Here is a 115,343-nt window from a genome sequence, read left to right as displayed (position 1 = left end):
ATCTGGACTTTGCGCCCCTCGATGCCGATCTGATGGATGACGATGACTGGCACGATTTCGGTGGCAGCTCTTCTTTCTGACCTCAAGGACAAGACATCATGAAAAATCTCGCAGGACTGATGAAGCAGGCCTCACAGATGCAGTCGCGCATGGAAGAGGTGCAGAACACGCTCAATGCGCTCACGGTCGAGGGCTCCTCGGGCGCCGGGCTCGTCAGCGTAACCCTCAGCGGCAAGGGCGACATGCGTGGCCTGCGTATCGATCCGAAGCTGGCGGACCCGAATGAAGTCGAGATGCTTCAGGATCTGATCATCGCGGCTTTTGCCGATGCCCGCGGCAAGGTCGAGGCAGCCAATGCCGAGGAAATGCGCAAGGTCACTGGCGGGATCGATCTTCCGGCTGGCATGAAGTTTCCTTTCTGAACCTCAAAGGCCTGAAACCGTCTTACCGGTTGTACTGAGCAGGAGCGCACAGCTATGATGGGTGGTGGCGATGTCGAGAGGCTGATCCAGCTTCTATCCCGTCTGCCCGGACTGGGGCCGCGATCGGCGCGCAGGGCCGCCCTTGTGCTCCTGCGTTCCCCGCAGACGAGGCTTTTGCCTCTGGCCCAGGCCATGGAAGCCGCAGCCCATTCCGTGCGCAGCTGTTCCATTTGTGGCACGCTCGACAGCAGCGATCCCTGCAGCATCTGTGCCGATCCGGCGCGGGACAAGGGATTGATCTGCGTGGTCGAAACAGTGGGCGATCTTTGGGCGCTTGAGCGCTCAAGGCTGCATCCCGGCACCTATCAGGTGCTTGGTGGCGTGCTCTCGGCGTTATCCGGCACCGGACCTGAGGATCTCAACACGGCGTCGCTGCTGGCGCGTGTGGAATCCGGTCAGGTGCGTGAGGTCATCCTTGCGCTGGGGGCTACGGTCGAGGGAGCGAGCACCGCACACTGGCTGCAGGACAAGCTCGCTGCCTTTGATGTGACCGTCACGCGCGTCGGTCATGGCGTCCCAATCGGTGGTGCGCTTGATGTGCTGGATGACGGCACGCTGGCTGCGGCACTCTCTGCCCGGCGACCCGCGCAATGAAAATGACCTCTGCCCCATCTTTCCCATCGGGTATGCCCCGGGTGGCCCTGATCACGGGTGGCGTAAGGCGCATCGGTCGGGCGCTGGTCGAGGCGCTGGCGATGGAGGGAGTCTCGGTTGCCATTCACTGCCGCTCTCATGCGGATGAGGCGCGAGCCCTGCTGGCCACGCTTGACGTAACAGGATGTGTTCTGGAGGCCGATCTCACGGATGAGGCGCAAACGGCCCGGTTGATCGGCGATGCCACGAAAGCGCTCGGGCCTCTGGGTGTCCTGATCAATAACGCCTCTGCTTTCGAGCGGGATGAGTGGTCCGACGTCACGCGCAGTTCGTGGGACCGGCATATGGAAACCAATCTGCGCGCGCCTTTCGTGCTGATGCAGGAATTCGCGCGTCTTTTGCCTGAGACGGCGCAGGGGATGGTACTCAACCTGCTCGATCAACGTGTCTGGAACCTGACACCACATTTCATCAGCTACACCCTCTCCAAGGCAGGGCTCTGGACCCTCACCCAGACCATGGCGCTTGCTCTGGCGCCACGCATACGGGTCAATGCCATTGGGCCGGGGCCAGTCCTTCCGGCGGCAGGGCAGTCTCAGGATCATTTCGACAGGATGTGTCAGAATGCGCCTCTCGGTATCGGCGCTGATCCGCAGGAAATTGTCACAGCCGCGATAGCTTTATTGCGAATGCCTTCAGTCACGGGCCAGATGATTGCGCTCGATGGTGGGCAGCATTTACAGTGGCGCCCATAACATCAGAATATAAGAGGCGCATAACTCCCCATGACTTCACCGACTTGCCGTATGGCTGATGGAGAGCGCTTCGGTTGCACAGTATCCCGGGTCCGGACACATCATCAAACCTATCTGGACCTGAATCGTCGTGATCACGGGCTGTCGCACAAGGCCCCATCCGCCCTGGCAGGCGAGACGCTGCTGATCACCTGGTCCTTCATGCCGGAATTCGCTCTACTGGTTGCGAGTGATGGGGCTTGGCCCGAGTTGCTTTCCAGCGATGATGCAAAGGCTTGGTGCCCCGCCTTTATGGCGCTGTCCGTGATCGACATGCAGGCAGGTCGTCATGCGCTCAAGAAGTTCGGGAGACCCGAATTTCTCACGGCTGAAATCAATACGGGTCTGATCCACGACAATCGGCCCACCATATCGGACTGGGAGCTTTTCGAGTTCGAGTCCGTCAGAAAGCCGACGCCGTTATTATTGGGCGACTTCGCAGAGCAATTCGGCGTCATGCTTCATGCGCGTCACGATGCTGTGGCGGCTCTGCATGCGCTGCTTTCGGCTCCCGTGTGCTTCCTGCCTGCCCTTTTCGATATCCTGCTGACCATTTTGCGGCCAGATGTCCTGAAGGCTTTTGTGGCGTTATTCACCACCGATCTTGCCCGGGCCGTTGACCCTGCCACACGTGATGCCTTGCGCCTTCTGGCTGCCTTGCCAGGCGGACAATGGATCGCCAGCGCCCTGCAGGATTTGCACGAATGGAAAAACGGTCGCATCCGCGCCTGTCTGAAGGCCGATGAGAGCTATGATTTTCTGGGCCTGCATGACCAGCGCGGTCCGGGCAGTGCCTATCACCTCGGCTCTAGGCTGCTGGGTGAAGCACGTCGCGCGGTCGTCCCGAACCACAAGCTGGCTGTTCTGGCGACGGCGCGTGATGAAGGGCTTTATCTGCTGGAATGGATTGCCCATCATCGTCGCATCGGTGTCGAGCAGTTCTTCATCTACACGAATGATCTAACCGACGGTTCAGAGGCGATGTTGCAGCGCCTGGCCGATGCGGGTGAGATCGTCTGGATTGACAATACCGGGGCCGCTCCTGCGCGGATCAACATGCAGGATAAAGCCTATTATCACGCCCTGACCATCGTGCCGGAATTGCTCGATTATCGCTGGTGCCTTGTGCTTGACCTCGATGAAATGGTGCTGCCCGGTGCCCATGTGGATTACAGCCTGCCGCCGCTTCTCGAGGCCCGTGAGCATGAGGGCGCCGAGGCGGTTGCCATCTCATGGCGCGTTTTCAATTCCAACGGTCACCTGACCTGGGCACCCGGCCTCTCTTCTGAGCGTTTTGTTGAGACCGAACGCCATCCGCTTATCAAATCGGTATTCCGCACCGGTCTATTCTGCGGCGCCTCGGCTCACCACCCGGATGGACAGAACAGGCGCGTCATCCCGTTCCTGACCATTGACGGGGAGCGTCATCGTGATGGTGATCTAGGCGAACACGATATCAATTTTGCCGTTCGCCCCACCGTCAATGCGATGATCTGCCATTATCATGTTCGCTCGCTCGAGGAATATGTGTGGAAATTCGCCCGCGGTGAGAACGACGGTAATGGTGTGCTCAAGATCAAGCACTTCCGCTACAATAATCCTGGTATCTTCAACCTCTTCACCACACGTTTCGACGCTGGCGGCCCAAAGCCGGCTCTGCCTCTCGCCGAGGATGTGCGCAGGGGTATCCGGCGTCTCTCCCGTCTGCCTGGCGTCGCCAAAGCCCACGAGGAGATTGAAAGACGCTTTGCAGAGCAATCACGGGACTATGTGGAGCAGAGTGCGGCCATCATGAAGGAAGATGATCGTATCGATGCCGAAACACGGGAGCGATGGTGCGCTCTGGTTGCCCAGTGGCGCGATATGCGCGGCGTTTCGTAAGGGAAGCGACGGGCCAGACCGCGACGGGCCAGACCGCGACCGGGCACGGCTCAGGGGTGGGACTGGCGAGCAGGCGACGCAAGCCCTGCAAAACCCGAGGCTAGATAGTTCTCCACCACCAGTGAGAAGGGGAGGCCGTCAGCCCCCCGTGTGAGCATGGCGGTGTTGCGCAGCAGGATATCCGGCGGGAGGTTGTCGCGCTCGCTCTGCAACGCCTCCCGTTTGAAACGCAACGCTGCCACCACATGGCCAAAAGGCAGGGTGGTGGTGTCGAGCAGCGTGTTCATGGCGGGTTCAATGCGCTCAGGCACATACCAGTTCCAGGCATCAGAGAGCACATGGGTCCCGCAGCGCAGGCTGACATGACGCAGCCGGATATGCTCATCCGCACCCAGCGAAAAATGGGCCGTGAAGGGCTCGGGCGGCGGCAGATTGTCAGTAGGTAGCGGAATGGCCGTGATTGCCACGCCAGGCGCGAGACGCCTGCAATAGTCTTGCAGCACTTTTGTGGCGCTGGGCTCGGCACGAAGGGCGCGGCCCAGTTGATCGGCCGTCTCGGCGTGGGAGAAGGAAGGGGCCATGCACAAAAGAAAAAAGCCGGTCAGACCGGCTTTTCCCAGGGAGATCAATTTTCGTTATCGTCGTTGTCGGTGGTGACTTCGATCTCGGAACCGAGATCGTCATCGTCATCATCGAGATCCGATGCGTCTTCCATCACATCGTCATCGCCATCTTCATCGGCGTCGAGATCGACATCAATGTCATCCTCGTCGCTCTTGGGATCATTCTTGGTCTGATCCGCGGGGATGTCGCCACCGCGCTTGGGCTGGGGCAGATCGCTGGGCTGTTCTGCGCCGCATTTGGGGCAAATCGCGGGAGCGCGATTCAGGTCGTAGAAACGTGTGCCGCAGGAGACGCAGACGCGTTTCAGACCGAGTTCTGGTTTTGCCATGATGACTACCTGTCGATCCTGAACCGGTTGAAAAGGGAAACGGCTTGTGCCGCGAAGCACGGGGCCATGCCAGCTTGTGCCCGCAATGTCAAATGCCAGCGGGGATTTTGATGTCAAAACCTGACGTGAATCCGGTCTCGGCAATTGACAGGCAGGGGGCTCGCATCGGAATGAACGCTATCATGGAACATCATCCCTCCGCCCCCGTCATTCCTCTTTCCGTAGCGCGCAATCCTGGCCCGCTTCGGGGTTCGATTCGTGTGCCCGGCGACAAGTCGATCAGCCATCGCGCCCTGATGCTGGCGTCTCTTGCCAGTGGGCGTACTGTCGTAACCGGCCTGCTGGAAGGTGAGGATGTGCTGCGCACGGCCGATGCCATGCGCGCCCTCGGTGCCACGATCACCCGAGAGACGGATCGCTGGGTTATCGAGGGCAAGGGTGTCGGTGCGCTGAACGAACCCGACGATGTGTTGGATATGGGCAATTCCGGCACGGCCGCCCGGCTTTTGTCGGGTATCCTGTCTAGCCACGCCATCACCAGCTTCATGACGGGCGATGCCAGCCTGCGCAGTCGTCCCATGCGCCGCGTCACGCAGCCGCTCTCGGCTAACGGGGCCTGTTTTGCCACCAGACATGGCGAAAAGCTTCCGATGGCCATCATCGGCACGGGTGAGGCTGCACCGATTGCCTATCGCCTGCCGGTTGCCTCGGCGCAGGTGAAATCCGCCATTCTGCTGGCCGGGCTCAATGCGACGGGCAGGACCAAGGTGGAGGAGCCTGTAGCGACGCGCGATCACACCGAAAACATGCTGCGCCATTTCGGCGTCGAGGTTGAGGTCGGGCTGACCCCGACAGGTGGTCGTATCATCACCCTGCAGGGACCTGCACGTCTTGCGGCCCGCGATGTTGTCGTGCCGGCTGATCCGTCATCTGCGGCGTTCCCCATCGTGGCGGCCTGCCTCGTTCCCGGCTCGGAAGTCCGACTGCCCGGTATCGGGCTGAACCCCTTGCGTACGGGCCTGTTCACCACATTGCGTGAGATGGGCGCATCGCTCGAGATCGAAAATGAGCGCATCGAGGGTGGAGAGCCCGTCGGTGATCTCGTGGTGCGTGCCTCTGCCCTGCAGGGTGTCGACGTGCCGGCCAATCGCGCGCCCTCCATGATCGATGAATATCCCGTGCTGGCTGTGGCCTGTGCGTTTGCCAACGGCACATCGCGCCTGCGCGGTCTTGAAGAACTGCGCGTGAAGGAGAGCGACCGCCTTTCTGCCACTGTGGCGCTGCTCAAGGCCAATGGCGCAACGGTACGTGTCGAGGGTGATGACATGATCATCGAGGGACGCGGTGGCGCTGAAGGGCTTGGGGGCGGTCTGGTGGAGACACGTATGGACCATCGTCTGGCCATGAGTGCCATCGTGTTCGGCCTGGCTGCGGAGAAGCCCGTGATGGTGGATGACACCGGCTTCATCAACACGAGTTTCCCCGGCTTTGTGTCGCTGATGACGGCCCTGGGGGCTGCGCTCTGATGCGCCTTATCATTGCTGTTGATGGCCCGGCTGCGGCGGGCAAGGGGACGTTGGCCAAATCGCTCGCTGCGGCGCTGGGGCTGCCTCATCTGGATACGGGGCTGCTCTATCGCGCTGTCGCCCGTCAGATGATCCTCAAGGGTCTGGACCCGGCTGCTGATAGCGGCGAGCAGACGGCGCAGGCGCTCCAGCCCGAGGATCTGCTGCGTGATGACCTGCGTGTGCCGGAAATCGATCGCGGCGCGAGCTCGGTAGCCACGCAGCCCCCTGTACGCTCCGCCCTGCTTCGGCGTCAGCGCGAGTTTGCGACAGCCAGCGGTGCGGTGATTGATGGGCGCGATATTGGCACGGTGGTTTTCCCCGATGCCGACCTCAAGTTTTTTGTCACTGCCAGCGCCGGGGTCCGCGCCCTGCGTCGCTACCAGCAGCTTCATGGGACAGGTGCCCGTGATGAAAGCGCGCTGTCTGCCCTGACGGCAGAAATCAGCGCACGCGACCAGAAGGATGCGGAGCGCCCGGTTTCGCCGCTCCGTCAGGCTGATGATGCCGTTCTGATTGAAACAGATGACATGGATGCCGGGGCTGTTCTGGCCCACGCCCTGTCGATCGTCAGGTCTCGTTTTCCGGCCTGAGTCGGAAGCCTGCAATCTGGCCGGGGCGGGTAGGGGGCTTTATCCTTCGACCCAGCTCCCGGCAGATGAGTGATGGCTGGTGGCGCATCAGGCGCCTACTGCACACGGGTTGCTTTCCGACACCGTCATCGCACTCATACCATCGCCGGGGCGTCCTGCAGCGCGGAAGCCCCCCCTGCGCCTACAGGTGTTCGACTTCATACGCGCCGCATCACTGAACTGCATGATCGGCGGCACTTGCGACTTGCCCCGGAGTCGAGGCCAGGCAGCCGATTTAGGCCCGAAAATACAGGTTTTTGTTGACAAGCACCCCGCTGCGGGTGTCTGACCACGGGCAGCGTAACGCCACCTGCGCTATCCGTTCTCCCGCGCCTTGCGGGCGATCTTTCCCTGAAGGCTCATGGGTGGCCCAGGATCATCGAGCAAGCCGTCCGGCCAAGATGTCGGGCGCAGACATTGGCCCGGTCTTCACGATCGGCCCAGGATTACGAAAACACATGGCTTCAGCCACCAACACCGTCGAAGACTTTGCTGCTCTTCTCGACGAGACCCTCGGCCAGGACACGGGCTTTGACGGCTCGGTTGTCACCGGTCGCGTTATCCGTCTGACGGACGAGTATGCGATTGTCGATGTCGGCCTCAAGAGCGAAGGTCGCGTCTCGCTCAAGGAATTCGGACCGCCGGGCACCGCGCCTGACGTGCGTCCGGGCGACGTGATCGAGCTTTATGTCGAGCGCTACGAAGACCGTGACGGCTCCATCGTGCTGTCGCGCGAGAAGGCTCGTCGTGAAGAGGCATGGACCTCGCTCGAGCGTGCATTCGCGAACAACCAGCGCGTCAACGGCACGATCTATGGTCGCGTCAAGGGCGGCTTCACGGTTGATCTCGGCGGCGCCATGGCGTTCCTTCCGGGCAGCCAGGTCGATATCCGCCCCGTGCGCGATGTTGCTCCGCTCATGGGCCAGCCCCAGCCTTTCCAGATCCTCAAGATGGATCGCGCTCGTGGCAACATCGTTGTCTCGCGTCGTGCCGTTCTTGAAGAGACCCGTGCAGAGCAGCGCTCCGAGCTGATCCAGGGCCTGAAGGAAGGCATGATCCTTGATGGCGTCGTCAAGAACATCACCGATTACGGTGCGTTCGTTGACCTCGGCGGCGTCGATGGCCTCCTGCATGTCACCGACATCGCCTGGAAGCGTATCAACCACCCGTCCGAAGCCCTGCAGATCGGCATGCCGGTTCGCGTTCAGGTCATCCGCTTCAACTCCGACACGCAGCGTATCTCGCTGGGTATGAAGCAGCTTGAGGCTGATCCGTGGGAGAACGTGGCGATCAAGTATCCGCCGGGTGCCCGCTACTCCGGTCGCGTCACGAACATCACCGACTACGGTGCATTCGTTGAACTCGAGCCCGGCGTTGAAGGTCTGGTACACGTTTCCGAGATGTCCTGGACGAAGAAGAACGTCCATCCGGGCAAGCTTGTCGCGACCTCGCAGGAAGTCGACGTCATGGTTCTCGACGTGGACAGCGCCAAGCGTCGTATCTCGCTCGGCCTGAAGCAGGTTCAGCGCAACCCGTGGGAGCAGTTCGCCGAAGAGCACAAGGTTGGTTCGACCATCGAAGGCGAAATCCGCAACATCACCGAATTCGGTCTGTTCGTGGGTCTCTCTGCCGATATCGACGGCATGGTGCACATGTCCGATCTTTCCTGGGACGAAGCCGGCGAAGCAGCCATGGCGAAGTTCGAGAAGGGTCAGGTCGTTCAGGCCAAGGTGCTCGATGTGGATCCTGAGAAGGAGCGCATCTCGCTCGGTATCAAGCAGCTTCAGGAAGACCCTGCAGCCGATACCCTGTCGCGCGTCCACAAGGGCGACATCGTGACCTGCCTCGTGACGTCGGTTCAGACCAACGGCATCGAAGTGAAGGTGGACGACGTCCTGACCGGCTTCATCCGTCGCGCCGAACTGGCTCGTGACAAGGCCGAGCAGCGCCCCGAGCGCTTCGCGGTTGGCGAGAAGGTCGATGCGAAGGTTGTGTCCGTCGATCGCGCTTCGCGCAAGCTGGCCCTGACCATCCGCGGCCGTGAGGTCGAGGAAGACAAGGCTGCGATCAACGAATACGGTTCGTCCGATAGCGGTGCATCGCTCGGTGACATCCTCGGCGCTGCTATTCGTCGTCGTAATACCGAAGTGTAATCTGTCGTCAAAACGCAGAAACACTATGAAAGGGCTGCTTCGGCAGCCCTTTTATTTTTTCTTGTTAAACTGACACTCAACTTAATTATAAATTCACCCGCGAACACTTTTTCCCGACCGGCGATTAGGTTAAAGGCAGATCAATGGATGGACGGGGATTGCCCCGTTTATTGACGAGATGTGCAGGTGGGGATTTCATGGCTGTTATCTACAATACGAACTACACCCATAACCCGAATTCGTACCTGACCCTCGCGGTCGAGCGTGCTGCACGGGCATTGTTCGGCCATGACCAGATCTTGCTTGCTGATAACATGACCCTGGCCGCTGCGGCTGCGTCAGGCGAGCATGACACGCTCATCTGTATTGACGGCCAGCGTATCAATACGCAGCTCATGCGGCGCATCCGTCCTGCTTTCAAAACGATGATCCTCTGGACATTTGAAGACCCCTTCATGCGGGATTTCAATGTCGAGAACTCCCATCTTTTCGATTACGTCTTCACCAACGATCCGTCCTGTGCCGAGCATTATCGTGGCAAGGGGTTCTATCTGCCGCTCGGTGCCAGCCGCACGATCCATCATCGCGACGTCAAGGATGCCGAGGCGCTCGATTACGATATCTTCTTTGCAGGTACGATGTGGCCCAACCGCGTCGAGACGCTGCGCCGGATCATCGCAGCCTTTCCGCAGGCCCGCCTCAAGCTGATCTGCCCCGGCAATGAGTATCTGCCGCCGCTCCCTGCCGATCTGGCGGAACTGGCCATTCAGCGCCCGGTGAGCCACGAGGCTTTCATCGACTTCGCCAATGCCAGCGCCGTGACGCTGACCATGTTCCGTGACTATGCCAGCCACGGTGACGTAAGCCAGGCAACGGCTCCGGGACCGCGTTTTTATGAGCTTGGTCTTGCCGGTGCTGCGCAGGTTGTCGAAGCGCCCGAGAGCATGGACACCAAGTACTTTGCTGAGGTCGAGGGTACGTTCCTTGCACGCGATGTCGATGGCGTGGTGAGCGCGGTCGCAGCGTTGCTGAATGATCGCGAACTGCGCCGCAAGGCTGCGGTGGCAGCCCAGACCTCCGTGCAGGAGGGGCATCTCTACGAACATCGCCTCCGCTTCATGGCTGAGGTCACGAAGGCGAATTTCGGGCGGACAAAGCCGGGCAGCGAGATTGCCCCGCGCCGTCGCCGTCTGCGCGTTCTGATGTGCACGCACTCCACTATCCATGAAGCAGCCTGGGGCGGCGTCGAGGTCTATCAGCAGACCCTGTGCTCGATGCTGGGTCGTGAAATCGAGTTCTTCTACTGGCTCCGTCGCGGCACGCATTGCCGCCTGACCACCGCAAACGGGCAGGAAGTCGAGCGTTACGACGTGCCGGAAGTAGGCTGGATGGACGCCATGTGCGACGGTCCGGAAGAAATGGCGTTTTCCAATGCCATCAGTCAGTATAATTTCGATATCGTGCATTTCCAGCATTTGGGCCATCACGCCCTGTCGCTGCCGATCATCGCCAAGGCCTGCGGCGCGGGCGTGGTATTCTCGGCTCATGATTTCTGGCTGATCTCGTCGCGTTATAACCTGCTGAACCAGGATCTTCGCTACGTCGAGGATGAGGTGAAGTCGGTTGTAGCCAGCGACATCATTCTGAAGGTGGCCGAGAACATTGAATATGGCGGTGAGCAGACCCGTCGGGCCTTTATCGCCAAGATGCTTCACTCGGTCGATCTCATCCTGTTCGGAACCGAACACTCGCGTAACCTGACGCATGAGATCTATCCGATCCTGAACCAGAAGAGCAGCCTGATCCTCGGTATCCCTTCCCCCGAGAACACGATCCCCATCGTGCCCAAGGCGTATGAACCGCTGGGTGAGCGCCCGCTCAGGGTTGCGATTGTCGGCAACTTCCTGCGCACCAAGGGCGCGGATACCATTCTCAATCTGATCGAGATTGCCCATCCCGATCATTTCGAGTTCCATATCTTCGGTTATATCCATCCGGAATATGACGCGGTAATCAACGGCAAGCCGCGGCCGAATGTGAAGGTGTATGGTCGCTATACGGCGGGCGATATTGCCGCATTGCAGGTGGCCGATGTTGCGCTCAACCTGTCGATCTGGCCCGAAACCTATTGCATCTCGCTCTCGGAGGCCTGGCAGAACGGTCTCATTCCTATCGTCACCGATGTCGGTGCTCTGGGCGACCGCGTGAAGGATGGCGTCAACGGATTCAAGGTGCCGATCGGTCGCGCCAACATGGTGCTCGAGCGCCTCGAACTGCTCCGCTCCTGCGAGGGTATCCGCCGCAAGATCATGGGCAATATCTCGCCCGCGCTCTGGACCCAGGCCGAAACCTATGCTGACGACATGCGTGACGTCTATCGTGAAGCGGCCCCGGTTCGCGAGCTTGGCACGGCTGAGATGCAGATCGATGCCGGGCAGGTTCATCTGCTGCCCCATGCGTCGTGGCGTCATCAGGCCCCGCCGCGTCACATCTTCGATCCGCCAACCATTCGCGATCTGTCAGTGGAACTGCCCGAGACCGTTACGGACTGGTACTCGATCCAGGGCGCTGAATATTACATCGACGATGTCTGCCATTTCGTTCTGGCCGATAACGAGCCGGAGGATTTTGCCGGTTCGTATGAATTCCATATTCGCGGCTGGCATGTTCTGCCGGGCGTCAGCTCCGCAGGGTCGATGTATGCCGTCCTGATTGGTGATGATGACACCCCGATGATCTTCCTGCCCTGCTCTCGCGAGGCGCGTGGGGATGTTGTGTCGATCTACCCCAACGCACCGCGTCGCTCGGGTTTCGCCGGTCAGGCTGCCCTGCGCGGCAAATGGTGTGAAGGACGCTTCCGTGTGGCGCTGGTCAATATCGTCAACGGGTCCGGCGCTTTCATGGTCACCTCGGTCGAGATTGCGGTCAAGGATGGCAAGATCAACGAGATCCAGGTCGAGCGCCCGTCCAACGACCAGATCATGGCTGATTTCACACGCGTTTCTCATGCGGATGGGCATCTGCGCGGCATCAAGCTGAGCCGCCTCAATCGTGAGATGACCACGCATCGTGCGCCGAACGATTTCCAGCACTATATCGATTCACTGAGCGGCCTCATTGGTGACCCGGCGCCTCTGCTGACCGAAGATGGCAATCTGTTCATCCGTGGCTGGGGCTTCTTGCGCCAGGTGGAGCGCGCCGGGACCATGTCGGTCGCTCTTGTTGGTGAAGCAGAGAATGACGTGTTCTTCTTCGCGCTCAACCGCTTCCTGCGTCACGACGTGAAGACGATCTTTGCCGATGCACCGCTCTGCGTCGGCTTCGAGGGCTGGCTCTCGGTCGCCTCGGGCTATGCTGCGGAACTGGCTGGCAGCTATCGTCTGTGTCTGGTGAATACGATCGGTGAAATGGTGGGGGTGAAGCCGCTGGATGTGGTGGTCAATGTGGCCGATGGTATTGTCACCTCCGTCGAGCACAGGGATGTCACCGAGGCTGTTGTAGCCCAGGTCAATGACAGCATCGAGGCACGCCACGCGTCCGAGCCTGCTCTCTGACACGCGGGGAAGATCTTCTCATGCAGCATGAGCGCATCCCCAAATGGCGTCAGGTTGATGAAGACTGGTATCTCGGTCTTCATCCCGAGGCGGCTGAGGAAATCGCCACCAACGGCTTGCGTGACGCGACCGAGCATTACGAAACGATCGGGAAATCCTTCGGGTTTTCTCCCAATCGCTATTTCGATGAGGGCTGGTATCGTCAGGCCTATCCCGAGATCTATGCCGAAATCTGTCGCGGTGAGCTGGCCTCTGGCTTTGACCATTATTGCGCGGAGGGTTTTGCAACCCATGCGCCGCATTGGCTGTTTTCCGAGACCTATTACCGGGCACGCAATGGCAGCCTGCTCGACGCATCCCTGTCGAGTGGTTTCTATATCAACGGATATGATCATTTCCTTGAGATCGGCGACGTGGACGGGCTTGCCGGCCACTGGTTTGTCGATCCGGAGGCTGTAGCGCGGCTTGCTGTCGAGGCCCCGGTTGAGACGGGCGCAACGCGTGGCCTGTTCGCGGCTCTCGCTTTCGACACACCCGCTATTGCAGACCATCATCGCGTGTCCTGGTATTTCGACCCGGTCTGGTATCGTGAGCGTTATCCTGAGGTTGATCGGGAGATCAGCGCCGGACGTTATGTATCGGCCCTGCATCACTATCTGACCAATCAGACGCCGCGACAGTTCAACCCCCAGGCTTTCTTCGACGACCTGTATTATCTGCGGGTCCATGCCGATGTGGCGCCGAGCATCGATAACGGCTCGTTTCGTAATGGCTATGAGCATTTTGTCAGGTTCGGGGCGAGGGAAGGCCGCCGCCCGGCCGAGGGTATCAACCTGCGTGTCTTTGGCGAAAAGCCTGAGATACGGGCATTACTCGATGCCGGGCTTTATGACAGCGTCTACTCATGCTGGGTGGCCCAGCGCCTGAGATATGGTGAGCAGAGTGACGTTGCGCCGCCGACCGAGGAGCAGACACGCAGGCTCTTCGAAGCCGAAGCCGCATTGCAGCAGCGTATCATCACCCGTCACGCCCCGGATTTCCATTTTGAGGGCGAGCCCGAGCTCTCTGTCATCATGGTGCTGCACGATAAATATGCGCTGACCATGCAGGCGCTGGCATCGCTGCGGGCGAATTATCCCGGCGCAATCCAGCTTATTCTGGTTGATTCGGCATCGAGCGACGAGACGACCCGGATCGAGCACGTCGTGCGTGGTGCCAAAATCATGCGCTATCGCTACAACATCGGGTATCTCGACGGGTGCAACGCAGCACTGGCTGAGGTGCGTGCGCCGGTTCTGCTCTATCTCAACAACGATCTGCGCCTGTATCCCCACGCGATCAGCAATGCGCTTTCGCGGCTGCATGCGTCAGAGGACATTGCGGCTGTCGGTGCCAAGTTGATCCGCAGCAATATGTGGCTCCAGGAGGCCGGGTCGATCATCTGGCGCGACGGTGCGACCTATGGCTACCGCCGCCAGGACAATCCCACGATCCCTGAGGCGAATTTCGTTCGCGACGTCGATTACTGCTCGGCGGCCTTTCTTATGGTCCGCAGCGCAATCGCCCGTGCCCTCAACGGCTATGACACGATCTATCGTCCCGCCTATTTCGAGGACACCGACTTCTGCCTGCGCATCGTGCGCTCTGGCAAGCGCATCGTCTACGATCCCGGTGTCGTGGTCGAGCATCTCGAATTCGGCAGCGCTGGCAATGCGGGCTCGCATGCGCAGATCCAGATCAATCATCGCATCTTCGGCAAGCAGCATCAGGAATATCTGAGGCAGCAGCTTCCTGCCCATGTGCGTAATGCCGTTCTGGCCCGTTCCCATCGTGGTGCCCGGTGTCGCGTCCTGTTCATTGAGGATCGTATCCCCCTGCGTTCGCTGGGCTCGGGATATGTCCGCTCCAATGATCTGGTCTGGGCCATGAGCCGTCTTGGCTTGCAGGTCACGGTATTCCCGGTGTTGCCGAGACCTGCGAGTCATCTCGATCTGGCGACCAATTTCCCGGATGATGTGGAACTCATGGCGCATAGTGATCTTGGCGATCTCAATGCATTCATCGAGGAACGAGCAGGCTATTATGATGTTGTCTGGATTGGGCGCACCCATAACCTGACACGTCTTCTTCCCGTGCTTACCGAACAGAGCCGCCATCTGCCCGTTGACAGCGTCGTGCTCGATACCGAGGTGATTGCGGCAGCGAGAACGATTGCCAAAGCGCGCTTCCATCCGCCAAAGGAAAAGCTTCTGCCTCTGGGCGAGATGGTGTCGCGCGAGCTTGAGGCAGCGCATTACTGCCAACGCATTGTGGTCGTTTCGGAGCATGATGCGGCCCTGGTGCGGGACGCTGGATATGAGAACGTGTCGATTTTAGGCCATGCCTTGCCGACGCGCCCGGATCCACGCGGTTTTGAGGACCGGCGTGACATTCTGTTCGTCGGGGCTCTGCATGATGAGGATGCGCCCAATTTCGACAGCCTTTTCTGGCTGATCAATGATGTGCTGCCCGAAATGGACGAACATCTCCCCGATGATGTGCGGCTCACGGTCGCCGGTTTCGTCAATCCGGCGCTTGATGTGTCGGCACTGCGTTGTGCGAAGCGGGTGAACTGGCTTGGCCCCGTGGATGACCTGAGGGCCCTCTACGCATCGCACAGGGTTTTCGTGGCGCCAACCCGATATGCTGGCGGCCTTCCGTACAAGGTGCATGAAGCAGCCTCGTATGGCCTGCCTGTCATGGCTACGCGTCTGCTTGCCAGCCAGATGGGCTGGGCCGACGGCGCCGAGCTGATCAGTGCCTCGAGTGAGGATCCGATCGCCTTCGCCTTTGCCCTCGCAGAGCTCTACGAGAATGGCGAAAAATGGAAAATGATCCGCTCCGGGGCTCTGCGGGCCGTGGAACGTGATTGCAGCCCGGCGCGATTCAGTCACGCGTTGGAGACGATTATCGAAGCAAGTGTGGCGCCCTGAGGCTGCCGCGTCTGATAATGGGTGCGGGGGACGCCCCCCGGCCCGAAACGAGGAATGGACGGTAAGACCATGTCAGCAGAGAAGAAAAACGCGGGATCCAAGGCTGCTGGCAAGACGCAGCGCGTGCTCGTTTGCAGTGGCGGACGCTATGAGTCACAGGCCAATGCGCAGATCCGTGAATCCATCATGGATGGTTGGGCCGAGTGCTTTGGCGAGGAAAATGTTGTCGCCGTGCATATCAGCGGTGCTGCAGCAGCAGTGGAGCGTATTCAGCCGACTATCGTCTTTGCTATCGGCTCCTATCTCCCCGAGAGCACCTATTTCGGTGAGGTCTGTCGCGAGGCCAAGAAGATCGGGGCGACGACCGTTTTCTGGGCAACAGAAGACCCCTACGAGCAGGACGCCAATTATCGCATCACGGATGACTTCGATGTCATCTTCTCCTGCGACCGCTGGGGTCATAATTTCTATCAGCGCGAGCGTGTCTATCATCTGCCGCTCGCAGCCAGCCGCAAGCTGCACTACGCGCCGATCGAGGCCGATGTGGAAAAATCGATCGATGTCCTTTTCTGCGGTGTGGCCTTCACGAGCCGCAAGGATATCGTGCGCAACCTGATGCCCACGCTCCGCAACCTGAACATCAAGATCATCGGTCCCGGCTGGGGTGAGTTCGGTATCGGTTTCTCGGATGCGCGCATCGAGAAGGCACAGCTTATCGAGCTGTATCGTCGCTCCAAGCTTGTTCTCAATCTGGGCCGCTCGCTCCATTTCGAAAACAAGCGCTTCATGATCTCACCCTCGACGCCCGGTCCGCGTACCTTCGAGGCCGCTGCTGCGGGTGCTTTCCAGGTATTCCATGAGGATACCTACGAACTGCGCCGCTACTTCACGGCCGATGAGATTCCGACCTTCTCGAACAAGATTGACTTTGATCGTCTGGTGGCCCGCTATATCAACGACACGCCGCTCTGCATCGAGATGGCGCGCCGTGCTCAGGCGCGTACGATGGAGGAACATACTTATGGCCATCGTATCCGCGCGGCCATTGCGGTCCTGAAGCGTGAGGGCTTCGTGCAGGGCTGAAGTCCTGCGCAATGGCGGGTGATCGATCCGGCCTGTTCGTATTGAAGCAGGTCGGATGGCACGATGAGAGACGCCCGCTCGCTCTGTCAAACTAATCGATATGTGATCGCATTGCAGTATGCCGGCGTCTTTTCTTCCTCGAAACGGATGATACAGTTTGTCACGTTCGTTCTTCGGGAGAAGTCATGCGTACTGCTATCCTGTTACGTCGCTTTGCTATCCTGGCTGCCGTAGGGTTGACAGGGCTGTCGGCCGGAAATCCTGCTTTTTGTCAGGAGCATCTGACCGTGCATGGCATGACCCATGACGCTCTTGAGGATCATCTGATTTTCGAGCTGGGGGAACGTCAGTTCGACACGCTGCCACGATGGCATCAGCAGGTATGCGTCGATATTCATGGCGTGCAGGAGCAGTACGATAAAATGCTGTTCTCTCACCTCAAGAATACAGGGAGTAGTCTGGGGCTGTCTGTGTCGCGTGATTGCAGGGCGAAGCAGCTTTTTGTCTTCTTTACCGATCAGTCCGATGCGCTGGCTGCCGGAATACACAAACTGAACCCCGATCTGTTCGTCGGTCTGGATAATGCGCAGGAATATCAGGAGAGCAAGGTCGAAGCGACCCGCGATGAGGTCAGACAGTTTCTCAAGCCACGCGCCGTCAGGTGGCTTGCATCGTCGTCAATGCGCAACAAGAGCGATATGCCGCCGATCATCATGCCATCGGGCTTTCCCGTTCGATATGCTGCGCCGGTAGGGGATAGCGCTCTGGGGAATGTGACAACCCGGCGGGACCTGACGATTGTTCTGATCATCATCGATATCAACCGCCTCAGAAATGAATCCTGGGGCATGCTGGGTGATCTGCTCTCGCTCGTTGCATTTGCGGCGCCGCATCTCCGCGACGGTTACGACGACCGGAGTCTACTCAGATACACGCAGACCGAGATCCTCGAGGGACCGACAGGGGAGATGCTTCCCTATGACAGGGCCGTTCTGGCAACGCTTTATGCCCTCCCGGACGACTACGACCAGTCAGATGGCCTGAACTGGATGGCCAGTCATTTCTCGCCTGAGGCCCGCTCGCACTGATCGCGCAGCAGCGTCAGCCGCGCGTCAGATGATAATGGCTGCGCAGATCGGCCTCGATCTGGTCAGCGTGAGCCCCATCGCGCGCTTCGATCATGATCTCCAGCTCCGCCGTCTGCACAGAAGGAGCGGCGAAGAGGCGCTGATGGGAGACCTCGATGATATTGCCGCCAGCATTGCCGATGCGCGTGGAGATATCAGCCAGCACACCGGGACGATCAGGGATCTGAAGGGTAAGCGACAGCAGGCGGCCATCACGGCGCAGGGCGCGAAGTAGCGTGTTGGCAAAAATGCGTGTGCCGATATTGCCACCCGTAATCGGCAAGGCCACCCGCTTGTCCTTGAAGAGCTCGGGATAGGCCATCACTGCCGCCAGAGCTGCCGCGCCAGCGCCCTCGGAGACCTGCTTGGCTTGTTCGGCCAAATGGGCAATGGCTGATTCCACCTGAAGCTCGGTAACGACCAGAACACGGTCGAGAAGCGGGCTGACCGTCTCGAGGCAGGTATTGCCGATCTGCATGACCGCAATGCCTTCGGCAATGGTAGAGCCACCACGTGCCTGCACGGCCGCCTCGGGGAAGGCGGAAAGCGAGGCGTGACTTTCGACCTGTACGCCAATGATCTTCGTGTTAGGGCTTAGCGCTGCCGAAGCGATGGCTGAACCGCTGATCAACCCGCCACCGCCAATCGGCAGAACCAGAAAATCGAGCTCAGGGCTATCCTCGATCAACTCGATGGCGAAGGTGCCCTGACCCGCCATGACGGCTACATCATTGAACGGGTGAACCAGAACGAGGCCGTTCTCCTTGCGAATTCTCTCAGCCACCATCGAGGCTTCGGCAAAATCCTCGCCCTCGGTCACGACATGAGCGCCCCAGCCACGTGTGCGCTCGACCTTGGCCGAAGGCGTATGGCGCGGCATGACGATGGTGGCGTCAATGCCAAGCAGGCTGGCATGACGGGCCACGCCCTGAGAATGATTGCCCGCCGAGACCGCAATCACGCCGCGTTTCTTTTCCTCGTCGCTCAGCAGTGCCAGCTTGTTGGCGGCACCGCGTTCCTTGAACGAGGCGACAGCCTGCAGATTCTCGAGCTTCAGCCAGATATCGGCTCCCGTCATCTTGCACAGGGCCGCGCAGCGAACGCTGGGCGTGCGCACAATATGGGGGGCAATCCGCTCATGAGCGGCAAGGATATCGGCGAAGGTGAGGGTGAGGCTTTCGGACACGGTCTTCTTTTCTTGCTTTGGGGCTGGCCGTCCGAAACCGCCAGACGCCAGCCCGTGCTGATACTGATCCGTTTATTTGAAAGTGACGGCCAGAATCTCGTAGCTCTTGTCGCCACCCGGGGTCGGTACGGTCACGCTGTCACCGACTGACTTGCCGATAAGCGCCTTGGCGAGCGGCGAGGAGACAGAAAGGCGGCCCAGCTTGATATCAGCCTCGTGGACGCCCACGATCTGATAGCTGCTCTCCTTGTCCGTTTCCTCATCGACCAGTTCGATATGAGCACCGAATTTCACGGTGTCACCCGAGAGCTGCGAGGGGTCGATGACTTCAGCCGTTGAAATCAGTTCCTCGAGTTCGAGAACGCGCCCCTCGATGAAGGACTGACGATCGCGTGCTGCATGATATTCGGCGTTTTCCGAAAGATCGCCATGAGCGCGTGCTTCGGCAATGGCGCGGATGACGGCCGGACGATCTTCGCTTTTCAGCCGACGCAGTTCATCTTCTAGACGGGTCAAACCTTCACCGGTCATCGGAATCTTCTGCACAGCGCATTCCCCAAAACGAGTTCAGCCCTCGCGTAGCGCCTAGGAACAACAGTGTTCCAGGGCCCTGCACGGGGCATGGATGGGCATGAGACAATCCCCGCCCGCAATTTGATCAGATAAATTAGGTCTTCCGGGGGGTAAATTCAAGGCGAGCCTCGAAATGAGGGCCTGTTTTGCACAGAGTTGATCATCTCGGGGAGGAAGCAGGGCTCTGCCCTGAAATGTGCCAAAAGGCGGCCGACCTCTGAAAATCCGCGACTTGAGGATGTCGCATTCCGCCTTGAAGGCCTCAAAGTGGGGGGGAAAGGGGCAAGCCCCTTTCCGGAGCGCGAGGCAAAGCCTCGTCACCCTACCCGGCTTGAAACAGCCGGGTAGGGGAAAAGGACAAAGCCCCGTGGTCTCAGAAAGCGCGTTTGAAGTAGGATTGAAGGGGCGCCACATCCAGCCCGCCATCCTTGATGGCCGAAATGGCATAGATCGCCGCACGTGCCCCGGCGAGGGTGGTGAAATGCGGCACACCGCCAAGCAGCGAGGAGCGACGGATATCGAAGCTGTCGCGCACGGCCTGGGCGCCCTGCGCCGTGTTGATGACCAGCTGCACGTCACCCGAGCGGATGGCGTCCACGCAGTTCGGGCGGCCTTCCAGCACCTTGTTCACGCGCTTGACGGGAATACCGGCCTCTTCAAGGCGGGCAGCCGTGCCGCGTGTGGCGAGAATGCTGAAACCCATTTCGATCAGCTTGCGGCCAAGGGCCTGAACCTGTGTCTTGTGACCGTCGCGCACCGAAAGAAGCACCGCACCCGACTGGGGCAGCACCACACCGGCGCCAAGCTGCGACTTCGCAAAGGCGCGCTCGAAGCTGCTGTCGAGACCGATAACCTCACCCGTGGAGCGCATTTCCGGACCGAGAATGGTGTCGGTATCGGCAAAGCGATGGAACGGGAAGACAGCTTCCTTTACAGCCACGTGCGGGGAAATGGCGTCGCCATCGAGCTTGAAGCTCGAGAGTTTGGCCCCTGCCATCACGCAGGCCCCGATCTTGGCCACCGGCACGCCGGTCGCCTTGGCAACGAAGGGCACCGTACGCGAGGCGCGCGGGTTCACCTCGAGCACGAAGACTTCCTGATCCTTGATGGCGTATTGCACGTTCATCAGGCCGACAATGCCAAGCTCACGGGCCATGGCTTCGGTCTGGGCTTTCAGCTCGGTCACGATAGCCGGTGAGAGGGTGTAAGGCGGCAGCGAGCAGGCAGAGTCACCGGAATGGATCCCGGCTTCCTCGATATGCTCCATCACGCCTGCAACATAGACATCCTGACCGTCGCAGATGCAGTCCACATCGGCTTCGATGGCGTCGTTCAGATAGCGATCGAGCAGGATCGGGCCATTGGCGACTTCGGCACCCGCCAGAAGAAGGGTGGAGCGCAGGTAACGCTGCAGCCCTGCCGGGTCGTAAACGATCTCCATCGCGCGGCCGCCCAGCACATAGGACGGACGAACCACCACGGGGTAGCCGACCTTTTCAGCCACGGCCTCGGCCTCACCCGGGGTGCGTGCAATGCCGTTCTCGGGCTGGCGCAGGCCAAGCTTGCGCAGGAGGGCCTGGAAGCGCTCGCGGTCTTCCGCACGGTCAATGGCGTCAGCCGGGGTGCCGAGCAGCGGGATGCCGGCGGCTTCCAGCGCACGGGACAGCTTCAGCGGGGTCTGGCCACCATATTGCACGATGCAGCCCAGAATCTCGCCACCAGCCTGCTCGGTGCGGATGAGAGAGATCACATCCTCATCGGTCAGCGGCTCGAAATAGAGACGATCGGAAGTGTCGTAATCGGTCGAGACGGTCTCGGGGTTGCAGTTGACCATGATGGTCTCGAACCCGGCCTCACGCAGCGCATAGGCAGCATGAACGCAGCAATAATCGAATTCGATACCCTGACCGATACGGTTGGGACCACCACCAAGGATGACAATCTTCTTGCGGTCCGTCGGACGGCTTTCGCATTCCGGCACACCGAACCCGCCTTCATAGGTCGAGTAGAGGTAAGGCGTGTCAGAAGCGAACTCGCCCGCGCAGGTATCAATGCGCTTATAGGCGGGCGTCACAGCGAGTTTGAGGCGGAATGCCGTCACCTCCTCGACGCTCTGTCCCGTCAGGCGGGCAAGCTGGCGGTCGGAGAAGCCCTGCGCCTTGATGCGGCGCAGATTGCGGGCATCCTGCGGCAGGCCATTGGCGGCAATCTCGTTTTCCGACACCACGATGTCGTGGAGCTGGCGCAGGAACCACGGCTCGAAACGGCAGGCGGCGTTGATGTCCTCAAGCGATAGCCCGGCGCGCATGGCCTGTGCGGCCATGAGAATACGCTCGGGGCGCGGCTCGGAAAGCGCGGCGCGATAGGCATCGAGCGAGCCATCGCCCGGCGCTTCGACAGGATCGAGTCCCGTCAGCCCGGTTTCCATCGAGCGCAGACCCTTCTGCAGGGCCTCGGCGAAGGAACGGCCAACCGACATGGCTTCACCCACCGACTTCATCGAGGTCGAGAGCAGGGCGGGGGCACCAGGGAATTTCTCGAAGGTGAAGCGGGGAATCTTCACAACAACGTAGTCGATGGTCGGCTCGAAGCTGGCAGGCGTCGTGCCGGTAATATCGTTGGCGAGTTCGTCCAGCGTGTAGCCTACGGCCAGCTTGGCCGCGATCTTGGCAATGGGGAAACCCGTCGCCTTGGAGGCCAGCGCGGAAGAGCGTGACACGCGCGGATTCATCTCGATGACGACAATACGGCCATCATCGGGGTTGATGCCGAACTGCACGTTCGACCCGCCGGTTTCGACACCGATCTTGCGCAGACAGGCGATCGAGATGTCGCGGAGCTTCTGATACTCCTTGTCGGTCAGGGTCAGGGCCGGGGCAACGGTGATGGAGTCACCCGTATGCACGCCCATCGGGTCGATGTTCTCGATGGAGCAGACGATGATGCAGTTATCCGCCTTGTCGCGGACGACCTCCATCTCGAATTCCTTCCAGCCCAGCACGGATTCCTCAATCAGAACCTCGGTGGTGGGGGAGGCATCGAGACCGCCAGCGACGATCTGGTCGAATTCCTCACGGTTATAGGCAATGCCGCCACCGGCGCCACCCATCGTGAAGGAAGGGCGAATGATGGCGGGTAGGCCGACCGATTCCAGTGCCGCACGGGCTTCTTCCAGCGTGTGGGCGATGGTGCTGCGCGGGGATTCCACGCCGATTTCGTCCATGGCCTCTCGGAATTTCTGACGGTCCTCGGCGCGGTCGATGACTTCGGCATTGGCGCCGATCAGCTCGACATTATGCTTCTTGAGGAAGCCCGACTTGTCGAGCGCCATGGCGGCGTTGAGCGCCGTCTGACCGCCCATTGTCGGCAGAACCGCGTCGGGCTTTTCCTTAAGAATGATGCGCTCGACGAATTCCGGGGTGATCGGCTCGACATAGGTGGCATCGGCCAGACCCGGATCGGTCATGATGGTGGCCGGGTTGGAGTTGATGAGGATGACGCGATAGCCTTCCTCCTTCAGCGCCTTGCAGGCCTGCGTGCCGGAGTAATCGAATTCACAGGCCTGACCGATCACGATAGGGCCAGCGCCGATGATGAGGATCGACGAGATATCTGTACGTTTCGGCATGGATCAGGCTGCCTTCTTGTCCATGAGCGCGACGAAACGCTCGAAGAGATAGAATGAATCCGACGGGCCGGGGCTGGCCTCGGGGTGATACTGAACCGAGAAGGCATCGAGCTTCGTGCTGCGGATACCCTCATTCGAGCCATCGAACAGGCTGGTATGGGTAATGATCACGTCCTCGGGCAGGGATTTGTCATCCACAGCAAAGCCGTGATTCTGGCTCGTGATCTCCACGCGGCCCGACGCAAGGTCCTTGACCGGCTGGTTCGCGCCGCGATGGCCGCGCTCCAGCTTGAAGGTCTTCGCTCCAAGTGCCTGTGCCAGAAGCTGGTGACCAAGGCAGATTCCAAAGACCGGGATATTGGCATCCAGCACGCCCTTGATGGCGGGCACCGCATAAACGCCAGTTGCAGCCGGGTCGCCGGGGCCGTTGGAGAGAAACACGCCTTCAGGATTGTGGCGCAGGATTTCCTCGGCCGTTGCGGTGGCAGGCACCACCGTCACATCACAGCCTGCGGTCACGAGGCAGCGCAGGATGTTGCGCTTGGCGCCGTAATCGACAGCGACCACACGGCGGCGCGCGCTGCGCTCTGCGGCAGGCTTCTGCCACACGCCCAAATCCCAGCGATAGCTCTGGGCGCAGGTGACGTCCTTTGCCAGATCCATCCCTTCCAGCCCCGGCCATGAAACGGCCTGGGCGCGCAGGGCGGCGAGGTCGAACTGGCCATTCTTCGGGAAGGCGAGCACGGCAGTCTGCGGGCCGCCATCGCGCAGGCGGCGGGTGATCAGGCGCGTGTCGATGCCGGCAATGCCAGGCAGGTTCTGGCCGATCATCCACTGCGCGAGCTTCTGGGTCGAGCGCCAGTTGGCGGGCAGGGTAACGTCCTCTTTCACCACCACGCCACGCGCGGCCACGCGCTGGGCCTCGTCATCCTCGGCGTTCGTGCCGACATTGCCGATATGGGGAAAGGTGAAGGTCACGATCTGCCCGGCGAAGGACGGGTCGGTGAGCGTTTCCTGATAGCCGGTCATGCCGGTATTGAAGCAGAGCTCGCCAATGGCTGCGCCATCCGTATGGGCGCCAAAGCCGACGCCCCACAAAACGGTGCCATCAGCGAGAACGAGGGCGGCATTCGCGCCGTCAGGGCAGGTCTCTGTCATTGTCGGGGTTTCCTCCTGAGGCGTCTGCGGATCGAGGTCCGAAAGGGAAATGCCGGGCAGGCGCAGCAATGCGGCCCAGTGCTTGCCGGGGATGGCGCGCGACTGGCGCCACTTGCGAATGGCTTCGGTGCCAACGCCGGTCAGGCTCGCCAGCGCCTCGGCGCCACCGGCCTTCTCGATGATCTCGTCGATATCCATACCCGTCTCCCTTGCGTCCTTTTCCACTCGGACGCTCGCGTGGTTGGTGCTAGATAAGCCCTTGAGACGAGATTGGGAAGTTTTTTCCCACTCACATGCGTTGCCTGATATGTGGGAAAAATATTCCCGAAATCATGTGGCGTGATCCGAAAAAGGAATGAGACAATGTCCCTGAGAGAACAGATCTCCGCCGATCTCAAGACCGCCATGAAGGCCAAGGAGATGGATCGCGTAGCCCAGATTCGTGGCATCACTGCCCGTATCAAGGATCTGGATGTTGCGGCGCGCGCCAATGGCAAGGAAGTCGGTGATGAGGATATCCTTCCGATGCTGCGCAGCATGATCAAGTCACGCACCGAGTCCGCCACGATGTATCGCGAAGGCGGTCGTCCCGAACTGGCGGAAAAGGAAGAAGCCGAGATCGAGACGATCAAGACCTATCTCCCGCCCGAGATGGACGAGGCAACCCTCAATGCCGAAATCGATGCGGCGATTGCCGAGGCGGGTGCGACCAGCATGAAGGAGATGGGCAAGGTCATGGGCGTGCTCAAGGCCAAGTTTGGCAGCGCCCTCGATATGGGTCGCGTCAATCCTGTCGTCAAAGCCCGTCTGTCCTGAAGGCAGGCTGAACGATGGCGTTCGATCCCGGTTTTCTGGACGAGCTGCGTGCCCGCACCCCGATTGCAGCCGTCATCGGGCGCCGCACCAAGCTCAGCCGTTCAGGCCGCAACTGGAAGGCATGCTGCCCCTTCCATGGGGAAAAGACGCCATCCTTCTATGTTTATGACGATCACTTCCATTGCTTTGGCTGCGGCGTGCATGGCGATGTGATCTCCTTCGTCATGCAAAGCGAGGGACGCAGCTTTCCGGAGGCTGTTGAGCAACTGGCGAATGAAGCCGGGCTCGACATGCCCCGGCAGGACCCGCGGCAGGAGGCCCGATCGCGCGAGGCGCGATCTCTCGGCGATGTGCTCGAGGCTGTGCAGAACGTCTATCGCCAGGCGCTCTATGCGCCTGAAGGGCGTCAGGCACTGTCCTATCTCAGGCGACGCGGCCTGACCGAGGCAACGATCGAGCGCTTCGGCCTTGGCTGGGCGGGCGAGGGACGGGGGGCGCTGCTTCAGGCATTGCGCGGGCAGGATATTACGGCCGAGCAGCTTTTGCAGGCCGGGTTGATGCGTGTGGACGAGCATGGCGCACCGCGAGGCGAGTTGTTCTTTTCGCGTGTCATGTTCCCTATCCGCGACCGGCGGGGCAGGCTGATCTCATTCGGTGGACGCACTCTTGGCGATGCTCAGCCTAAATATGTGAATGGCCCCGAGACCGCGTTGTTCTCGAAGCGGCGCGCGCTCTACAATCTCGATCAGGCCCGCAACGCCTTGCGCGATCCGGCACAGAAGCTGGTTGTGGCAGAAGGCTATATGGATGTGATCGCCCTCGCACAGGCCGGGTTCGAGGCGGCGGTTGCGCCGCTCGGCACGGCGATGGGTGTTGAACAACTCGAGCTCCTGTGGCGCGAGGCCTCGCATCCCATTCTGTGCCTTGATGGCGATGCTGCCGGGGCGCGGGCGGCGCTTCGTGTGGCTGAGTTGGCCCTGCCTCTTCTGACACCGGAGCGCAGTCTGCAATTCTGCCGCCTCGACCCCAAGGATGACCCGGACAGTCTGATCAGACGCGATGGCCCTCAGGCCATGCGTCAGGTGCTCGATGGAGCAACTTCTCTGGCGGACGAGCTGTTCCAGCTTATGCAGGCCGGTGTGAGGCAGGATGTGCCCGAGCAGCGTGCAGCGCTGAAAAAGCGGCTGGAGGCCTCTGCCGCACTGGTGGCGGACAAGGACCTTGCCGCTGAGTACCGGCGTGCATTGATGGAGCGGTTTTTCGCATCGTCACGTCGGGGCAAGGGGCGGGGTGGGCCTTCACGGCCGGATTCCGGCAAGAGTCGGGTGCGCAATATTGCTGTAGGGGACGGGGCTGGAGAGCGTCTGCGGGTGCTGACGGTTCTGGTGCTGCGCCACCCGTCTATCCTACCGCAGATCGAGGATCCTTATGGCCGCCTCGATCTGCCCCATCCGCTCGATGAGATCCGCGACACGATTCTCGACTGGTTTGCCGAAATCGGTTCGCCGGACCTCCTGACAGAACAGAATGCTCTCGTGGCGCTCGATCATGAGGGGTTGGGCGATGAGGCCCGGCAACTGATTGCGCGGGGCGTTGTGCCCTCTGCGCAAGCCGAAACGGGCGGACTTTTCAATCAGGCCCCGCTTCAGCAATGGTGGCATTTTTTCGGACTGGTCAATTTCCCGGCCTTCATGCGTGAGGTCGAGCAGGACATGCAGGCGGCGCTGGCCAATCCCGCGCTGGAAGGACTGCCCGAGGCGCTGATGGTGCGGCTGCGCACACTCGAGCGCCTGCGCCGCGGCGAAGAGGGCGATGACGCAGATTGACGATGCAGGTTTCGTAACGCGAAAAGAGCGCCCCCGGCCCTTGACTTCGTGGCCCGTATCGCCCACCTGCACGATGCCGAAATTGCTGGCGCTCGCGCTGGTGGATCGCAAATGAAAGACAGGTCGGCCTCAGGCTGACGGGTGGGGCGGCGTTCTGTGATTGCAGAGCGCTGGCCAAGCGCGTTTCTTTCATGGCTGGTTTTAAGTGCGGCGTTCGATAGGGCGTGCGGGAGCAGGGAGTAGGGTATGGCGACGAAAGCGGCCACGGGAACGGAGCGGAACGCGCAGGACCAGGACGGCGATACCAATGTCCTCGACACGCAGTCCGGTGCCGTCAAGCGGCTCATCGCCAAGGGACGCGAGCGCGGTCACATCACGTTTGACGAGCTGAACGCTGTCCTGCCGCAGGATCAGATGTCCTCCGAGCAGATCGAGGACATCATGGCGATCTTCTCCGAGATGGGGATCCAGGTCGTCGAGAATGAGGAAAACGAGGACTCTGACGAAGCCGAGGAGAAAACCGAGGAAAAGGAAGAGGCCGAGGAGTCCGAAGAATCTCCTACTGGTAATGTGAGCGAAAGCGCCGGTCGTACAGATGATCCGGTGCGCATGTATCTACGCGAGATGGGCTCGGTCGAGCTGCTGTCACGCGAGGGCGAAATCGCCATTGCCAAGCGGATCGAGGCGGGCCGCGATGAGATGATTGGCGGGCTGTGCGAAAGCCCGTTGACCTTCCGCGCCATTATCTCCTGGCACGACAAGCTCAAGGAAGGCGAGATGTTGCTGCGCGACATCGTCGATCTTGAAGCCATGCAGGGTGGTCCCTCTGAAGAGGAAACCGCCGAGAGCGAGAACGCCGAGGAGAACGAGGACAATCTCGACGAGGAGCCCGCAAACGAGGAAGGTGGCGACCCGGAGAGCTCCGGCCTGTCGCTTTCTGCCCTCGAAGAGAAGCTGAAACCCGAGATACTCGCGCATTTCGAGGCCATCGAGCCGCTTTACGACACGCTGCGCGCGCTTCAGGTGCGTCGCATCGAAACGCTGACCAGCGGCTCCGAGACCAGCGGCTCTTCCGAGCATGAATACGAAACGCTTCGTATGGAACTCGTGAAGATGGTCGAGCAGGTCCATCTGCATAACAACCGTATCGAGGAGCTGGTGACCCAGCTCAAGGTTCAGTTCCAGCGCCTCAATAACCTCGAAGGCCGCATGCTGCGTATGGCCGAGGGTTGCCGCGTCTCGCGCGATGACTTCCTGCAGAAATATCGCGGCTACGAACTCGATCCCAACTGGCTGGCCTCCGTTTCGGCGCTGCCCGGCAAGTCGTGGAAGAACTTCACCACGCGCTATGCCGAGCAGATTATCGATCTGCGTAACCAGGTGGCCGATCTGGCTCATAGCACCGGTCTGCCGGTCGGTGAGTTCCGTCGCGTCTATGCCGTGGTGTCGCGTGGCGAGCGTGATACCACGCGTGCCAAGAAGGAAATGATCGAGGCCAATCTGCGTCTCGTGATTTCCATTGCCAAGAAATACACCAATCGTGGCCTGCAATTCCTGGATCTGATTCAGGAAGGTAATATCGGCCTCATGAAGGCGGTGGACAAGTTCGAGTACCGTCGTGGGTACAAGTTCTCGACCTATGCGACATGGTGGATCCGTCAGGCTATCACGCGCTCGATTGCCGATCAGGCACGCACCATTCGTATTCCGGTGCATATGATCGAGACGATCAACAAGCTCGTGCGCACCTCGCGCCAGATGTTGCACGAGATTGGACGTGAACCCGCACCTGAAGAACTGGCCGAAAAGCTGGGTATGCCGCTTGAGAAAGTGCGCAAGGTGCTCAAGATCGCCAAGGAGCCGATCTCTCTCGAAACCCCGATCGGTGACGAGGAAGACAGCCATCTTGGTGACTTCATCGAGGACAAGACGGCGGTTATTCCGCTGGATGCCGCGATCCAGACCAATCTGCGCGAAGCAACCACGCGCGTTCTGGCCTCGCTCACCCCGCGTGAAGAGCGTGTGCTGCGTATGCGCTTTGGTATCGGCATGAACACCGATCACACGCTTGAAGAGGTGGGGCAGCAGTTCAACGTGACCCGCGAGCGTATCCGCCAGATCGAGGCGAAGGCGCTGCGCAAGCTCAAGCATCCGAGCCGCAGCCGCAAGCTGCGCTCCTTCCTCGACGATAACTGATCGGCGGGAACGGCTCATGGAGCCCTGGCTTGAGACGACTCCGGAGCGTCCCACGACCGAAGTCACGGTCGAGGTGACGTTCCTAGAACGTCTCAGGCCGCCACCTTCGGCCCATATCGGCTGGCCCGAAGGCTATCACATCGAGCGCTGGCATCCGAATGTGGATGATTATCTGGCGCTCTACCGTCTGATTGGCGCCCCTCACTGCTGGTGGATGCGGTACATGATGCCTGCTGATACCCTTCATCGCATCATCGCTTCACGCCATACGGAAATCTGGCGTCTGATGGGGCCGCAGGGCGTGGCCGGTTTTTTCGAGCTTGATATGCACAAGCCGGAAACCCCTTATCTGTCCTATCTCGGGCTCGTGCCGGGTGCTCAGGGCAAGGGGCTTGGCCGCAAATTGCTGGCGGCTGCTATCTCTCATGGTTGGCGCAAGGTTACGCGGGTCATGCGGGTCAATACCTGCACGGCCGATCACCCCAATGCGCTCCCCACCTACAAGGCTGCGGGCTTCGTGCCGATCATGGTCGAAGAAGAGCATTGGGCGGTGCCCGACGATCTTGGCCTCACCCTGCCGGCCCATTTGCTCCGCCCCTGAGCACACGCATCACTTAGACAAATAGGCGGCAAAGCAGGCTATCGCTCGCATGGAAGCGTTCCGAGGCAGGAAAACTCTTGCCCCCGTAGGGACGTATGTGCTTTATGCCGCCTTTCCCTGCCGGACGAAGGCATCGTCCCGGCTATACCCGAGCCTTGTGGAAGAGGCGCTGATCCGACCGGTCCCGGTCGGGTGGTTGGGTTGAAGCAATCCGAAGGGAGCTCATATGCCGTTGTACGAAAGCGTGCTCATCGCACGTAATGATATCTCGCAGGCGCAGGTCGAAACCCTCGTCGAGCAGATCGAGACCCTCCTCACCCAGGATGGCGGTTCCATCGAGAAGCGCGAATTCTGGGGTCTGCGTTCGCTCGCATACCGCATCAAGAAGAACCGCAAGGGCCACTACGTCCTTCTCGGCCTGAATGCCCGTCCGGACCAGATCCGCGAGCTGGAGCGTCAGCTGAGCCTGAACGAAGACGTTCTGCGCGTTCTCACGCTGCGCGTTGAGGAAATCACCCAGGACCCGTCTCCGATCCTGTCCCGCAAGGGCGATGATCGCGGCGATCGTGGCAATTTCCGTGGTGGCAACTCCAAGCCTGCTGGTCGTTTCGACAGCGGCCGTGGCGGCCGTCGTGGCGACGATCGTGAAGAATACCGCGCCCGTGAGGGTGCCGAGATGGATGCGGAGTAATCGCGATGTCTGACGAGAACACCAACGAAATCAACCCGGCCGCCCGTCGCATTGCCGTCGGCGCCCGTCGTCCGTTCTATCGCCGCCGCAAGTCCTGTCCGTTCTCCGGCCCCAACGCGCCGAAGATCGACTATAAGGACGTGCGTCTGCTGAGCCGCTTCCTCTCCGAGCGCGGCAAGATCGTTCCGAGCCGCATCACAGCGGTTTCGGCCAAGAAGCAGCGTGAGCTGGCGCAGGCGATCAAGCGCGCCCGCTTCCTTGCCCTGCTCCCCTACGTGATGAACTGAGGAGACAGGCATGTCACAGACTGAAGTCATCCTGCTGCAGCGCGTTGAGCATCTGGGCCAGATGGGCGATATCGTCCGCGTGAAGCCCGGCTATGCCCGTAACTTCCTGCTGCCCCAGGGCAAGGCGCTCCGCGCCAACGCCCAGAACCGCCAGCGTTTCGAAACCGAGCGCGCACAGCTTGAGGCCCAGAACCTCAAGCGTCGTGAAGAGGCCGAGCGTCTTGCCGAGCGTATGCACGGCCTGAGCGTTGTCATCATCCGCCAGGCTGGTGACAGTGGCAGCCTCTACGGCTCCGTGACGACGCGCGACATCGCGATTGCCGTGACGGCTGCTGGCCTGAGCGTCAGCCGCAACCAGGTTGTCCTTGCCGAGCCGATCAAGCTGCTGGGTCTGGTCGAGGCACGCGTTGCCCTCCACCCGGAAGTGTCGATCCCGGTTACGGTCAACGTGGCCCGTTCGGAAGAAGAAGCCGAGCGTCAGGCACGTGGCGAAGCCATCGTCGCTGAAGAGGACGAATACGTTCTCGAAACCGAAGTCGAGGGTGAAGACGCCGCGGCTGAAGGTGAAGTCGAAGGCGCTGCTGTCTGAAAAGACGCATCGCTTAGCGATTGAATGCAAAACCCGGCTGCCTCAGGCAGTCGGGTTTTGTGTTATTGGGGCCAGTTGACGATCTCAGGTTTTCCTCGTTCAATTACTTGAATTGATGAGAGAAGAGCGGGATTGACCATGATATTTCTGCTGGACCGTGTTCTGAAGCGCTTTATCAGTGCCGGAGCACTCGACGTCATCCTGCCCAGTGGTGAAAAACGCCGCTACAAGGGGACGCGTCCCGGTCCGAGCGCAGCCATTCATGTCAAGACAGACAAGGCGCTGAGAGCACTCCTTCTGAATTCCGGTCTCGCCTTCGGTGAGGGCTGGATGGATGGCGATATCGTCTCGGTGGACTGCTCGCTTGAGGACGTGCTGAGCGTTCTGATGCTCAACATCCACGGCAGTCACCATCTGCTTAATCGCGTCGAGGAAAAGGCCCGTTTCGTCACGCGGTTTCTCCGGCAATGGAACGGGCAGAAGCGCTCACGTCGCAATGTCGCTCATCACTATGATCTGAACGGAAAACTCTACGACCTCTTCCTCGATGAAGACCGTCAGTATTCATGCGCCTATTTCACTTCTGACGACATGACACTGGAAGAGGCGCAGCTCGCCAAGAAGCATCATATTGCTGCCAAGCTGCAACTCGACCGGCCCGGCCTTGATGTGCTCGACATCGGTTGCGGCTGGGGAGGCATGGCCCTGACGCTGGCGCGTGACTACGGCGCCAAGGTGACAGGCATCACGCTCTCGCAGGAACAGCTTCAGGTTGCCCGCGAGCGTGCCCGTGCGGCAGGGCTTGAGGGGCTGGTAACCTTCAAGCTCATGGATTACCGCAAGCTCGACAGGCAGTATGATCGTATCGTTTCAGTCGGCATGTTCGAACATGTCGGCATAGGTCATTACGACACCTATTTCCGCACCCTGCGCAAGGCGCTTCGGCCTGACGGTGTGGCGCTCGTCCACTCGATCGGACGTATGGATGAGCCGGGTTCCACCAACCCCTGGATCGACAAATATATCTTCCCCGGTGGGTATTCCCCGGCTTTGAGCGAAGTGTTTCCTGCAATCGAGCGGGCCGGCCTTTGGGTGACGGATTGCGAGATCCTGCGCTTGCATTACGCGAAAACGATCCGGCTTTGGCGTGAGCGCTTCGCGGCCAATCGCGAGAAGATCAGGGCGCTCTATGACGAGCGCTTCTGCCGTATGTTCGAGTTCTACCTCGTTGGGGCCGAACTGTCTTTCCGACTGCAGGGCCACATGAACTTCCAGCTTCAGCTAACTGCCGATATCGATGCTGTTCCATTGACCCGCGACTATATGGCTGGTCGCTGAAGCCTATTTTGTGCAGCACGGCTGGCCCCTAGCCAGCCGACAGACGTACGAGCTCATACTTTGTTAAGAAAATAGGCTCTCGAAACCGTGACTCACGGTTTCGTTACGTAACGCTTTATGCCAACGATTAGCGAATGAGAAACATTCGCAACCCATGTAGTGGGGTGAGCCTGTCTGGCCCCGGAATCGTCCTCATTGCGGCACTTGGCATAGCCCTGCCGCCTGATGCTTTGGCGGAGGGTAAACCCGGCGACAACGCTGTCATCCCCGGGCGGACAGGGTATGATATCGTCACGCGTGACGATCCGAAGCGCCATATCACCCGCCCGCACCGGGAAGGACAGGGAGGCGAGACGAGCGCGCGGCACCATCGGAACCATGAGGTGCTGACCGTAATGGGGGCACGTGGTGGTTATGCCGCTGCCGAAAGCACTATGGGGGACAAGCGCGCCACCCCGTTTCTGCAACAGACACAGACCACCAATGTCGTCACCCATCAGACGCTCGCGGATTTCTCGCCGCAGACCATGGAAGACATGGCGAAATACGTGCCCGGCATGGCAATCGGGAACAATTTCGGCGGTACACAGGATGCCCTCATCAAGCGTGGCTTTGGGGCTATTGATGATGGGTCCATCCTGCGCGACGGGGTGAGGATGCCCATTGGACGCAACTATCAGGGTGATACTGCCGAGCGCGTCGAGATCCTCAAAGGACCAGCCTCATTGTTCTACGGCATGCAGGAGCCAGGCGGTGTGATCAATGTCATTACCAAGGCGCCCGATTTCCGGCGCTGGGGGGCAGCTTTGGGGACCCAGTGGAGCTCTCTGGGAGGTGGAAATGGTCATGTCGATGTGACCGGGCCGCTCGGAAAGACGCTGGCTTTCCGTCTCATTGGCAGTTACCGCAACGAGAATTACTGGCGTAATTTTGGCGCCAATAAGCAGATCCTGGTGGCACCGACACTCAGCTGGCATCACGAACGCTGGGAAGGCACATTGTCTTACGAATATGTCGATTACGACAATGTGCTGGATCGCGGCGCCGTTTTTGTCGGGAATAATCCGGTTTCCGGTCCTCAGAAGCGTCTCGATGAACCCTGGACCGCGTCTTTTGGTGCCCGTCATCTGATTGCCAGTCATCTGGGCTACCGGATCGGGATACATGACAGGCTCAGGCTGTCCGGTGGCTATAACCGCGACGATTATCATGACAGACAGGCCGACCCTTCGAGCTACTCGGCGCGTACCGGCATTCTGCTACGTCGCTATCGTGCCAATGGTGGGACAATCCGTGCCAATGGCAGTGTCGCCCTCGACTATCTGGGCGACCACGATCTGTGGGGGATGCGTCATGAAATCACGGCGGGTATCGACTACGAAAACCGGAATCAGAATCAGGGGGTGTTCTATCAGTCAACCAATCAGGGCGGCTTTACCCCGGCCAATCCGGTCTATGGGGGGCTGGCACCCGTCGGGCGCCCCAATCCGGCAAACAGCAATCTGCAGCAGAACATCAATACGGCATCTGGCTATCTCAAGGACAATATCCACCTGACACGCAGCCTGATTGCAAGCGGCGGCGTGCGCTACCAGTGGTTCGGTTTGCGCTATGGCAGCGGGATTCCCTTCATCCAGACGACCGATGCATCCTACACAAAGCCTTTGCCATTTGCTGCGCTCGTCTGGCAGCCATTCAGGAGCGTTTCGTTCTATGGCGATTATTCGCAATCCTTCGGCGCAAATCAGCTCTCCGCCGGCAGCGTGCTGCAGGGAGGCTACAAGCCCACGACGGGTCGGGAATTTGAAGTCGGGGCACGTTATGCGCATGGCGGCCTGACAGCCGATCTCGCCCTCTATCATATCCGCAAGAAAAACGTTCTCCAGACTGCGGGGCAGGATCGTGATGGCAATATCGTACAGCGTCTTACTGGTCTGGCCGGGTCCAAAGGTCTGGAGGCGAGTGTAACAGGGGCACTGTCTGGCCATTGGAGCACCGTGCTCGCCTATGCGTGGACCGATGCCCGGACGCTGCGTGATACGCCTGCCACTGAGGGGCGCCAGTTGATTGGCGTGCCGAAAAACAGCGGGAGCCTGTTCCTGACGTGGAATGGCGTCTTGCCGTGGCACGCTGTGTCGATGCGTGCAGGTGGTGGTGTCCATCTTGTGGGGACGCGCTCGGCAGCGCTTGATAACAGCTTCCAGGTGCCCGGTTACGGCACGGTTGATGCCTTTGCCTCATGGACGGTGACGCAACTCTTTGCGCGTCAGATCAGCCTGCAACTCAATGCGGTCAACCTGCTCAACCAGGGTTATGTCATCGCTCCGACAGGGTCGGTTTACCGCAATAGCTGGGGGCAGGGGCGCAGCTTCGCTGTCGCGACATCGATTGCATTCTGAGGGGAACGCGGGGGCTCCGAGCCACCCGAGGGGGAGGAAATGGTCCTCCCCGTGCAGAGACAGGGCAGATCCGGCGAGACGTGAACGGTCACCAAAGGAGGCTCTTGCGCGCCCGACTGGTTTTGTTCGCTTTCCTCTACCGGAATCCGGCACCTGTAACGGCTGGATTCAGCTGAGCTTGAGAGCTACTGCCGAGGTCTTGCCATTGCGTCCGACTTCGGTCTCGTAGGAGAGCGCCTGGCCGTCGTTGAGGGAGGAGAGGTTGGCCTTCTCAACGGCAGAAATGTGCACGAACACATCGTCGCCACCGGCATCCGGCTTGATGAAGCCATAGCCCTTTGTTGAGTTGAACCACTTGACGGTGCCTGTTGCCATAGCAAGGCTCCTTGATAGTATAGCGGCCACGCAGAAGAATTATGCGTGCAAACATGCTCTCGTGGATCTGTTTCGGGCGCCACATGCACCCGCATTTCCGGCCAAAAGCACCCGCGTCTACCCTGTATGGGCGTTCGCTCAGCCCAGTGCAAGCACTGAGCGCGGCTCAGCCCTCTTTGCAGACCAGTTTTGCAAGCGTGGCAAACTCGTCGATCGACAGTGTCTCGGCCCGCCTCGTCGCGATGATTCCTGCCCTTTCAAGCAGGGCCTCGCCGCCAATGGGACGCAACGAGGCACGAAGCATCTTTCTTCTCTGCCCGAAGGCGAGATGCGTCACATGCTCCATCGCCTTGAACATCGAGGCTGAAGGCTGGATGGGCTTCGGGACGATATCGACCACAGCCGACTCTACCTTGGGCGGGGGCGAGAAAGCACCCGCAGGGACTTTCATGACGACATTGCAGGTTGCGCACCACTGCGCCAGCACACCCAGTCGGCCATACGCACCGGTATCGGGCGCGGCACAGATACGCTCGGCCACCTCAAGCTGGAACATGAGCGTCATGCGCTCCCAGGACGCTGCCTGACGTAACCATGCGACCAGAAGAGGCGTGCCGACATTATAGGGCAAGTTGGCCACGATCTTGCGTGGCGCGGGGCATAGCGTGGCGCAGTCCAGAGACGTGGCATCCGCCTTGATCAGATGCAGCCTGCCTTGGGCGTGGGCGACAAGTTCATCCAGCAGGGGCCAGGCACGCTGATCGATCTCGACCGCATGCACCGCATCGGCTTTCGTATCCAGCAGGGCGCGTGTCAGGCCACCGGGACCGGGGCCGATCTCGACCACTTGCCGTCCAGCCATGTCGCCAGCCAGTGCGGCGATCCGGGCAACGATTCCCGGATCGAGAAGAAAATGCTGACCGAAGGATTTCTTCGCATCCAGACCATGAATCCGGATTGCGTCACGCAGGGATGGAAGGGTCATCCCTGGTCCGAAACTGGCTTGCCGTGGGGCTTGCCACCCTGTGCCGCACCGCCTTGTTCCGACCCGTGATGGGCAGGCTTGGCGGGGGCCTCATCATCGGCAGCAGCGTCATCGCTTGCCTTGGCCGAAGCGGTCTTGTCGTCCTTGCGCATCTCGATGACGGAGCGACGCTCCAGATCACGCTCGAGCTGACGCGAGGCCTGTTCGACGCGCTCATTCATCAGGCTGTCGGCAATCTCACTCGGGCTCTGCTGGGCAATATTCTTCTGTCCCTTGGTGCAGACTGTCAGCAGCGCGATACCATCAGAGGAGACAAGCGGGCGGCTCGACTGCCCGACGGGCAGATCGGCCAGTACCTGACGCATCTGCGGATTCAGACGCTCAAGGACGAGCTGACCGCCCGGATCGGAAGGATGCTTCTCACCCAGAGAGCGATTGAGCGCCTCCATCGACTCACAGCCATGCACGGATTGTGCGGCTGCCGTGGCTTTCTGAAGGGTCAGCTTCTGCTGATCCGTCGGCGCCTGTGGGTTGAGTGGTGAGGAGAAGGGGAAGAAGGCCTGACGTACCGTGATCATCGTGACGTTCTGATGGCCGATGGTGCGCTTGCCGTTGACCGTGACGATCACGTAGCCGCCCGCCACCTTCACCGGGTTCGAAATGGCCCCGATGGGCATCTGGCGCACGATCTCGACAACCGGCGGGTCGAGACTGTCTTCCTGCACCCAGCCCATTGTTCCGCCGTCAAGCGCGGTCTGGGCCTGCGAGAACTGCGCTGCGACGATAGGGAAAGGCGCCCCGTTGCGCAGCTGTGTGATGATTGTCTTGGTGAACTCCAGCTCGGTTTCCGAATGGCGCGGATCGGCGACCGGAATGAAGATCTCGCTCACATTGTACTGGGCGCGGCCTTCCTCGGCACGAAGGGCCTCCTCACGCTGAGATATCTCACGCGCCGTGATGCGGCCGCGTCCCGAAATCTCTTCGCGAAGCACCTGCATCCAGCCGATCTGCACGCGAATCTGGTCGATCAGGGTGGTGAGCGATACACCATCCTGCGCCAGTCGGTCACGCAGGGCATTCTTGGGCATGCCATTGCGGGATTCGATGTTGTTGATGGCCTGGGCGATCTGCTGCGGTTCGACATTGATGTGACGCTTGAGAATTTCCTGCGTCTTGATGCGCTCATCGACCAGCTGACGAATGATCTGCGGGCGCAGGCGCTGCATCAGGTCGGCGCTGATATTCAGCCCCGTGGAAAGTGCAAAAAGCTTGCCGCGGTTATCGACGTCGCGCTCGGTCAGAACCTGACCGTTGATCGTTCCCAGAATGGCATCTTCCGGCGGATTGGCCGCCGGTGCGACGCTGCCATGGCCCGGGCGGGCATGGGTGGCGTGATGCGGGGTCGCCGCCTCTGCTGTCAGAGCAGGCAGGACGAGGCAGGTGGCAAAGCCCATAAGTATCGCACGCAGGGGCCGGGCAGCGCCGGATTGCGGGGCAGCCCGGAGGAAGGGGGCGGTAAGGGTCATTGCGCGTCCGTCAGCCATTGATTCCGAAGGTACCGATTGTCTTGAAGGTGAGATTGAACAGCACCGTCGTATTACGCTGCTGGCCACCGATCGAGGTATATTGCTTGATCGCAAGGATGTCCAAGCCGAAGCAGTCATTGGAGTAGCCGATATCGCCACCCAGGCTGACAAACTCCTTGCGTGACAGCGAACGGCGACCATAGATCGAAGCGTGGTATTGTTTATAGGCCGTCGAGACGCCCGCTGTTACTTCGTTTGTCTTTGTATAATAGACCTGCGTCGGACCATTCAGTCGATAGTTCGTCGCATAGAAGTAATAGGGCGTGACAGGCTCATAGATATACCCGGCATTCACATGGAATATGGGCACACCGACACTGACCAGTCCCTCGCCATAATCGAAGCTCTTGCGATAGGGGTCATAGCGGCCACGGGCCGTCAGATCGAGATAGCGGTTGGGGCTGACGCGCACACGTGCCACGGGTGACGAGAGGTGATGCGACAGGCCCGAATAGGGGATGCGGTTCTGGGTAACGTGCTGCTGGATGCTCTCACCCACCAGAAAATCCACGACATGGCCACGCCACGTCCAGTTGCCATGCACACCGATATTGCCGCGCAGGCCGCCATCCAGACGGTCGGTGCCGGTATAGCGGTTCAGCGCGAACAAGGTGCTGTCCGTGAACTCGTATTGCAGCGAATCTTCGTTGGGGATCATGCGCGTGGCACTATTGCCCATATTGGGTGCGGCAATCGCCTGCACGATGGGCTCAAGCACCTGAGAGCCGTGACCATGTGCAAAGCTGCGCATGAAGGGCCAGTTCATCTTCAAGGCGACGGTGGGAAGCACGAAACCTGTCGTATGCGTGCCAGTGTCGGTATAATAGGTTGGCTGCTCAGTCATGTGGCTGGCATTATATACTGTGGCGTCAAGACGCGCTGTCAGCAGCCAGATCTGGCCCAGCACATTGTGGAATGGCCGGTTCCAGTTCATCTGGATCTGCCCGCGCTGATCGCGTGTTCCCTCGGGGCGATAGACGTTGAAGTCGTTTGTGCTGAGCGAGAATGTGCCACCCAGCGGATCCGTCTCACCTTGAAACGCATAGGTAAAGCGCGGCAGAACGAAAGGCAGATTCGAGTTGCGGATAACGCCCTGGTTCAGGCCCTGATAGAACTGCCCGTCGAGACGCGTGTAGGAGCCCACGCCGAAGCCATCGATATAGGCTGTCGATTGCAGTGTTTCGTTGCCGTAGCCTGTGATGCGATAGTCACGCATGTAGTTGGCCGAAGAGGCAAGATTGACGTTTGCGCCAGCGCGCCAGTGATCGTCGATATCGAAAATAGCATTGCCACGGACATAGCCCTGGATGCCATTGTCGTTCGTGCCATCAACCGTATTGCCGAACGTGTTGACGTAGCTGCCTTCCTTATGGGTGCTGTAGGCCACGCCGCCCGTGAAGTTGATCTTGCCGAAATTGAGCTGGTTTCGATACTGCCCGCTAATCTGCGGTCCTGTGCGGGTCGAGACAAGCCCCTGGACGGTCAGATCCTGCTGGTCATCAATCGCCCAGAAATAGGGGATGGTAAAATAGGTGCCCAGATAACGGTCATGCGGGTTGATCCCCGGGATCAGGAAGCCGCTCTGACGCTTCACGCTGGGGTCCGTCATTGAAAACAGAGGCAGGTACATGATCGGCAGTCCGAACATGTCCAGATAGGCGTGGCTGAATTCGATGCGTTTGTGTTCGGCATCCTGGGTCGCATTATAGGCGCGCAACTGCCAGAAGGGCGGGCGTGAGGGATCCTTGGCGCAGATCTGGCAGGCCGTATAAACGGCCTTCGCCATGTCATTGATCTTGCCGTTGGTGCGCCTCATGCCATTGGCTGCAAGCTTGGCATTGTCTTCCATGCGCAGGAAAATGCCGCGTGCAATGCCATCATGCATGCCGTTGCTGAGCTCGACATAGTCCGCGAAGCTGGTGCTGCCATCGGGCTCGACCATTGCAACGTGACCTGTGGCCGTCAGGACACCGGTATTACGGTCGAACACGATCTTGTCGGCGCGAAGTGCGTGCTCGCCCTGCCAGACCTGCACATTGCCTGTCCAGGTTGCCACACCGCTGCGGGTGTAGCTCTCGTTATCGGCAAGATAGGTGACAGGATCGGACTGTGAAGACGGCTTGCCAACGGCAACTTTCGGCCCCGCCTGGCGCTGCATGGTTGCATCCGCCTCAGGAACGGCACCGAATGTCGCCGTGCCCGCCAGCATGGAGGCAGCAAGCCATGACCTGCGCCTGTGATGCGCAACGCGCCGTTTCGACATCAACCATCCTCCAGATGCAGAAGCAAGGCTACCGCCAAGCAGAGACCCGCGCCAGTCGGTGCCCATGCCGCCATGACAGGCGGCAACGCACCGGATTCACCAAATTGCGCCGCCACCTTCGAGATGGTGAAAAGCGCGAAGCCCGCCGCGATTCCCGAGCCCAGCATCCGGGCCACACCGCCGCGCCGGGTAGGGCGCATCGAGAAGCCGGCAGAGACGAGTGCCATTGTACCGCACAGGATCGGAAGAGCTAACAGAGTCTGGAAGTGCAGTCGATGCCGGATGGAGGAAAAACCAGACCGCTCGAGGAGATGGATGAAACCCGGCAGCGTCCAGACGGACAATGTATCGGGCGACGCAAAGCTCTGCTCGACGCGACGCAGCGAGAGATTGGTCGGCAGAAGATAATCGCCGATATGGATCGGCAAGTGGTTCGGCCTGACTGTCGCAGCATTTTCCAGCTTCCACGCACCTTCCACCAGTTCGCCGCGAGGGGCCTCGATACGGATGACAAGCTGATCGCGCGCGTCGAGGCGGAAGATGCTGATGTCGTTGATCTGCAATTTGCGGTCCCGCAGAAAGACGTGACGCGCGTGCAGGATAGCAACACCCTGTCCGCCCTGCTCATCATCGAGCTGGCGCAGCCATAGCGCACCGCCATTAAGGGAGAGTGGTCCCCCCCCGGTCTTCAGATAGGCCTCGTCCAGCAACTCCGCCTTGCGGAACATGGAGGAGGAAAGCGGTGAGAGCGCCATCGTCCCGAAAGCGCCCATCAGAATGGCGCAGGCCAGGGGTGCCGCAAGAAACTGCCAGGCCGAGATGCCCGCTGCACGGGCAACAATCAGCTCGGACGAGCGCGTCAGGCGCCAGAAGCACACGATACCCCCCAGCAGGATACCAAACGGCATGATCATGATCATGAAATATGGCACATGTAGCCCGGCAATTTCGGTCACCAGGCTCGTCGGGACATCGGGTTTGGTGGCGACACGCCGCAGAAGATCGATGAAATCGAACAGGGAGACGAGCCCTGTCAGCGCGGCGATCATTGCCAGCGAGAACAGCGTGAAAATGCGCGAGATATAGACCGAGAGCGTGACCGACACCCCGGCCGAGGTGCCGCGGAACAGGGCCAGGGTATTACGCGCCATGAGATGTCTTCCGGCCGGAATTCAGCCCTCTGGGCAGGAAGAGCCATACCGCGCAGCCAATGGCAGGCAGTATCGCTACGCCCCAGAGAAGCGGGACAAGACCGAGATTTCGGCCTGCCAGATTTTGCAGCATGAGGGACATGGCCATCAGCCCCACAACGGAGAGAATGGCGGCCAATGGGCGTTTGATGTTGCCGTGGCGGGAGAACGCACCGCTCAGCACGGCAACGAGCGCGATCATGCTGAAAGACAGGGTGGTGAGGGGGGAGGTCAGACGCCTCCACCCTTCCACCGCGAACTTGCCCCAGTCACGCTGCGAGACATAGCGCGGGTCAGGGTGGAAGAGCTCGGGGAGAGACATTTCGGAAGCGTCGCGCACTTCGGTATCGGCCTGTTTGCTGCTGGAAAGATCGATCGAATTCCGCGTGAAGGTCAGGACGTTGAGCCGCCCCGTATGGTGATCGATCTCTTGGCGGGAGCCATTGAAGAGCACCACGCGCGGCTGGTTATCGACCACCACCATTGTTCCACGTTCAGCAATGATCGTTGCGCGCGCCTCAGGCTGACGGTCATCCTCCACAAACACACCGTGCATTTCCCCGTCACGGTCGCGCGTGCGCACATAGACGGTCATGTCTTTCGAGAGCTGAGCAAACACACCATCCTGAAGCAGGAAGGCCGCCATACGATTGCGGATCTCGAATTCGTAGCGCCTGAAGGCGTGGTAGGAGACCGGGACAAGCCACAGGTTGAGAATATACCCAATAACGGTCGTGATCAGGGCACAGGCCATGGCTGGCCGCGCCAGCTGGAAAGGCGAAAGCCCCGCTGCCTGCATGACCGTGAGCTCACGATCGCCCGACATACGCTGATAACCGAACAGCACGACAAGGAAGGTCGTGATTGGCAGGATGACCGCGAGGAAAGAGGGGATCATCAGAGAGGTGAGCTGAATGAACACGCGCAGCGACAGGCCACGATCCACGACAAGTGATACGAAGCGCAACGACTGCATAAGCCAGATGAGCGCAATGGCACCACTGGTAATGCCCACCAGCCCAAGGAAAAGCTGACGCAGGATATAGCGTTCTCGCAGCAGCAGGAGAGAGCGTTGTTTGGAGCGTGAAGCCGAAGCAGACATGAGTATTGCCCTTAGCGTTTCGCCGGACGTGCCGAAAGCTGCATCTTGTTACGAATGTTCAGGATCAGCGCGGATCACGCAACCAGCGATCGCCGGTGTGGCGGCTATGCGCCACAAAGAAACCGGCCAGCAGACCTGCCACAGCAAAGGCGAATGTCCAGCCGGAAGGACGTATCAGCAGGAGGGACAGGGCAGGAGCCGCAATGAGTCCGATCAGCGTGCTGACAATTGTCTCTCGACGAGTGGGGCCGAAATGACGCTGGGCATGGCAGGTAGGGCATTCTTCATCCGTGCGCTGCATCTTGCCGCGGCAGACCGGGCACAGAACGACCGTTTCCTGCGCCGGTGGTCTAGGCACAGGAAGATAATTGCCGGTGATGACCGATCTTTGTCGGGGCAGGGGGGAGAGACGCGCCATGAAGTGCACATGCCGCGAAGCATGGGGGCAGCGCAATATGAAAATCAGGCAAGGTGGCGCGCTGAGACCAACTCAGGACTGTTTCGACCCATCATGGTTCCTACTTGATCGGCTGACCTGATCAGGCCGCGGACCCGCGCGGCGCTATCGTATTGCGCTCTCTGGCAGGCGTCTCATCGCCCTCAACTGTGCGAAGGTCCGGGGAAGGCCCTGAACGTGCCGGCTGCCGCGGGTCTTGGTGAGGAATATGATATGGCAGGCACGGCCCCCCCCCTTCAGCCGCATCGCTTGGCAACCTGTATGATCCCCGTCTAGATCGTCCTGACAGGCTGATCCCGTGGGGACCAGAGCCTCGATGGCTGCGCCTGAATGCAGGAGGTGAATCGTGCACAGATGGCGCGCCGCACTCGCCGGGGCCTTCGTTCTTCTCGCTGCCCTGATCTGCCTCGCAGGGGTTTCGGCGATGCGGTTTCTCGGACCCGCATCCGTGCAGCTGCCATCGGATGCCTATATCTGGCAGCGTCAATGGCGGGATGAACTGGTCCGCTCCATCGCGCAGGCTGCGCCCTCTATACAGACCTGGCACATTCTCGCCGCCGAGTTCGACCAGACCGGCCTGTGGCGTGATACGGCGTTGCTTAGCTCAAAACAGGTTCTGGCATCGCATCGTGTGATCGCCGTGTTCCGCATCAGCGGCCGGATAGAGGCGCTCGATCCTGTGCAAACAGGCTACCATATCAAGCAGGTGCTGGCTCAATGGCAGTCGCTCGGCCTTACGCCGGAGGGGGTCGAGATCGATCATGACTGCCCCACCGCCCGGCTTGGCGATTATGCGACATGGCTCGATGCACTCCATCGCAGATTGTCGGGGCGCTACCGTCTGACGATTACAGCCTTGCCAAGCTGGATCGGCGCCCCGGCGCTCGGTTCGGTCCTGTCCCATGTCGAGGGCGTCGTCCTGCAGCTTCACGCCGTCAGCAATCCGGCGGGCGGGCTGTTCAGGGCCCATGAGGCCCAGCGCGATGCTTCCCGCTTTGGCAGGATTTCACCCGTTCCGTGGCAGATTGCGCTGCCAAGCTACGGTACGAAAATCATATGGGGGGAGGCTGGGCAGCCGGTCGCGGTCGAAAGCGAGATGGCACGCGGCATTGCCAGAGGGGCGGGGCAGGAACTGACCGTTGCTCCGGAGGAGGTCGCGCGGTTCATGCAGCGTATCGAGCGCGCGCCGCCCGCGGGTCTGGCGGGATGGATCTGGTTCCGCCTGCCGGTTGCGGGTGACCGACGCGCCTGGAGCCTGCCTGCGTGGCTGACGCTGGTCAGGCACGAGCCATTGCGCAGGGCACTCTCGCTTGGCCTGAACCCGCAAGGTGCAGCTTTGTATCATATCGTGTTGAGAAATGACGGCACGATTGACGCCACGCTGCCGCTCATTATCCATGCTGACAAGGACTGCGCCGGTATGGGCGCGCAGGGGCCTTATCGCCTCGATTACGACCGGACGGGCCCGGTTCTTGTCAGAACGGGTGAGGCGCTTCTGCCGGTCGGACAGGAAATTGTTGCGGGCTGGCTAACCTGCCAGAAAAAGAAAGATCAGATCAATGTCTCAGCGCAGGACGTTACCCCACGCTTCTGAAGGCCATGCACCCCGCCAAAAGCGGCTGACAGCAAGGCAGGGGGCCTTGCTTGGCGTGCTGGTTGTGGTGCCTGCAAGCCTTGTCGGCGTCATGGCCTGCGGTCCGTTCTTTCCCGAGCCGCTGCTGAATGACCGTACACACACGCTTGAGAAGCTGCCTTCTTTTTCGTTCTCCTATGCAATCAGACATCTTTATCCCGGACAGAAGGTAACGCCAGAGCCGTCGCCAGGATCAGGGGCTATGTCGCCTCCGGATGAGGATAGCCCAGCTGAAGCTCGGGCGCGCGATCTCTACCAGAGCGGCGCGCAGGCCTATCGCGACCCCAGTAGCGCCGATCACGGGATCGACGCATTCAAGGCGGTTCTTGCGCTTCCGGACGCCAGCAACGCGCATGAGAAAGTTGCGGCAGCCTTTATGCTGGGCAAGGCGTATAGTATTTCGGCTTTTGCGTCAGCCAACGATCCGGAGCATGACCTGACCGAAGCTGCCCGGGCCTTTGCCCTGACGCGGTCGCTGGTCGAGGCAGGCGCATATGATCCTGACGCCCTGGCTCAGGCCTCATGGGGTGAAGAGGCGAAGCTCTATCTGCGCGGTGCCAATGGTCTGTGCGGCTGGCGCGAAATGGAGACCCGTGCCCCGTGCACGACCAGCCTGAGGAAGGATCTGATTGGTAAGGCGCTCCTTCTTTATGTGCACCAGGTTGAATCCGGATCCTACGCCGGTGAGGACTCCCTGCGTTACGTCCTGGCGTGGGTCTCGCAATATCCCGATCTGGTGAGAGCGCTCGCCGCTGATCCGCTGTCGCGCAAACTGCTCAGTGCCTATGCCCTGTCTTTCGACTATGACGGTGACCTCGCCCATTCATCCCTGAAAAATCTTGCGACTGCCGTGCATGAGCAGGGCGTCAAACCGGATGACGGAACCGATCTGCTGGCGGCCGCGGCCTATCGTCAGGGTCAGTTCGATCTGGCGCGGGATTTCGCGGCACAGAATTCGTCCCCTCTGGCTGCCTGGGTGCGCGCCAAGCTGGCTGTCCGCGCCAATGACACAAAAGCTGCAACGCTTGCTTATGCCGAAGCGACCAAAGGGTTCCCGACACTGGCGCCTGCGCAAGACCCTGCCATTGCAGTGCGTATGCAGGGTGAGCAGGGTGTGCTGGCGCTATCGCGTGGCGAATATGTGCAGGCGCTTCTCTGGCTCTATAAAGCCGCGCAGCAGGCCGGACCGGGCAGCGATGTCGGAATCGATGCCGCCTATGTCGCTGAGCGCGTTCTAAGCGTCGATGAACTCATGCGGTTCGTGGATGCCAACGTACCCTCAACGCTGGCCAAGGCATCTGGCGCCAGACCATCGGGGGTGCAGAACGGCCAGACGGAACCTGCCGGTGAGCCGCCCGTCGAGACGATGCCGGATGTAATGCGTTCGCTCCTTGTGAGACGCCTGATCCGTGAAAACCGCTTCGCGGAAGCGCTGAATTATACGGATCACGACCACAAAGCAGGGTTCGCGCTCGAGAGCGCGCAAGGCCAGCCGCTCAATCTGACCTATGATCAACTGATCCAGACCTATGCGCAGGCGCTTTCGGACGCAAAGTCGCGCTGGACCCGGGCAGGGCGCGCGGAAGCCTGGTTTCTGGCGGCACGGATCGTGAAGCTCTATGGTATGGAGCTGACCGGCACGGAGCTGGGGCCGGATTATCATATCTGGGGCGGGACTTATGGCTGGGGTGCCGACATCGATCCTCGCTCGGTGCAAGGTCCAGCAGCCCAGAAGCCGCCTGCCTCAAGAACCTTCGTCACGGCGCAGGAAATCGCCCGTTTCGACAGCAGCGCAGTCAAGCCTGATGCGCGCTATCATTATCGCTGGCTTGCCGTCAGCTATGCATCCCGTGCGGCTGACCTCCTTCCTCCGCGCTCGCAGGCTTTTGCGGCTGTGCTCTGTCAGGCAGCTGGGTGGCAGACCGACCAGACCCAAGCGCTCTACCGGCGATATGTGCGCGAGGGGGCCCTCGTCGATTTTGCCCCGAAATTCGGCAATAGCTGCACGGTCAGGCCTGCTTTCGAGCAGACCCGTTTCTACGGGCTGCGCAAGACCTGGCAGCGCGTTCGGACGGCGATCGCGCGTCGGCTCTGAGGGGCGTTGCGTTCGCGCAGGAAGTGTGGCGACAGGCTTGGGCTGATTTCAGGGGGTATTCTCGTGCTCGCCTGTCGCAATGCGGGCCTCGACCGCCAGACGCCACGGAGCATCTGCCGGGGCTTCATCCACAGCGCGTCGATACAGGGCGAGACTATCGGGTGAGATGTGACCGTCACGACGTGTCTGAAGCTCTGCCACCTGCACGGCCAGATCGGGGATGAAGCGTACAGCCAGAACACGACGATACAGGCCGATAGCCTCATCGGGGCGATTCATGGCCTCATCCACCTGTCCCAGCAGCAGGGCCGATCGGATGAAATCCGGGTCCTGAGGCGAGAGTGTTGCCACCTGCCGGGCCAGCTTGCCGAAAAGCGCCTGCAGTTCCGGCGAGACACTGCGCGTGCGGTCCTGATGCGGCTGGGGTGGAAGCGACGGATGACCGTTCACCAGATAGAGCGCGAAACCTGCGACAGGCAGCACGGGTAGCCAGAGCACAGATTTCCAGAGCCGCATACCTTGTGAAACCTGCGCCCGATGGCCCTCGCGATTATCAGGATCCACACGCCCTGCTGGCAGGGCGCGGGCTGTGAGTCCGTCATCGGGCAGCGCGTCGGCGGCGAGAATGCGACGCTGTATCTCCAGCCGTGCCTTGCCCGCCTCAGTGGGGTCGATCAGCCCGGAGGCCATATCCCGATCGAGTTCGCGTAACTGCTCGCGATACAGCACGAGGGCTGACAGGCGTGGACCGACGGGTGGGATCTGGCGCTTCGACTGGAGGAATATCAGCCAAAGCAGCGGCGAGAGGGCCAGAAGCGTGACAAGCAGGAAACCGGGCCAGCTCATGGCTTGCTCTCCTCACGCAGCAGACTGGCCAGACGCGTGGCTTCGGCTTCAGTCAAGGGAGGTTCTTCCTGCTTGCGGCGCATCATCACAAGGGCCGCGCCAATACCGACGGCAACCGCCAGAGCCGGCATGGTCCAGAGCAGCAATGTGGCCATCGAGAATTGCGGCTTCAACCGGATGAACTCGCCATAGCGATGGGTCATCCATGCCATGATCTGGGCGTCGCTCTCGCCTTTTGCCACATGCTCGCGCACGACATGGCGCAAGTCGCGCGCCAGCCCTGCGCTGCTGTCCTCGATGGATTCGTTCTGGCACACCAGACAGCGCAATTGGGCCCCTATGGCAGCCGCCCGCTTTTCCTGTGCGGGGTCGTGCAGCATCTCGGACGGATCGTCCAGCGCCAGAGCCCGACCGGATATCAGGGGTGTGAGGGCTAGCAGCGCTGTCAGCAGAACAACACCAAGCCACGCCGGAACGAGAGAACGTAAGGCCAATCCTGACGGGCTCATGGTGACCTGCCACCACCTGTAGATGGGGCGGATGCCTGCGTGGCGAGAGGCAGGATTGTTTGATGAAACAGGGCGTCATCAAGCGCGGCCGCGCCATGCCATGCAATATGCCCACCCGGCATGACAAGAAAACTTTCGGGCACGCCGGTCACGCCCCAGTCGATGGCGGTCATACCGCTTTCATCCAGGCCGGTGCGTGCATAAGGCGAGCCATCGCGCTCGATGAAACGACGGGCGTCCTGTGGCTTGTCCTTATAGGCAATACCCCAAAGAGCGATGTCGCGGCTGATCACCCGCAGGGCGGCCATTTCTGCGACGCAGGGGATACACCAGGAGGCAAAGAAATTCACGAGCACAGGCACAGGGCTGGCTCTGAGCTCAGCGGTTGAGAAACCGTCACTTTGCCCGGTGAGACCGGGCAGCGAAAAATCCGGAATTGTCTCGCTCGCCTGATCGTTGCGGATGGCATGAGGGTCGAAGGAACCGTCCTGCATCGCTGCCAGCATCTTCCAGCATCCCAGCCCCGCAAGCGTCGCCCCGGCTACGGGAAGCGCCATGAACATCTGGCGTCTTGTCAGGCGTGTCATGGGTGTATCTCCTTCGCGCCCGGCAAGGTAGAGGCTGTGCGGCCTCTGCCGGGCGCACCGAGGCGATGGCGCCGATCCGACAGCGAAAGCGCCCCTCCGAGAGCCATGATCACACCGCCAAGCCAGATCCAGGGGGCAAGCGGATTATTATGAAGGCGCAGCACATAGCGGGTCTGCGCACCTGTGCCATGACTCTCACCCAGCGCCGCGTAGAGGTCACGCAGCAGGTTGGTTCTTATGGCGACATCGGTCGTCACCTGATGCTGGCTTGTGAAATCACGACGCGACGGGTGCAGATGGGCAACAACATGCCCGCCGCGCATGACGGTCAGGTCGGCCACGAGCGCGCGGTAATTCGGGCCGTCCTCCTGTCTGGCGCCATCAAGCCGCCAGACCAGCGCACCCTGCTGGATTGTCTCCCCCACGCCGAGTTCCACCACAGAATGGCTCGCCTGTGACATGCCAGTGAGACCCAGCACCGTCACACCCACGCCGATATGGGCCAGAGCCCCGCCCCATACGGCGCGGGGGAGTCCTGCCACGCGCTGGCGCATGGTCCGGGGTATCGCACTCCACCGGGTTGTGGTGACGCCAAGACGGATGGCCAGATCGGAAAGACTGGCCGCAATGACCCAGAGCCCTGCCGCCGCACAGAGCGCAGGCAGAAGGCCGTCGAGCAGAATGAGCGCGGTTGCAAGCCCAACCACAGCAAAACAGGCCGCCGGATAAAGGCGCCCCAGCACCGGTGAGAGGCGTGCACGCTTCCAGGGCAGCAGAGGGCCGATACCCATCGCAAGCAGGAGGGGCAGTGACAAGGGAATGGTGGTGGCATCGAAAAACGGCTTGCCGACCGAGAGGGTCCGCCCCGTCAGGATCTGCATGAAGGGGGGGTACATGGTGCCGGTCACCACCACCGCGCACAGGGCGCAAAGCAGGATGTTATTGAGCACAAGGCCGCCTTCGCGTGAAAACGGTGCAAAGACGCCCCCCGAGGTGAGTGAGGGCGCGCGCCAGGCAAAAAGCACAAGCGACCCGCCTATGACGAGCGCCAGCAGACCCAGAATGAAGATGCCGCGGGCTGGGTCATTCGCGAAGGCATGAACCGAATTCAGAATACCCGAGCGTACGAGAAATGTGCCCGAAAGCGAGAACGAGAAGCTCGCTATGGCCAGCAGGACGGTCCAGATACGCAAGGCATCGCGTTTTTCGACCACGACGGCCGAATGAACGAGGGCCGTTCCGGTCAGCCAGGGAATAAGCGAGGCGTTTTCCACCGGGTCCCAGAACCAGTAGCCGCCCCAGCCCAGCACATAATAGGACCACCACGAGCCCATCGCGATGCCGCATGTGAGAAACGCCCAGGCCGCCACGGCCCAGGGGCGTACCCAGCGGCCCCAGGCCGCATCCACACGACCCTCGATCAGGGCAGCGACTGCAAAGGCGAAGGGCACGGCAAACCCGACATAGCCAGTGTAGAGAATGGGCGGGTGGAAGGCGAGGCCGGGGTCCTGCAGAAGCGGGTTCATGCCCTGCCCGTCATCGGGTGCTGGCCAAATGCGGTCGAACGGGTCGGAGGTGAGCAGACAGAAAAGCTGGAACCCGGTCGATACGCCACCCAGAATGGCCAGCACGCGGGCCTTGAGCACAAGCGGCAGGTTGCGGCCAAACAGGGCCACGGCGCCTCCGCACAGGGCAAGGATAAGCGCCCAGAGCAAAACCGACCCCTCGTGATTACCCCAGACGCCCGTGATCTTGTAAAGCAATGGCTTGCTCAGGGCAGAATTCGCGGCCACGTTCTGAACCGAGAAATCATCACTTACCGCGCAGGCAATCAGGCTTGCGAAGGAAAAGCCCAGCGCCAGAAGCTGGGCTACAGCCAGCGCCGGGGCCAGATCGAGCAGCGCAACTCTGGCGCGTGCGGCCCCCCAGAGCGGCAGGATGAACTGGGCCAGTGCGATCACGCAGGCCAGAGCCAGTGCATAATGGCCCTGTTCGGCCCCCAGGACAGAAATCATGCGACAGACATCATGGTGTTGTGTGACCCTTGGCATCGTCACGGATCATGCTCGTCCAGCTTTCGGAACTGGGCGGTTTGCCAAAGCGCGGGTCCCATTTGCCGCTGCGTTGCAAGGCTTCGGCCACCTCTTTCGGCATATAGGTCTCGTCATGCTTGGCCAACACTTCAGAGGCTGCAAAGGGGGCGCCGACATGATAGCTGCCAAGGGCGACCACACTTTGCCCTTCCCGGAACAGATCCGGCAGGATGCCCTCGAAACGTACTTCGACGGCGGCTTGCCCATCCGTGACCCTGAAGAAATTGACCGGTGTCTTGCCATCCGTTTCGCGTCGGAGCGACCCCGCCACGACCATGCCGCCAAGGCGAATCACCCGGTCAGGCGCGGGTGGCTTTTGCACAAGCTGTGAGGGCGCCATGAAGAAGACAATGCTGGACGAAAACGCATTCAGCACCAGCGCCGTGGCAACAGCGAAGCAGGCGAGGCAACTTATTACGAGCCACAACCGGCGGGATTTTCGGGTCATGCGACGTCTGGGACGTGCCTGAAACAGCGCATCGCTCATGAAGTCGCCCCCTGATCGGGGAGCGATCCGGTTTCGGGGCTACCGGTGCTGCGTTGTCTGGCTTCCTGACGCTGTTCGAGCAGCGCAAGGCGGGCTCTGGCGCGGCGCAGCCGCATCACAAGAGGCAGGGTAAAGGCACCGATCATCACAAGCGTCGCGGCATAGGAGGCAACGATATAGGGCAGATGGGTCACGCGGCCGGTCCCTCATGCATGAGCGATCGGGTCATGATCTGTCGGGCCCGGGCTTCAAGAATGGCGGCCTTGAGGCGGCCTGTCACAAGGGCGGCGAAGCCGAAGGCAAAGCCGACCATGCAGCATGAAAGCGGCAGCAGCATGGATGGCGGCATGGCTGGGGCATGGGTAAGCGTGATGCTGTCGGGCTGATGCAGGGTATTCCACCAGCTGACGCTGAACTTGATGATGGGCAGATCGATGACACCGGCAATGGCCAGAACAGCTGCGGCACGATAACCGCGCTGCGGGTCGTCGAAGGCCTGAATCAGCGCAATATGACCAAGATACAGAAAAAACAGCACGAGAACCGATGTCAGCCGCGCATCCCACACCCACCATGTCCCCCACATGGGCTTGCCCCAGAGCGAACCGGTAATCAGACACAGTGCGGTAATGGCAGCGCCTAATGGCCCGATCTCGATGGCGGCAAGGTCGGCCAGAGGATGCTTCCAGACGAGGGACAGAACCCCGCATATGGCAAGAGCGGCATAGCCACCCGAGGCCAGTATCGCCATGGGAACATGGATATACATGATCCGTACGGCATCCCCCTGCTGCCAGTCTGCTGGCGACCAGATCAGCGCCCAGACCAGACCGACACCAAGAGTCAGGCATGACAGAAGGGTCAGGAGCGGCAACAGCCATTGCGCCAGCTTCAGGAAGCGCCCCGGATTGGCGTAACGATGCAGGAACGTTCCCCGTACGGGCCGTTCCACGCTTTTGCCTCCCTTGGTATCTTGCGCAGTTCCTGTCACTTCGTGCTTCTCTCCCCCTCGATTGCGGTCATGATATAGCCCGCTTCAGCCACCATCCAATGCAGGTTTTGACGGAAAGCCGTCCTGATACGGGATTCATGGCGGGGGAGGGAGGCCATAAGGTGCAGTTTCTTCCGATAACCCAAACAGGTCAGGCCGATAAGAGAGGGACGATAATGCAGTACTGGTTGATCAAATCCGAACCCGAGGCCTTCTCATGGCAGCAGCAGGTGCGCAACGACATCGAGCCCTGGACCGGTGTGCGCAATTATCAGGCGCGCAACAATCTCGCCGCCATGCGTTGTGGCGATTTGGCATTTTTCTATCATTCGGTTTCGGACAAGGAGATCGTGGGTGTGGTCCGGGTTGTCCGTGAATCCTATCCCGATCCGAGCGCCGAAGGCGGTAAATGGGTTTGCGTGGATGTTCAGGCCTGTGGGGCCTTCGAAAACCCGGTTTCTCTCGCGACCATAAAGGCTGATCCGGCTCTGGCTGACATGGCGCTTCTGCGTCAGTCACGTCTCTCGGTAGCGCCTGTCACCGAAGGTGAATGGCACCATCTTTGCCATATGGGAGGGTGGAACAAGCCAAAGGGCTGAGCCTGCCGCAACGGGCTCAAATGCCCGGCGCACCTTCAAACACGGCTCGCAAAAGGGCGGCAAGTCTGGCCGGGTCGTCTTCTCGCAACGATGCAAAGCCCATGATGAGCCCGTCCAGCTTTGTCTGCTGGCAAAGGGCTGACAGACGCCCCATGCGATACCCCGCTGCACTGAGCGCTGTCAGGCAGGCTGTCTCGAAACCCGCATGTTCAAGGATCGCGCCGATTTGGACCCCGCCATGCGGCGGCGTGACATGCAGCCCTTCCACGGTTGAAAGCGCATGATAAAGGGCCATGCCCCGCTGCTGGTAAAGACGCGCGATACGGCGCAAATGCGCCCGGTATTGTCCTGTTTCCATGAGGGCCGCGAGGGCAAGCTGGGCGTGCAGATTGGCGGCGAGGCCCATTGTGCGGTGTGCTGCCCGCAAGTGTGCAACCAGTGGCTCGGGCACAGCCATCCAGCCCAGCCTTAATCCCGGCAGCAAGGCTTTCGAGGCGGAGCCAAGATAGAGCCATTCACACCCCGTGCCATGCGCGGCAAGCGCGGCAATTTCGCGACCATGCCACAGGAACTCGCTGTCGTAATCGTCCTCGAGTATAAGCGCATTCTGGGCTCTGGCGCGCTCAAGAAGGGCGAGACGTCTGTCCAGCCCCATGCGACCGCCCAGAGGGAACTGGTTCGATGGCGTGATATAGACGAGACGCGCTTCGGGGGGCAGTTGGCTGACCTGCATCCCGTGATCATCAACCGGCACGGGGACGAGGCGTGCGCCCGATGCCATGAAGCTCGCGCGGGCACCCAGATAGCCGGGATCCTCTATGGCAATTACATCACCGGGGTCGGTCATGACCTGCGCGATGAGCGTGAGCGATGCCTGAGTGCCTGGAGTGATGATGATCTGCCCGGGGCTGACACGCAACCCGCGATCGCTCGCAAGGCGGGTGCTGATTGCCTCACGCAGGGCATGAGCCCCGTGATACCCGCCATAGGCGGCTTCATCGCCGTGATTCTGGCGCGCAACACGACGCAACGTCTGGGCCCACAGATCGGCGGGAAACTGTGCCTCGTCCGGGACGCCGGGGGATAAGCGGCCTGTATTGCGTTGGTAGCTTGCAGCCCGCGGGTCCTGGGCCAAAATCCTGCCTCTGTCCGACGGGGTGGTCGTGCCGCCCTGAACCGTCCGGGGTGAGGGGAGGTTCGTGCAATGCACAACCGGGCGTCGTCCGGCCCGCATATCGAGAATACCTTCCGCCCGCAGCAGGTCATAGGCCGTGGCGACTGAACTGCGCGAAAGGCCGAGCATGGCGGCAGCCTGTCGAGTCGAGGGCAAGGCTTCGCCATGCGCCAGTTTGCCCAATTTTATGGCGCGACCCAGAGCTGCGAAGAGCTGGACCGGCAAGGGGTCAGATGCGTGTGGATCGACGCTGAACAGGGCGGGCAGGTAAACTGGCATGGCAAAAAACCATAAAACCGGCTCTCGGATCAGTCCAGTTTCCGCGTTAACGTCTTTACGACAGGCGCCACGTCAGGGGCCACATGCCGAGCGAGGAGCAGAAAACCATGATTCCCGATTACGCCAGAGCGAGGCAGGCACGGCGCGCGCATTATGATGAAGCGACCCTCCACGCCATTCTCGATACGGGGTTGGTCGGGCATGTCGGGTTTGTGGTTGATGAGCGTCCAATGGTTATACCGATGGCCTATGCCCGTATCGGCAGCACGCTCTATCTGCATGGCGCTTCCAAAACACGGATCATGGCGCTGGATGGCCAGAAGCTCTGCCTGACCGTGACCCAACTGACGGGGATCGTCGTGGCCCGCTCTTCATTTCACCACTCGGTCAATTACCGCAGTGCGGTTGTGCATGGCACTGCGAGGAAGGTTCTGGCGGAGGAGCATCAGCTGGCGCTCGACGCCATAACCGATCATCTTCTGCCGGGCCGTTCGGGTGAGGTGCGGGCCATGACGGCGCAGGAACGCAAGGCTACAGGCGTCATGGCCCTCGACATCGAGGCAGCCAGCGCAAAGATCAGAACAGGCGGCCCGGTCGAGGATGATGCCGATCTGCCTTCCACGCAGTGGGGCGGCGTGGTGCCGGTTGTGACCGCTCTCGGGACAGGCCTGCAGGACGGCCATACCCCGGAAGGCACGCTGCCCCCCGCGTCGCTACGCAAGGCACAGGCAAAATTTCTGGCCTAAAAGCGCAGTGTTGTCCGTTACCGGAGTCGCGACCGCGCGAGTTGTCACTCACCCGGTCGTGCATGCCGATGGGTAGATATATTCGAGAGACTATCAGTTAGTTGCTGCCCCATCGGAGGCAGATTGAAGCGTGTGATCAGCTGGGCCGGGCTCGGGCAGATATTCTGAATTGGCGGACGCAACTGATTGGCGCTTGTGAAAATCCGGCAAGCCAGAAGCATGTCAGCTGTCAGATCGTGATGCAGTATCGCTGTGATGGTTCCGTCGGAGAGAAGCGCCCTGTTATCGCGGTCGAGATCATGCGCGATGAACAGGCGCGGCTCGATTAGACAGTCCCGCAAGGCTCTGGCAATGGCGTGATTGCCGCCACCGATCGAGTATATACCGGCGATATCGGGACGGTCCCGCAGGGTGTTGGCAACGAGATCGTAGGTTTGCCAGTCCAGGCCGCGCCCTTCACCAAGCGAGACGATGGCAAGATGCGGCGCATATTGCTGCAGCCATTCGCGAAACCCGCGGGCGCGCTCTTCCTCGCCAACGAAGCGGTTGCTTGAGACCACGACGAGAATGGATCGCCCCGCATGGGTCTCGGGGGGCATCCAGCCCGAAGCCAGCCATGCGGCCATACCTCCCGCAGCATGATTGTCCATGCCGACATAGGCCTGTCTGGCGGAGTGCGGCAGGTCGGTTACCAGAGTGACGACCGGGATACGTGCCTTTGCGCAGGCCAGTATCTCTGCACGTATGGAGGGGTGATCGGGTGCCTTCAGCAGGATGCCGTTGGACCCGCGCTTCCTGATACGCGCCATGATGGCGGCAATTTCCTCACCGGTCGCTGTCTCGCCCAGATGAGAGCGTACGCGCATCAATACCGGGAGGTGCGCAGCAAGCTGGGCTTCGAGCGCCAACCTTACGGCTGAGGAGAAGCGATCGGGCGCTTCCATGACCAGAACGATTGTCAGCCGGCTCCCATGCAGGGAAAGTTCGAGGGTCTGGCGGGAGAGTTCGTCCATGGCCTGAAGCACGCGGCGTCGCATGCTGTCACGCACGCCCTTGCGATCATGCAGCACCCGATCAACGGTGGCGAGACTAACCCCGGCCTGACGGGATATGTCCTTAAGCGAATGGGCGATGGCCATGCTGCGTCTCCTCCAGTTCCCATGAGAAGCGTTGAAACTGTCCTGAGGTGTTTCTGAGGTGTTTACCGTATGGGGCGTGCGATTACACGATTGTAATCTTCTGACGTTGCCTGCGATAGCCTGACGGAAAGCCGCCCGGTTTCAGGCAGGGATCGAAAGATGGAGATCGACAAGTGAAAGCGGACAATCTCTCTGTATTGCGGGCAAGCCGCAACTGGTACTCCCCGGATCATGCCACGCTGGAAGAGCTGCAAACGCTGACCGAGCGGCAGATCACGCTGCGCGATTATCCTCTGGCTGCCTCTATCGGTGCCGGGCAGGTTCCCCTTTACGATTGCGGTGATATCCGGCGCCTTACCCTGACCCAGGAGGGACGTGAGCTGGTGATGGCCGAATGGGCGCAGGCGCTGCGTGACGGCCCGGGCATTGTGGTGCTCAAGAAGGCCTTTGACGATATGGCCGCACTTGACCGCGTGACGCATCGGTTCGACGCGTTGATCACTCTGCAAAAACGCGATGGGGTGCAGTCGGGCGATCACTTCGCCAAGGCCGGAGCCAATGATCGCGTCTGGAACGCACTGGAAAAGCTCTGCCTTTTCGATCCGGAAGGGTTCGCCCGTTACTACAGCAATGAAATGGTCGCGCTCGTAAGTGAGGCCTGGCTTGGCCCGGCTTACCAGATCACGTCACAGGTTAATGTGGTTAATCCCGGCGGTGAGGCGCAGACGGTCCATCGCGACTATCATCTCGGATTCCAGTCCACCGAGCAGGTCACCCGCTATCCGGTGCATGTGCACGCCGTCTCACCTTTCCTGACTCTGCAGGGGGCGGTCGCCCATTGTGACATGCCGCTCGAGAGCGGGCCGACGCTCTACAAGCCATTCACTCAGCAATACGGCCCCGGTTACTTGGCAACCCAGAGTGCCGAGATCAGGGAGTGGTTCCAGAACACCCATGTGCAGCTCCCTCTGGAAAAGGGTGACGCCGTGTTTTTTAATCCGGCGCTCTTTCATGCTGCCGGGAGAAATCATTCCCGGTCCATACGGCGTATGGCCAATCTGCTTCAGGTTTCCTCCCCCTTCGGCCGTGCAATGGAAAACATGGATCGCGCGCGAATGGCCAAGGCTCTCTACCCTGTGCTCAAGCGTCTCCAGACCGAGCGGGCGCTTGGGCGCGGTGCCGTAATGCACGCTGTTGCAGCTTGTGCTGAGGGTTATGCCTTCCCGACCAATCTCGACCGTGATCCACCCATCAATGGTTTGGCGCCCCAAAGTCAGCAGGCTCTCATGACTCAGGCCTTGCAGGAAAACTGGGAGCCGTCGCGTTTTGAAGCGGCACTCGATGAACGTGTGCGCTGCACCCAAACCTGAGCGGGCGCCAGTTAGCTCTGCATCATCTGATGACTGAACGAGGCGAACATTCATGATACCCTAGGTCCTGAACACCGGTTTCCCGGTAAAGGATGAGTTCACTGCTCAGGGCCTGGGTTTTCCGGATGGTCAGTCATCCACCCGTGCACCGCCCGCCTCGGTGTTGCGGCGCCAGTATCCGGCTGCCCTGATCCGGCTGCGTGGGATGGCTTCCTCATTCACCAGATGGTCGCGCAGGGCACGCACGGTATCGATCTCGGCCGCGATCCAGACATTGAGCGTCTCTGTGGCAGGCAGAACGACCAGGCGCAGAAGATCGGCGAGGCTTTGTCCAGCGGCCCTGTCACAGCGGAAGAGATCGACCCAGGCGCGGCTCGTCAACGGGTAGGTCTTGTCGCTTTCCTGCGTATCAAGAACCACCACAGCGCTGTGTTCGGGCGATAATTCTTCCAGCGTACGGGCGATGGCGGGCAGGCCCGTGTCATCGGCGATCAGCAGATGCGAGGTGAGGCGCTCATGCGGGATATTCGAGGCTTTGGGACCACCCATCCCAAGACGCTGCCCCGGTCTGGCCTGAGCAGCCCATTGGGTGGCCGGGCCTGAGTCGTGCAGCACGAAATCGATGGTGAGTTCGCCGTTTTCTTCGTCAAAGCGCCGCGGCGTATAGTCGCGGGCAATGATACGTGGATCACGCGGTGCCGTACGGTCGGCATTCATGTCAGGCAGGACAGGATGGGTCTCGCCGGGCTGGGGAAAGAACAGCTTAACATGATCATCGGTCCCGGCGGTGACGAAATCATGCAGGTCGGCACCCTTAAAGACGACGCGCCGCATGGTGTCGGATAGCGGGATGATTCGTGCCACCTCGATCTGCCTCAGCCGAAGCGGATGGCGGATCTTGGTGGGGGGCAGAGGGGGCAAATTGCTGGTCATGACGATTCCTTGCCCATGATTTCAGCGGCAGCGCGCATCAGGATGGCAGCGATCCGTCTGGCTTCGACAGGGCTGCACCCACGATGCTTGTAGAGCGCTGCCTTGAGGTGATGACGCGCCTTGTGCAGCCCGTCTGCGGCCTCGGGATCGACATCATGCAGCCCGGCAAACGCTTCGCGAACTTCGCTCATGCGGCTGCCAATGCGTGTCAGGATTTCAAGAATACGATCGGCTTCTGCGCGGTTTTCCGCAAGATAAGCCTGCCCCTGATCTGTCAGGGTGTAGAGTTTGCGGGTTCCTTCCTGAGTGACCTCGGCCTGGCCGATCTCTTCCAGATAGGTCATGGCAGGGTACACCATGCCGGGGCTCGGCTTGTAGAAACCGTTTGTCCGCTCCTCGAGGCGGCGGATGATTTCGTAACCGTGCGCCGGACTCTCGGCCAGCAGGGCGAGAATGACCAGTTGCAGTTCTTCGGCGCTCAGCTTGCGACCGCCCGGAATGTCACCGCCCCGGCGGCGGCCGAAGCGGCCTCCGAAACCCCCGCCCATGCCACCGCCAAAGCGATGGTCCGACCCGTGACCGAAACCGTCATGGCGATTGAGGGCATGACGTAGATGATGGCGAAAAAACATTTGTATCCTCCGTTATATCTTTAGACTGTTCTATCTTAAGATATAACGCAAGAACTTTCGTAAGACTGATTCGCCTTGTGCTTGGAGGGGGAAGCAACGAGGCGTGTCGTTATGCGTGCGCTCGGATTGCCGGATGCAACGGGGGGAGAGCGAGGGTTCTTGCCGGTTCCGGTCCTGATCCCGGTCAATGAGACTGGGGGGCGCGCCGTAGAAATGGTGATGGCGTCAGGACCGGAAAGAGAAACTGACTGGTTCAGCAGGCCCAGACCGTCTTGATGTTCATGAACTCATGCAGGCCGAGTTCGGTCAATTCGCGCCCGTAGCCACTCGCCTTAACGCCACCGATCGGCAAAGCGGGGTCCGAGGCGGTGATACGGTTGATGAATACGCCACCCGATTCGATGCGCTGTGACAGAGCAAGACCAAGGCGCTCATCCTGTGTCCACAGGCTCGCGCCAAGGCCATAGGCACTGTCATTGGCCAGCGTAATGGCATGATCGATATCCTGTGCCGTGATCAGGCAGGCGACAGGCCCGAAAAGCTCTTCGCTGAAGGCGGTCATGCCGGGGGTGACGTCCAGTAGCACGGTCGGCTCGTACCACGCACCGGGACGGTTCACAGCCTCGCCGCCGACCACAACCCGCGCACCTTCCGCGATGCTCTGCTGCACCTGCTTGTGCAGGCCATCGCGCAGGTCAGTGCGTGCCATCGGGCCGATAAAGGCGCCATCACTCATAGGATCTTCGAGACGAAGCGCTCTTACCTTATCGAGAAAACGTTCCGTGAAGGCCTCGGCAATCGGCGCTTCGAGGATGATCCGCTTGGCGGCAATGCAGACCTGCCCGCAATTTGCGAAGCGCGCCGTCACGGCGGCATCGACGGCCTTGTCCAGATCGGCATCAGCCAGCACGATGAACGGGTCAGACCCACCCAGTTCCAGAACGGTCTTCTTGCCGTTCTCACCGGCCATCCCAGCGAGGAGACGCCCGACCCTGACACTGCCCGTAACCGTCACGCCTGAAATCCGCTCATCGGCAATGACGCGTGCGGTCTGCTCACGAGCGAGATTGGCGGAGATGAACACATCGCCAAGATCGCAATCCTGCGCGATCTCATTCAGCAATGCGCCGCAGCCCAGCGTGTTTTCGGCAGGCTTCACGATAAAACCATTGCCTCCGGCCAGAATGGGCACGGCAGCGCGAATGATCTGCCAGTACGGGAAATTCCACGGCATAACCGCCAGCACAATGCCGGTAGGCGCGTAGCTCAGATGGGCCTTGCCCATCGGTACGGGCATGGGTTTGTCCCTCAGCAAGGCCGGTGCGTGTTCGCCATACCAGTCGATAACCGAGGCGCATTTTTCGACTTCGGCACGCGCTGAAGTTATGGTTTTGCCCATTTCACTCACGGCAAGGCGGGCCAGCTCCTCCTTGCGCGCACGAAGCCCTGCTGCAAGACGGTGGAGCAGATCAAGCCGTGCGCCCAAGGTTTTGGCGCGCCATGACATAAACCCCTCCTGGGCACGGGCCAGCATGTCATCGACCGCCTGCTCCGACAGAAACGGGTAGCGCCCCAGCGTTTCTCCGGTGGCCGGGTTGACCGTGAATACGCAATCGCCTGACGCAGGATGGGTCATGATCTTTACCTCTGGTTGTTGTGCCACATTGCCGTGCCTGCCGCATCGGACTGGGCCACGACATCGGTCTGACCGTTGCCGGGTGAGCCGGCATAGTTGTGATAGACCCCGTTGGTATAAGGCGGCCGCACAGGCGCATTGAATTTCACCGGCCAGCCCAGAAACGAGAAATGGGACGGGGCATCATTGGGAATCTGGGTGCTCTGATGAGCCTCCGAATTTGGCAGACCCAGTGCCGGATGGGCACGGACCTTGTAGGAATAATCCCGCAGCGAGTTGTCGAAATCCTCGGTCACGACATAGCCGTGCGGCGGCGGCGGGGCACCGCCATCGGGCAGGGCTACTTTTTCAACCGGGGTGAGGGGGTGTTCCATCGCCTTGAGCTGCGAGGCCGGATCGGCCAGCGCCATGCCGGTACCGAATGGCACCATGAAAAGTAACGCGGTGAAAATGCGAGTAAGTGGGGTGGTGAAACGTGATCCGGGCATGTCCGTGCTCCTGCCTGCCTCTGTAGGGTGCTAACAGGGGCGCGTCTGTTTCGTTTTTCTATGAACCTGTAAGATGTAAAAAAACAGGCTTTGTCACAATTATTGGTGACTGCCGCACCTGTCGGGCGTTGCCCGTCATGAAACGAATTCGGCGCAGGCTGTGCAGGCGACCCGCGAAAGCAGGAGCCCGAGGCCCGAACGCCAGTGCAGGGAGAACATGACCCATGGCTACAGCAAACGGATCGACGATCCCCGGAATCGGTGAGATCGCCCCGATGAACCTCGATAGCGAGTCGCTCGCCCAGCTCCAGGCGGCTCTGGCCAAGGTCGAACATGGGCGCGGCGTGCTCGTGCGCCTAGCGGATCTGATGGGTGGCGCTGTGGGGCAGGCGACCCGTATCGGCATGCAGGGGCTGGGCATGGCCCCGGCGATCCAGACAAAGCTTCAGGGTCTGGCTGAAGCCTCGATTGCCCGTGCTTTCGATATTGCAGTGCTCGGCATGACGCAGGAATCGGTGACCAAGGCCCCGAAATGGCGTGACCCGGCGGCTCAGGCGGCGGTTGCTGTTTCAGGGGCACTGGGTGGTTTCGGTGGCGTGGTCGGGCTGATGCCCGATATCGGTTTCACCACACTCACCATCATGCGCGAGATTGCCCGCATCGCCCGTGAAGAGGGTGAGGATCTGAGCGATGACGAAACCCGCCGCGCCTGTCTCGAAGTGTTTGCCCTGAAGGGATTTCTTGCGGGTCAGAACGCCGATGAGAGCGAGCTGGGCTTCTTCTCTGCCCGTGCCCTGATGCGAGGCAAGCCGATTGTCCTCCTTATTGCGGAGGTCGCTTCACATTACGGCATCGGGCTTTCGCGCAAGTTTGCCCTGCAGATGGTGCCGGTTGCCGGTGCGCTTTGCGGCGCGTCGCTCAACGCGGCTTTCCTCTCGCATTATAGGGCGCTCGCCCGGGCGCATTTCACCATCCGACGCCTTGAGCGTCAGCATGGTCCTATCGTGCGCGATACCGCCCAGCATATGCGCCAGACAGGCGCTGACGCCGCATCGGCCTAACGGTTGTAAGGTGAGAGAACGCCACGTCGTGCCATGGCGCGTTTCTCACTCCCGGGTCAGACTGACGAGAACGGGGCCTTCGTGCCTCGCGTGAGGTCAGCGCTCACGAGGGGAGGTAAAGGTCTCCAGCAACCCGACCGGAACGATCTGCAATGAGAAGATGGCGGTCATGACGAAGCAGAGGCCGCGATAATGTGGGGCTACGAGCGCGAGCACGGCGCTGAGCGCGATGCCGATGAGATAGACAAAAGTCAGTGGCATGGTGAACCTCCCGGCAGGATGCGATGACAGATCGCCTATCATGGTGCTGCATTGTCTGGCCATGACAAATCCCGGCTTGCAGAAGAGTTGCCGGAGATGGCTGACATGAGGCTTGCCGGAGACGCTTCAGGCTGCGTTGAAACTGTAAAGCAGGACAGGGGATGACGGATCCGATCACACCGGAGCTTCTCATCGAGGCGTACCGCAACGGCATTTTTCCTATGTCGGACGGGCGCGACGCAAGTGAGATCAGCTGGCATCGTCCGCATGAGCGTGGCGTTCTGCCGCTGGATTGCCGGTTCCACCTTTCGCGCCGTCTGGCGCGCACGGCGTTGCAGGGCGGATTTGAGGTGACGACCGATCGTTGTTTCGATGATGTCATTCGCCTCTGTGCTGAAACCCCCTGCCGTGACGAGACGTGGATCAGCGGGCGTATCCAGGCCAGATATACCCTGCTGCACCAGCTTGGTTATGCCCATTCCATCGAGACATGGCGCGACGATGTGTTGGTTGGCGGGCTATACGGGATTCAGATCGGCGGGGCTTACTTTGGTGAGAGCATGTTCTCGCTCTGCTCGGATGCGTCCAAGATCGCGCTAGTGCATCTCGTCGCTACACTGCGCCTTGCGGGTTTCGCCCTGCTCGATACCCAGTTTCCCACACGGCATCTGGAAACATTCGGCTGCCTGACCGTTCCAGACCACGCCTATCGCTTGCTACTGGACCATGCCCTCGGGATTGAGGCATCGTGGAACAAGGATGTTTCACTGGGCAGACTTCGAGATGAAGTCATCCGTCTGCGCGATGGTATAGAGGCTCGCTGAGGCATGAAGGAGGGAACACCATGTCGGTATTCGATGTAAGAAATGCGGCGTTACTGTCGCTGGCCCTGTCAATGACGGCCGGTGCCGCCACGGCGCTGGCGCAGGAAGGCACGGGCGCCCACCCCCGGCTTTCGCCAGCGCGTGACGTGACGGTGGTCTATTCCGTCCAGCCCGAGAAAATGCCCCAGCCGGTACAGGCCATCGTGCAGTTCAAGGCTGAGGGCGACAAGCTTCGCATCGATTCGCCCGACCATGCAGGTTCGACCATTCTCGATCGTCCCGCCCAGCGCGTGACGCTGATCATGCATAAGCAGCGCGTCTATACGAGTTTTGCCCCCAAGCATGGCCTGCGCAACCCGTTCATGCTCGACATGTCCATGCAATATGCGCCGGATGGTACCGCAACGGTGGCCGGGCTTGTCTGCAACAAGTGGACCATCACGACGACCCACGGCAAAGCGGCAGCCTGCGTGACCGAGGACGGCGTTATCCTGAGCGAGGAAGGCGTGGATGCAGACGGGCTGCATGGCAAGCTTGAAGCCCAGAAGGTGACTTACGGCCCGGTTGCCGATACCCAGTTCCAGCCGCCTGCCGATTATCAGCAGATCACGGCGCAGATGCCCATTCCGCATGGCGCTGGCCCGCAGAGCTCTGCGGCGCCCAGATGAGCCAACAATCGCTCAAGGTCAGCCTGCGTGATAGAGCACCCGCCGCGCTACGCAGGGCGGTGCTGGCTACCCTCTCTGCTGGTGCGCTCGGTCTGAGCGGCCATTTCGGCATGGCGCACGCTCAAGACGTGCAGGCAACGCCTTATGTCACACCTCGTGTGGATGTGGACGTCACCTACGAAGCCACGGGGCCCGATGGTCAGGCCTATCGCCAGCGCATGCGCTGGAACGCTGCCCATTGGCAGCAGCGTCTCGATATGGAGACGACCGGGCTCATCATGCTGACGGATTACAAGGCACATCGTCTTTCCGTGATCGATACGCGTACGAAAACCTACACGGTCTCCGGTGCACCGGATGCGCAGTTCGCGCCGCCAGGCACTCCGGCTGCCGGTCACTGGCAGCGCGGGACGCAGGATCGTGTCGCGGGGCAGGGATGCACACACTGGACCACCACGGACACAGATGGTCAGGTCGGCGATTTCTGCTACGATGACAACGGCGTCCTGTTATCCGCGAGCCATAACGGTCTGGAGGTGATCAAGGCGCTTTCCTACGCGATGACTGCCCAAGGGCCAGAAATCTTCAGGGAGCCGGAAGGCTTCCATGAGGCCAAACCCATACAGGTTGATCATCAGTAGGGGGAAGCGAACTGTACCTCTTGTTACGGGACGACCTGCCTGCGTGCCCCAGGATGCCGCTGGGTTTCAGAGGCTCCGGCCTCCGGGTGGGCCCAATCAGATCACCAGCGATGGCGATACCCAAACGGGCTGGTCATCCGCCGCTCTGACCGGCAGATAAAGCGCAAAAAAGGGGCAGCCTCGTAGGCAAGCCCCTTTTTTGTTACGGCCATGCCCGCCACGGGATCCATCAATGCGTCTGCGCGATTATGTTACATTCTAGCCCGGTTTTGGTCCTGTTTGGTCCCAAAATCGACACCATATGGATGGTATAAACTGGATATCGGATCGGCCACTCGTTTCAGGCCGATCTGACGAGGAGGTTTCTTCATGCGTCAAATCCTGAAAATTGGCCTTGCGGCTCTGCCCCTGATCGGCCTCATGGGAGGCGCTCCACTGGCACAGGCTCATCCCGGCCCAGGCTGGGGTGGTCCCGGCTGGCACGGCGGCGGTGGCTGGCGCGGTGGCGGCTGGCGCGGTGATCGCGGCTGGCATCGCGGCGGTAATGCCTTCGTTGGCGGCCTCGTTGGCGGTCTTGTCGGTGGTGCCGTAATCGGCGCGATTGCACGGCCCTATGTGGCACCGCCGCCACCCCCGGTGGTCTATGCGCCGCCCCCGCCGCCGGTTGTGTATCAGCCGCCTCCGCGGGTGGTTTACCCGCCGCCGGTTGCAGTTTATCCGTCTTATCCCGCCTATCCGGCATACTGAGTTCAAAGGCTAAGCATCCATCATGGTCTCCATTGGTGACAGGGCCCCCGCTTTCTCCTTGCCTGATGCAACTGGTCAGGTTGTCGAAAGCGAAGCCCTGAATGGGCAGCCTTATCTGCTGTATTTCTATCCGAAGGCCGATACACCCGGTTGCACGACCCAGGCTTGCGACCTGCGCGATCAAAAGCAGACGCTCAGTTCGCTTGGTCTTCGTGTGATCGGGGTCAGCCCCGATCCGGTTGAAAAGCTTGAACGCTTCGCCCGGAAATACGGGCTGGATTTCACGCTGGTCAGCGATGCGGACCACAAGCTTGCCGACGAGTACGGCACGTGGGTTGAGAAAACCATGTATGGCAAGACCTATTTCGGCATGGAACGCAGCTCGTTCCTGGTCGATGCCGAGGGTGTCATCCGGGCCCTCTGGCGCAAGGTCAAGCCAGCAGAGCATGTGGCGCTGGTGACTGAAGCCGCCGCTGAACTGTAGCGTTTTTCGGATATAGTGCCGCACGATCCCTTCCATCGTGCGTCCTGGCGGGCGTTCCGTCTCGGGACGCTCATTGTTGTAACGCCGGTCGCCATCATTGCGGTGGCTGGGCTGGCACTTCTGTGGCGTTTGTCGCTTGGCCCGCTGGATGTCACAGCCGTCGCCTCACGCTTTGCGCCCGTAGCAATCCAGGCCAGTAATGAGACGGGCCACCCCGCCGGCAGGTTGAGCTGGGGGCGTCTGTTCCTGAGCTGGCAGCCCGGCCTGCGTCATGTTCATCCTGAACTTGTGCTCAAGGCGCAGGATCTGCGTATTCTGCGCAAGGATGGCAGCGCAACGCTGGCCCTGTCGCAGGTCGACCTGGCCTTGCGCATGAGGCCTTTGCTACGCGGGCGTGTCGAGCCCACACGTCTTGCCGCACAATCGGGACGGATTATCCTCGACCGTCATGAAGACGGATCGATCGATCTGGATTGGCCTGACGCGCGACATCGCAAAAACGCCGCTAATCCACTTTCACTCGACCATTTTGCGGCACTCGACCTGACTGCTGTTGCGGTGCAGCTTCGCCACGCGCTGTCACCCAATGGTATGGGAGCCTATGCCGATCGTGCCGATGCCACGCTGCTTCTTGAAAAGGTCGCGCTGCATCACGATCCACGGACAGCCGATTATGCATGGACCGGGTTGGTCGAGGGCAAGGTGGGCCCGGGTCATGAACCGCCGATCAGCTTAAGCGCCGCGAGTGCACCCGTGGCGGAGGGGCTTTCGTGGCGCGTGACAGTCACCCCTTTCACCCCCGATGTGCTGCGCGGTTTCGTTCCCTATGCCGGTGATTGGCATGTGCCGGTCGGATTGCAGGCCTTTTTTCTGGTCAGGGGCAGCACAGGAACGCCACACCTTTCTGGCGCTGGGCCACTTCAGGATATCCCGGTCACGCAAGGGCAGGTCGCCCTCTCTCTCGGCAAGGGCAAAGTCGATCAGTCAGGAGGCGACCCTCTGAACGTGGAGTCGGGTCATGTCTCCGCCCATATCGCCCTGCCTGCGGGGCGCCTTGTCGTCGACAGGAGCGAGGCCGCTATCGCGCTCGTCGATGATGCAGGCAGAACCGACACATTCCAGGCGCAGGGCCATCTTGAGGCAGACTCGCTTCGCTCTGCCCGGCAGATTTCAGGGGGAGTTTCCCTCACGGCGACGCCGCTCGATGTGCCCCATCTGGGTTCCATCTGGCCACGCTTCCTGATGAAGGGCGCGCGCCGCTGGGTCACCAATAATCTGAGCGCCGGTACGACAGATTCGCTGCATCTCGATGCCGTTCTCGGCAGTGACGCGGGCTGGGACCAGCTACGCCCCCGTAAAACCGATGCGTCCCTGACCATCGAGCATGCAACCGTGAACTGGCTTCGGCCCGTGCCGCCCGCACGTGATGTCGCCGCGCGTTTCAGCTTTGCTGCCCCGGATGTCCTTCGCATCGACTTTCTGCATGGCACCCAGCCCGCATCCGATGCGGCCCATGCCGGTCTCATCCATCTCGATGGTGGGTCGATGTTGATCAGCGATCTTTTTGCCCATGATCAGACCGGCACGATAGCGCTCGATCTCTCCTGCGATCTGGGGGCCTGTGCCACCCTGCTTGCCCATCCAAGGCTGCATCTGCTCTCGCGGCATCCACTGCCGTTTACGCATCCAGCAGGTGCGGTGAAAGTGAGCGAAACCATCACGCTGCCGCTTTCGTCGCATATCGAGAATGACCAGATCCACGTCAATGCACGGGCGCGGTTTGACCACGTCACCCTTGGCAATGTTGTTCTGGGGCGGGAGCTTACCGAGGCGTCGGGCAATCTGGAGGCGACTGAAAAGAAGCTCGCGCTTCAGGGGCACGGTTTGCTCGATGGTGTGCCGACCGATGCCACGCTGAACGAGAATTTCCTGAGTCGCTCAGGCGGGCTGCGCGAGACTGTTCATGCCGTATCGATTTTCGATGAACAGGCCCTGAACAAGGCGCATATAGCCAATAACGGCCTGTTTCAGGGCACGGCGCAGCTCGTCTCTGACTATCATGCGGCATTCGATGGCCATGCCAATCTGGACCTTGCACTTGATCTCACCCAGGCAGCCCTGACGATTCCCGTCTGGAGCAAAGCGGCTGGTATCGCGACCACGGCTTCTGCCCATATCGGCCTGCGCGATGGCAAGATGGTTGCACTCGATCGCATCAGTGCCGAGGGGCCAGACCTGCATGTCGAGGGCGACAGCCGACTGGTTGAGGGGCAGGTCCAGGCCATCAATCTGAACGGATTCATGATTGGCCGCTCCAACGGGGATGCAGTGATCGAACTGCCGGCACAGGCCGATGCAGCGATTGCCGTGCGTATCCATGCGCAGGACCTCGATATCGCGACTTTGCTGCACCGCGACGATGCAAAGCCCGGGGAGGGGCAGGGCGGCAGTGCGGTGACCGGCAGCGCATCGAGCGGCCCTGCTGAGAGCGCGTCAGGCAAAAGTACGGCGCCAGCAGGTCAGGACTGGACTGTCGATATTGCAACCGACCGCCTGTTCTACAACGCGCAGAAATTTCTGGGAGGTGTGACCGCGCATCTGGAGCATCGCCATGATCGGCTGGACCGTGCCCGGTTCACAGCGGTCAGGCCCGTTGGCGTGGCGTTCGATCTTGCCCCGCATGAGGCCGGGCGTCAGCTCATGCTCCGTATTGATAATCTCGGTCGGCTTCTGAACGAAACCGGTATGACGGATCGTCTTGAGGGCGGGCGTGCGCAGATTTCCGGTCAGGTTGGAGACGGCGATACGGGGCGCGTTCCGCCTTTCAAAGGGATGATTTCTGTCTCACCCTTTGCGTTCAGGCAGCCACCAGCGGCACTGACAGCGGCTACCCATCTTTCTGTTTTCAACTGGTCTCAGGCCAGCCATGACCGGTTTGAGGTTCAGCATCTTCATCTGCCGATCAGGGTGCGGGATGACGTCATGACCATTCATGAGGGGCATCTTGGCAACCCGGCGCTCGGGGCCACGCTGGAAGGCAAGATCGATCTCGACAAGGGCGGGCTCGATCTGCGCGGGACAGTCGTGCCTATTTTTGGTCTTAACGCGGCACCGGGGCGGCTGCCGAATGTGGGCAAGTTGTTCTCGCCGGAAAAAGGGGGTGGCTTTCTTGCCGCGACCTTTACGGTCAAGGGGACGGCGGGAAATCCGGATCTGTCGATCAATCCATTCGCCATGCTTTTACCCGGCGTCATGCGTCAACTCGCCAAATAGGGCACCCTGTACCGGCCTGACCAAGGGTATATTTGCCCCGGTGATTGGCCTTGCGTAGAGAATAGCCCGTAATCGTTCCGACGCATGATGGATCTGAAGCATCTGTTCTGTGCGACGTTCGGCCGCTTGTGCACGTTCCTGCATAGGCTGGCGGTGGCGCGATAAGATACGTGGTAAGTCGAATAGAGCAGGATTGCAGGAAAGAAGAGGCCAGCGCGATGCAGGATGATGGAAATGCAGATCTGTTCGGCACGCCTTCCCCTCGCAAGGAAGCCGCGCGCTACGGGCGCCCTGCGGCACATTCTGCACCGATGATGCCTCCAGCTTCGCAAACGGGCACCTCGTCCACGTCCATGCCGACGTCGCGACAGACGCAGCCGCTGGCGGACAGGCTGCGCCCCTCCACGCTGGCGGAGGTCGTCGGTCAGGATCATCTTCTGGGCCCCAAAGGGCTGATCAGCCAGATGCTTAGCCGCAACACGCTGCCAAGCCTCATCCTGTGGGGCGGACCGGGATGCGGCAAGACCACGATTGCGCGGCTGCTTGCCCGTGAGGCCAAGCTCAGATTCGAGCAGATATCAGCCGTTTTCTCGGGCGTGGCTGATCTCAAGAAGGCTTTCGAAACCGCCTCGCGCTTCCAGCAGGAGACAGGGCGAGGGACGTTACTCTTCGTTGACGAGATCCATCGCTTCAACCGCGCCCAGCAGGATGGCTTTTTGCCTTATGTCGAGCGTGGGACCGTCATTCTGATCGGTGCGACAACGGAAAATCCGTCATTCGCCCTCAACGGCGCGCTTCTGTCGCGCTGTCAGGTGATGGTGCTCAACCGGCTGGACGATAACGGGCTCGAGAAGCTGCTCCAGCGTGCCGAAGCCCTGTCCGACACAGCGCTGCCACTCACCGCAGAGGCACGTGCTGCCTTGCGTGCCATGGCAGATGGCGATGGGCGCTATCTGCTTAATCTGGTCGAACAGATACAGGCCCTGCCGGCCGGGGAGCTGCTTGATACGGCGGGGCTGGCCGGTGTGGTGGCCCGTCGGGCGGTGCTTTACGACAAGGATCGCGAGGAACATTACAACCTGATTTCGGCGCTGCATAAATCGCTGCGCGGATCAGACCCCGATGCGGGACTCTACTGGTTTGCCCGGATGCTCGAAGGCGGAGAAGACCCTCGCTATATCGCCCGCCGCCTGACGCGCTTTGCCGCAGAGGATGTGGGCATGGCTGATCCCACAGCGCTTCCGCTGGCCGTGGCAGCGTGGGAAACATATGAGCGTCTCGGCAGCCCCGAGGGCGAACTGGCTTTAGCGCAACTGGTCGTGCATCTGGCTACGGCACCAAAATCGAACGCCGTCTATCGTGCTTATAACCAGGCCCGCAAATTGGCCCGTGAAACGGGCAGCCTCGGACCGCCACACCATATACGCAACGCCCCTACCAAGCTGATGCAGTCGATCGGCTACGGCAAGGGCTATGAATATGACCATGATACGGAGGAAGGATTTTCGGGTCAGAACTACTTCCCCGATGAAATGGCACGCGTGTCACTCTATCAGCCCACCGATCGTGGTCGGGAAAGCGAAATCAGAAAAAATCTGGACAGGCAGGCCGCAATACGGGCAAGCCGTCGCCCATGAGTGTTACGACCCGTATTGTCAGTGAAGATGAGGCCGATATGCGCCTCGATCGCTGGTTCCGCCGCCATTATCCCGACCTCACCCAGGGGGCACTGCAAAAGCTGTGCCGCACAGGGCAGGTGCGTCTTGATGGCAAGCGCGTGACTGGTGCAAGCCGTCTTGCCCCCGGCCAGAGCCTGCGCATACCGCCTTTGCCTGCTCCAATGGCGGCGCAGCCCGACCGCCCCGCCCCGCTCGACCCGCAGCTTGCCCGCGAGATCGAGCGCATGGTGGTCTATCGTGACGATCAGGTGATCGTGCTCGACAAGCCATCCGGCCTGCCCACGCAGGGTGGACCCGGTATTACCAAGCATATCGACATGATGCTCGATGGTTTGCGTGGTGATCTGCCCGACCGGCCGCGCCTTGTGCATCGCATCGACCGCGATACGTCCGGCCTGTTGCTGGTTGCCCGGACACCGGGTGTTGCCGCCAAGCTGGCCGCAGCCTTTCGCGGGCGCGATGTGGACAAGACCTACTGGGCGATTGTCGTCGGGCGCCCCATGCCCGGCTCAGGCGTGATCGATCAGCCGCTCGCAAAACTTGGGGCCGGAAACGGAGCCCTCATGATTGCCGCTACGCGTGATGACGAAGACGCTGTGGTGGCCAAGACCGATTATGAGGTGGTCGATGCGGCGGGCAAACGCCTTTCATGGCTTGCGCTCAAGCCCCTCACAGGCCGCACCCATCAGCTACGTGTGCATTGCGAAACCCTCGGCACGCCTATTCTTGGCGACCCGAAATATGGTGGCAAGGCCGCGCATATGGAGGGTTTTATCGACAGGTTGCATCTTCATGCGCGTGCGCTGGAGTTTCCGCATCCTGCCGGTGGGCGCCTGCGCGTAGCGGCCCCATTGCCGCCCCATATGCGTGACACATTCAAGGATCTCGGCTTTACCGCCGGTGAGACGCCGCGCCCCGAACGGATCGGGGGCAAGACCGGCAGGAAATGACCAAGGAACTCGTCAAATGAAACGTCTGACTGCGGCGCTCATCGTCATTCTGGTGGTGGCGGCAGGCCTGGCCGTGACGGCCCATATCCTGATCGATCGTTCATCGCTGAAGGAGGATGTGATTGCCGCGGTCAAGCGACAGACCGGCCGTGATCTCGCAATGGCGCGTTTCTCGGTGGGGGTTCTGCCCTGGCCTTCCTTCAGCGCCTATCAGGTGACGCTGTCTGACGAGGGGGGCGACGGCGTGACGCCGATGCTGCGCGCACGCGACATCCGCGCGTCGATCGCGCTCATTCCGTTGCTTTGGCGTGAGATCCGTCTCGAAAACCTGACGGTGATGCGCGGTGCGGCAATCCTGCATCGCAACGAATCCGGGCAGGCAAACTGGGTCTTTCACCCACTGACGGCCAAAACCGGTTCCCCGTCGGGACACGTGTCTCACCCGCAAGCCCGATGGAAGCTGCAGATTGGCTCTGCCAAACTCGACAATATGGCGATCTCCCTCGATGACAGACAGGGTCACCACAGCGGTGCCATGACTGTAGAGCGCGCCGAATTCGACGGTCTTTCTTCCTCGGCTCCCTATCTCGATATTCACGGGCGTCGTGGAGATGTCCCGTTTCGCGTCAATGGCCATATCGGCCCGCTCTCGCTGTTTCAGGGGGGTAACCCTCCCTGGGCGGTCAGTCTGGGCGCGACACTGGGCAGGGACGGCAAACAGCAGGACTGGCTGAATTTCGATGGTCAGATCACTGATATGCGCCATCTCCACGGTTTTTCGGGCGTATTGCGTGGTGAACTGGCCTCGCTCAAAGATGTCGAATCCCTCTTCCCGAACGCCAATCTGCCCGATGTGAAAGGGCTGGGGGGCGAGATCGGGGTGTTCGATGCAGATCCACAAGCCGAAGACAGCGGGCTCGACTTCTCGCGGCTGGGTGTGAACCATGTGCATCTGCATGCCGATTCCATACCGTCATGGCATGGGCTGACTTCCAGCGCGGTTCATGCCGATGCCGACACGCTCTCCTCGGCCCTGACGGTGAGTGGCGTCGTCAATGGTGCGCTGATCAGCGAACTGGCACCGGGCCTCGCCCTGCAGGGACGTTTGGGCACCCTGGCGCAGGCTGGTTCGGCCTGGCAGTCCGGACTCGCAACGCCGCTCCCGGTGGCGGTGGATCTGCGGGATGTGTCCAAGATTGGGACTGGTTCCGGGCTTACGGCCCATCTTTCCGGTCAGATCGGCGCGGATGACTCCACGCTCGCTCTGGAAGGGCAGGCACGCACGCTCAATGTCATGCAGGCGGCACTGCACGATGTGGCGTTCAAGGGGGAGGTGCAGCGCGACACGTCCGGATCCATTCAGATCAAGGGGCTGAGCTTCACAAGCCATGAGGCGACGGGCGTGATGGATGCCTTGGTGAAGGCGCCTCTGCCATCTGCCATCGACGGAAAGCTCCAGTTTTCAGCGCTTGATCTCGACGCCCTCAAGGGGCTGTGGCTGGGTCGACGCGATGAGGGAGCCGGGACAGCAGCGCAAGCCCCTGTGCCAGCCGGCCCAGGGGCCCCGGGAAATTCGTCTTCCGCGTCCACAGCGACCTCGCCTGCACAGACGCCAATTGCGGGTCTAATCGGCGTAGCCGGCAACAGTGCTGCAGCGCCTCAGCCTGCAGCCAAGAAAGGCTCGCCTACCAGCACTGTGGGCGATACCGACAGCACGACCGGCTTGCAGCGCTTCATTGACCAGGGGCAGGCATCGATCGATGTTTCTGCCGCAAAACTGCGCTTCAATGGTGCAGATTATAGCGACGTCTCCGGGCATATCGCCTTGAACAGCGCCAAGCTGGCCATCGAGTCGATCAAAGGGGCGGGCAATGGCATGACGCTTGCCGGGCGTGCCGTTTACGACCGGAGTGTGTCTCCTGCCTCTGTCAGTGTCGTTTTCTCTCCGGTACTCTTCCCGGCCACGCTGGCGCAGACCCTGCTGTCCATGCCGGACGTGTTTCATGGGCCGTTGATGCTGGTGGGTGAACTCGATGCACGGGGTGAGACACGCGCAGCGATGCGCGACACCCTGCGGGGGCATCTGGGCCTTTCCATGGTGGGTGGCACGATCGATACCAGCAGGCTTGGGGCCTATCTGGGCGATGCGGCGCGCTCGCTGCTCTCGCATCGTGAACTGCCGGTGCGCTGCCTTGGGCTTCACGCCCGGTTCGAGGGAGGGCAGGCCCAGCTCGATACGATCGGTATGGAGGCTGGTGCGCTTACCCTGTCTGGCCACGGTGTTTACGGTCTCGCTGACGAAATGCTTGATTTGCATCTGGTGCCGCGTATCGGCTTTGGCGGCACCGGGGCCTCAACTCCGGTACTGGTCAAGGGAACGCTCGATGCACCCAAGGCAAGCCAGGAGGCAAACGTAGGGGGGCGGTTCCAGCTGACAATCGGCGGCAGCCAGCCCGATACCTGTCCCGATATCCTCTCCGCCGCGCGTGAGAATATGTCAGGTGAAGCAGCACCTGAGCGCAAGAAGCATTCGCAGGCCTCTGAATTGCTGCATGGTTTGGGGATATTGCATTGAGTCAGACGATCAAACGTTTCTGGAAGGCCGTCGAGGTCGCAGCGTATGGGCCCGATGGGCATTACGCCGTCATGCTTGACGGGCGTCCTTTCAGACTGCCCGGTGGAAATTCGCTGACCACATCCTCTGCAAGGCTGGCTGATGCTATTGCTGCCGAGTGGCGGGCCATCCCTGAAGGGGAGGCCTTTCGAACCGCAGATCTGCCTATGACGCAGATGGCTGGTACGGAAATCGAGCGTGTCCGGCCTGACCGCGAGCAGATCATTGGTGGCCTTAGCGCCTATGGTGAAAACGATCTGCTTTGTTACCGGGCTGTCGGGTCTCTTGGCCGGGAGCAGGACGCTCTGTTTGATCCGGTTCTGGCCCTGTTTGGCAGTAGGCATGGTGTTGTGCCTCAGGTCACGCGCAGTCTTCTGCCGCTCTCCATCGCTCCTGAGCTTCAGAAGGCTTATGGGGCCGCCCTTGAGCGTATGGATGACGCAGCCCTGACTTGTGCCGCAATCTGCGCACCTGCAACGGGAAGCCTGATTCTGGCGATTGGTCTGGTCGAGGGATGGGTGGACGCTGCTTCGGCACGGCTGATGGCCAGTGTCGAGGAGCGGCACCAGATGGCGCAATGGGGCGAGGATGATGCGCTGATGCAGGAGATTGATCGCAACGCGGCAGATGTGGAAATTGCGTTACGGTATCTGGAGCTTTCTTACGGAGCTGAGACGAATCAGGCATGATTTTGCCATGATCGGCCTTTAACCCTTGCCTTCAGTGGTCATCACACTCGGTGACCATTGGTTACTCGACCCGCTCTTCGCGATTTATTAGAGGGTTGTCAGGTAATCAGAAGAATTTGTGCAAGGATCAGGTATGTCTTCTCGTATTCAGGCCGTACTGGATGAGAACGCCGCTGCTGCAAATCTCATCCGTCGTATTCCGTTCAAGGTGCGCTCTGCCCATTTCGTGGCACGTTGCGTCCAGAATGTCTGGCTGCTCCTTGCGGCAACCCCGGTCATTGTTGTGATCTGCGCCATCAAAGGCTGAGTTTCGCTCATCCGGCCTTCGCCGGGAGGCAAGATCGCACGGTATGAGCCGTCCAACGGCGCAGCTCTTGCCGCCCTTGCTGCACAGCAACGAAAAAGCCCGACGCAATGGCCGGGCTTTCTGCTTTTATACGCTCTGTATTTCGCTCAGGGAACGAGTACTGTGGCGACAGCCGTGGCGGCAATGCCCTCTTCGCGGCCCGTGAAGCCAAGGCGCTCGGAGGTGGTTGCCTTGACCGAGATGCGGTCAACATCGACCTGAAGCAGCGAAGCAAGGCGTTCGCGCATAGCCTGAGCGTGAGGGCCGATCTTGGGACGCTCGCAGATGAGCGTTACATCGGCATTGATCAGCATGCCGCCGCGCTGGCGAATACGCTCGCCCGCATGAATTAGGAAACGTGCGGAATCCATATCCTTCCACTCATTATCCGTGGGTGGGAAATGGCGGCCGATATCTCCCTCGGCGAGCGCACCGTAAATGGCGTCGCACAGGGTGTGGATACCGACATCGGCGTCGGAATGGCCCGCCAGCCCGCGATCATGGGGGATGGTGATGCCGCAGAGGATCAGGGGACGGCCGGCCTCGAAGGCATGAACGTCATAGCCCAGCCCCGTGCGCGGGAGTGGGGTCGAGCCGAGCAGTCTTTCGAGACGCACGAGATCCTCCGGTAGGGTCAGTTTGATATTATCTTCAGCGCCCTGGACGAGGGCGACCGGATGACCCGCGGCTTCGAGCAGGGCAGCGTCATCAGTAACGGGCCCCTGATGTGTGCGGTGCAGGTCGAGCAGAAGCGGGAAATGGAAGCCTTGCGGGGTCTGGGCACGCCACAGGGAGTCGCGGCAAACGGTTGTGTCGACCAGGCCGTCGCGACCGCGCTTGAGCGTATCCGCCACGGCAACAGCTGGTATGGCGCCTGGGTGCTTTTCGAGCGCCTTGAGCACGTTCCGTACCACCTCGGCTGGCACGTAGGGGCGTGCGCCATCATGGACCAGAACAAGATCGGGCGGCTCAGGCAGGCGGGCAAGGGCTTCGAGCCCGGCGCGCACGCTGTCCTGACGCTCACGCCCACCTGCGACAGGCGGCAATGTCTCGATCCCGTCGAGGGCCTGCAGCAGCAGCGGGTCATCACCGACCGGCTGGATAAGGGTCACGTGGTCGCGCAGCGCTTCGGCCGCGTGGCGAATGACGGTTTTGCCACCAAGCAGCAGGTACTGCTTTGGCATGGCAGACAGGCCGGTGGCCGGCGCAGCGCTGGCATCAGCGAAGCGGCGACCGGAACCGGCGGCGAGGAGGATGGCAGCAATACGCATGATGTTCAGGGAATGGGGATTTGTCCCTGCCGCGTCAAGCCAAGAAAAAAGGGCCCCGCAGTGACTGCGGAGCCCATGACCTGTGCGTCACACGTAGAGTGTGTTTCAGCGACCGATGTCGCGCAGGCGGATACCCTTGTTCAGCTTGTGCTCGAGAGACTCCAGCGACACGCCACGTGTCTCAGGCACGAAGGCAAGAGTAACGAGAATGAACACTGCATTGAGCGCTGCATACAGCCAGAAGGTGTGTGAGGCGCCCAGTGTGCCAAGCAGCGTCAGGAACGTGGCGCCTACGACCATGTTCGCAATCCAGTTAGTGAAGGTCGAGCAGGCAATACCGAAATCACGACCCTGGAGCGGCTGCACCTCGGCGCAAAGCACCCAGATGAGCGGGCCGGCAGAGAAAGCGAAGCCGGTGATGAAGAGCAGCAGAACCCCGACCGAGAGGTAATGCATCATCGTGCTCGAATCCTGACCGAAGGAAAGCAAGATCGCGAGTGCCCCCATGCCAATGGCCATGATGACGAAGCCGGCGACGAGCATCGGACGACGACCCCAGCGATCGACGAAACCGATGGCGATGAAAGTGGCCAGCATGTTGACCAGACCGACGATGGCCGTGCCCCACATCTGCCCGTCCTGACCGAAGCCGGCCACTTCGAAGATACGCGGCGCGTAATACATGACGATGTTGATGCCGGTGAGCTGCTGGACGATCTGCAGACCAATGCCAAGCATGACGGAGCGACGGAAGTTCGGGTTTTCGAGGAACATCGAAAAGCCGCGCTGCTTCTGTTGCAGGCCTTCCTGGATATCGCGGATTTCGCTCTCTGCTTCGGCACGCGAGGCGCGCAGCGAGGCAAGCGTTTCGAGCGCCTCGGCATGACGGCCACGCAGCATCAGCCAGCGCGGGCTGTCAGGTAGGAAAAGTGAGCCTACAAGAAACACAGCACCCGGAACGGCGACGATACCGAGCATCCAGCGCCATGACCCCGAATAGGCGAACATGGCGTCCGAGATGAAGGCGAGCAAAATCCCGATGGTGATCATGAGCTGATACACCGAAATCAGGCTGCCGCGATGCTGTTCGTCAGCCACTTCCGAAATGTAAAGCGGCGCCACGAAGCTGGCGATACCAATGGCGAGCCCGAGAATCGCACGCGCGACGATCAGTAGAGTGACCGAATGGGCCACGACACAGCAGATGGCGCCAATCACGAAAAGGGCAGCACTGAAGACAAGCGCCTTCTTGCGGCCGAGGCTATAGGAAAGACGCCCGGCAATGAGTGCCCCAAGGGCCGCGCCGAACATCATGGAAGAAACGATCCACTCCTGAGCGGTATCACTGGCCTGAAATTCCTTGGCAATAAAGCCAAGGGCGCCGGAGATGACGCCGATATCGAGACCGAACATCAATCCTGCGACTGCCGCGAGAATTGCAGCAAGCATCATTTTTCCAACCAACGGAAGCTTCGTTTCTACTGGGTTGGACGAGGTAACGTTACTCATATGAGAAGACCTTAGTCGAGAAAGCCGGGGGGCCGGGCCTGCAGAGGAATCGCTGTTGTCACACAAGAAATCCCAAAGTCCGTGTGATCTTTAAGGGTTTGTCACGTTAATTCAAACCAAAATCGTTGTGATCCATATAATGGGTCACCGGCTGGGTCTGGAGCCCGGCCCAAGCGGGGCCGGTCAGGGATGCGTCGTAAGTGGGCGCGGGCTCAAATAGCGACTTAGTTCACATCCAAAAAAAGGAAGTAACCGGGATTGATGGGAATATAACCCATTGTAAGAGATTACCCCTTTCCGGAATCTTGTCGCTATATCGTAAATAAAAAGATAACATAAATACAAGATAAGTAGAGATAAATACAAATTATTCTTATCTGATATAACTCTACCTTAGAGTCATTCCATAACTAGTCGAGACTTGTCAATGAAACGAGTCCATACATTGCTCAAGCAATAAAGCTTTCGCATGTAAATGGATTCTTCTCATGTCTATTCGCATTCACGCTGCAAAAACTTTTTCGGCACTTGCCTTTTCAGGCGCTGTCTTTGGTCTGGTCTCGCTGGCTTCTGCCTCCACGGGGCATGAGCTGCGCGATGGGGTAACTTCCACCTCGAGCCTTGCCTATGCTGGCCCGCGCCCGCCTGCCGGCCAGAAGTGGGATCCGTGTGAGATGCAGGGTGCGTGCGTTGCCGAGAGCAGCGACAGCCTCGCTTATGCTGGCCCGCGCCCGCCTGCCGGCCAGAAGTGGGATCCGTGTGAGATGCAGGGTGCGTGCGTTGCCGAGAGCAGCGACAGCCTTGCCTATGCCGGCCCGCGCCCGCCTGCCGGCCAGAAGTGGGATCCGTGTGAGATGCAGGGTGCGTGCGTTGCCGACAGCAGCGACAGCCTTGCCTATGCCGGCCCGCGCCCGCCTGCCGGCCAGAAGTGGGATCCGTGTGAGATGCAGGGTGCGTGCGTTGCCGACAGCAGCGATAGCCTTGCCTATGCTGGCCCGCGCCCGCCTGCCGGCCAGAAGTGGGATCCGTGTGAGATGCAGGGTGCGTGCGTTGCCGACAGCAGCGATAGCCTTGCCTATGCTGGTCCGCGTCCGCCTGCCGGTCAGAAGTGGGATCCGTGTGAGATGCAAGGCGCGTGTGTGGTCCGCAAGGTCTGAGGTTGCGAGTTTTTAACGACGAAACGCAGCTGTTATATTAGTGTGCTTTCAGAGGGGCACATCCCTGCGTTGAGGAAAAAGACCTGAAACTCGTTTCGAGCATCGATCAAGGTGGGGGAGGCTCAGTGCCGATGGTGCTGGCCTCCTTTTATCATGCCCTGAGCGCGGCTCTGCGTTGGGCTGTGATCGTGTTCCTGCTGCTCTGCAGTTTCGCGAAGATGGCCCTTGCGCGCGACGCCGACCTGCCCATGCAGAGTTTCACGCAGCGTGACGGGGTGGATAGTTCCTATATCTTTGGCCTGGCTCAAGACCACGAGGGCTATCTGTACCTTCTGACCCAGAGATCGCTCTATTTTTTCTCCGGGCAGCGCTTTTATCAGGTCAAGGTTCAGGAAACACCCAATCAGCCTAATTTTGCCGATAGTGTTCGTTTCCTCCCCGATGGCCGGGTTGTGGTTCTCCAGCGCGGAGGGCTCAGGATATCCCAACGCGCGACAAGTAGTCGGGTATCGCCCTTATTGCTGCGTTTCAGGCGCTTGAAGGCCCCCGGCCTGGGACGTATCGAGAATGTCTTTCTCGATGCCGGACGACTGACCGTTGTCGATCCTCATGGTGTGCATCTGTGCGAAACGCCGGAGGACAACATCCTCTCCTGTCAGGCGCCGATGGCTGGCAGCGCGCGAGCGCTTGTCTACCAGATTGGCGATCGTGTTTTCTATCGCGAACCCGGCGGAAACCAGATGCGCGACCTGACGGGGCTTCGGGTCTTCAGGCTTCCCTGGGATGCCGAGATATCCGGTTCACCGAGCAGCCATGCCGATCGCAGCTTTTACGCGTTCGAGCGCTACGCGTTGCTCGTGCCAAATGTCGATGGCACCTTCGCCAGACTGCCGACAGATTGGGTGCTTGATCAGGGAAATCTCGGTGAGCGCCCGAGTTTTGTCGTGGAGACGCCGGATGCGACGGTGTTCTTTGACGGCAATCGCCTGCGATCGTTCAATGGGCAATACTGGACCCTGCCTAATCATGACCTCGGCAGGGAGCAGGATATTCATTTTGCGTATGCTGACCGCAACAGGCAGCTCTGGACTGTTCAGGACTCTGTCGAACTGGTCAAGCTCGTCGGTTGGGGGAGTTGGGAAAACCTTGAACCACAGAGCATACGGTCTGTCTGGTCTGTATTGTCCGGGCCCGAGAGAACACTGCTTCTGACAGATCAGGGACTGTACCAGCTCGACCGGAATGAGCTCGGCGAACGCCTGAGGGAGGGAAATTTCTTCTTTGGGCTGTCTGATGGCGGGTCGGGATACTGGATGCCCGTGGACGATCGCGATCTGCTGCATTGTCTTTTCCAGTCGGGACACTTCGCGTGTGACCGGAAAATGCCAGTGCAGCGAATTCTTGGGCTGGCCCTGTCTTCCAGGGATCATACGCTCTGGATCGCATCCGATGACGGGATGCTGGCTATGCCCGGGGACGGTACGGCCCAGCCAAGCCTTGTTGAAGACGAGAATGGTCAGCCGCTCAGCAAGCCAGCGAGCGCCATAGCGCTCCGTGACGATGGCACCCCTTGGGCAATCATAGGTAATGCCCTTTACAGAAGGGGGGCGAACGGCCGATGGCAGCCGGTACTCACACATTGGGCCAACGGGCATGATTTTTCCCCGTTGACCATGGTTTTTTCGTCCCATGACGATCTCTGGGTCGGGGGCGTGCGTGCGCGCACTGGGCTCGTACATATCCATCTGGATGGCAACCGCATCGGTAGTACCCGTCAGATCGGGGTGGAGTGCACCGGCTCACAGATCATCTTCAGCCTGCTTTGGGACCACCACAGACGACTATGGGTTGGCACCGAAAACGGGCTTGCGGCTTACGATGGGCGGCAATGGATCAGGGTGACGCGGGATGATGGGTTGATTTCCGCAAATATCAATCAGCAGGGTCTGACTGAAGATCCTGACGGGTCCATCTGGATCACCACGACGAGAGGCGTCTCACACCTCCTGCATCCGGAGCATCTTTTCGAACCAACGGACCTCAAGCCTGTCTTTATCGAGGCACGTCTTGGTGAGGGCGTATTGCCGGAACACGCCATCCCTTTCACCCGCGACCCGTTGATCGTGACGCTCGGGACGCTCAATACTGCGCTCGCCTCGACGACCTATTTTCGTTATCGCCTCGAGGGGGTCGATCAGGACTGGGTCACCACAACCACGGGTGACATACGTTACAATTTCGTTCCACCCGGTCATTCAAGGCTGATCGTTCAGGCAATCAATGACAGCCGAAATATCATCTCCCGTCCCATCGTTCTTGAAATCAGGATGGAGCGGCCCTGGTGGATGGCTTGGCCACTCATTGCCCTTTACGTCGTCTCTGTCGTGGTTCTGCCCTACACGCTCAATCGGGTTCGCTTTCGCTATCTTCTCAAGAGACAAAAGCGCCTCGAAGCGCTCGTCGATGAACGAACCGGGGAGATGCGTGCGGCGCAGGCAGCCCTTGAACAGCAGGCTCGCCAGGACGGGCTGACACGACTGATGAATCGCCGCACGGCCGAAGCCAGTGTGCTGCGACTGCTCGAACGCAAGGGACGGCCCGATTATGAAGGATCTCATCGCTCGGTAACGCTTGCCCTTTTCGACGTGGATTATTTTAAATCGATCAACGACACCTTCGGCCATATGATCGGCGATGAAATCCTGGCGGAAATCGGCGCACGTCTGTTGCGAGACAAGCTGCCAGAGGAAATCATTGGTCGCTATGGCGGTGAGGAATTCCTGATCGTCATACAGGGGGATTTTGCCTCCACGCATCGTCGCGTAGAGCTGTTACTGGCCGCCTTGAGTGACCATCCTTTCGAGACAAAGGTTGGTGCTCTGACAATCGGGTGCAGTGCCGGCCTTGCGCGCAGTGTGCCGGAGATCGAGTCACCTCGAGAGGTATGGATGGAAGCCCTCGAAAGGGCTGATCAGGCGCTTTATCGTGCGAAGCTGGAAGGCCGCGGGCGTCTTGTCGTCAGTGAACAAGACCAAGACGATGAGGGCTATCCAGGCTGAAAGCCGGGATGGTGACCTCGAAGCGCTCACCGGTGGCCGGCACGATCATGTGGTACATTCCGCGCATGAAGCCACACGCTGTGGGTAGGGCCACGCCGGATGTATATTCGAAGACTTCCTGTGCGATGAGAATGGGCTGCTCGCCAATCACGCCATCGCCATGAATATGGTCGGTCTTGCCGCGCCCGTCTGTGATTTCCCAGAATCTGGTCAGGAGCTGGATCGTCTCGTTACCGCCATTCTCGATCCGGATATGGTAGGCCCAGGCAAAATGGTGGTCTTCCGGCTGGGATTGGTCCTCAAGCCAGAAAGTGCGCACAGAGACCGTCACCCCCTGGGTTGTGGCCTCGTAGCGAGGCGCAGCTTCCATGGCTTCGGCAAGGCTCGCTTCAGGGTCGGCCACGAGGCGGGGAGGGGCAGGCTTTTGCGACATGCCCGCCTTGTAGGCCGATGAAGCGCCGGAAAGCAATCAGCCTTTGAGCGCAGCAAGCCCTCGCTGAAGATCTGCAATCAGGTCGCTGGCGTCTTCCAGCCCCACCGAGAGACGGATGGCGCCATCCGTAATCCCGAGTTTGGCACGCTCGGCTGCATCGACCTTGGAATGAGTCGTCGTAGCGGGGTGGGTGGCGAGAGACCGGGCATCGCCTAGATTGTTGGAGATCGCAATCAGCCTGAACGCATTGAGGAAGCGGAACGCTGCCTCACGGCCGCCTTCAACTTCAAAAGCGACCAGTGAGCCACCATTGAGCATTTGCTTTTCAACCAGGACGCGCTGTGGATGAGAGGCAAGGCCCGGATAGGCAACACGGGCAATACCCGGCTGGTTCTCAAGGAATTTTGCCACTTCGCTGGCATTGTGAGCCATGGCGTTAACCCGCAGCGGGAGTGTTTCGAGCCCCTTGAGCAGCACCCACGCATTGAACGGGGAGAGGGCGTTGCCTGTATTGCGGGTAAAGGGCTGGAGAACTTCCTCAATCCACTGCTTGCGGCCCAGAACAGCGCCACCAAGAACGCGGCCCTGCCCATCGATATGCTTCGTGCAGGAATACAGAACCACGTCAGCCCCGAGGGCCAGAGGCTTCTGCCCGACCGGTGAGGCAAACACGTTATCGACCATCAGCAACGCGCCTGCCTTGTGGGCGAGGTCGGCAATGCGTTCGATGTCCAGCACGTCGAGCATCGGGTTCGAGGGGCTTTCGATCAGCACGGCACCGGTTGGCTGTGAAAGCGCTGCCTCCCACCCGGCCCAGTCATCACCATCGACGAGAAAAGTCTCGATGCCGTAGCGCGGCAGCAGATTGGTCACGATCCAGTAGCACGAGCCGAACAGGGCGCGGGACGCAACCACACGGTCGCCCTGTTTCAGATGGGACAGCAGGGCGGATGAGACCGCCCCCATGCCACTGGCTGTCACGATGCAGGCCTCGGCTCCTTCCAGCAGGGCAAGGCGTGACTGAAGGGCATCGGTCGTGGGATTACCGAAGCGGGAATACTGGTAATGGGTGACGTCGCCGGTGAATGTGGCGGCTGCCTGCTCGGCGCTGTCATAGACAAACCCCGAGGTGAGGAAGATGGCTTCGCTGGTTTCGCCATGTTCGGTACGGCTGACATCCTCATGCAACAGACGTGTCGAGGGGCCGAAATTATTTTGAGTCATGGGACGGAAACGCTCCAAAATGCACCGTAATCCTTGGGGTGCGATTCTGGCCGTGGAAAACCTGGAGCCAAACTGGTTCCGGGCCTCTTTAGCGCTGTTGTTTAGCCTCGCCGCAATCCGGCCGTTCAAATCGCGAGGGTTCTGCCGCGTGCGGCACCACGGTTGCGACTATGCGCAAAGGCTGTGTCGGTCGTCAACTGGCAGTGGGATGATTGCATCGCGCAGGCGACTGGGATAGAAGGGGCACCGTTGCGGGTGTAGTTCAATGGTAGAACGGCAGCTTCCCAAGCTGCATACGAGGGTTCGATTCCCTTCACCCGCTCCAAGTTCCCGAAAAATTCGGTGCTGAGACTACCCGCGAAGAAGCTTTTTCTTCGGGGTCTCCTCACCCTTGTCCTTGCTGTCTTTGTTCGCCTTTTGCGGTGCCGGCGCCGTGACGGGCGCACCGTCCTGATAGGCTGTTCCATTCCAGGTCCAGCGATCGTTCTTGTCGATCAGCAGATCATGCATGCCGTTGTGACGGCTCGACAAGACAGATATGGCCCCGCTTACCGAGTCGAGCACAAGCTTCCAGCCACCCTTGTGACGCAGATAGACCGAAGTGGAACAGCCCGCCGAACCGCAAAGGCGGGCGGATTGCAGTTGCACGAAAAGTGCCATATCGCCCCGGTCTGTCGAGAGCGGGGCCGAGGCAACCAGAACGACAGGCTGATCATCATGTTTGGCGGCATCGGCCAGATCGCCCGCGCTCAGTTGACGGGCCTCCTGATCGAGATTGGTACCAGGCTGCGCCGTGAGAATGACTGGACGCGGCCCATTGCCTGATGGGGCCGACTTCTGATGCGTCCGGGCCAGGGCAGGTGCTGCCATAAGGCCTGTGATGGCAATACCCGCCAATACCACACGAAAACGCATCGGATTGTCTTTCATTTTGCCCGCACGAATCGCAGGGGCCGTTCTTTCACGCCGGTTTATTACGCATGTCTGAGCGTAACGACCAGTACATCGCGATAGGCCGGGCGGGCGGGGTCGATTGGCTCGACGGGGGTGACCCCGTGGTACACACGATGGTCATCGACCAGAGCCGTGTCGAGGGGGGACTCGAGCGTGAACGAACCGACTTCCTGACGATGATCGTCGTGGATCGTCGTAACGCCGGAGGCGACATTTTCGCGACTGACCATCAGAACGAAAACCCAGTCCACACCATCACGATGCATCCCCTCCGGCGTGGGGCGGCCCTGGCTGCCAGCCTGAGCCTCGATACGGAACTGATGCACTTCCGCATGCCAGCTATCGGGTTGGGTCGAGGCCGGCGTCATACGCAATGCCAGAAGATGGGCGGCATTGAGAATGGAAAGCATGACCGGATGCGAGGCGATGGCGTCCTCGATCGGGCCAAACCAGCGCTCGATCCCACCATTGAGCAGATTGTAATCGCGGCTCTGATAGTGGGGCTGATGACGCTTGCGGTCGATACGCCCACCTGCCAAGGCATAGGTGGCGTAACGCCGTTTGCGATAGCGCCCGCCATCCGCCATGTACCGGTCGAGCCCCAGCCGGTTCCAGCTTTCGGCAAAGCGCTCCCAGTCCTCGAAACCGAAAGACTTGAGGAAGGAGCGCATGTCGGGCCCACGCTCGAAGGCAAAGCCACGCGCCTGCAGCGTGGCGACCATATCATCAAGGCGTTGTGCCTCGGCGGGGGGGAGGGGCTGTGACCGTTGCAGGGGCATGAATTGAGACTACCGTTGATCGGGTGTTATTGGTCCAGACGTGGGCGGGTCGGGTTCAGATGAGCCTTGAGGAAGGCAGCCGTTCCGCGGGCCAGCCCCATGACGCCAATCTGATGCTGACGGAAGATCAGATCATGAAGCCATCTCGGGGCGAGGCCACGCAGGAAGCCGCCACCGAAACTCGTCGAGGCACCAACCATGCCCCACCCGTTATAGTCTCCCAGAGACACGACCGCACCACGGTCGCGGTAAACAAATGTCGAGGGCTCGCGTCCCTGAGCGATGACCGGTATGGCGCGGCCAAGATAGATGCCCTGCTGGCGCGCAACCTGGGCTGTGGCGGGAAGCGGTGCGTCGTTGATACGCGCGCAGTCGCCCAGGGCAAAAATCGACGTATCGCTCGTGGACTGCATGTGATGGTTCACGACAAGCTGGCCGCCACGGGCGATTTCCAGCCCCTCGAACAGTTCGGTTGCAGCACTGGCGCGCACACCGGCAGCCCATACACGCAGCGAGGCCGGGATGACGCGCCCGTCCTTGAGGTGAAACCCTTCCTCATCCACTGAAGTCACCATGGCCTCGGTCAGAACGGACACGCCCAGAGCCTCGAGCTGCTTGCGCGCATCGTTCGAAACGCGCTCGGGGAAGGCGGGGAGAATACGCTTGCCCGTCTCGATCAGGGAGAGGCGCAGCACGTTGCGTCTTGCATCCTTGCCATAACCGGGAGCGAGATCGATGGCGCTGCACAATTCGGCGGCGAGCTGCGTGCCGGTTGCGCCACCGCCGACAATACCGACTTCAAGCTTGCGGTTGCTAGCCGCTGCATCACGGAAAGCTGCCCGGAATTTCTCATGGAACGAGCTTGCATCCGGCAGTGAATCGATAAAGGTGCAATTGGCCATAACGCCCGTAATGCCGAAATCATTCGAGCGCGAGCCAAGTGAGACCACCAGCATGTCGTAGGGTACGATCTCGTCATTCGCGAGGCGTATCTCGTGCTTCTCTCGATCAACGCTGCTCAGCGAACTCTGGATGAAGCGGAAGCCGAAACGGCGGCTGGCCTCCACAAAGGTCGTACAATCCCGCGTTTCCTCACCCGTACCCGCTGCAAATTCGTGCAGCATGGGTTTCCAGTAATGGACGGCGCCCTTGTCGATCAGCGTGGTTTCGATGTTGCGATGGCGGCCGCGACCGAGGGTCATCGCTGTTTCCATCCCGGCAACACCGCCGCCGATGATGACCACGCGAAATCCATTAGCCATGAAGTTTCCTCCGCAGTGTCGTCCGGGCAGGAATTACGACACTGATATGATTGCTCTTGTTGTGAGCGCGTCTCGCTCTCAACTCATAATGTGGGAGCAATCAACGCGGTCGTCCAGACGCGAGATGCGTCGCAGCGATCAAAAAAGGACGACTACGGTACTAAATCAGAAAAGGATGAGGCGCAATGCCGCACGAAGGCACAGAGAACGGACGCAGACGCTGTTGAAGAGAAGTCTGCCCGCTGGATTCGGGAAAGGGAGGGGAGCGCCTAAGCGCTCGGGCTCCAGCGGTCACGCAGAAGAGGATCGCTAGAGCGAAGGCCGCCATGCTGGGCCCGGTTGGCGGGCCCAGCGGTCGTGGTTCAGCTCCGGTAGGAGCCGTTGATGTCGATATAACCGTGGGTAAGATCACAGCTCCAGATCTGTGCGTGGCCATTGGCCAGCCCGAGATCAATCTGGATATCGATGTCCTGACCCTTCATATGGGCCACCACGGGGGTTTCATCATAGCCTTCGACAACCGTTCCCTGTCGGGCGATCCAGACATTGCCGATGGCGACCGAGAGCGTATCGCGATTGGCTGGCTCACCGCTCTTGCCAACAGCCATGACGACGCGGCCCCAGTTCGCGTCCTCACCGGCAATAGCCGTCTTGACCAGCGGGGAGTTGCCAACGGCGAGCGCGATCTTCTTGGCCGATTCGTCCGAGACGGCGCCGCTGACACGCACCGTGAACATCTTCGTTGCCCCTTCACCGTCACGAACGACCATCAGGGCCAGTTCGAGCAGCAGAGAATCGAGGGCTTCACGAAAAGCCGCCAGTGCTGGATCGGTCAGGGACGTGATCTCGTCATGGCCGGCCTGCGCCGTGGCGAAAACCAGCACCATGTCGGACGTTGATGTGTCGGAATCGACCGTAATGGCATTGAAGCTGCGTTCTGTGCCCTCGCGCAGGAGCGATTGCAGCACATCATGGGAAATCGCGGCATCGGTCACCACAAAGCCCAGCATGGTGGCCATGTCGGGTGCGATCATGCCGCTGCCTTTGGCAATGCCCTGCAGGGTGACGGTCTTGCCCCCGATCTCGACCTGCCTCGTGGCAGCCTTGGGGAAGGTGTCGGTGGTCATGATGGCGCGGGCGGCGTCTTCCCAGCCTTCGGGCGAAAGCGCCTCATAGAGCTGAGGCATCGCATCACTGATGCGCTCGGCGTCGAGTGGCTCGCCAATGACGCCGGTCGAAGCAAGAAATACCTCTGTTGCTGGACAATGCACGACACGCGCAGCGGCGGCCGCCGAGATTTGCGTGGCGATCACGCCCGCGCGGCCGGTAAAGACATTGGCATTGCCCGAATTCACCACCAGCGCACGCGCCTTGCCCTGCGCCAGAGCTGCACGGCTCCAGTCGATGGGAGCGCCAGGGCATTTGCTGCGCGTGAACACGCCCGCCGCCGTTGTGCCAGGCACGAACTCCATCATCATGAGGTCAGTGCGATCCTTGTAGCGGATCTGCGCGGCAACAGCGCCCAGCCTGACACCAGCCACCGGCAGAAGGCGCGGCAGGGGTTGGGCGAGGGGGGAGCGGGGGAGGGCTTTTGCCATGATCTGTCTCCGAGCTTTAAACGTCGGAAAGAGGATGCACGGCTTGGGGCTCAGGTCCAGCCCCCCGCCCCGCAATGGGGCGAAAAGACCGGAATTCTGAGTGAAAAGTGAGCGTTAGATGCTCACCTCCATGTGGCGATTACTTCTTCGCCGGGGCTGCAACCGGGGCATCGCTGATGGGCTTGCCCTGGGCGTCGTAGCGCACGATCTTGACCTTCTTCTGCGCGTCATCGACGATCTTGCGCACGTTGTCACGGATCAGCTGCTGACGGATTTCGTCATGCACCTGGTCCAGCGGCGGCACAGGAGCTTCGCGTGAGGCCAGAACCTGAATGACGTGCCAGCCATACTGGGTCTTGACCGGGGTCTGGCTGATCGTGCCGGGCTTCATGGCGAAAGCGGCCTTCGAGAATTCCGGCAGCATGTCGTCTTTCTTGAACCAGCCAAGATCACCGCCGCTTGCGCCCGATCCCTTGTCGGTCGAGAGCTTCTTGGCGAGATCCTCGAACTTTGCGCCCTTGTCGAGCTGTTTGATCACGTCCTTCGCGGTTGCTTCATCGGCCACAAGAATATGGCGGGCATGGATTTCCTGCTCACCCTTCTTGGAGGCGTAATTCGCCTGATAGGCCTGCTTGATGGCGTCTTCCGTCACCAGCGGCGCAACCTTTTCCTGCAGATAGGCATTCTGCAGCGCGTTGTCGGCGGCATCCTGCATCTGGGCCTTCACGTCCGGCTTCTTGTCGAGGCCTTCCTTGAGTGCGTCGATCTGAATGGCCTTCTGGCTGACCAGCTGGTTCAGCAGAATGTTGACCAGCGTGTTCGGCGGCAGCTGGCGCGCCTGCGGGGGCAGGCTGGCAGCAGCGTGCTTGACGTCATCCAGATAGATCTTCTGTCCATTGACAGAGGCAATCAGCGGGTTGGCATCGGCAGGGGCAGCCGGGGCAGCGGCCGGAGCCGCATTCGCCGGGGCGGCAGGGGCAGGGGCTGCGAAAGCCGGAGCCGCCAGAGTCGTGCCGGAGATGAGAGCGGCGCAGAAAAGGGCCGGGCGGGTAAGCCGCATGGAGAAATAACCTCGAAAAACTCGTGGAACTTTGTCCAGCATGGCGCAGGCTTGGGCGCTCGGCAAGGCCGACAGGGGCGCGATATCGGGTTTTGATAGCGCTCTGCATGAAGAAAACGTGCGTTGCGGGGCTTTGAGCAACGCTGAACGCCATGCTGCTCGGTTGACCGGGGCAAGGGCGCGCCTTATCTCATTTCCCGCGTGGACAATCCCGATCCGGCTTCGGCGGATGTTTCGCGTGACCGCCTTGACCGATCGCCGCCTCTCAACCGGGCGAATTCATCGGTGCAGGCGGGTCGGGATGATCCGCACTCCAGTTCGCGGTCCTGCTTCTAGCGGACCAGTTCGCCAGAAGGACAGTCATGTTCGCTCGTATTGCCCGCGCCATGTTCGGCACCGCCAATGATCGCTCACTGAAGGGCTATCAGAAGCGCCTGCCTGAAATCAACGCGCTTGAGCCTGCCATTCAGGCTCTCGACGATGATGCACTGCGCGCAAAGACCGAGGAATTCAAGGGCCGTATCGCCGGAGGTGAGAGCCTCGACAAGATCATGCCTGAGGCCTTCGCCGTGTGCCGCGAGGCATCGCGCCGTGTGCTCGGCATGCGTCATTTCGACGTTCAGCTCGTGGGCGGCATGGTGCTTCATTCCGGCCGTATCGCTGAGATGCGCACGGGTGAGGGCAAAACGCTGGTGGCGACGCTTGCTGTCTATCTCAGTGCGCTGGCCGGTAAGGGCGTGCACGTCGTGACGGTGAACGACTATCTTGCCAAGCGCGATGCCGAGGAGATGAGCAAGCTCTACAGCTTCCTCGGCCTGACCACGGGCGTGATCATTCCCAATCTGTCGGACGATGAGCGCCGCGCTGCCTATGGGTCGGACATCACCTACGGCACGAACAACGAATTCGGCTTCGATTATCTGCGCGACAACATGAAATACACGCTGGAAGAAATGGTCCAGCGTCCTTTCTATCATGCGATCGTCGATGAGGTGGATTCCATCCTGATCGATGAGGCGCGTACACCGCTCATCATCTCCGGCCCTGCTGATGACAGTTCCGAGCTGTATCGCGGGGTGGATGACGTGGTGGTTCAGCTCGTCAAGCATCCCGAGGCCTTCGAGCGGGACGAGAAGCTGCGTACGGTCATCCTGACCGAACAGGGCTCCGACATGGTCGAGGAAATGCTGCGTGAGGCCGGCGTCCTGCATGAGGGCGGCCTTTATGACGTGCACAACATCGCCGTCATGCACCACGTCCAGCAATCCCTGCGTGCCCACACGCTTTTCGCCCGCGATGTCGAATATATCGTCCGTAGCGGCAAGGTGGTCATCATCGACGAGTTCACCGGCCGCATGATGGATGGCCGTCGTTATTCCGACGGGTTGCATCAGGCACTTGAGGCCAAGGAACACGTCGAGATCCAGCCTGAGAACCAGACGCTGGCCTCGATCACCTTCCAGAACTATTTCCGTCTCTATCCCAAGCTTTCGGGCATGACCGGCACGGCCATGACCGAAGCTGACGAGTTTGCCGAGATCTACAAGCTCGATGTGGTCGAGATTCCCACCAATCTCCCCGTCGCGCGCAAGGATACGGATGACGAGGTCTACATCACGGCCCGCGAGAAGTTCGAGGCTGTAGCGAACCTGATTCAGGACGTTGCAAAATCAGGACAGCCGGTGCTGGTGGGGACGACCTCCATCGAAAAGAGCGAGCATCTTTCCAACCTGCTCAGCTCCAAGAAAATCCCTCATTCCGTACTGAACGCCCGCTTCCATGAAATGGAATCGCAGATCGTGGCACAGGCCGGTGCGCCGGGTGCCATCACCATTGCCACCAACATGGCGGGACGTGGTACGGACATCAAACTCGGCGGCAATCTGGATATGCTGATCCGCCAGAGCCTCGAGAAGATCGAGGATGAGGCAGCGCATGAAGCCGAGATCCTCCGTCTGCGTGAGGAAATCGCGGTCAATCATGGCAAGGTCAAGGAGCTTGGCGGCCTGTATGTGATCGGTACCGAGCGCCATGAGAGCCGCCGTATCGACAACCAGCTGCGTGGCCGTTCCGGCCGTCAGGGTGATCCGGGGGCATCACGCTTCTTCCTGTCGCTCGAAGACGACCTGATGCGCATCTATGGCGGCGAGCGCATGGGCGCGTTCTGGACCAAGCTGGGCATGAAGGAAGGCGAGGCCATTGTTCATCCCTGGCTGAACAAGGCGCTTGAGCGTGCCCAGAAGAAGGTTGAAGCGCGCAATTTCGACATGCGCAAGAACGTCCTGAAATACGACGACGTCATGAACGATCAGCGCAAGGAGGTTTATGCCCAGCGCCGTGAATACATGGCGATGGACGATGTATCGGGTATCCTGCAGGAACTGCGCGAGCAGAGCATCGAAGAGATGGTCCATGCCCGCGTGCCCGAGAAGGCCTTTGCCGAACAGTGGGAGAGCGAGGCGCTCGAAGCCGATCTGCTGTCGCTGCTCAACCTGACCCTGCCGATTCGCGATTGGGCGAAGGAAGACGGCATGGATGCCGATCTGATCATCCAGCGTGTGGAAGAGGCTGCTACGCAGGCGCAGGCCGCACGCTCGGCCAATATCGGGCCTGAGATCATGCGTCATATCGAAAAGCAGGTGCTGCTCACCTCGTTTGACGGGGTGTGGAAAGAGCATCTTCACGCGCTTGATCAGCTGCGTCAGGGCATCGGCCTGCGCGCCTACGGTCAGCGTGACCCGCTCAACGAATACAAGCACGAAGCTTTCCAGCTCTTTACCGCCATGCTGGACGACATGCGTATCCGCGCCACCTCGACCATGTCGCGCATCGAGGTGGTCCAGCAGGCCGATCCGTTCCCCGGTTTCGATGGTCATGCCGGTTTCGAGGGGCAGCAGATCTTTGCGTCCTCCGATGAGGGGGCCTCATCGGCCGGGCTTGAGCCGCGGCAGGTAGGCATGCAGCCGGGCGGGATGTTCCAGGCCCCGTCAGGCATGGGCATGAATGTGCCCGAGGCCGAGGGTAGCTATGCGCAGGAAACCCCGCGCAACGCGCCTTGCCCGTGCGGGTCGGGCAAGAAATTCAAGCATTGTCATGGCCGTCTGGCCTGAAGAAGAACGAACAGTCATACGGTTTAGGAGGCTCTGATGGCCGGTCATTCGCAATTCAAGAACATCATGCATCGCAAAGGTGCGCAGGACGCCAAGCGTGCCAAGCAGTTTGCGAAGATCCTGCGTGAAATCACGGTTGCTGCGCGCTCGGGCCTGCCTGATCCGTCATCCAACCCGCGCCTGCGCGCCGCCATGATTGCGGCCCGTGAAGCCAACATGCCCAAGGACAATGTCGAGCGTGCCATCAAGAAGGCCAGTGGTGCCGGTGGCGGTGAGGATTACGTGGAAGTCCGCTACGAGGGCTATGGCCCGGCGGGTGTTGCCGTGATCGTCGAGGGGCTGACGGATAACCGCAACCGTACCGCGAGCGAAGTGCGTGCTGCGTTCTCCAAGCATGGCGGGTCGATGGGCGAGAGCAACTCCGTGTCCTTCATGTTCCAGCGTCTGGGGGTCGTTACCTACCCGGTTGCCGCGGCTTCCGAGGAAGACATGCTGGATGCGGCCATTGAGGCGGGTGCCGATAATGCCGAGCTCATGGCTGATGGCCACGAGATCACCTGCGCCATGGAAAACCTCTTTGCAGTGCGTGATGCGCTCGAAGCACGTTTTGGCGAGCCAAGCTCGGCCAAGCTTGACTGGCGCCCGGAAAACACCGTGACACTGGATGAGGAAAAGGCACGCTCGGTGCTCAAACTCATCGACGTTCTGGAAGACAATGACGACATCCAGGCCGTCTACGCGAATTTCGACATTCCCGACGACGTTGCCCAGGCACTCGCTGCTTGATCCGTCTGCTCGGTATCGATCCCGGCCTGCGTTTCATGGGCTGGGGGCTGATTGATGTCGAAGGCAACCGGTTGCAGCACGTCGCCTCCGGCGTAATTGCCACGGATGGCGCCGAGTCTGTACCGCTGCGCTTGTGCGAGCTTCATGGTGCCCTGCAGAAGCTGATACGCGATTATCGGCCTGCCGAAGCGGCGGTTGAGGAAACATATGTCAACCGCAACGGAGCTTCGACTCTCAAGCTCGGTTATGCGCGCGGTGTCGCCTTGCTGACGCCGGCCTATGAAGGGCTGCCCGTGGCGGAATACGGCGCCATGATGGTCAAGAAATCCGTTGTCGGCACCGGGGCCGCCACGAAGGAGCAGGTGACCATGATGGTCAAGCGCCTCCTGCCGGGTGCGGTCATTCACAAGGCGGATGCATCCGATGCGCTGGCGGTGGCGATCTGCCACGCCCATCACCGGGAGACGGCGCGGCAGGTCATGTCTGGCAGGCGTATGGCCTGATCGGGCTCGCAGCCTGATTGATAACAAGACAACAGGGCTCGGGGCGGGGTGCCATGACGCGTAAAGTGAGGTGGGCATGATCGGGCTACTGACAGGTATCGTGGTAAGCACGGATACGGATCGCTGTATTCTCGACGTCAATGGCGTGGGCTATCTCGTCTCGGCGTCGAGCCGGACCCTGGCAAATCTGCCTGCGGCCCCTGAAAAGACACGACTGCTCATTGAGACCGTGGTGCGCGAGGACGCAATCCAGCTTTTCGGCTTCCTGACTTCGGATGAGCAGGAATGGTTCCGTCTGCTAACCACCGTTCAGGGTGTCGGGGCCAAGGTGGCGCTGGCCATTCTTTCTGTGGCGACACCGGGCGACCTGGTTCTGTCCATCAGCGCTGGCGACAAGGCGGCGCTGACCCGTGCGGCGGGCGTTGGTGTCCGTCTGGCCGAGCGCATCGTGACAGAGCTCAAAAGCAAGGTGGGCAAAATGCCCGCAGGCGGCGCGACTGCGGTCGGGCGTAGCGTCACGGGCAATGCAGGCTCTGTGGAAAGTGACGCGTTGCAGGCACTGGCCGGTCTCGGTTTCCGCCGCGCCGAGGCCTGGCCTGTGCTCAGTCGCATTCTGGTCGAGCATGAGGGGGCAACGCTGGACAAGGTCATTCGTCTGGCGCTCAAGGATCTGGCGCGATGACGCAAGGCATGGCCCGGTCAAATGAGACCAGCAGCAGGGGAACAGGGGCGAGAGCATGAATGACACGGATAGAGGCCCACTGACCCCCGAGCGTCGTATGGAAGATACCGATCACGGTTTGCGTCCCCAGACGCTCGATGACTTCACTGGGCAGCGGGCCAGCCGCGAAAACCTGTCCGTTTTCATCCAGGCAGCCCGCAGCCGGGGCGAGGCGCTGGACCATGTCCTGCTGCACGGGCCACCGGGCCTCGGCAAGACGACGCTGGCACAGATTGTGGCGCGCGAGCTTGGCGTGGGGTTTCGTGCCACATCGGGTCCGGTGATTCAGCGCGCGGGTGATCTTGCAGCCATTCTGACCAATCTGCAGCCCAATGATGTGCTGTTCATTGACGAGATCCATCGTCTGCAACCTGCCATCGAGGAAGTGCTCTATCCGGCGATGGAGGATTTCCAGCTCGATCTGATTATCGGCGAGGGGCCAGCCGCTCGCTCGGTGCGTATCGATCTGGCGCCTTTTACCCTTGTTGCGGCCACAACGAGGGCAGGCCTGCTTGCGACACCTCTGCGCGACCGTTTCGGTATCCCGCTGAGGCTCGTGTTCTATACGCCTGAGGAACTGCGGCTGATCGTGTCCCGTGGCGCCGCCAAGCTGGGCATGAACCTGACCGAGGAAGGGGCAGAGGAAATCGCGAGGCGCTCGCGTGGGACACCGCGTATTGCGGGCAGGCTCCTGCGTCGTGTGCGTGATTTCGCTGCTGTGGGGGCGCCGCATGACCGGGCGATCACGCGCGTGATGGCTGATGCCGCGCTCACGAGGCTTGAAGTCGATTCGGTCGGGCTGGATGCCATGGACAGGCGCTATCTCAAGCGCATTGCCGAGCATCATCATGGTGGCCCTGTCGGAGTCGAGACCCTGGCTGCGGCGCTGGCTGAGGCGCGTGACACGCTAGAAGATGTGATCGAGCCCTATCTGATTCAGGAAGGGCTTGTGCTGCGCACCTCGCGGGGGCGCATGCTTGGAGAGCGTGGCTGGACCCATCTCGGCCTTGCGGCGCCGGCCTCGGCCAGTGAGGCACAGTTCGATCTGTTGAGGGAGAGCGATGAAGGTTCATAAGATCGGTTATCGTGTCTATTACGAAGATACGGATGCGGGCGGAATTGTTTACCACGCCCGCTATCTGGCCTTTGCCGAGCGGGCACGAACCGAGGCCCTGCGTATGTCAGGCACACCCGTTTCGATGTTGCAGGAAGAAACGGGTCTCGTCTTTGTCGTAACGAAGCTTACGGTGGAGTATCTACGCCCATTACGCCTGGATGACTGGGCAGAGATCACAACCACGATTGAATCTGTTGGCTCTGCACGTTGCCAGTTGCGTCAGATCGTGTCGTGTGGCGACATGCACGCCGCCACGCTGACAGTCGAGCTGGCATGCATCATGCAGAATTCCGGGCGGCCTGCCCGAATTCCGCCGCGATGGCGTGCATCCTTGGAGGCATTGTCGAGCCAGACCTGAGGACAGGCGGCATGTGATGATGCGTGACGATTCGGGATAGGCGCGTATGAGGCATGCACTGTATAGGCGTGACGCAGAACGAAGCCTCAGGAGGTTTTTTTGGATCGAGCGGTAAATGCGGCTGACCTTGGGGCCGCCGCTTCTGGTTTGTCACCGTTGGACTTGTTCCTGCATGCATCCATCGTGGTGCAGCTGGTCATGGTGGGGCTGATCTTGTGCAGCGCCTTCGTCTGGGCCGTGATCATCGAGAAGATCATCCTGATTCGCCGCGTCAATCGCGAAGCGACGGAATTCGAGGATCGTTTCTGGTCTGGCGGCAGCCTGGAGGATCTTTACGATTCCGACGGGGCTAAGCCGCTCCACCCGATGGCTGCCGTCTTTGGTGCGGCCATGGGCGAATGGCGCCGCTCCGCCCGCATCACGGGGATCGATCTGGCGCGCGGTGGTGTGCGTGATCGCGTGGATCGCGCGATCAACATCACGGTCGCCCGTGAAATGGATCGGCTGAGCCGTCGCGTGGTGGCTCTCGCCACGATTGGTCCCGTTGCCCCGTTTGTCGGTCTATTCGGCACGGTGTGGGGCATCATGCATGCCTTCGGCTCGATCGCGGCCATGCACAACACGAACCTCGCTGTTGTGGCTCCCGGTATTTCCGAAGCCCTTTTCGCAACGGCAATTGGCCTCGTCACAGCAATTCCGGCCTATGTGGCTTATAACGTGACCAGCTCTGCCCTTGATCATTTCGCTGAGCGCATGGATGCGTTCGGTACCGAATTTGCCGCGATCCTGTCGCGACAGTCGGAAGAGCGGAGCTAAGACCCATGGGCATGTCTGCAGGGGGCGGCCCCGCACGCGGCCGCAGGCGACGCCCGGCGTCGGAAATCAACGTCACACCGCTGGTGGACGTCATGCTTGTGCTGCTCATCATCTTCATGGTGACAGCCCCCATGATGACGAGCGGCGTGAATGTGGATCTCCCCAAGACCGATGCCAGCCCGCTCAATGCTGATACCAAACCCATAACGGTCTCGATCAAGGCCGATGGTGGGACCTATCTGGGAGATGACCCGGTTTCGGCCGACCAGCTCGTCGCCCAGCTTCAGCAGGCCGCACAGAACGACAGGGAGCATCGCATCTTCGTCCGCGCTGATGCTCATATCAATTACGGACAGGTGATGGACATCATGGGGAAGATTACCTCAGGTGGCTTCACGCACGTGGCGCTGCTCGCCCAGCAGCCCGCCGCGGGCCAGTAACCAGAGGAGAAGCAGCCTTGCTGCGTCCCCGTCGGTCCGATGTCCGGCGCTTCCGCTATGCGCTGGGAGCGTCGGTTGCAGCGCATGCGCTGTTCATCGGCTTCCTTCTCGTGCGGCTGCCCATGAGCAAGCCCCCCGAGCCCCCCGAACCGCCGCCAATCGAGATGGCTTTCGAGGATTCCGGTCCTCCTGCCACGCCGCACAAGGCCGATACGCCAGCACCCAAGCCAGCGCCGGCGCCAGCCCCTACGCCGACAGACGCGCCGCCCGCTCCGACGCCGCCGACTCCTCAGCCTGTGGAGGAGCCGCCACCACCTGCGCCGCCGCCGCCGCCCGTTCCGCCTCCGGCGGAAAGCAAGACGCCGCCTCTGCCTGACGTGAAGACACCGCAGAAGATGGTTGACGACTCGGCCGAGCCTATCAAGGCCTCGCCGCCCAAGCCGTCTCCCCCTTCCGCTTCGAAGCAGGTTGCGCCGCCTTCGCCCCAGACACAGCCAGTGGATAAGCTGCCTGAAACGCCGACCTTCTCGCATATCACGCAACCCAATGCGGCGAAGAAGACCCAGGCGGATTCGCACTCGCTGCTCGCGACACTCGATGCGTTGCGCGCTGACCAGAAGCAGACGCATCCGCCGAAGGCGCGCGCCAACCCGCAGCAGGGCGGGGCGCCCAACGGGGGTGGTGCGCCGAATGGCGACATCACCAACGCGCTGAGTTCTGCCCAGCAGAAGGCGATTGGTGGCTCGGTGCGCCGTTGTTATTCGGAAGATACCGAAGCGCGTAATTATGCCTCATTTAGCGCGCATCTGATCGTGACGATCGATGCGACCGGAGAGGCGAGAATGGCGCGTTTTGCTCCCGACACCCAGGCGAAGGCAGCTTCCGACCCGTCCTATCGGGCGCTGGCCGAGCGTGCACGCGATGCCGTGCTCAGCCCGACCTGCTCGAAACTTCCCATCCCCTCGAACCTTCTGGGCAAGACGCACGAGCTCAAATTCGTGTTCCGCCCCTGAGGTTTTCAGGTTCATGATCCTCCCAGACCGCAAGAGACCCGCATTCATGTCACGCGATACGTTCAGTTTCGACAGGCCCCTGCTGACCGACGACCAGGCGCAGAGCCTCTCCTCCTTGTTCTCACGACGCTCGGTTCTCGGCGCGTCCCTTGCTGCTGGTGGTCTGTTGGCCACGCCGATTGGCGCCTTCGCGCAGAATGCCGCTGGCAATGCGCCCGGCGAGGCGGAGATCACTGTTGATCAGGCCCGTACCGCTCCTATTCCCATCTCCATCCCGTCTTTCGGTCCCGGACTGGGCGAGCAGATCACCAGTGTGGTCTCTGCCGATCTCGACAGTACCGGCCTGTTTACGATCCTGCCCGGCTCCTCTGGCACGCCGGATTTTGCCGCGCTCAAGGCGCAGGGTGCACGTGCCGCTGTCACGGGGAGTGCTGCGGGTTCGAGCAGCACGCGCGTCGAGATGCGTCTGTGGAACGTTCTGACAGGTGAGCAGATCCAGGGCACGGCCTATACGGCTTCAGCTGGCAACTGGCGTCGCATCGCCCATACGATTGCTGACGTGATCTATGAGCGCATGCTGGGTGAGAAGGGCTATTTCGATACGCGCATTGCGTATATCGCCCGTACTGGCCCGCGCCATCACCAGATCACGCGTCTTGCGGTGATGGATCAGGACGGCGCCAACAGCCACATGCTGACCTCGGGTCAATGGCTGACGCTCACACCGCGTTTCAACCCGGTGCGCGACCAGATTGCGTTCATGTCCTACGCCAATAACCGTCCGCGCGTTTATACGTTTGATCTCGGCTCGGGCAGCCAGCGTATGTTGGGTGAATTCGAGGGCATCTCCTTTGCGCCCCGTTTCTCCCCCAATGGCAGCCAGGTTGTGCTCTCTGCAACGCGTGGTGGCGGGTCGGACATTTTCGTTGTCGATCTGGGTTCGGGCTCCAAGCGCCAGATTACTAATTCCGGTGCGATCGATACGAGCCCGTGCTTCAGCCCTGACGGCAGCCAGATCGTGTTCAACTCTGACCGTGGTGGATCGCCGCAGCTCTACATCATGAGCCCTTCGGGCGGCGGCGCGCGTCGTATCTCCTACGGTCATGGCACGTACGGGTCGCCGGTCTGGTCGCCCCGTGGTGATGTGATTGCCTTCACCCGTATTGCCAATGGTCGCTTCTCGCTGGGCGTGATGGGGCCGGACGGAACGGGAGAGCGCATCCTGACCGAGGGCTTTACGGTCGAGAGCCCGACCTTCTGTCCGAATGGTCGCGTTATCGCCTTCTGCCGCCAGTCGGCAGCAGGGGCGGGGGGCGCCGGATTCTCTAGCGGAATCGGCACGATCGATATCACAGGATTCCATGAGCGTCCCGTACGCACCAGCACGGGCGCTTCTGATCCGGCCTGGTCGCCGCTTCAGGGCTGAATTAAGCCGTGAGGCTGTGTCTCTGACGCCGCTTTTTGTGGCGTCGGAGACACTAATTCTGAATTTCTAATGAAATCCACGCGACTTGGTGCGCGATGGTAGTCATGCCGCTTGACCGCGCTTCGCGGGAATGAGTATGGCCGATCTTGGTCGTCGGGATCGGTAAGGCCCAATGGTTATGGTAACCAGCAAGCAAAACGGGAACTCCGACCTTCGTAATTAGTTGTCGTCACGCTTCCTGGTCCCGGATGGGGACTATATTCAGGGTTGGCAAAAATGAATTTCAAGCTTCTCGGTGCGCTTGGCCTTGCAGTCGTTCTGGCTGCATGCTCGGACGAATCAAACAAGGGTGCATCGACCGGTGCAGGCGCAACGGCTCAGGAAACCGGCGCTGCGCCCGGTAGCGAAGCCGATCTGGTCGCCAATGTCGGCGATCGCGTCTTCTTTGACCTGAACCGCAACACGCTCTCCAGCGACGCGCAGGCAACTCTGGACAAGCAGGCAGCATGGCTCGCCCGCTACCCGCAGGTCAGCGTCGAAATCGCTGGTAACTGCGATGACCGTGGCACGGAAGAGTACAACATTGCGCTTGGCCAGCGTCGTGCAAATGCGGCTCGTGACTATCTGGTTGCCAAGGGCGTTGCTCCTTCGCGCATCACTACGATCTCCTACGGCAAGGACCGTCCGACCGCTGATGGTGACGACGAGCAGGCATGGGCTCAGAACCGTAACGCGATCACCTCGGTCAAGTAATCGGTTCGAGGCTGCCGGGTTGTTCGTGGTTCTGACCTGATTTTTCACGTCAGCGCCTCGACAACCTGCCAACTCTGACGATTGATTCTCCTCTGTTTCCTGCAGGGGACGAATTCGGATCTGACGAAACCGGCTGGTGCTTCGGCATCGGCCGGTTTTGTTTTATGGAACGTCTGATTTACAAGTTCTTTTGAGCTATACGGCGAGGGATCATGCGCGGCATGATGCCAGCCATCACGATCTGACCGAAGGATGCGCCATGCGCGGTGCCCGAGTTTCCCGCTTCCTCATTCTCTCAACCGTCGCCGCTGCAACAGGGTTGGGGCTCTCGTCTGCACAGGCTCAGGTCACGAGCCGCGAGGGTATCGCGCTGCAAAACCAGATCCAGCAGCTCTCGCAGCAGCTTCAGCAGGTGCAGTCCAGTGCATCCTCCGTGCCGGTGAGTGGCAATGCCGCACCTGCCGTCAGTTCAGGCAACGGCGATCTCGTTTCCCAGCTTCTGCAGCGCGTCTCGACGCTCGAGAACGAGAACCGGGAGATGCGCGGAGAGCTCGATCAGCTGACCAACCAGGTGCAGACGCAGAATGCGACGCTGACCAAGCAGATTGGCGATATGCAGTTTGCCGCGCAGAATGGAGCCGGTGGCGCTGCCGCAGGCGCTGCATCCAGTGCCGGTGCCGTGACTGCGCCAGCCACTTCCACTGCGCCACCCGCAGCGCCCGCGGATAAACCGGCGACCGCGCTGGATTTGCTCAAATCCGGTCAGGCTGCCCTTAAGAGCCGTGACTATGCCACGGCACAGAGCAACGCCGAGCAGGCGCTGAAACTGGCCAAGACGGCCAATGGGAAGCTCGAATCCCAATTTCTGCTCGCCCAGTCTCTCGCGGGGCAGAAGCAGTATCGCGACTCCGCGGTTGCCTATTACGACGCGTATAATCGCTCCCCCAAGTCCACGCGCGCGCAGGAAGCCCTGCTTGGCGTCTCCGCCTCCATGCTGGCAATGGGCGACAAGAACTCGGCCTGTCAGGCCCTGCAGAAGCTCGATTCCGAGTTTCCTTCGCCCACACCGCGCGTGAAGGCTGCCGTCACAAGCTTCAAGGGCCGTGCCAACTGTCACTGAACGGGCTGATGCCTGAAGATGAAATTGTGGACCGGCCCTCCCATCCGGGTGCAGGGGCCATCGCGGCGGGGGAGTTCGCGGCCCTCATGCAGGGCTTCGGGGCTTTTCCATGTGATGAGCCCCGCTTTCCACTCGGTGTCGCAGTTTCGGGTGGTGCAGATAGTCTCTGTCTCGCCTGGTTGCTGCGACGCTGGCGCCGTTCCCTCAGGGCGTTTGTCGTCGATCATGGGTTGCGGGAAGGCTCCGCAGCCGAGGCTGCGCTGACAGCGTCCAGACTTGAGGCGCTCGATATCCCCGTGAGCGTTCTGTGCATTCAGGCGCTCGATGGCACGCGACGATTGCAGGAGACCGCGAGGGCGGCCCGTTATCAGATCCTTGCCGAGGCCTGCGCCGCCCATGGTATTCTCGATCTTGCATTGGGGCATCATGCCGGCGATCAGGCGGAGACCTTCCTCATGCGCAAAGCGCGTGGCAGCACACCCTATGGTCTTGCTTCCATGGCGCTCAGTCGTGAGACGCCGCATCTGCGCTATCTTCGCCCTCTGCTGTCGATTGCGCCGGAGCGGCTTCGTGCCACACTGCAGGCGCAGGATATAGAATGGGTGGAGGACCCCAGTAACCAGAAACGATGCTTCGAGCGTGTCCGTATACGGCAGTATATGAACGCCGCAACGCGGTGCGAAACGCTGGTTGAGGCAGGTATTTACGGAGCGCTACGCAACAGGCGATCGGAGGCCGCTGCACGTTGGCTCGCCTCGATCCGTCTTGATCCTGCCGGATATGCCGTGATGGCGGCTTTACCCGATGACCCGGCCCTCCTGGGGCAGCTCTGGCAGATGATATCCGGCGCGACTTATCCTCCCTCTCCATCGGACCTAGCCGGATTGATCGCGTCGCCGCGTGCTATGACGCATTCAGGGGGTATCCTGTTTAAGGCAGGGCGGTATGGCGAGGGGTGGATCCTGGCACGCGAGGCAGCGGCGATCCGCGCGCAGTCAGCCTTGTATCAGGGGCTCTGGTGGGACCGGCGATTCAAGGTGCGGGGTGCGCCGATGCAGCCCGGGCTGAGTGTCGGCGCCCTGGGGCCGGAATCACGCCGCTATCGTCACCATCCATTGCCCTCTCGGGTGTTGGCCGCTGTTCCGGCCTTATGGCGAGGCGGCAGCGTCGTGGGTGTACCGACGCTGGGTGAGGGCATTTCACGGGACTGGCCCGGCTTCGAAGTCGCGTTCGAGCCTGCCGTGAGCCTGAGTGACCGGTCAAGATGGCCAGATTACCGGGAAACCGTGAAAACTTGATCGTCAGGGGGTGGGAACGTCCCCTCAAATGCTTATGTTATGAAAAAGATCAGCGCTGTTGTCGGTTCAGGGCAGCAGACGGGGCTACCGACGCCGACGTCTCTCCTCTGGAGGCACGCCGGCCGCATGGCCTGGCACCTGTTATTTGGAAACAATAGAGACCGTGATGAACAATTTTGGCCGCAATCTGGCACTCTGGGTGATCATCATCGTTCTGGCGTTGTTGCTCTTCCTGGCGTTTCAGCCCACGGGAAGCCAGCACGCGGCGCAGCAACTCGCCTATTCCGATTTCGTAACCGATATCGATGAAGGCAAGGTGCGCTCTGTCGTTGTGCAAAACCAGAACATCACAGGCACCTTGAAGGACGGCACGTCATTCGAGACCTATGCGCCGGTCGACCCTGGCCTCGTGCCACGGATGACGGGCAAGGGCGTGGAGGTTGTTGCGAAGCCGCTTGACGCGGATGGCAGCCCCATCCTGCGCGCGGTCACGAGCTGGCTGCCGATGATCTTCCTCCTGGGTATCGGTATCCTGTTCTTCCGGCAGATGCAGTCTGGCAGTGGCCGGGCCATGGGCTTTGGAAAGTCGCGTGCCCGCCTTCTGACCGAGAAGCAGGGACGCGTCACATTTGACGATGTGGCCGGCATTGACGAGGCGAAAGCCGAGCTTGAGGAAATTGTCGAGTTTCTGAAGGATCCGCAGAAATTCACCCGCCTGGGCGGCAAAATTCCTAAAGGCGCGCTGCTTGTTGGACCGCCGGGTACGGGTAAGACCCTGCTTGCGCGTGCTATCGCGGGTGAAGCCAACGTGCCGTTCTTCACGATCTCCGGTTCGGACTTCGTCGAGATGTTCGTGGGTGTCGGCGCTTCACGTGTGCGCGACATGTTCGAGCAGGGGAAGAAATCGGCACCGTGCATCATCTTCATTGACGAAATCGATGCCGTTGGACGCCATCGCGGCGCAGGTCTGGGTGGCGGCAATGACGAACGCGAACAGACCCTCAACCAGATGCTGGTGGAGATGGACGGCTTCGAGAGCAATGAGGGTGTGATCCTCATCGCGGCGACAAACCGTCCTGACGTGCTCGACCCTGCCTTGCTCCGCCCCGGTCGTTTCGATCGTCAGGTCGTGGTGCCGAACCCGGATGTTGCAGGGCGTGAGAAGATCCTGCGCGTCCATATGCGCAAGGTACCGCTGGCGTCGGATGTTGATCCCAAGGTGATCGCCCGTGGTACGCCGGGATTCTCCGGTGCCGACCTTGCCAATCTGGTCAACGAGGCCGCTCTGCTCGCTGCCCGTTTGGGCAAGCGCACCGTGGCAATGCTCGAATTCGACAATGCCAAGGACAAGGTTCTGATGGGCGCCGAACGTCGCTCACTGGCCATGACCGAGGACGAGAAGAAGAAGACAGCGTACCATGAAGGGGGGCATGCCATCTGTGCGCTACTGACTGCCGGTTCCGATCCTATCCACAAGGCGACCATCATTCCGCGTGGCCGTGCGCTTGGCATGGTTCAGATCCTTCCGGAAGGTGATCGTCTGAACATGAGCCGGACCCAGCTCAAGGCGCAGCTCGTGCTGGCCATGGGTGGCCGTGCTGCTGAAGAGATCATCTTCGGCGCCGAGAATGTCGAGACCGGTGCCTCTGGTGACATCAAGATGGCGACGAATTACGCGCGCCGCATGGTCACTGAGTGGGGCATGAGCGAGAAGCTCGGCATGGTCGCTTACGGGGATAATGGTCAGGAGGTATTCCTGGGACACTCCGTGACGCAGAACAAGAACGTGTCCGAGCAGACTGCGATGGAAATCGATCGCGAGATTCGGGTTTTGATCGATACGGCGTATCGTCAGGCTCACGCGCTCTTGCTGGAGCATATCGATGCGCTGCACCGGGTCGCCAAGGCGCTTCTGGAATATGAAACGCTGTCTGGTGATGAGGTCGCACGTGTGCTGCGCGGTGAGAAAATTACCCGTATTGAGGTGGATGATTCGGCCCCCGAAAACCGGCGCTCATCAGTGCCTACAGTCAAAGCCAAGACGGGAGGGTCAACCGAAGCACTGGATCCGTCGCCGCAAGCAGGCTGAGGCTCGCAACTATTGAGGAGAGGGGGCGCAAGCCCCCTTTTTTCGTATGGCGCGGTGTGCTTGAAGAACCTCATGTCTCGCGCAGAAGCAAGCGACAGGAAGGGCGATCATGAGCAAGCAATCCAGTACAGGCCGCAAGCTGTTTGGCACTGACGGTATCCGAGGCGAGGCCAATACTTTTCCCATGACCGTGGACGTTGCCCTCCGCCTTGGGCAGGCAGCCGGTCTCTATTTCCGTCGTGGTGCCCATCGTCACAGCGTTGTACTTGGCAAGGACACCCGCCTCTCGGGTTACATGATTGAGAGCGCCCTCGTATCAGGCTTCCTGTCGGCTGGTATGGACGTCATCCTTGTTGGGCCTCTGCCCACACCGGCCATTGCGATGCTCGCACGCTCCTTGCGCGCCGATCTGGGGGTCATGATTTCGGCCTCGCACAACCCGTTCGGGGATAACGGGATCAAGCTGTTCGGTCCTGATGGCTTCAAGCTCTCGGATGAGGTCGAGGCAGAGATCGAGTCCATGATGGCCCAGGATCTGACGAATCAAATGGCCTCTCCTGAAGAAGTGGGTCGTGCGTCGCGCCTCAACGATGCAGCCGGGCGCTATATCGAGTCGGCCAAGGCAGCCTTTCCCAAGGGATCACGACTCGACGGCCTGCGTATCGTGCTCGACTGCGCCAATGGAGCGGCGTATCGCGTAGCCCCGGCAGCCCTATGGGAGTTGGGTGCCGAAGTCATCAAGATCGGGTGCGAGCCCAACGGGGTGAATATCAACGCGGCTTGCGGATCAACCCACCCGGAGACCTTGCAGCGTGCCGTGCTGGAGCATGGTGCCCATCTCGGGATTGCGCTCGATGGAGATGCCGACCGCCTGATCGTCGTCGACGAGAAAGGCCAGATTGTGGATGGGGATCAGATCCTTGGTCTGATCGTGTTGTTCCTCCAGAAGAACGAGCGTCTTGGCAGCAATGACGCTGTCGCAACGATCATGTCCAATCTCGGTCTGGAAAAGAAACTCGCCGGGCATGGGATCACGCTACATCGCACAGCGGTCGGTGATCGCTACGTGGTTGAGAAGATGCGCGAGCAGGGGATCAAGCTTGGTGGCGAGCAGTCAGGCCATATGATCCTGTCCGATTTCGCAACCACCGGTGACGGACTGATTGCTGCGTTGCAGGTCCTCGCAGTGCTGGTTGAGGAAGGGAGGCCAGCCAGCGAGATCCTTCGTGTATTCGAGCCGTATCCCCAGCTGTTGCGCAATGTGCGTTATCAGGGAGGCGATCCGCTCTCGACTGATGTGCTGGCACAGGCGAGGAAGGCGGCGGAAACGCGTCTTGGAAGCACTGGTCGTCTGGTACTGCGCAAGAGTGGAACGGAGCCGCTCATCCGTGTCATGGCCGAGGCCGAAGACCCCGCTCTTGTCGAGGAAATTGTCGCTTTGATCTGTGATGCCGTTCAGCGAGCCGTCGCTGCCTGATGCAAGGCCGGGTCCTCATTGTAGCAGGCAGCGATTCCGGTGGAGGCGCCGGAATACAGGCCGATATCAAGACGGTCACCGCACTGGGCGGCTTTGCCATGACGGCCCTGACCGCCGTGACCGCGCAAAATACGTCAGGCGTGAGCCGGATCGAGTATATGGCGCCCGATATGGTGGCAGAGCAGATGACGATGGTGCTCGAGGATATCGGCGCTGACGTCATCAAGCTCGGGATGCTCGGCAATGCGGGCATCATGGAGGCTGTGGGCCAGGTTCTGGCCAAATACCCCTCCATCCCCTGTGTGATTGACCCTGTGATGGTCGCCACGAGCGGCGCGAAATTGATGGCCCCGGATGGTGAGGTCGCCTTGGCGCGGCTCTATAAGCGCTGTTTCATGCTAACGCCCAACCTGCCGGAACTTGAGGTGCTTCATGGTGATGCCCTGTCCTGCAGGGATGACATGCTTGAGGCCGCGCGGGGGCTGGCTCGGTCACAGGGGATCGAATGGGTTCTGGCAAAGGGTGGCCATCTTACAGGGCCACATTTGACGGATATCCTTGTGCATAGGGAAACCACACGCTTTTACACCGATGAACGGATCGAGACGCTTCACACTCACGGCACAGGGTGCACTCTAGCCAGCGCGATCGCTACCGGTCTTGCGCAGGGGCTGGATGCTCCGGCGGCGGTGACGCGGGCGCGTCATTATGTCCGGCAGGCCATCTTGCAGGCACCCTCCTATGGAAAGGGAACTGCCCGCCCGATGAACCATCTTCCTTCGTCAGAGCGCGGGCTGTAGCGCTCCAAGAGAATGCTGGGATGGCTCCGTAACCGGGACCACAGAGACAGGCTTGTTTTCGTCACGCAGAACGTAACCCCGACCCCAGACTGTGCCAATCATCTGGCCCGCGCCAAATTGCTGCAATTTGCGCCGTAGCTTGCAGATGAACACGTCGATGATCTTCATTTCAGGCTCGTCGATGCCACCATAAAGGTGGTTGAGGAAGGCGTCCTTCGTCAAAACATTCCCACGCCGTAGCACCAATAGCTCCAGTATGGCGTATTCCTTGCCGGTCAACTGCACAGGATTGCCATTGACCGATGCACTCTTTGCGTTGAGGTCGAGCGAAAGCGGTCCTACCGTCATGACCGTTGTGCTGAACCCTCTTGACCTGCGCAGTACAGCCTGAAGTCGCGCCAGCAATTCGTCAGTATCGAACGGCTTGGTGATGTAGTCATCGGCTCCGGCATGAAGTGCCTTTATCTTGGCCTGGGGGCGCGTCATTCCGCTCAGGACAATAATCGGGGTCTGGATTTGGGTTTTACGGACCCGTCGGATGACTTCATATCCTTCCAGATCTTCGAGTGTCAGTTCTGTAAGGGCAAGATCATAATCATAATGGCGCAGCATATCGATTGCTTCATGCCCGGTCTGGGCATGATCAACAGTAATACCGCCCTGTTTGAGTGTTTTGATCAGCGCTTGAGCTGTAGCTTGGTCGCTTTCCACAAGAAGGAGGCGCATCTCATCAATCTCCAGGGTTGATGAGTCGTAGTTACTACCTAAGGTTGCTGTCGGCAAGAAAAATACTTGTTTAACGGCAAAACATTTCTTGGTGTAGGTAACGAGTCTTTAACGGATTAATCTTACAATTTCTCTGAAACAGGCTTTCGAATCCTCGGGTAAATCGAAGCTGTATCTGAGGTTTGTCGGAGTGTTTTATAGTTTTGATTACACTAACATATAGATTATTTAACGGCCGTTAACGAGCCTCGACCTAAGCTCGTCTTGTAGAGAGCGCCGCGACACACGGGATGCGCGCACAGGTTGTATTTTCAAGCGCCTATTCTTCATTGATCACTCCAACGGCATGTGCCTTTGATCGTGAAATTAACTAACCTCGGCTGCTCAACGATGGCGATGTTGATGATTTCGTCATGTATTTTGGCAAGTCACGCGCGTCGACGGGCCGGTAATGAGAAGTGAGTGCCGTGCGAATCAGAAAGAGCACCCGGCTGCAAAGATGGCATGAGATGATGGATCGGGCGCAGGCCCTGACTGCGGTCCTGCGACGAGAGACCGGCGTACGGCGCGCCAGGCGTAATGCCGAGGCCGAAATCGTCAGTGCCGAGCGCAATGTGCTGGCTTCCAACGATGAGGACAGCGCCGTTGAAGGGTTCGTCAACTGGCTTCCAGAAGCCCGTGCGTCGATTGAACGGGCGAGACTCGCGGAGCGCGAGGTCGCCATTGATGTTGCCGTGGCGTATCAGGCATTCATACAGGCGCGCGCCGCTATCAAACGCTCGCAAACAGGAAGCACGACTGAGGGGACGGGGCAGGGAGAGGCTGAAGCTTTGAGCGATGCCCCCAAAGCATAAGCGCCTTGCAGGCCGGTTGGGCCTATGTCTAGAGGCTGAACGTCTCGGGGTGTCGCTGACGCAATCCGATAATGCTGAGGCAGTGCGTTTTCAGGCCGCGTCAGTCGTGAGCCACGGGCGACTGCCAATGATGACGCACGCAACCGGGTGGGTGGCGTCGCGGAGGAAAGAGAGATAGGTTGGTCCACCATCGTCGAACAGGTCGGTGCGGGCGCTCAGGATGGCGCTGACCACACCGGCTTCACGCGTTGCAAGGGTTTCGGCGGCATGACCCATAAGGCGCTGCACGGCCTTCTCGAGGGCGGTAAGAAGATCACCGCTGTCCCTGCCACACGCACCAAAACGCGCCCGCGTACGATCCCAGTCTTCGCGGGAGATGAACGCCGGAATACCATTCTCAGGTGTCTGACGCTCCGCCCGTAAAAGCTGTCCCGTTTGCGCCAGGCCGAGGATATCGGCCTCGGGCAGGGTTGCCGGGTCGAGGGCAAATTCCTTCATGTCTGCTACTTTCTGCTTCAAGGATATCCGGACCTGGCGTGGCCCGGATATGACCTTCAGGATGCCCGGTTCAGTTATCCTGACCCTGCATCTGCCCCGGTGGTGTTCCCATAGCCTGCATCAGTGTAGTCACCTGATCCGGATGGGCGTGAAAGAGGGCAATATTGGCCGGGTTCGGTGCAGGCAGACCAGCGGGCAGAGGCTGACCATTTGTCGCAGCAACTGTCATCCCGAAGGCGGTCATGCCCATCACGAATGTCTCTGGCGTGAAGCCGTGTGCGCTCAGGATGGCAGGCAAACCCGGGATGGATTGCATCTGGGCGATTGTCGCCCGCAGCGATATCTGGGTGGAGTTGGGCGGTCGGATATTGGCCGCCTGAAGCGCCTGCACGGTCTGGGCTGCACGCGGCATGAAGTCGGCAGGCAGGGGATAACCCAGCCCTGCCTCGATATCCTGCCTCATTTCGGGCGGGATGCTCTGCTGGCTCTGCGCACCACCAGGCGCGTTCTGCGCCAAGGCGTTGGTTGCTACCAGAGAAGGTGAGGCGCCAAGCGCAAAGCCTAGCGCAGCGAGTTTTGTCAGGTGCATTCTCATCATACCCACGCTCCCTTGCGCATCAGCGGTGTCGCTGTGCCGTCGTCAGCCAGACCATCGAGGTCGATCTTGTCCGAGCCGATCATCCAGTCGATATGGATCATGCTTGTATTGGCACCGCGGGCAGCGAGCATTTCAGCCGAGGCCCCTTCGGTGTCGAACAGGCATTTGGTGTAGGCCTGACCAAGCGCAATATGGCTCGAGGCATTTTCATCGAACAGCGTGTTGCGGAACAGGATGCCGGTGTCCGAGATGGGCGAAGCATGGGGCACCAGAGCCACTTCGCCAAGGCGGGCGGCGCCTTCATCTGTTTCCAGAATCCGGCGCAGCGCATCTTCTCCCTTGCCAGCGTGGGCCTCGATGATACGCCCCTCAGCAAAGGTCACGCGGATTTCGTCGATCAGCGTGCCCTGATGGAAGAGCGGCTTGGTGCTTGAAACGTGCCCGCTCACCCGATGGCTGTGAGGAGTCGTAAAGACCTCTTCGGTCGGGATATTCGGGTTGCAATCGATCCCGTTTGTCGTGCGCTCGGCACCGCCCGCCCAGGCATGACCATCTGCAAGACCCACAGTCAGATCCGTGCCGGGGCCGGTGAAGTGCAGGGCATGAAAGCGGCGCTCATTCAGCATCGCCGCCTTGGCATGCAGGGTTGCATTATGCTGTTTCCAGGCGATGACAGGATCAGCAGCATCCAGTCGGGACGAGGCAAATATGGCGTTCCAGAGTCGATCCTGCGCTTCCTGTGTCGGCAGATCGGGAAAGACCTGCGCCGCCCAGCTGGCTGTTGCATAGGCAACAATCGTCCAGTTGGTGTCAAAGCGCGTGATGATCTCCATGGCCTCACGGCTGGCACGCGATGCAGCGCGGCTTGCGCGCGACACACGGGCCGGATCCTGCCCGTTGAGCAGGGTCGGGTTACTGCCGGTAATGGCCAGACGCGCGGCACCTTCCCGATAGGCCCGTGCAATGCCATCCGCCATCCACTGGGCGCTCTTGTCGAGGCTCTCATCGGAAGCAAAGCGGTAGCGTGCCAGCGTTGCCTCATCATCGGCATATTGCGTGGTGACGAGGCTCGCGCCGGCGCGATAGGCGTGCTCGGTGATGCGGCGCACCAGCGAGACGGCCTCAAGCGGCGCTGAAATCACCAGTTCCTGGCCGGGCTGGAGATTCAGCCCGATACGAACGGCAACTTCGCCGAGTCTGTCGAGACGCTCGGTGAATGAGAGGGTGGCTTCAGACATCACGTTTCTCCTGCGGGGCAAGCCTTTGTTCGACTCCGGGTCGGCGCCCTGCTCACCTCGGGTGAGGGGCGCCTGATCGAACGAGATTACTCGCCAAATGTCTCGGCATGATGGGCGCGGCGCGGCGCACGGCGCTGACGCTCGTTGCGCTGTGCCTTGTCCTGCGTCGCGGGTTTGTCATTGCGTGGCGCGGTACGGATCTCGACCTCGAGTTCGCGGATACGACGTTGCACACTTTCCTTCAGCGAAGGCGATGTATGCGGCTTCATTGTCGCGAGCGTTTCCTTGAGGTCACGCAGCTGCTTCTGCTTCTCGGCCAAGTTGCGCCGGATGGGCTGGTTGTCTGAAAGCTGTCCTGTGTACGAACGCATCGTAAAATCTCTTTATCTGCCCGGTCAGCCCGGGACTCGTTTTTCGGCATGGAACCAGACCGACGACTCATCGCGCCGGGCCAGCCCCGTCATGTGAAGGTCAGAAGGGTGACTGCGCTGACACTCAGCGCGCGGTCAGACCCATTGAAGCAAGCGCCTCGATCAGGCGGCTCATCTCATCATCCGTGCCGATCGTGATGCGAAGCCAGTCGCGTATGCGAGGGGCACTCAGCTGCCGGACGATGATGTGGCGCTCCCGAAGCCCGGCCAGCAGATCGCCAGCTTTGTGCGCGGGATGGTGCACCAGAACGAAATTGGCACAGGAGGGCAGAATGTCAAAGCCCAACCCGCTCATGGCCTGCACAAACCTGTCGCGGCTCGCCATAACCCGCCCGGTGGTCGAAATCAGCCAGGCCGTATCGGCAATGGCGGCAGAGGCCCCGGCCTGGGCGAGGCGGCTGAGCGGATAGGAGTTGAAACTGTCCTTGACCCGGATCAGTCCCTCAATCAGGTCCGGGTGGCCTATGGCGTAACCAACCCGCAATCCGGCTAGGGCGCGCGACTTCGAAAGGGTTTGCACGACCAGCAGATTGTCATGCTCCCGGGTGAGGGACACAGCGGACTCGGCGCCAAAATCGACATAGGCTTCGTCGATGATGATGGTGCGGTCAGGCTGCAGCGTTGCAAGGCGCGAGATCGCCCCGAGTGACAGGGCGTGCCCGGTATTGGCGTTAGGATTGGCAATTGCGATGCCGCCGCACGGGATGGCATAATCCTCGATGTCGATCTCGAAGCGTTCGTTGAGCGGTATTTCCTGATAGGGTTGACCGAACAGACCGCAATAGACGGGATAGAACCCGTAGCTCACATCGGCAAAGAGCATGGGCGCTTCCGGTGCGATCAGCGCCCGAAAGGCATGGGCCAGCACTTCGTCAGACCCGTTACCGACAAAAACGCGCTCCGGCACCGTGTCATAGACCGACGCGATGCTCTGGCGCAGATCACGGGCTGTGGGGTCCGGATAGAGCCGCAGGCTATCGTTGCAGCCTTCCTGCATGACGCTCAGCGCGGCCGGGCTCGGTCCATAGGGAAGCTCGTTGGTGTTGAGCTTGAGGATATCAGTGAAATGCGGCTGCTCGCCCGGGATATAGGGGTGCAGATCCGCAACCAGCGGGTTCCAGAACCGGCTCATGAGAAATCCGCTTCGCTTGAGGTGAAAAGATGGCTCTGCCCATGCGATTCCGCGATATCGAGCACGGACAGGCCTTCTGCATCACGATGGGCAGGATTGGCACCCTTCGAGAGCAGAAACCGCACCATATCCTGACGTCCGAACATGACGGCAAACATGAGCGGCGTGCGGCCCAGATGGCTGGGTATATCGAGACTGGCGCCTGCGCTGACGAGCAATTCGGCCACGGCAAGATGCCCCTTGAAGGCGACCCCCGACAGGGCTGTCGCACCTTTTGCATCCTGCATGTCAGGGTTGGCGCCGCGTTCAAGAAGCAGCGCCGTCGCGGGCAGGACGCCATTATAGGCCGCTACGATCAAAGCCGTGTAGCCGCGGCTGTCCTGTGCATCGACTGTCATGCCTGCATCGAGAAATTGCGTCAGCATGTCGGTGTCGTCCACGCGGGCGGCATCGATGAAAAGCGCGGTGATCTGTTCTGGCGAAAAACTGCCTGCCGGCATCATCTCGGTCATCGTGGGGTGGAGACTCTCATTCCTGAACTGGCGCGGTCACGGGGATCGCAGAGAGAAATCATAGCCGAGCCCCGGTCGATCCGAAAGAAGCCCTGTAGATTTAGATGGCTCGTGTCCTGTGGTGACTTGCCCTCTGATGCTGCGCTCGAAGCGCACCTTGCGAGGTAGTCGGGCGATGCAGCGAGCCTGTTTGGTTCGGCCAATGGGCAGGGGGCTAAGGGCTGCTATCCATCAGATGGACCTTTGCAAATGGTGGGCTCGCTTGTGTGGTGCCATCGCTCGATTGCTGATGGTTGTCGTCTGCTCGAGAGCCATCTGGAGATCGCGCGGAGCGTCTCGTGGGTCATTGGGTGCCGATGCGAGGCAGCACGAGATAAAGCGCCCCAAGCCGTTGATTCAGGGCCGGAAGCAGGTGGTATCGATACCGGGCGACCGGGCGCCTCAGAGGGTGGAAGAACACCTTGTTGCATGGCTCTGCTGACGCGGGGTGCGCCCAAGGGGGCGCCATCACGGGAGCGAGGATAGCAACGCCTTATCATTCCTTTGCCATGATGATGCACCCGACCCGTAAACGCGTGAATGGACCGGCACCTTCCCGGCGCTATGCGTGTTGATCGTCACAAGAGGGTGGTCTGGCTGGAATTCGCGTTCGCGGGAAGTGGATGATGGGGAGCTCTCCAACCAAGTGCGCGTCGGGGCGAAGTGTTGAAGTGGCTGGCGGCGCGAGGGGCAAGCTGGTGCAGTCCCTCAAAGCGCCCGCTACCCGGTCGCCTCAGCGCAGAACGACCTGTGTAGGACATATGAGTTTCACGACGGCCCGGCCAGCAGCGCCCTCTGCGAGAAAAGTGAAACAGACGGGCGTCAGGTTGGTGAGCCGCCCCGTCTCGATTTCGTCGCTCATCATGAAGATCGTATGACAACCCCGGCGGAGCCACCGACACGCCTTGGATGGGCCGTTGGGCGGGGAAAAGCGATAAGAGGCGGGTTTACAGCAACTCCATCCATCGTTGCGCGGCCCCAGTTGCGACCGCGTCGCGGCAAATGCTGCAAATTTTCGTGTAGTCGAGCAGTCGTGATGGTTTTGGCTCTAGCACAATGTGGGCAATGGGCGCTTTATGCGCAACGCAATGTATTGCCTGGCCGGTAGGCTTCAGTCTGGTTTCAATGCTGTCGGGAATTTGAGGCAATATGTGCAGTCCAGCGGAACATCGCGCTGACCAGGGCGTATGGTCAGGGTGTTTGGAAACCGCCTCCCCACGGTGCGCCGTGCAAGGTGAGGGTGGTCGCTGACTCTGCATGGTCGCCGATACGAAAAGGATCCCCGATGGGGTTGTCTCGGACAGCAAACCGGTCTTGAACATTGGTGTCTGTCCGGCTGATGGTTTTCCATCGCAGAGAGTTAATTCGGAGGTCGATTTTTGATGCGTTCTTGTAGCAACCCGTCCGCGTTCGGCGCGGAAACCGGTGGAGCGGCCGGCGCCAGTGTCTCTGACATCGCGCAGCTGAGCATCAACACCATCCGCACCCTGTCGATGGATGGTGTGGAAAAGGCCGACTCAGGCCATCCGGGAACGGCCATGGCGCTGGCTCCTGTCATGTACACCCTCTGGCAGAACGACCTGAAATACGATCCGGCCGATCCGCTGTGGCCTGGCCGCGACCGTTTCGTGCTGTCCGTCGGTCACGCGTCGATGCTGCTGTATTCGACGATT

The 115,343-nt window shown here is 60.5% G+C and carries 101 protein-coding genes, 1 tRNA gene and 1 riboswitch (2 of these 103 only partly in view); of the genes, 59 read left to right on the top strand and 43 right to left on the bottom strand.

All coding sequences use genetic code 11. The features are described 5' to 3' along the window. The 5 genes in view from Asbog_RS10055 to Asbog_RS10035 are tightly spaced (at most 57 nt apart) and all read left to right on the top strand, a layout consistent with a single transcriptional unit that may run on beyond the window. On the top strand, positions 1-80 hold the 3' end of the coding sequence (locus Asbog_RS10055; protein ID WP_062165868.1) for a DNA polymerase III subunit gamma/tau. It extends 2,032 nt beyond the left edge of the window; the window shows 80 of its 2,112 coding nt (coding positions 2,033-2,112); its start codon lies beyond the left edge, outside the window; it ends in the stop codon at positions 78-80. Between the two features lie 18 nt (positions 81-98). Then, positions 99-422, top strand: a complete 324-nt coding sequence (locus tag Asbog_RS10050) for a YbaB/EbfC family nucleoid-associated protein (RefSeq protein WP_062165039.1) — start codon at positions 99-101, stop codon at positions 420-422. 57 nt (positions 423-479) lie between these two features. Next, positions 480-1,076 (top strand): recombination mediator RecR, encoded by a 597-nt coding sequence (gene recR, locus Asbog_RS10045; RefSeq protein ID WP_371861647.1) that lies wholly within the window; start codon positions 480-482, stop codon positions 1,074-1,076. Next, positions 1,073-1,831, top strand: a complete 759-nt coding sequence (locus Asbog_RS10040; RefSeq protein ID WP_083510822.1) for an SDR family oxidoreductase — start codon at positions 1,073-1,075, stop codon at positions 1,829-1,831. The genes recR and Asbog_RS10040 overlap by 4 nt, the downstream gene beginning before the upstream one ends. A 30-nt stretch (positions 1,832-1,861) precedes the next feature. Further along, positions 1,862-3,751 carry a glycosyltransferase family 2 protein gene (locus Asbog_RS10035; RefSeq protein WP_083510821.1) on the top strand — a complete coding sequence of 630 codons (1,890 nt, stop codon included), beginning with the start codon at positions 1,862-1,864 and terminating at the stop codon, positions 3,749-3,751. A 50-nt stretch (positions 3,752-3,801) separates the two neighbouring features. Here Asbog_RS10035 and Asbog_RS10030 read toward each other — a convergent pair whose 3' ends face one another. Both Asbog_RS10030 and Asbog_RS10025 read right to left on the bottom strand, forming a co-directional pair. After that, entirely contained in the window at positions 3,802-4,380 is a 579-nt protein-coding gene (locus Asbog_RS10030) for a hypothetical protein (RefSeq protein ID WP_062165035.1), read from the bottom strand. Next, positions 4,377-4,703 (bottom strand): FYDLN acid domain-containing protein, encoded by a 327-nt coding sequence (locus Asbog_RS10025; protein ID WP_031240006.1) that lies wholly within the window; start codon positions 4,701-4,703, stop codon positions 4,377-4,379. Before Asbog_RS10025 ends, Asbog_RS10030 begins: the two co-directional genes overlap by 4 nt. 182 nt (positions 4,704-4,885) lie before the next feature. On the opposite strand from Asbog_RS10025, the gene aroA reads away from it, so the two are divergent. The 7 genes from aroA to Asbog_RS09990 all read left to right on the top strand — a co-directional run bounded on the left by aroA (position 4,886) and on the right by Asbog_RS09990 (position 17,750). After that, a complete protein-coding gene (aroA, locus tag Asbog_RS10020) occupies positions 4,886-6,229 on the top strand; it encodes a 3-phosphoshikimate 1-carboxyvinyltransferase (protein ID WP_231944555.1) in 1,344 nt (447 codons plus the stop codon). Beyond that, on the top strand, positions 6,229-6,861 hold the full coding sequence (cmk, locus tag Asbog_RS10015; RefSeq protein ID WP_062165033.1) for a (d)CMP kinase: 633 nt from the start codon (positions 6,229-6,231) through the stop codon (positions 6,859-6,861). The genes aroA and cmk overlap by 1 nt, the downstream gene beginning before the upstream one ends. A gap of 497 nt (positions 6,862-7,358) precedes the next feature. After that, positions 7,359-9,053: a 30S ribosomal protein S1 gene (gene rpsA / locus Asbog_RS10010; protein ID WP_023977629.1), complete on the top strand. Its 1,695-nt coding sequence runs from the start codon at positions 7,359-7,361 to the stop codon at positions 9,051-9,053. 197 nt (positions 9,054-9,250) lie between these two features. Further along, a complete protein-coding gene (locus Asbog_RS10005) occupies positions 9,251-12,607 on the top strand; it encodes a glycosyltransferase family protein (protein ID WP_023977630.1) in 3,357 nt (1,118 codons plus the stop codon). A gap of 20 nt (positions 12,608-12,627) precedes the next feature. Next, a complete protein-coding gene (locus tag Asbog_RS10000; RefSeq protein ID WP_062165032.1) occupies positions 12,628-15,579 on the top strand; it encodes a glycosyltransferase in 2,952 nt (983 codons plus the stop codon). Positions 15,580-15,648: 69 nt separating this feature from the next. Beyond that, positions 15,649-16,662 (top strand): CgeB family protein, encoded by a 1,014-nt coding sequence (locus Asbog_RS09995; RefSeq protein ID WP_031240011.1) that lies wholly within the window; start codon positions 15,649-15,651, stop codon positions 16,660-16,662. Between the two features lie 185 nt (positions 16,663-16,847). Next, a complete protein-coding gene (locus tag Asbog_RS09990; RefSeq protein ID WP_062165031.1) occupies positions 16,848-17,750 on the top strand; it encodes a hypothetical protein in 903 nt (300 codons plus the stop codon). 13 nt (positions 17,751-17,763) lie between these two features. Here the strand turns inward: Asbog_RS09990 and Asbog_RS09985 are convergent, their stop codons facing one another. The 4 genes from Asbog_RS09985 to carA form a co-directional block, all read right to left on the bottom strand. Beyond that, positions 17,764-18,975 (bottom strand): threonine ammonia-lyase, encoded by a 1,212-nt coding sequence (locus Asbog_RS09985; RefSeq protein WP_062165030.1) that lies wholly within the window; start codon positions 18,973-18,975, stop codon positions 17,764-17,766. 72 nt (positions 18,976-19,047) lie between these two features. After that, positions 19,048-19,521 (bottom strand): transcription elongation factor GreA, encoded by a 474-nt coding sequence (gene greA, locus Asbog_RS09980; RefSeq protein WP_031240013.1) that lies wholly within the window; start codon positions 19,519-19,521, stop codon positions 19,048-19,050. A gap of 400 nt (positions 19,522-19,921) precedes the next feature. Then, the gene (carB, locus tag Asbog_RS09975; RefSeq protein WP_062165029.1) at positions 19,922-23,176 is read right to left on the bottom strand and encodes a carbamoyl-phosphate synthase large subunit; all 3,255 of its coding nucleotides are present in this window, start codon (positions 23,174-23,176) and stop codon (positions 19,922-19,924) included. 3 nt (positions 23,177-23,179) lie between these two features. Then, entirely contained in the window at positions 23,180-24,532 is a 1,353-nt protein-coding gene (gene carA / locus Asbog_RS09970) for a glutamine-hydrolyzing carbamoyl-phosphate synthase small subunit (RefSeq protein WP_062165028.1), read from the bottom strand. A 165-nt stretch (positions 24,533-24,697) separates the two neighbouring features. On the opposite strand from carA, the gene Asbog_RS09965 reads away from it, so the two are divergent. The 9 genes from Asbog_RS09965 (at position 24,698) to Asbog_RS09925 (ending at position 35,077) form a co-directional block, all read left to right on the top strand. Then, positions 24,698-25,150 carry a GatB/YqeY domain-containing protein gene (locus Asbog_RS09965; RefSeq protein ID WP_062165027.1) on the top strand — a complete coding sequence of 151 codons (453 nt, stop codon included), beginning with the start codon at positions 24,698-24,700 and terminating at the stop codon, positions 25,148-25,150. A gap of 14 nt (positions 25,151-25,164) precedes the next feature. Further along, positions 25,165-26,976 carry a DNA primase gene (gene dnaG, locus Asbog_RS09960; protein WP_062165026.1) on the top strand — a complete coding sequence of 604 codons (1,812 nt, stop codon included), beginning with the start codon at positions 25,165-25,167 and terminating at the stop codon, positions 26,974-26,976. 246 nt (positions 26,977-27,222) lie between these two features. Beyond that, the gene (gene rpoD / locus Asbog_RS09955; protein WP_062165025.1) at positions 27,223-29,172 is read left to right on the top strand and encodes an RNA polymerase sigma factor RpoD; all 1,950 of its coding nucleotides are present in this window, start codon (positions 27,223-27,225) and stop codon (positions 29,170-29,172) included. 16 nt (positions 29,173-29,188) lie between these two features. Beyond that, the gene (locus tag Asbog_RS09950; RefSeq protein ID WP_062165024.1) at positions 29,189-29,773 is read left to right on the top strand and encodes a GNAT family N-acetyltransferase; all 585 of its coding nucleotides are present in this window, start codon (positions 29,189-29,191) and stop codon (positions 29,771-29,773) included. 226 nt (positions 29,774-29,999) lie between these two features. Continuing rightward, positions 30,000-30,464, top strand: coding sequence for a 30S ribosomal protein S6 (gene rpsF, locus Asbog_RS09945; protein ID WP_023977643.1), 465 nt, complete (start codon positions 30,000-30,002; stop codon positions 30,462-30,464). 5 nt (positions 30,465-30,469) lie between these two features. Beyond that, positions 30,470-30,751, top strand: a complete 282-nt coding sequence (rpsR, locus tag Asbog_RS09940) for a 30S ribosomal protein S18 (protein WP_023977644.1) — start codon at positions 30,470-30,472, stop codon at positions 30,749-30,751. 10 nt (positions 30,752-30,761) lie between these two features. Next, entirely contained in the window at positions 30,762-31,340 is a 579-nt protein-coding gene (gene rplI / locus Asbog_RS09935; RefSeq protein ID WP_023977645.1) for a 50S ribosomal protein L9, read from the top strand. Positions 31,341-31,478: 138 nt separating this feature from the next. Next, positions 31,479-32,678 carry an SAM-dependent methyltransferase gene (locus Asbog_RS09930; protein WP_062165023.1) on the top strand — a complete coding sequence of 400 codons (1,200 nt, stop codon included), beginning with the start codon at positions 31,479-31,481 and terminating at the stop codon, positions 32,676-32,678. A gap of 134 nt (positions 32,679-32,812) precedes the next feature. After that, complete coding sequence (locus tag Asbog_RS09925) at positions 32,813-35,077, top strand: TonB-dependent receptor (RefSeq protein ID WP_231944554.1); 2,265 nt, start codon at positions 32,813-32,815, stop codon at positions 35,075-35,077. Between the two features lie 168 nt (positions 35,078-35,245). Here the strand turns inward: Asbog_RS09925 and Asbog_RS09920 are convergent, their stop codons facing one another. From Asbog_RS09920 to Asbog_RS09890, 7 genes are all read right to left on the bottom strand, one after another. Next, positions 35,246-35,452 (bottom strand): cold-shock protein, encoded by a 207-nt coding sequence (locus Asbog_RS09920; RefSeq protein ID WP_023977648.1) that lies wholly within the window; start codon positions 35,450-35,452, stop codon positions 35,246-35,248. Positions 35,453-35,618: 166 nt separating this feature from the next. Next, positions 35,619-36,437 (bottom strand): 16S rRNA (adenine(1518)-N(6)/adenine(1519)-N(6))-dimethyltransferase RsmA, encoded by an 819-nt coding sequence (gene rsmA / locus Asbog_RS09915; RefSeq protein WP_062165021.1) that lies wholly within the window; start codon positions 36,435-36,437, stop codon positions 35,619-35,621. Next, on the bottom strand, positions 36,434-37,963 hold the full coding sequence (locus Asbog_RS09910; protein ID WP_083510984.1) for a peptidylprolyl isomerase: 1,530 nt from the start codon (positions 37,961-37,963) through the stop codon (positions 36,434-36,436). The genes rsmA and Asbog_RS09910 overlap by 4 nt, the downstream gene beginning before the upstream one ends. A 10-nt stretch (positions 37,964-37,973) precedes the next feature. After that, positions 37,974-40,286, bottom strand: a complete 2,313-nt coding sequence (locus Asbog_RS09905) for an LPS-assembly protein LptD (protein WP_062165020.1) — start codon at positions 40,284-40,286, stop codon at positions 37,974-37,976. After that, positions 40,286-41,437 carry an LPS export ABC transporter permease LptG gene (gene lptG, locus Asbog_RS09900; RefSeq protein ID WP_023977652.1) on the bottom strand — a complete coding sequence of 384 codons (1,152 nt, stop codon included), beginning with the start codon at positions 41,435-41,437 and terminating at the stop codon, positions 40,286-40,288. The genes Asbog_RS09905 and lptG overlap by 1 nt, the downstream gene beginning before the upstream one ends. Continuing rightward, positions 41,427-42,578, bottom strand: a complete 1,152-nt coding sequence (gene lptF / locus Asbog_RS09895) for an LPS export ABC transporter permease LptF (protein ID WP_062165019.1) — start codon at positions 42,576-42,578, stop codon at positions 41,427-41,429. Before lptF ends, lptG begins: the two co-directional genes overlap by 11 nt. Positions 42,579-42,642: 64 nt before the next feature. Beyond that, entirely contained in the window at positions 42,643-42,996 is a 354-nt protein-coding gene (locus Asbog_RS09890) for a hypothetical protein (protein WP_231944553.1), read from the bottom strand. Between the two features lie 385 nt (positions 42,997-43,381). Here Asbog_RS09890 and Asbog_RS09885 point away from each other — a divergent pair, with 385 nt between their 5' ends. Both Asbog_RS09885 and Asbog_RS09880 read left to right on the top strand, forming a co-directional pair. Further along, positions 43,382-44,629 carry a DUF3142 domain-containing protein gene (locus tag Asbog_RS09885; protein WP_062165018.1) on the top strand — a complete coding sequence of 416 codons (1,248 nt, stop codon included), beginning with the start codon at positions 43,382-43,384 and terminating at the stop codon, positions 44,627-44,629. Further along, entirely contained in the window at positions 44,595-46,763 is a 2,169-nt protein-coding gene (locus tag Asbog_RS09880; protein ID WP_146926361.1) for a hypothetical protein, read from the top strand. Before Asbog_RS09885 ends, Asbog_RS09880 begins: the two co-directional genes overlap by 35 nt. A gap of 48 nt (positions 46,764-46,811) precedes the next feature. Here Asbog_RS09880 and ccmI read toward each other — a convergent pair whose 3' ends face one another. The 7 genes from ccmI to Asbog_RS09845 are packed head-to-tail and all read right to left on the bottom strand — an operon-like array spanning position 46,812 to position 52,237. Next, positions 46,812-47,609: a c-type cytochrome biogenesis protein CcmI gene (gene ccmI, locus Asbog_RS09875; RefSeq protein ID WP_062165016.1), complete on the bottom strand. Its 798-nt coding sequence runs from the start codon at positions 47,607-47,609 to the stop codon at positions 46,812-46,814. Then, positions 47,606-48,061: a cytochrome c-type biogenesis protein gene (locus Asbog_RS09870; protein ID WP_031240022.1), complete on the bottom strand. Its 456-nt coding sequence runs from the start codon at positions 48,059-48,061 to the stop codon at positions 47,606-47,608. Before Asbog_RS09870 ends, ccmI begins: the two co-directional genes overlap by 4 nt. Positions 48,062-48,114: 53 nt before the next feature. After that, positions 48,115-48,705 carry a redoxin domain-containing protein gene (locus tag Asbog_RS09865; protein WP_062165014.1) on the bottom strand — a complete coding sequence of 197 codons (591 nt, stop codon included), beginning with the start codon at positions 48,703-48,705 and terminating at the stop codon, positions 48,115-48,117. After that, positions 48,702-50,720, bottom strand: a complete 2,019-nt coding sequence (locus Asbog_RS09860) for a heme lyase CcmF/NrfE family subunit (RefSeq protein ID WP_062165013.1) — start codon at positions 50,718-50,720, stop codon at positions 48,702-48,704. The genes Asbog_RS09865 and Asbog_RS09860 overlap by 4 nt, the downstream gene beginning before the upstream one ends. 10 nt (positions 50,721-50,730) lie before the next feature. Beyond that, the gene (ccmE, locus tag Asbog_RS09855) at positions 50,731-51,246 is read right to left on the bottom strand and encodes a cytochrome c maturation protein CcmE (RefSeq protein WP_062165866.1); all 516 of its coding nucleotides are present in this window, start codon (positions 51,244-51,246) and stop codon (positions 50,731-50,733) included. A 35-nt stretch (positions 51,247-51,281) separates the two neighbouring features. Next, positions 51,282-51,479: a heme exporter protein CcmD gene (gene ccmD, locus Asbog_RS09850; protein WP_062165012.1), complete on the bottom strand. Its 198-nt coding sequence runs from the start codon at positions 51,477-51,479 to the stop codon at positions 51,282-51,284. Continuing rightward, the gene (locus Asbog_RS09845) at positions 51,476-52,237 is read right to left on the bottom strand and encodes a heme ABC transporter permease (RefSeq protein WP_062165864.1); all 762 of its coding nucleotides are present in this window, start codon (positions 52,235-52,237) and stop codon (positions 51,476-51,478) included. Before Asbog_RS09845 ends, ccmD begins: the two co-directional genes overlap by 4 nt. A 215-nt stretch (positions 52,238-52,452) precedes the next feature. Between Asbog_RS09845 and Asbog_RS09840 the strand changes: the two genes are divergently transcribed. Continuing rightward, the gene (locus Asbog_RS09840; RefSeq protein ID WP_062165862.1) at positions 52,453-52,875 is read left to right on the top strand and encodes an EVE domain-containing protein; all 423 of its coding nucleotides are present in this window, start codon (positions 52,453-52,455) and stop codon (positions 52,873-52,875) included. 16 nt (positions 52,876-52,891) lie between these two features. On the opposite strand, the gene pdxR is transcribed toward Asbog_RS09840, so the two are convergent. Beyond that, positions 52,892-54,328, bottom strand: coding sequence for a MocR-like pyridoxine biosynthesis transcription factor PdxR (gene pdxR, locus Asbog_RS09835; protein ID WP_062165011.1), 1,437 nt, complete (start codon positions 54,326-54,328; stop codon positions 52,892-52,894). Positions 54,329-54,435: 107 nt separating this feature from the next. On the opposite strand from pdxR, the gene Asbog_RS09830 reads away from it, so the two are divergent. After that, positions 54,436-55,074: a pyridoxamine 5'-phosphate oxidase family protein gene (locus Asbog_RS09830; RefSeq protein ID WP_083510983.1), complete on the top strand. Its 639-nt coding sequence runs from the start codon at positions 54,436-54,438 to the stop codon at positions 55,072-55,074. Between the two features lie 44 nt (positions 55,075-55,118). Here the strand turns inward: Asbog_RS09830 and Asbog_RS09825 are convergent, their stop codons facing one another. Next, complete coding sequence (locus Asbog_RS09825; RefSeq protein ID WP_062165009.1) at positions 55,119-56,213, bottom strand: LacI family DNA-binding transcriptional regulator; 1,095 nt, start codon at positions 56,211-56,213, stop codon at positions 55,119-55,121. A gap of 173 nt (positions 56,214-56,386) precedes the next feature. Between Asbog_RS09825 and Asbog_RS09820 the strand changes: the two genes are divergently transcribed. Beyond that, the gene (locus Asbog_RS09820; RefSeq protein WP_062165008.1) at positions 56,387-57,583 is read left to right on the top strand and encodes a phytanoyl-CoA dioxygenase family protein; all 1,197 of its coding nucleotides are present in this window, start codon (positions 56,387-56,389) and stop codon (positions 57,581-57,583) included. A 129-nt stretch (positions 57,584-57,712) separates the two neighbouring features. Here Asbog_RS09820 and Asbog_RS09815 read toward each other — a convergent pair whose 3' ends face one another. From Asbog_RS09815 to Asbog_RS09800, 4 genes are all read right to left on the bottom strand, one after another. Continuing rightward, positions 57,713-58,516, bottom strand: a complete 804-nt coding sequence (locus Asbog_RS09815) for a siderophore-interacting protein (RefSeq protein WP_062165007.1) — start codon at positions 58,514-58,516, stop codon at positions 57,713-57,715. Further along, positions 58,513-59,148, bottom strand: a complete 636-nt coding sequence (locus Asbog_RS09810) for a PadR family transcriptional regulator (RefSeq protein WP_062165006.1) — start codon at positions 59,146-59,148, stop codon at positions 58,513-58,515. The genes Asbog_RS09815 and Asbog_RS09810 overlap by 4 nt, the downstream gene beginning before the upstream one ends. A gap of 253 nt (positions 59,149-59,401) precedes the next feature. Beyond that, positions 59,402-60,784, bottom strand: a complete 1,383-nt coding sequence (locus Asbog_RS09805; RefSeq protein ID WP_062165005.1) for an NAD-dependent succinate-semialdehyde dehydrogenase — start codon at positions 60,782-60,784, stop codon at positions 59,402-59,404. A gap of 5 nt (positions 60,785-60,789) precedes the next feature. Further along, positions 60,790-61,272, bottom strand: coding sequence for a hypothetical protein (locus Asbog_RS09800; RefSeq protein ID WP_062165004.1), 483 nt, complete (start codon positions 61,270-61,272; stop codon positions 60,790-60,792). 224 nt (positions 61,273-61,496) lie between these two features. Here Asbog_RS09800 and Asbog_RS09795 point away from each other — a divergent pair, with 224 nt between their 5' ends. After that, on the top strand, positions 61,497-62,333 hold the full coding sequence (locus Asbog_RS09795) for an EcsC family protein (protein WP_023977674.1): 837 nt from the start codon (positions 61,497-61,499) through the stop codon (positions 62,331-62,333). Positions 62,334-62,429: 96 nt separating this feature from the next. On the opposite strand, the gene Asbog_RS14560 is transcribed toward Asbog_RS09795, so the two are convergent. Then, the gene (locus Asbog_RS14560; RefSeq protein WP_155996798.1) at positions 62,430-62,594 is read right to left on the bottom strand and encodes a hypothetical protein; all 165 of its coding nucleotides are present in this window, start codon (positions 62,592-62,594) and stop codon (positions 62,430-62,432) included. Positions 62,595-62,755: 161 nt separating this feature from the next. Between Asbog_RS14560 and aat the strand changes: the two genes are divergently transcribed. The 11 genes from aat (at position 62,756) to Asbog_RS14555 (ending at position 75,470) form a co-directional block, all read left to right on the top strand. Beyond that, positions 62,756-63,418: a leucyl/phenylalanyl-tRNA--protein transferase gene (aat, locus tag Asbog_RS09785; protein WP_062165003.1), complete on the top strand. Its 663-nt coding sequence runs from the start codon at positions 62,756-62,758 to the stop codon at positions 63,416-63,418. Positions 63,419-63,438: 20 nt separating this feature from the next. Then, positions 63,439-64,086, top strand: a complete 648-nt coding sequence (locus Asbog_RS09780; RefSeq protein WP_062165002.1) for a hypothetical protein — start codon at positions 63,439-63,441, stop codon at positions 64,084-64,086. After that, on the top strand, positions 64,083-64,727 hold the full coding sequence (locus Asbog_RS09775; RefSeq protein ID WP_062165001.1) for a hypothetical protein: 645 nt from the start codon (positions 64,083-64,085) through the stop codon (positions 64,725-64,727). Before Asbog_RS09780 ends, Asbog_RS09775 begins: the two co-directional genes overlap by 4 nt. 369 nt (positions 64,728-65,096) lie before the next feature. Continuing rightward, a complete protein-coding gene (locus tag Asbog_RS09770; RefSeq protein WP_062165000.1) occupies positions 65,097-65,474 on the top strand; it encodes a hypothetical protein in 378 nt (125 codons plus the stop codon). A gap of 22 nt (positions 65,475-65,496) precedes the next feature. After that, entirely contained in the window at positions 65,497-65,958 is a 462-nt protein-coding gene (gene bcp, locus Asbog_RS09765) for a thioredoxin-dependent thiol peroxidase (protein WP_023977680.1), read from the top strand. Between the two features lie 15 nt (positions 65,959-65,973). Next, a complete protein-coding gene (locus tag Asbog_RS09760) occupies positions 65,974-69,231 on the top strand; it encodes an AsmA-like C-terminal region-containing protein (protein ID WP_062164999.1) in 3,258 nt (1,085 codons plus the stop codon). A gap of 218 nt (positions 69,232-69,449) precedes the next feature. Then, positions 69,450-70,868 carry a replication-associated recombination protein A gene (locus Asbog_RS09755; RefSeq protein WP_062164998.1) on the top strand — a complete coding sequence of 473 codons (1,419 nt, stop codon included), beginning with the start codon at positions 69,450-69,452 and terminating at the stop codon, positions 70,866-70,868. Beyond that, a complete protein-coding gene (locus Asbog_RS09750; RefSeq protein WP_062164997.1) occupies positions 70,865-71,860 on the top strand; it encodes an RluA family pseudouridine synthase in 996 nt (331 codons plus the stop codon). Before Asbog_RS09755 ends, Asbog_RS09750 begins: the two co-directional genes overlap by 4 nt. 16 nt (positions 71,861-71,876) lie before the next feature. Then, a complete protein-coding gene (locus tag Asbog_RS09745; protein ID WP_062164996.1) occupies positions 71,877-74,435 on the top strand; it encodes an AsmA family protein in 2,559 nt (852 codons plus the stop codon). After that, positions 74,432-75,163, top strand: coding sequence for an ATP12 family chaperone protein (locus Asbog_RS09740; RefSeq protein ID WP_062164995.1), 732 nt, complete (start codon positions 74,432-74,434; stop codon positions 75,161-75,163). Before Asbog_RS09745 ends, Asbog_RS09740 begins: the two co-directional genes overlap by 4 nt. A 133-nt stretch (positions 75,164-75,296) precedes the next feature. Beyond that, positions 75,297-75,470, top strand: a complete 174-nt coding sequence (locus Asbog_RS14555) for a hypothetical protein (RefSeq protein WP_023977686.1) — start codon at positions 75,297-75,299, stop codon at positions 75,468-75,470. A gap of 146 nt (positions 75,471-75,616) precedes the next feature. On the opposite strand, the gene Asbog_RS09735 is transcribed toward Asbog_RS14555, so the two are convergent. Together Asbog_RS09735 and Asbog_RS09730 are read right to left on the bottom strand one after the other, a co-directional pair. Beyond that, positions 75,617-76,780 carry a bifunctional 2-C-methyl-D-erythritol 4-phosphate cytidylyltransferase/2-C-methyl-D-erythritol 2,4-cyclodiphosphate synthase gene (locus tag Asbog_RS09735; RefSeq protein WP_062164994.1) on the bottom strand — a complete coding sequence of 388 codons (1,164 nt, stop codon included), beginning with the start codon at positions 76,778-76,780 and terminating at the stop codon, positions 75,617-75,619. A 105-nt stretch (positions 76,781-76,885) separates the two neighbouring features. After that, positions 76,886-78,289, bottom strand: a complete 1,404-nt coding sequence (locus tag Asbog_RS09730; protein ID WP_031240037.1) for a sugar porter family MFS transporter — start codon at positions 78,287-78,289, stop codon at positions 76,886-76,888. A 488-nt stretch (positions 78,290-78,777) separates the two neighbouring features. On the opposite strand from Asbog_RS09730, the gene Asbog_RS09725 reads away from it, so the two are divergent. Next, a complete protein-coding gene (locus Asbog_RS09725) occupies positions 78,778-79,446 on the top strand; it encodes a hypothetical protein (protein WP_062164993.1) in 669 nt (222 codons plus the stop codon). A gap of 131 nt (positions 79,447-79,577) precedes the next feature. After that, positions 79,578-82,505 carry a ligand-binding sensor domain-containing diguanylate cyclase gene (locus Asbog_RS09720; protein WP_062164992.1) on the top strand — a complete coding sequence of 976 codons (2,928 nt, stop codon included), beginning with the start codon at positions 79,578-79,580 and terminating at the stop codon, positions 82,503-82,505. Here Asbog_RS09720 and apaG read toward each other — a convergent pair. After that, entirely contained in the window at positions 82,465-82,938 is a 474-nt protein-coding gene (gene apaG / locus Asbog_RS09715) for a Co2+/Mg2+ efflux protein ApaG (protein WP_035443949.1), read from the bottom strand. The two genes, Asbog_RS09720 and apaG, sit on opposite strands and share 41 nt — an antisense overlap. Before the next feature lie 36 nt (positions 82,939-82,974). After that, entirely contained in the window at positions 82,975-84,162 is a 1,188-nt protein-coding gene (gene metZ / locus Asbog_RS09710) for an O-succinylhomoserine sulfhydrylase (RefSeq protein ID WP_062164991.1), read from the bottom strand. A gap of 67 nt (positions 84,163-84,229) precedes the next feature. Next, positions 84,230-84,309: riboswitch (SAM riboswitch) on the bottom strand. Positions 84,310-84,413: 104 nt separating this feature from the next. Here metZ and Asbog_RS09705 point away from each other — a divergent pair. Further along, positions 84,414-84,487: transfer RNA gene (locus Asbog_RS09705), tRNA-Gly, on the top strand. A 26-nt stretch (positions 84,488-84,513) separates the two neighbouring features. Here the strand turns inward: Asbog_RS09705 and Asbog_RS09700 are convergent. From Asbog_RS09700 to Asbog_RS09680, 5 genes are all read right to left on the bottom strand, one after another. Further along, positions 84,514-85,077, bottom strand: coding sequence for a hypothetical protein (locus tag Asbog_RS09700; protein WP_146926365.1), 564 nt, complete (start codon positions 85,075-85,077; stop codon positions 84,514-84,516). 59 nt (positions 85,078-85,136) lie between these two features. Beyond that, positions 85,137-85,895 (bottom strand): 2OG-Fe dioxygenase family protein, encoded by a 759-nt coding sequence (locus Asbog_RS09695; protein WP_062164990.1) that lies wholly within the window; start codon positions 85,893-85,895, stop codon positions 85,137-85,139. Between the two features lie 26 nt (positions 85,896-85,921). Continuing rightward, on the bottom strand, positions 85,922-87,157 hold the full coding sequence (locus tag Asbog_RS09690; RefSeq protein WP_035443912.1) for an NAD(P)/FAD-dependent oxidoreductase: 1,236 nt from the start codon (positions 87,155-87,157) through the stop codon (positions 85,922-85,924). Between the two features lie 362 nt (positions 87,158-87,519). Further along, the gene (argJ, locus tag Asbog_RS09685; RefSeq protein WP_062164989.1) at positions 87,520-88,755 is read right to left on the bottom strand and encodes a bifunctional glutamate N-acetyltransferase/amino-acid acetyltransferase ArgJ; all 1,236 of its coding nucleotides are present in this window, start codon (positions 88,753-88,755) and stop codon (positions 87,520-87,522) included. A 139-nt stretch (positions 88,756-88,894) separates the two neighbouring features. Beyond that, the gene (locus Asbog_RS09680; protein WP_023978587.1) at positions 88,895-89,815 is read right to left on the bottom strand and encodes a peptidylprolyl isomerase; all 921 of its coding nucleotides are present in this window, start codon (positions 89,813-89,815) and stop codon (positions 88,895-88,897) included. A gap of 362 nt (positions 89,816-90,177) precedes the next feature. On the opposite strand from Asbog_RS09680, the gene secA reads away from it, so the two are divergent. The 16 genes from secA (at position 90,178) to thiD (ending at position 107,642) form a co-directional block, all read left to right on the top strand. Beyond that, positions 90,178-92,925, top strand: a complete 2,748-nt coding sequence (gene secA / locus Asbog_RS09675; RefSeq protein WP_062164988.1) for a preprotein translocase subunit SecA — start codon at positions 90,178-90,180, stop codon at positions 92,923-92,925. A 36-nt stretch (positions 92,926-92,961) separates the two neighbouring features. Next, positions 92,962-93,711, top strand: coding sequence for a YebC/PmpR family DNA-binding transcriptional regulator (locus Asbog_RS09670; RefSeq protein WP_023978585.1), 750 nt, complete (start codon positions 92,962-92,964; stop codon positions 93,709-93,711). Then, the gene (gene ruvC / locus Asbog_RS09665; protein WP_023978584.1) at positions 93,708-94,214 is read left to right on the top strand and encodes a crossover junction endodeoxyribonuclease RuvC; all 507 of its coding nucleotides are present in this window, start codon (positions 93,708-93,710) and stop codon (positions 94,212-94,214) included. The genes Asbog_RS09670 and ruvC overlap by 4 nt, the downstream gene beginning before the upstream one ends. 76 nt (positions 94,215-94,290) lie before the next feature. Further along, positions 94,291-94,896, top strand: coding sequence for a Holliday junction branch migration protein RuvA (ruvA, locus tag Asbog_RS09660; RefSeq protein WP_062164987.1), 606 nt, complete (start codon positions 94,291-94,293; stop codon positions 94,894-94,896). Positions 94,897-94,951: 55 nt separating this feature from the next. After that, positions 94,952-96,010 carry a Holliday junction branch migration DNA helicase RuvB gene (gene ruvB, locus Asbog_RS09655; protein WP_035443911.1) on the top strand — a complete coding sequence of 353 codons (1,059 nt, stop codon included), beginning with the start codon at positions 94,952-94,954 and terminating at the stop codon, positions 96,008-96,010. Next, positions 95,997-96,410, top strand: coding sequence for a tol-pal system-associated acyl-CoA thioesterase (gene ybgC, locus Asbog_RS09650; RefSeq protein WP_023978582.1), 414 nt, complete (start codon positions 95,997-95,999; stop codon positions 96,408-96,410). Before ruvB ends, ybgC begins: the two co-directional genes overlap by 14 nt. 147 nt (positions 96,411-96,557) lie before the next feature. Next, on the top strand, positions 96,558-97,226 hold the full coding sequence (tolQ, locus tag Asbog_RS09645) for a protein TolQ (protein ID WP_369794225.1): 669 nt from the start codon (positions 96,558-96,560) through the stop codon (positions 97,224-97,226). A 5-nt stretch (positions 97,227-97,231) separates the two neighbouring features. Next, a complete protein-coding gene (gene tolR / locus Asbog_RS09640; protein WP_062164986.1) occupies positions 97,232-97,666 on the top strand; it encodes a protein TolR in 435 nt (144 codons plus the stop codon). A 17-nt stretch (positions 97,667-97,683) separates the two neighbouring features. Next, on the top strand, positions 97,684-98,679 hold the full coding sequence (locus tag Asbog_RS09635; protein WP_062164985.1) for a hypothetical protein: 996 nt from the start codon (positions 97,684-97,686) through the stop codon (positions 98,677-98,679). Positions 98,680-98,725: 46 nt separating this feature from the next. Further along, positions 98,726-100,105, top strand: coding sequence for a Tol-Pal system beta propeller repeat protein TolB (tolB, locus tag Asbog_RS09630; protein ID WP_062164984.1), 1,380 nt, complete (start codon positions 98,726-98,728; stop codon positions 100,103-100,105). Between the two features lie 276 nt (positions 100,106-100,381). Beyond that, positions 100,382-100,858, top strand: a complete 477-nt coding sequence (gene pal, locus Asbog_RS09625; RefSeq protein WP_023978578.1) for a peptidoglycan-associated lipoprotein Pal — start codon at positions 100,382-100,384, stop codon at positions 100,856-100,858. Positions 100,859-101,117: 259 nt separating this feature from the next. Continuing rightward, positions 101,118-101,978, top strand: coding sequence for a tetratricopeptide repeat protein (locus Asbog_RS09620; RefSeq protein WP_062165860.1), 861 nt, complete (start codon positions 101,118-101,120; stop codon positions 101,976-101,978). Between the two features lie 8 nt (positions 101,979-101,986). Beyond that, positions 101,987-103,276 (top strand): tRNA lysidine(34) synthetase TilS, encoded by a 1,290-nt coding sequence (gene tilS, locus Asbog_RS09615; RefSeq protein ID WP_062164983.1) that lies wholly within the window; start codon positions 101,987-101,989, stop codon positions 103,274-103,276. 166 nt (positions 103,277-103,442) lie between these two features. Beyond that, complete coding sequence (gene ftsH, locus Asbog_RS09610; protein WP_062164982.1) at positions 103,443-105,365, top strand: ATP-dependent zinc metalloprotease FtsH; 1,923 nt, start codon at positions 103,443-103,445, stop codon at positions 105,363-105,365. A 109-nt stretch (positions 105,366-105,474) separates the two neighbouring features. Next, entirely contained in the window at positions 105,475-106,842 is a 1,368-nt protein-coding gene (gene glmM, locus Asbog_RS09605; RefSeq protein ID WP_062164981.1) for a phosphoglucosamine mutase, read from the top strand. Further along, positions 106,842-107,642 carry a bifunctional hydroxymethylpyrimidine kinase/phosphomethylpyrimidine kinase gene (thiD, locus tag Asbog_RS09600; protein WP_062164980.1) on the top strand — a complete coding sequence of 267 codons (801 nt, stop codon included), beginning with the start codon at positions 106,842-106,844 and terminating at the stop codon, positions 107,640-107,642. The genes glmM and thiD overlap by 1 nt, the downstream gene beginning before the upstream one ends. Here thiD and Asbog_RS09595 read toward each other — a convergent pair. Next, positions 107,625-108,368, bottom strand: a complete 744-nt coding sequence (locus Asbog_RS09595) for a response regulator transcription factor (protein WP_035443908.1) — start codon at positions 108,366-108,368, stop codon at positions 107,625-107,627. The two genes, thiD and Asbog_RS09595, sit on opposite strands and share 18 nt — an antisense overlap. 509 nt (positions 108,369-108,877) lie before the next feature. Between Asbog_RS09595 and Asbog_RS09590 the strand changes: the two genes are divergently transcribed. After that, complete coding sequence (locus tag Asbog_RS09590) at positions 108,878-109,222, top strand: hypothetical protein (RefSeq protein WP_062164979.1); 345 nt, start codon at positions 108,878-108,880, stop codon at positions 109,220-109,222. Positions 109,223-109,312: 90 nt separating this feature from the next. Here the strand turns inward: Asbog_RS09590 and Asbog_RS09585 are convergent, their stop codons facing one another. The 6 genes from Asbog_RS09585 to Asbog_RS09560 form a co-directional block, all read right to left on the bottom strand. Then, positions 109,313-109,720 carry a hypothetical protein gene (locus tag Asbog_RS09585; RefSeq protein ID WP_062164978.1) on the bottom strand — a complete coding sequence of 136 codons (408 nt, stop codon included), beginning with the start codon at positions 109,718-109,720 and terminating at the stop codon, positions 109,313-109,315. Between the two features lie 70 nt (positions 109,721-109,790). Continuing rightward, positions 109,791-110,318 (bottom strand): hypothetical protein, encoded by a 528-nt coding sequence (locus Asbog_RS09580; RefSeq protein ID WP_146926367.1) that lies wholly within the window; start codon positions 110,316-110,318, stop codon positions 109,791-109,793. Continuing rightward, positions 110,315-111,556, bottom strand: coding sequence for an aminopeptidase (locus tag Asbog_RS09575; RefSeq protein WP_062164977.1), 1,242 nt, complete (start codon positions 111,554-111,556; stop codon positions 110,315-110,317). The genes Asbog_RS09580 and Asbog_RS09575 overlap by 4 nt, the downstream gene beginning before the upstream one ends. Before the next feature lie 86 nt (positions 111,557-111,642). Continuing rightward, positions 111,643-111,927 (bottom strand): hypothetical protein, encoded by a 285-nt coding sequence (locus Asbog_RS09570; protein ID WP_023978569.1) that lies wholly within the window; start codon positions 111,925-111,927, stop codon positions 111,643-111,645. Positions 111,928-112,051: 124 nt separating this feature from the next. Beyond that, on the bottom strand, positions 112,052-113,119 hold the full coding sequence (locus Asbog_RS09565) for a pyridoxal phosphate-dependent aminotransferase (protein WP_062164976.1): 1,068 nt from the start codon (positions 113,117-113,119) through the stop codon (positions 112,052-112,054). Then, the gene (locus Asbog_RS09560; protein ID WP_062164975.1) at positions 113,116-113,631 is read right to left on the bottom strand and encodes an ankyrin repeat domain-containing protein; all 516 of its coding nucleotides are present in this window, start codon (positions 113,629-113,631) and stop codon (positions 113,116-113,118) included. Before Asbog_RS09560 ends, Asbog_RS09565 begins: the two co-directional genes overlap by 4 nt. A 1,421-nt stretch (positions 113,632-115,052) precedes the next feature. Here Asbog_RS09560 and tkt point away from each other — a divergent pair. Continuing rightward, on the top strand, positions 115,053-115,343 hold the beginning of the coding sequence (gene tkt, locus Asbog_RS09555) for a transketolase (protein WP_023978566.1). The gene runs 1,830 nt beyond the window's last position; only the first 291 of its 2,121 coding nucleotides appear in the window; it begins with the start codon at positions 115,053-115,055; the stop codon falls past the right edge of the window.

It is taken from the genome of Asaia bogorensis NBRC 16594 (genome assembly GCF_001547995.1).
In the GTDB taxonomy this organism is placed as follows: Bacteria; Pseudomonadota; Alphaproteobacteria; order Acetobacterales; family Acetobacteraceae; genus Asaia; species Asaia bogorensis.
This window is presented reverse-complemented; position numbering and strand designations above follow the sequence as displayed.

What these genes read in the sequence shown, in the direction of transcription:
- carB (WP_062165029.1), bottom strand. Translation starts at nt 23,176, where the DNA reads ATGCCGAAACGTACAGATATCTCGTCGATCCTCATCATCGGCGCTGGC.
- Asbog_RS09810 (WP_062165006.1), bottom strand. Translation starts at nt 59,148, where the DNA reads ATGTTTTTTCGCCATCATCTACGTCATGCCCTCAATCGCCATGACGGT.
- lptF (WP_062165019.1), bottom strand. Translation starts at nt 42,578, where the DNA reads ATGTCTGCTTCGGCTTCACGCTCCAAACAACGCTCTCTCCTGCTGCTG.
- tolR (WP_062164986.1), top strand. Translation starts at nt 97,232, where the DNA reads ATGGGCATGTCTGCAGGGGGCGGCCCCGCACGCGGCCGCAGGCGACGC.
- Asbog_RS09990 (WP_062165031.1), top strand. Translation starts at nt 16,848, where the DNA reads ATGCGTACTGCTATCCTGTTACGTCGCTTTGCTATCCTGGCTGCCGTA.
- Asbog_RS09695 (WP_062164990.1), bottom strand. Translation starts at nt 85,895, where the DNA reads ATGCCCCTGCAACGGTCACAGCCCCTCCCCCCCGCCGAGGCACAACGC.
- Asbog_RS09865 (WP_062165014.1), bottom strand. Translation starts at nt 48,705, where the DNA reads ATGACACGCCTGACAAGACGCCAGATGTTCATGGCGCTTCCCGTAGCC.
- Asbog_RS09965 (WP_062165027.1), top strand. Translation starts at nt 24,698, where the DNA reads ATGTCCCTGAGAGAACAGATCTCCGCCGATCTCAAGACCGCCATGAAG.
- Asbog_RS09590 (WP_062164979.1), top strand. Translation starts at nt 108,878, where the DNA reads ATGATGGATCGGGCGCAGGCCCTGACTGCGGTCCTGCGACGAGAGACC.
- carA (WP_062165028.1), bottom strand. Translation starts at nt 24,532, where the DNA reads ATGGATATCGACGAGATCATCGAGAAGGCCGGTGGCGCCGAGGCGCTG.
- Asbog_RS10040 (WP_083510822.1), top strand. Translation starts at nt 1,073, where the DNA reads ATGAAAATGACCTCTGCCCCATCTTTCCCATCGGGTATGCCCCGGGTG.
- Asbog_RS09565 (WP_062164976.1), bottom strand. Translation starts at nt 113,119, where the DNA reads ATGAGCCGGTTCTGGAACCCGCTGGTTGCGGATCTGCACCCCTATATC.
- Asbog_RS09770 (WP_062165000.1), top strand. Translation starts at nt 65,097, where the DNA reads ATGCGTCAAATCCTGAAAATTGGCCTTGCGGCTCTGCCCCTGATCGGC.
- Asbog_RS09595 (WP_035443908.1), bottom strand. Translation starts at nt 108,368, where the DNA reads ATGCGCCTCCTTCTTGTGGAAAGCGACCAAGCTACAGCTCAAGCGCTG.
- ybgC (WP_023978582.1), top strand. Translation starts at nt 95,997, where the DNA reads ATGAAGGTTCATAAGATCGGTTATCGTGTCTATTACGAAGATACGGAT.
- Asbog_RS09995 (WP_031240011.1), top strand. Translation starts at nt 15,649, where the DNA reads ATGTCAGCAGAGAAGAAAAACGCGGGATCCAAGGCTGCTGGCAAGACG.
- tolB (WP_062164984.1), top strand. Translation starts at nt 98,726, where the DNA reads ATGTCACGCGATACGTTCAGTTTCGACAGGCCCCTGCTGACCGACGAC.
- Asbog_RS09950 (WP_062165024.1), top strand. Translation starts at nt 29,189, where the DNA reads ATGGAGCCCTGGCTTGAGACGACTCCGGAGCGTCCCACGACCGAAGTC.
- Asbog_RS09890 (WP_231944553.1), bottom strand. Translation starts at nt 42,996, where the DNA reads ATGGCGCGTCTCTCCCCCCTGCCCCGACAAAGATCGGTCATCACCGGC.
- Asbog_RS09575 (WP_062164977.1), bottom strand. Translation starts at nt 111,556, where the DNA reads ATGTCTGAAGCCACCCTCTCATTCACCGAGCGTCTCGACAGACTCGGC.
- dnaG (WP_062165026.1), top strand. Translation starts at nt 25,165, where the DNA reads ATGGCGTTCGATCCCGGTTTTCTGGACGAGCTGCGTGCCCGCACCCCG.
- Asbog_RS14560 (WP_155996798.1), bottom strand. Translation starts at nt 62,594, where the DNA reads ATGCCACTGACTTTTGTCTATCTCATCGGCATCGCGCTCAGCGCCGTG.
- Asbog_RS09725 (WP_062164993.1), top strand. Translation starts at nt 78,778, where the DNA reads ATGTCTATTCGCATTCACGCTGCAAAAACTTTTTCGGCACTTGCCTTT.
- Asbog_RS09570 (WP_023978569.1), bottom strand. Translation starts at nt 111,927, where the DNA reads ATGCGTTCGTACACAGGACAGCTTTCAGACAACCAGCCCATCCGGCGC.
- Asbog_RS09750 (WP_062164997.1), top strand. Translation starts at nt 70,865, where the DNA reads ATGAGTGTTACGACCCGTATTGTCAGTGAAGATGAGGCCGATATGCGC.
- Asbog_RS09585 (WP_062164978.1), bottom strand. Translation starts at nt 109,720, where the DNA reads ATGAAGGAATTTGCCCTCGACCCGGCAACCCTGCCCGAGGCCGATATC.
- Asbog_RS09840 (WP_062165862.1), top strand. Translation starts at nt 52,453, where the DNA reads ATGCAGTACTGGTTGATCAAATCCGAACCCGAGGCCTTCTCATGGCAG.
- apaG (WP_035443949.1), bottom strand. Translation starts at nt 82,938, where the DNA reads ATGTCGCAAAAGCCTGCCCCTCCCCGCCTCGTGGCCGACCCTGAAGCG.
- bcp (WP_023977680.1), top strand. Translation starts at nt 65,497, where the DNA reads ATGGTCTCCATTGGTGACAGGGCCCCCGCTTTCTCCTTGCCTGATGCA.
- Asbog_RS10050 (WP_062165039.1), top strand. Translation starts at nt 99, where the DNA reads ATGAAAAATCTCGCAGGACTGATGAAGCAGGCCTCACAGATGCAGTCG.
- Asbog_RS09700 (WP_146926365.1), bottom strand. Translation starts at nt 85,077, where the DNA reads ATGCGTTTTCGTGTGGTATTGGCGGGTATTGCCATCACAGGCCTTATG.
- Asbog_RS09880 (WP_146926361.1), top strand. Translation starts at nt 44,595, where the DNA reads ATGTCTCAGCGCAGGACGTTACCCCACGCTTCTGAAGGCCATGCACCC.
- pal (WP_023978578.1), top strand. Translation starts at nt 100,382, where the DNA reads ATGAATTTCAAGCTTCTCGGTGCGCTTGGCCTTGCAGTCGTTCTGGCT.
- Asbog_RS09670 (WP_023978585.1), top strand. Translation starts at nt 92,962, where the DNA reads ATGGCCGGTCATTCGCAATTCAAGAACATCATGCATCGCAAAGGTGCG.
- aat (WP_062165003.1), top strand. Translation starts at nt 62,756, where the DNA reads ATGACGGATCCGATCACACCGGAGCTTCTCATCGAGGCGTACCGCAAC.
- metZ (WP_062164991.1), bottom strand. Translation starts at nt 84,162, where the DNA reads ATGACTCAAAATAATTTCGGCCCCTCGACACGTCTGTTGCATGAGGAT.
- rpsA (WP_023977629.1), top strand. Translation starts at nt 7,359, where the DNA reads ATGGCTTCAGCCACCAACACCGTCGAAGACTTTGCTGCTCTTCTCGAC.
- Asbog_RS09745 (WP_062164996.1), top strand. Translation starts at nt 71,877, where the DNA reads ATGAAACGTCTGACTGCGGCGCTCATCGTCATTCTGGTGGTGGCGGCA.
- Asbog_RS10000 (WP_062165032.1), top strand. Translation starts at nt 12,628, where the DNA reads ATGCAGCATGAGCGCATCCCCAAATGGCGTCAGGTTGATGAAGACTGG.
- Asbog_RS10005 (WP_023977630.1), top strand. Translation starts at nt 9,251, where the DNA reads ATGGCTGTTATCTACAATACGAACTACACCCATAACCCGAATTCGTAC.
- Asbog_RS09735 (WP_062164994.1), bottom strand. Translation starts at nt 76,780, where the DNA reads ATGCGTATTGCTGCCATCCTCCTCGCCGCCGGTTCCGGTCGCCGCTTC.
- Asbog_RS09560 (WP_062164975.1), bottom strand. Translation starts at nt 113,631, where the DNA reads ATGACCGAGATGATGCCGGCAGGCAGTTTTTCGCCAGAACAGATCACC.
- Asbog_RS09775 (WP_062165001.1), top strand. Translation starts at nt 64,083, where the DNA reads ATGAGCCAACAATCGCTCAAGGTCAGCCTGCGTGATAGAGCACCCGCC.
- Asbog_RS09930 (WP_062165023.1), top strand. Translation starts at nt 31,479, where the DNA reads ATGATATTTCTGCTGGACCGTGTTCTGAAGCGCTTTATCAGTGCCGGA.
- thiD (WP_062164980.1), top strand. Translation starts at nt 106,842, where the DNA reads ATGCAAGGCCGGGTCCTCATTGTAGCAGGCAGCGATTCCGGTGGAGGC.
- Asbog_RS09580 (WP_146926367.1), bottom strand. Translation starts at nt 110,318, where the DNA reads ATGATGAGAATGCACCTGACAAAACTCGCTGCGCTAGGCTTTGCGCTT.
- secA (WP_062164988.1), top strand. Translation starts at nt 90,178, where the DNA reads ATGTTCGCTCGTATTGCCCGCGCCATGTTCGGCACCGCCAATGATCGC.
- Asbog_RS09925 (WP_231944554.1), top strand. Translation starts at nt 32,813, where the DNA reads ATGAGAAACATTCGCAACCCATGTAGTGGGGTGAGCCTGTCTGGCCCC.
- rpoD (WP_062165025.1), top strand. Translation starts at nt 27,223, where the DNA reads ATGGCGACGAAAGCGGCCACGGGAACGGAGCGGAACGCGCAGGACCAG.
- lptG (WP_023977652.1), bottom strand. Translation starts at nt 41,437, where the DNA reads ATGGCGCGTAATACCCTGGCCCTGTTCCGCGGCACCTCGGCCGGGGTG.
- Asbog_RS09815 (WP_062165007.1), bottom strand. Translation starts at nt 58,516, where the DNA reads ATGACCAGCAATTTGCCCCCTCTGCCCCCCACCAAGATCCGCCATCCG.
- ccmE (WP_062165866.1), bottom strand. Translation starts at nt 51,246, where the DNA reads ATGACCCGAAAATCCCGCCGGTTGTGGCTCGTAATAAGTTGCCTCGCC.
- Asbog_RS09780 (WP_062165002.1), top strand. Translation starts at nt 63,439, where the DNA reads ATGTCGGTATTCGATGTAAGAAATGCGGCGTTACTGTCGCTGGCCCTG.
- pdxR (WP_062165011.1), bottom strand. Translation starts at nt 54,328, where the DNA reads ATGCCAGTTTACCTGCCCGCCCTGTTCAGCGTCGATCCACACGCATCT.
- tilS (WP_062164983.1), top strand. Translation starts at nt 101,987, where the DNA reads ATGCCTGAAGATGAAATTGTGGACCGGCCCTCCCATCCGGGTGCAGGG.
- Asbog_RS09825 (WP_062165009.1), bottom strand. Translation starts at nt 56,213, where the DNA reads ATGGCCATCGCCCATTCGCTTAAGGACATATCCCGTCAGGCCGGGGTT.
- cmk (WP_062165033.1), top strand. Translation starts at nt 6,229, where the DNA reads ATGCGCCTTATCATTGCTGTTGATGGCCCGGCTGCGGCGGGCAAGGGG.
- Asbog_RS09690 (WP_035443912.1), bottom strand. Translation starts at nt 87,157, where the DNA reads ATGGCTAATGGATTTCGCGTGGTCATCATCGGCGGCGGTGTTGCCGGG.
- ccmI (WP_062165016.1), bottom strand. Translation starts at nt 47,609, where the DNA reads ATGAGCTGGCCCGGTTTCCTGCTTGTCACGCTTCTGGCCCTCTCGCCG.
- Asbog_RS09730 (WP_031240037.1), bottom strand. Translation starts at nt 78,289, where the DNA reads ATGAGTAACGTTACCTCGTCCAACCCAGTAGAAACGAAGCTTCCGTTG.
- Asbog_RS09720 (WP_062164992.1), top strand. Translation starts at nt 79,578, where the DNA reads ATGGTGCTGGCCTCCTTTTATCATGCCCTGAGCGCGGCTCTGCGTTGG.
- ftsH (WP_062164982.1), top strand. Translation starts at nt 103,443, where the DNA reads ATGAACAATTTTGGCCGCAATCTGGCACTCTGGGTGATCATCATCGTT.
- aroA (WP_231944555.1), top strand. Translation starts at nt 4,886, where the DNA reads ATGGAACATCATCCCTCCGCCCCCGTCATTCCTCTTTCCGTAGCGCGC.
- Asbog_RS09620 (WP_062165860.1), top strand. Translation starts at nt 101,118, where the DNA reads ATGCGCGGTGCCCGAGTTTCCCGCTTCCTCATTCTCTCAACCGTCGCC.
- Asbog_RS09920 (WP_023977648.1), bottom strand. Translation starts at nt 35,452, where the DNA reads ATGGCAACAGGCACCGTCAAGTGGTTCAACTCAACAAAGGGCTATGGC.
- recR (WP_371861647.1), top strand. Translation starts at nt 480, where the DNA reads ATGGGTGGTGGCGATGTCGAGAGGCTGATCCAGCTTCTATCCCGTCTG.
- Asbog_RS09910 (WP_083510984.1), bottom strand. Translation starts at nt 37,963, where the DNA reads ATGACCCTTACCGCCCCCTTCCTCCGGGCTGCCCCGCAATCCGGCGCT.
- Asbog_RS09795 (WP_023977674.1), top strand. Translation starts at nt 61,497, where the DNA reads ATGGCTACAGCAAACGGATCGACGATCCCCGGAATCGGTGAGATCGCC.
- Asbog_RS09805 (WP_062165005.1), bottom strand. Translation starts at nt 60,784, where the DNA reads ATGACCCATCCTGCGTCAGGCGATTGCGTATTCACGGTCAACCCGGCC.
- glmM (WP_062164981.1), top strand. Translation starts at nt 105,475, where the DNA reads ATGAGCAAGCAATCCAGTACAGGCCGCAAGCTGTTTGGCACTGACGGT.
- ruvB (WP_035443911.1), top strand. Translation starts at nt 94,952, where the DNA reads ATGAATGACACGGATAGAGGCCCACTGACCCCCGAGCGTCGTATGGAA.
- rpsF (WP_023977643.1), top strand. Translation starts at nt 30,000, where the DNA reads ATGCCGTTGTACGAAAGCGTGCTCATCGCACGTAATGATATCTCGCAG.
- ruvA (WP_062164987.1), top strand. Translation starts at nt 94,291, where the DNA reads ATGATCGGGCTACTGACAGGTATCGTGGTAAGCACGGATACGGATCGC.
- Asbog_RS09860 (WP_062165013.1), bottom strand. Translation starts at nt 50,720, where the DNA reads ATGATTTCTGTCCTGGGGGCCGAACAGGGCCATTATGCACTGGCTCTG.
- rsmA (WP_062165021.1), bottom strand. Translation starts at nt 36,437, where the DNA reads ATGACCCTTCCATCCCTGCGTGACGCAATCCGGATTCATGGTCTGGAT.
- Asbog_RS14555 (WP_023977686.1), top strand. Translation starts at nt 75,297, where the DNA reads ATGTCTTCTCGTATTCAGGCCGTACTGGATGAGAACGCCGCTGCTGCA.
- Asbog_RS09680 (WP_023978587.1), bottom strand. Translation starts at nt 89,815, where the DNA reads ATGCGGCTTACCCGCCCGGCCCTTTTCTGCGCCGCTCTCATCTCCGGC.
- rpsR (WP_023977644.1), top strand. Translation starts at nt 30,470, where the DNA reads ATGTCTGACGAGAACACCAACGAAATCAACCCGGCCGCCCGTCGCATT.
- rplI (WP_023977645.1), top strand. Translation starts at nt 30,762, where the DNA reads ATGTCACAGACTGAAGTCATCCTGCTGCAGCGCGTTGAGCATCTGGGC.
- Asbog_RS10035 (WP_083510821.1), top strand. Translation starts at nt 1,862, where the DNA reads ATGACTTCACCGACTTGCCGTATGGCTGATGGAGAGCGCTTCGGTTGC.
- Asbog_RS09755 (WP_062164998.1), top strand. Translation starts at nt 69,450, where the DNA reads ATGCAGGATGATGGAAATGCAGATCTGTTCGGCACGCCTTCCCCTCGC.
- Asbog_RS09830 (WP_083510983.1), top strand. Translation starts at nt 54,436, where the DNA reads ATGATTCCCGATTACGCCAGAGCGAGGCAGGCACGGCGCGCGCATTAT.
- Asbog_RS10025 (WP_031240006.1), bottom strand. Translation starts at nt 4,703, where the DNA reads ATGGCAAAACCAGAACTCGGTCTGAAACGCGTCTGCGTCTCCTGCGGC.
- Asbog_RS09905 (WP_062165020.1), bottom strand. Translation starts at nt 40,286, where the DNA reads ATGTCGAAACGGCGCGTTGCGCATCACAGGCGCAGGTCATGGCTTGCT.
- argJ (WP_062164989.1), bottom strand. Translation starts at nt 88,755, where the DNA reads ATGGCAAAAGCCCTCCCCCGCTCCCCCCTCGCCCAACCCCTGCCGCGC.
- Asbog_RS09800 (WP_062165004.1), bottom strand. Translation starts at nt 61,272, where the DNA reads ATGCCCGGATCACGTTTCACCACCCCACTTACTCGCATTTTCACCGCG.